117 protein-coding genes and 1 pseudogene (1 of these 118 only partly in view) are annotated in these 110,655 nt (G+C 63.5%); 52 read left to right on the top strand and 66 right to left on the bottom strand.

Annotated elements, in window-relative coordinates; genetic code table 11:
• The 13 genes from AC07UX_RS17490 to AC07UX_RS17430 all read right to left on the bottom strand — a co-directional run.
• A protein-coding gene (locus tag AC07UX_RS17490) for a L,D-transpeptidase family protein (protein WP_495193249.1) crosses the window boundary here: on the bottom strand, positions 1-386 show its 5' portion. The gene continues 118 nt to the left of window position 1, outside the view; the window shows 386 of its 504 coding nt (coding positions 1-386); its start codon is at positions 384-386; its stop codon lies beyond the left edge, outside the window.
• Positions 383-1,453 carry a GTP cyclohydrolase II gene (ribA, locus tag AC07UX_RS17485; protein WP_495193248.1) on the bottom strand — a complete coding sequence of 357 codons (1,071 nt, stop codon included), beginning with the start codon at positions 1,451-1,453 and terminating at the stop codon, positions 383-385. Before ribA ends, AC07UX_RS17490 begins: the two co-directional genes overlap by 4 nt.
• Positions 1,453-2,250 carry an exodeoxyribonuclease III gene (locus tag AC07UX_RS17480; RefSeq protein WP_495193247.1) on the bottom strand — a complete coding sequence of 266 codons (798 nt, stop codon included), beginning with the start codon at positions 2,248-2,250 and terminating at the stop codon, positions 1,453-1,455. Before AC07UX_RS17480 ends, ribA begins: the two co-directional genes overlap by 1 nt.
• 271 nt (positions 2,251-2,521) lie before the next feature.
• Positions 2,522-3,163 (bottom strand): LolA family protein, encoded by a 642-nt coding sequence (locus AC07UX_RS17475; protein WP_495193246.1) that lies wholly within the window; start codon positions 3,161-3,163, stop codon positions 2,522-2,524.
• A gap of 227 nt (positions 3,164-3,390) precedes the next feature.
• A complete protein-coding gene (locus AC07UX_RS17470) occupies positions 3,391-3,552 on the bottom strand; it encodes a hypothetical protein (RefSeq protein WP_495193245.1) in 162 nt (53 codons plus the stop codon).
• A 10-nt stretch (positions 3,553-3,562) separates the two neighbouring features.
• A complete protein-coding gene (locus tag AC07UX_RS17465) occupies positions 3,563-5,890 on the bottom strand; it encodes an FtsK/SpoIIIE family DNA translocase (RefSeq protein ID WP_495193244.1) in 2,328 nt (775 codons plus the stop codon).
• A 185-nt stretch (positions 5,891-6,075) separates the two neighbouring features.
• Positions 6,076-6,564, bottom strand: coding sequence for a GNAT family N-acetyltransferase (locus tag AC07UX_RS17460; RefSeq protein ID WP_495193243.1), 489 nt, complete (start codon positions 6,562-6,564; stop codon positions 6,076-6,078).
• The gene (locus AC07UX_RS17455) at positions 6,561-7,475 is read right to left on the bottom strand and encodes a DMT family transporter (RefSeq protein ID WP_495193242.1); all 915 of its coding nucleotides are present in this window, start codon (positions 7,473-7,475) and stop codon (positions 6,561-6,563) included. The genes AC07UX_RS17460 and AC07UX_RS17455 overlap by 4 nt, the downstream gene beginning before the upstream one ends.
• A 17-nt stretch (positions 7,476-7,492) precedes the next feature.
• A complete protein-coding gene (ispG, locus tag AC07UX_RS17450) occupies positions 7,493-8,668 on the bottom strand; it encodes a flavodoxin-dependent (E)-4-hydroxy-3-methylbut-2-enyl-diphosphate synthase (protein ID WP_495193241.1) in 1,176 nt (391 codons plus the stop codon).
• Between the two features lie 52 nt (positions 8,669-8,720).
• Complete coding sequence (locus tag AC07UX_RS17445) at positions 8,721-10,022, bottom strand: OmpP1/FadL family transporter (RefSeq protein ID WP_495193240.1); 1,302 nt, start codon at positions 10,020-10,022, stop codon at positions 8,721-8,723.
• Positions 10,023-10,449: 427 nt separating this feature from the next.
• Positions 10,450-11,826, bottom strand: coding sequence for a phosphoglucomutase/phosphomannomutase PgmG (gene pgmG, locus AC07UX_RS17440; protein ID WP_495193239.1), 1,377 nt, complete (start codon positions 11,824-11,826; stop codon positions 10,450-10,452).
• Entirely contained in the window at positions 11,823-12,260 is a 438-nt protein-coding gene (locus tag AC07UX_RS17435; protein ID WP_495193238.1) for a J domain-containing protein, read from the bottom strand. Before AC07UX_RS17435 ends, pgmG begins: the two co-directional genes overlap by 4 nt.
• Positions 12,260-13,066: a division plane positioning ATPase MipZ gene (locus AC07UX_RS17430; protein WP_495193237.1), complete on the bottom strand. Its 807-nt coding sequence runs from the start codon at positions 13,064-13,066 to the stop codon at positions 12,260-12,262. The genes AC07UX_RS17435 and AC07UX_RS17430 overlap by 1 nt, the downstream gene beginning before the upstream one ends.
• A 108-nt stretch (positions 13,067-13,174) precedes the next feature.
• Here AC07UX_RS17430 and panC point away from each other — a divergent pair, with 108 nt between their 5' ends.
• A complete protein-coding gene (panC, locus tag AC07UX_RS17425; protein ID WP_495193262.1) occupies positions 13,175-14,020 on the top strand; it encodes a pantoate--beta-alanine ligase in 846 nt (281 codons plus the stop codon).
• 116 nt (positions 14,021-14,136) lie between these two features.
• Here panC and AC07UX_RS17420 read toward each other — a convergent pair whose 3' ends face one another.
• Both AC07UX_RS17420 and hemE read right to left on the bottom strand, forming a co-directional pair.
• The gene (locus AC07UX_RS17420; protein WP_495193236.1) at positions 14,137-14,577 is read right to left on the bottom strand and encodes a CopD family protein; all 441 of its coding nucleotides are present in this window, start codon (positions 14,575-14,577) and stop codon (positions 14,137-14,139) included.
• A gap of 69 nt (positions 14,578-14,646) precedes the next feature.
• The gene (gene hemE, locus AC07UX_RS17415) at positions 14,647-15,690 is read right to left on the bottom strand and encodes a uroporphyrinogen decarboxylase (RefSeq protein WP_495193235.1); all 1,044 of its coding nucleotides are present in this window, start codon (positions 15,688-15,690) and stop codon (positions 14,647-14,649) included.
• Positions 15,691-15,979: 289 nt separating this feature from the next.
• Between hemE and AC07UX_RS17410 the strand changes: the two genes are divergently transcribed.
• The 12 genes from AC07UX_RS17410 (at position 15,980) to AC07UX_RS17355 (ending at position 23,604) form a co-directional block, all read left to right on the top strand.
• Positions 15,980-16,807 carry a pyruvate, water dikinase regulatory protein gene (locus AC07UX_RS17410; protein WP_495193234.1) on the top strand — a complete coding sequence of 276 codons (828 nt, stop codon included), beginning with the start codon at positions 15,980-15,982 and terminating at the stop codon, positions 16,805-16,807.
• Positions 16,804-17,421: a Maf family protein gene (locus AC07UX_RS17405; protein WP_495193233.1), complete on the top strand. Its 618-nt coding sequence runs from the start codon at positions 16,804-16,806 to the stop codon at positions 17,419-17,421. The genes AC07UX_RS17410 and AC07UX_RS17405 overlap by 4 nt, the downstream gene beginning before the upstream one ends.
• Positions 17,418-18,245 (top strand): shikimate dehydrogenase family protein, encoded by an 828-nt coding sequence (locus AC07UX_RS17400; RefSeq protein ID WP_495193232.1) that lies wholly within the window; start codon positions 17,418-17,420, stop codon positions 18,243-18,245. The genes AC07UX_RS17405 and AC07UX_RS17400 overlap by 4 nt, the downstream gene beginning before the upstream one ends.
• A 12-nt stretch (positions 18,246-18,257) precedes the next feature.
• Positions 18,258-18,851 (top strand): dephospho-CoA kinase, encoded by a 594-nt coding sequence (coaE, locus tag AC07UX_RS17395; protein WP_495193231.1) that lies wholly within the window; start codon positions 18,258-18,260, stop codon positions 18,849-18,851.
• 32 nt (positions 18,852-18,883) lie between these two features.
• A complete protein-coding gene (gene dnaQ, locus AC07UX_RS17390; RefSeq protein WP_495193230.1) occupies positions 18,884-19,576 on the top strand; it encodes a DNA polymerase III subunit epsilon in 693 nt (230 codons plus the stop codon).
• A gap of 73 nt (positions 19,577-19,649) precedes the next feature.
• Positions 19,650-20,246, top strand: coding sequence for a ribosome hibernation-promoting factor, HPF/YfiA family (gene hpf / locus AC07UX_RS17385; RefSeq protein ID WP_495193229.1), 597 nt, complete (start codon positions 19,650-19,652; stop codon positions 20,244-20,246).
• 200 nt (positions 20,247-20,446) lie between these two features.
• On the top strand, positions 20,447-20,914 hold the full coding sequence (locus AC07UX_RS17380) for a PTS sugar transporter subunit IIA (RefSeq protein ID WP_495193228.1): 468 nt from the start codon (positions 20,447-20,449) through the stop codon (positions 20,912-20,914).
• Positions 20,874-21,386: a PaaI family thioesterase gene (locus AC07UX_RS17375; RefSeq protein ID WP_495193227.1), complete on the top strand. Its 513-nt coding sequence runs from the start codon at positions 20,874-20,876 to the stop codon at positions 21,384-21,386. Before AC07UX_RS17380 ends, AC07UX_RS17375 begins: the two co-directional genes overlap by 41 nt.
• Positions 21,376-21,717, top strand: coding sequence for a DUF1491 family protein (locus tag AC07UX_RS17370; RefSeq protein ID WP_495193226.1), 342 nt, complete (start codon positions 21,376-21,378; stop codon positions 21,715-21,717). Before AC07UX_RS17375 ends, AC07UX_RS17370 begins: the two co-directional genes overlap by 11 nt.
• A gap of 174 nt (positions 21,718-21,891) precedes the next feature.
• Positions 21,892-22,569 (top strand): cell wall hydrolase, encoded by a 678-nt coding sequence (locus AC07UX_RS17365; RefSeq protein ID WP_495193225.1) that lies wholly within the window; start codon positions 21,892-21,894, stop codon positions 22,567-22,569.
• A gap of 111 nt (positions 22,570-22,680) precedes the next feature.
• Complete coding sequence (locus AC07UX_RS17360; RefSeq protein WP_495193224.1) at positions 22,681-23,175, top strand: MmcB family DNA repair protein; 495 nt, start codon at positions 22,681-22,683, stop codon at positions 23,173-23,175.
• 30 nt (positions 23,176-23,205) lie between these two features.
• On the top strand, positions 23,206-23,604 hold the full coding sequence (locus tag AC07UX_RS17355) for a hypothetical protein (RefSeq protein ID WP_495193223.1): 399 nt from the start codon (positions 23,206-23,208) through the stop codon (positions 23,602-23,604).
• 21 nt (positions 23,605-23,625) lie between these two features.
• Here the strand turns inward: AC07UX_RS17355 and AC07UX_RS17350 are convergent, their stop codons facing one another.
• Complete coding sequence (locus tag AC07UX_RS17350) at positions 23,626-24,237, bottom strand: ankyrin repeat domain-containing protein (RefSeq protein WP_495193222.1); 612 nt, start codon at positions 24,235-24,237, stop codon at positions 23,626-23,628.
• A 40-nt stretch (positions 24,238-24,277) separates the two neighbouring features.
• On the opposite strand from AC07UX_RS17350, the gene AC07UX_RS17345 reads away from it, so the two are divergent.
• From AC07UX_RS17345 to AC07UX_RS17330, 4 genes are read left to right on the top strand one after another with little or no spacing between them, the layout of a single operon-like run.
• Positions 24,278-24,949, top strand: a complete 672-nt coding sequence (locus AC07UX_RS17345) for an SCO family protein (RefSeq protein WP_495193221.1) — start codon at positions 24,278-24,280, stop codon at positions 24,947-24,949.
• On the top strand, positions 24,937-25,374 hold the full coding sequence (locus AC07UX_RS17340) for a YcgN family cysteine cluster protein (RefSeq protein WP_056685410.1): 438 nt from the start codon (positions 24,937-24,939) through the stop codon (positions 25,372-25,374). The genes AC07UX_RS17345 and AC07UX_RS17340 overlap by 13 nt, the downstream gene beginning before the upstream one ends.
• Positions 25,355-26,086, top strand: a complete 732-nt coding sequence (locus AC07UX_RS17335) for a M48 family metallopeptidase (protein ID WP_495193220.1) — start codon at positions 25,355-25,357, stop codon at positions 26,084-26,086. Before AC07UX_RS17340 ends, AC07UX_RS17335 begins: the two co-directional genes overlap by 20 nt.
• A 5-nt stretch (positions 26,087-26,091) precedes the next feature.
• Positions 26,092-26,355, top strand: coding sequence for a hypothetical protein (locus AC07UX_RS17330; RefSeq protein ID WP_495193219.1), 264 nt, complete (start codon positions 26,092-26,094; stop codon positions 26,353-26,355).
• Between the two features lie 21 nt (positions 26,356-26,376).
• Here the strand turns inward: AC07UX_RS17330 and trhO are convergent, their stop codons facing one another.
• Positions 26,377-27,216, bottom strand: a complete 840-nt coding sequence (gene trhO / locus AC07UX_RS17325) for an oxygen-dependent tRNA uridine(34) hydroxylase TrhO (RefSeq protein WP_495193218.1) — start codon at positions 27,214-27,216, stop codon at positions 26,377-26,379.
• Between the two features lie 65 nt (positions 27,217-27,281).
• On the opposite strand from trhO, the gene pdeM reads away from it, so the two are divergent.
• Both pdeM and AC07UX_RS17315 read left to right on the top strand, forming a co-directional pair.
• Complete coding sequence (gene pdeM, locus AC07UX_RS17320; protein WP_495193217.1) at positions 27,282-27,941, top strand: ligase-associated DNA damage response endonuclease PdeM; 660 nt, start codon at positions 27,282-27,284, stop codon at positions 27,939-27,941.
• Positions 27,942-28,127: 186 nt separating this feature from the next.
• Positions 28,128-30,929: a TonB-dependent receptor gene (locus tag AC07UX_RS17315; protein WP_495193216.1), complete on the top strand. Its 2,802-nt coding sequence runs from the start codon at positions 28,128-28,130 to the stop codon at positions 30,927-30,929.
• On the opposite strand, the gene AC07UX_RS17310 is transcribed toward AC07UX_RS17315, so the two are convergent.
• Positions 30,907-31,644, bottom strand: coding sequence for a YggS family pyridoxal phosphate-dependent enzyme (locus AC07UX_RS17310; RefSeq protein WP_495193215.1), 738 nt, complete (start codon positions 31,642-31,644; stop codon positions 30,907-30,909). The two genes, AC07UX_RS17315 and AC07UX_RS17310, sit on opposite strands and share 23 nt — an antisense overlap.
• A 23-nt stretch (positions 31,645-31,667) precedes the next feature.
• On the opposite strand from AC07UX_RS17310, the gene AC07UX_RS17305 reads away from it, so the two are divergent.
• Positions 31,668-32,225: a thiamine phosphate synthase gene (locus tag AC07UX_RS17305; RefSeq protein ID WP_495193214.1), complete on the top strand. Its 558-nt coding sequence runs from the start codon at positions 31,668-31,670 to the stop codon at positions 32,223-32,225.
• A 14-nt stretch (positions 32,226-32,239) separates the two neighbouring features.
• Here AC07UX_RS17305 and AC07UX_RS17300 read toward each other — a convergent pair whose 3' ends face one another.
• Positions 32,240-32,917, bottom strand: coding sequence for an HAD family hydrolase (locus tag AC07UX_RS17300; protein WP_495193213.1), 678 nt, complete (start codon positions 32,915-32,917; stop codon positions 32,240-32,242).
• 98 nt (positions 32,918-33,015) lie between these two features.
• Here AC07UX_RS17300 and AC07UX_RS17295 point away from each other — a divergent pair, with 98 nt between their 5' ends.
• The 4 genes from AC07UX_RS17295 to AC07UX_RS17280 are packed head-to-tail and all read left to right on the top strand — an operon-like array spanning position 33,016 to position 36,619.
• Positions 33,016-34,125, top strand: coding sequence for an ABC transporter permease (locus tag AC07UX_RS17295; RefSeq protein WP_495193212.1), 1,110 nt, complete (start codon positions 33,016-33,018; stop codon positions 34,123-34,125).
• Positions 34,125-35,009 (top strand): ABC transporter ATP-binding protein, encoded by an 885-nt coding sequence (locus AC07UX_RS17290; protein WP_495193211.1) that lies wholly within the window; start codon positions 34,125-34,127, stop codon positions 35,007-35,009. The genes AC07UX_RS17295 and AC07UX_RS17290 overlap by 1 nt, the downstream gene beginning before the upstream one ends.
• A gap of 3 nt (positions 35,010-35,012) precedes the next feature.
• Positions 35,013-35,975, top strand: a complete 963-nt coding sequence (locus tag AC07UX_RS17285) for an MlaD family protein (RefSeq protein ID WP_495193210.1) — start codon at positions 35,013-35,015, stop codon at positions 35,973-35,975.
• A 32-nt stretch (positions 35,976-36,007) separates the two neighbouring features.
• Positions 36,008-36,619 (top strand): ABC-type transport auxiliary lipoprotein family protein, encoded by a 612-nt coding sequence (locus tag AC07UX_RS17280; protein ID WP_495193209.1) that lies wholly within the window; start codon positions 36,008-36,010, stop codon positions 36,617-36,619.
• Positions 36,620-36,685: 66 nt separating this feature from the next.
• Here AC07UX_RS17280 and pepN read toward each other — a convergent pair whose 3' ends face one another.
• From pepN to AC07UX_RS17245, 7 genes are all read right to left on the bottom strand, one after another.
• A complete protein-coding gene (gene pepN / locus AC07UX_RS17275) occupies positions 36,686-39,286 on the bottom strand; it encodes an aminopeptidase N (RefSeq protein ID WP_495193208.1) in 2,601 nt (866 codons plus the stop codon).
• A 140-nt stretch (positions 39,287-39,426) separates the two neighbouring features.
• On the bottom strand, positions 39,427-40,362 hold the full coding sequence (locus AC07UX_RS17270; RefSeq protein WP_495193207.1) for a ParB/RepB/Spo0J family partition protein: 936 nt from the start codon (positions 40,360-40,362) through the stop codon (positions 39,427-39,429).
• Entirely contained in the window at positions 40,359-41,141 is a 783-nt protein-coding gene (locus AC07UX_RS17265) for a ParA family protein (RefSeq protein ID WP_495193206.1), read from the bottom strand. The genes AC07UX_RS17270 and AC07UX_RS17265 overlap by 4 nt, the downstream gene beginning before the upstream one ends.
• Entirely contained in the window at positions 41,138-41,782 is a 645-nt protein-coding gene (rsmG, locus tag AC07UX_RS17260) for a 16S rRNA (guanine(527)-N(7))-methyltransferase RsmG (protein ID WP_495193205.1), read from the bottom strand. Before rsmG ends, AC07UX_RS17265 begins: the two co-directional genes overlap by 4 nt.
• Positions 41,779-43,629, bottom strand: coding sequence for a tRNA uridine-5-carboxymethylaminomethyl(34) synthesis enzyme MnmG (gene mnmG / locus AC07UX_RS17255; protein ID WP_495193204.1), 1,851 nt, complete (start codon positions 43,627-43,629; stop codon positions 41,779-41,781). Before mnmG ends, rsmG begins: the two co-directional genes overlap by 4 nt.
• A 59-nt stretch (positions 43,630-43,688) precedes the next feature.
• On the bottom strand, positions 43,689-44,981 hold the full coding sequence (gene mnmE / locus AC07UX_RS17250; RefSeq protein WP_495193203.1) for a tRNA uridine-5-carboxymethylaminomethyl(34) synthesis GTPase MnmE: 1,293 nt from the start codon (positions 44,979-44,981) through the stop codon (positions 43,689-43,691).
• A gap of 5 nt (positions 44,982-44,986) precedes the next feature.
• Positions 44,987-45,238 carry a DUF6489 family protein gene (locus tag AC07UX_RS17245; RefSeq protein ID WP_120251369.1) on the bottom strand — a complete coding sequence of 84 codons (252 nt, stop codon included), beginning with the start codon at positions 45,236-45,238 and terminating at the stop codon, positions 44,987-44,989.
• Between the two features lie 155 nt (positions 45,239-45,393).
• Between AC07UX_RS17245 and AC07UX_RS17240 the strand changes: the two genes are divergently transcribed.
• The 3 genes from AC07UX_RS17240 (at position 45,394) to AC07UX_RS17230 (ending at position 48,190) form a co-directional block, all read left to right on the top strand.
• Positions 45,394-46,089: a dienelactone hydrolase family protein gene (locus AC07UX_RS17240; protein WP_495193202.1), complete on the top strand. Its 696-nt coding sequence runs from the start codon at positions 45,394-45,396 to the stop codon at positions 46,087-46,089.
• On the top strand, positions 46,089-47,057 hold the full coding sequence (locus AC07UX_RS17235) for a quinone oxidoreductase family protein (protein WP_495193201.1): 969 nt from the start codon (positions 46,089-46,091) through the stop codon (positions 47,055-47,057). The genes AC07UX_RS17240 and AC07UX_RS17235 overlap by 1 nt, the downstream gene beginning before the upstream one ends.
• A 113-nt stretch (positions 47,058-47,170) precedes the next feature.
• Positions 47,171-48,190, top strand: coding sequence for a phytanoyl-CoA dioxygenase family protein (locus tag AC07UX_RS17230; RefSeq protein WP_495193261.1), 1,020 nt, complete (start codon positions 47,171-47,173; stop codon positions 48,188-48,190).
• A gap of 18 nt (positions 48,191-48,208) precedes the next feature.
• Here AC07UX_RS17230 and AC07UX_RS17225 read toward each other — a convergent pair whose 3' ends face one another.
• Together AC07UX_RS17225 and rho are read right to left on the bottom strand one after the other, a co-directional pair.
• Entirely contained in the window at positions 48,209-48,931 is a 723-nt protein-coding gene (locus tag AC07UX_RS17225) for a YjbE family putative metal transport protein (RefSeq protein ID WP_495193200.1), read from the bottom strand.
• A 116-nt stretch (positions 48,932-49,047) separates the two neighbouring features.
• Positions 49,048-50,304, bottom strand: coding sequence for a transcription termination factor Rho (gene rho, locus AC07UX_RS17220; RefSeq protein WP_495193199.1), 1,257 nt, complete (start codon positions 50,302-50,304; stop codon positions 49,048-49,050).
• A gap of 266 nt (positions 50,305-50,570) precedes the next feature.
• Here rho and AC07UX_RS17215 point away from each other — a divergent pair, with 266 nt between their 5' ends.
• Positions 50,571-51,584, top strand: a complete 1,014-nt coding sequence (locus AC07UX_RS17215; RefSeq protein WP_495193198.1) for an aspartyl protease family protein — start codon at positions 50,571-50,573, stop codon at positions 51,582-51,584.
• A gap of 214 nt (positions 51,585-51,798) precedes the next feature.
• Positions 51,799-52,062 carry a hypothetical protein gene (locus AC07UX_RS17210; protein WP_495193197.1) on the top strand — a complete coding sequence of 88 codons (264 nt, stop codon included), beginning with the start codon at positions 51,799-51,801 and terminating at the stop codon, positions 52,060-52,062.
• Between the two features lie 55 nt (positions 52,063-52,117).
• On the opposite strand, the gene AC07UX_RS17205 is transcribed toward AC07UX_RS17210, so the two are convergent.
• The 6 genes from AC07UX_RS17205 to AC07UX_RS17180 all read right to left on the bottom strand — a co-directional run bounded on the left by AC07UX_RS17205 (position 52,118) and on the right by AC07UX_RS17180 (position 59,540).
• Positions 52,118-54,235 (bottom strand): transglycosylase domain-containing protein, encoded by a 2,118-nt coding sequence (locus tag AC07UX_RS17205; RefSeq protein WP_495193196.1) that lies wholly within the window; start codon positions 54,233-54,235, stop codon positions 52,118-52,120.
• Between the two features lie 184 nt (positions 54,236-54,419).
• A complete protein-coding gene (gene msrB, locus AC07UX_RS17200; protein ID WP_495193195.1) occupies positions 54,420-54,821 on the bottom strand; it encodes a peptide-methionine (R)-S-oxide reductase MsrB in 402 nt (133 codons plus the stop codon).
• Between the two features lie 43 nt (positions 54,822-54,864).
• A complete protein-coding gene (holA, locus tag AC07UX_RS17195) occupies positions 54,865-55,905 on the bottom strand; it encodes a DNA polymerase III subunit delta (protein WP_495193194.1) in 1,041 nt (346 codons plus the stop codon).
• A complete protein-coding gene (lptE, locus tag AC07UX_RS17190; protein WP_150426582.1) occupies positions 55,902-56,402 on the bottom strand; it encodes an LPS assembly lipoprotein LptE in 501 nt (166 codons plus the stop codon). The genes holA and lptE overlap by 4 nt, the downstream gene beginning before the upstream one ends.
• Before the next feature lie 63 nt (positions 56,403-56,465).
• Positions 56,466-58,994, bottom strand: a complete 2,529-nt coding sequence (gene leuS / locus AC07UX_RS17185) for a leucine--tRNA ligase (RefSeq protein WP_495193193.1) — start codon at positions 58,992-58,994, stop codon at positions 56,466-56,468.
• A 99-nt stretch (positions 58,995-59,093) separates the two neighbouring features.
• Positions 59,094-59,540 (bottom strand): DUF3576 domain-containing protein, encoded by a 447-nt coding sequence (locus AC07UX_RS17180; protein WP_495193192.1) that lies wholly within the window; start codon positions 59,538-59,540, stop codon positions 59,094-59,096.
• Positions 59,541-59,795: 255 nt separating this feature from the next.
• On the opposite strand from AC07UX_RS17180, the gene AC07UX_RS17175 reads away from it, so the two are divergent.
• Positions 59,796-60,521, top strand: a complete 726-nt coding sequence (locus AC07UX_RS17175; RefSeq protein WP_495193191.1) for a hypothetical protein — start codon at positions 59,796-59,798, stop codon at positions 60,519-60,521.
• Between the two features lie 142 nt (positions 60,522-60,663).
• On the opposite strand, the gene AC07UX_RS17170 is transcribed toward AC07UX_RS17175, so the two are convergent.
• The 3 genes from AC07UX_RS17170 to AC07UX_RS17160 all read right to left on the bottom strand — a co-directional run bounded on the left by AC07UX_RS17170 (position 60,664) and on the right by AC07UX_RS17160 (position 63,305).
• Complete coding sequence (locus AC07UX_RS17170; RefSeq protein ID WP_495193190.1) at positions 60,664-61,611, bottom strand: 2-hydroxyacid dehydrogenase; 948 nt, start codon at positions 61,609-61,611, stop codon at positions 60,664-60,666.
• Positions 61,612-61,614: 3 nt separating this feature from the next.
• The gene (locus AC07UX_RS17165) at positions 61,615-62,964 is read right to left on the bottom strand and encodes a cystathionine gamma-synthase family protein (RefSeq protein WP_495193260.1); all 1,350 of its coding nucleotides are present in this window, start codon (positions 62,962-62,964) and stop codon (positions 61,615-61,617) included.
• A gap of 143 nt (positions 62,965-63,107) precedes the next feature.
• Positions 63,108-63,305: a hypothetical protein gene (locus AC07UX_RS17160; protein WP_495193189.1), complete on the bottom strand. Its 198-nt coding sequence runs from the start codon at positions 63,303-63,305 to the stop codon at positions 63,108-63,110.
• Between the two features lie 170 nt (positions 63,306-63,475).
• On the opposite strand from AC07UX_RS17160, the gene AC07UX_RS17155 reads away from it, so the two are divergent.
• Positions 63,476-65,893 (top strand): ligase-associated DNA damage response DEXH box helicase, encoded by a 2,418-nt coding sequence (locus AC07UX_RS17155; protein WP_495193259.1) that lies wholly within the window; start codon positions 63,476-63,478, stop codon positions 65,891-65,893.
• Here the strand turns inward: AC07UX_RS17155 and AC07UX_RS17150 are convergent.
• The 6 genes from AC07UX_RS17150 to AC07UX_RS17125 form a co-directional block, all read right to left on the bottom strand.
• Positions 65,890-66,624: a DJ-1/PfpI family protein gene (locus AC07UX_RS17150; RefSeq protein ID WP_495193188.1), complete on the bottom strand. Its 735-nt coding sequence runs from the start codon at positions 66,622-66,624 to the stop codon at positions 65,890-65,892. The genes AC07UX_RS17155 and AC07UX_RS17150 overlap by 4 nt on opposite strands.
• Positions 66,625-66,664: 40 nt before the next feature.
• Positions 66,665-67,177 (bottom strand): membrane-like protein, encoded by a 513-nt coding sequence (locus AC07UX_RS17145; protein WP_495193187.1) that lies wholly within the window; start codon positions 67,175-67,177, stop codon positions 66,665-66,667.
• Positions 67,174-67,746, bottom strand: coding sequence for a DNA-3-methyladenine glycosylase I (locus AC07UX_RS17140; RefSeq protein ID WP_495193186.1), 573 nt, complete (start codon positions 67,744-67,746; stop codon positions 67,174-67,176). Before AC07UX_RS17140 ends, AC07UX_RS17145 begins: the two co-directional genes overlap by 4 nt.
• A gap of 33 nt (positions 67,747-67,779) precedes the next feature.
• Positions 67,780-68,430 (bottom strand): anti-phage protein Upx-like protein, encoded by a 651-nt coding sequence (locus tag AC07UX_RS17135; RefSeq protein ID WP_495193185.1) that lies wholly within the window; start codon positions 68,428-68,430, stop codon positions 67,780-67,782.
• A 510-nt stretch (positions 68,431-68,940) separates the two neighbouring features.
• On the bottom strand, positions 68,941-69,222 hold the full coding sequence (locus tag AC07UX_RS17130) for an aldo/keto reductase (RefSeq protein WP_495193184.1): 282 nt from the start codon (positions 69,220-69,222) through the stop codon (positions 68,941-68,943).
• Positions 69,189-69,824 carry an amidohydrolase family protein gene (locus AC07UX_RS17125; RefSeq protein WP_495193183.1) on the bottom strand — a complete coding sequence of 212 codons (636 nt, stop codon included), beginning with the start codon at positions 69,822-69,824 and terminating at the stop codon, positions 69,189-69,191. The genes AC07UX_RS17130 and AC07UX_RS17125 overlap by 34 nt, the downstream gene beginning before the upstream one ends.
• 305 nt (positions 69,825-70,129) lie before the next feature.
• Here AC07UX_RS17125 and AC07UX_RS17120 point away from each other — a divergent pair, with 305 nt between their 5' ends.
• On the top strand, positions 70,130-70,438 hold the full coding sequence (locus tag AC07UX_RS17120; protein ID WP_495193182.1) for a hypothetical protein: 309 nt from the start codon (positions 70,130-70,132) through the stop codon (positions 70,436-70,438).
• A gap of 199 nt (positions 70,439-70,637) precedes the next feature.
• Here AC07UX_RS17120 and AC07UX_RS17115 read toward each other — a convergent pair whose 3' ends face one another.
• The 4 genes from AC07UX_RS17115 to AC07UX_RS17100 form a co-directional block, all read right to left on the bottom strand.
• A complete protein-coding gene (locus AC07UX_RS17115; protein ID WP_495193181.1) occupies positions 70,638-70,976 on the bottom strand; it encodes a hypothetical protein in 339 nt (112 codons plus the stop codon).
• Positions 70,977-70,992: 16 nt separating this feature from the next.
• Entirely contained in the window at positions 70,993-72,093 is a 1,101-nt protein-coding gene (locus AC07UX_RS17110; RefSeq protein WP_495193180.1) for an aldo/keto reductase, read from the bottom strand.
• Between the two features lie 96 nt (positions 72,094-72,189).
• Positions 72,190-73,110 (bottom strand): LysR family transcriptional regulator, encoded by a 921-nt coding sequence (locus AC07UX_RS17105; protein WP_495193179.1) that lies wholly within the window; start codon positions 73,108-73,110, stop codon positions 72,190-72,192.
• Between the two features lie 67 nt (positions 73,111-73,177).
• The gene (locus AC07UX_RS17100; RefSeq protein WP_495193178.1) at positions 73,178-73,621 is read right to left on the bottom strand and encodes a GlcG/HbpS family heme-binding protein; all 444 of its coding nucleotides are present in this window, start codon (positions 73,619-73,621) and stop codon (positions 73,178-73,180) included.
• Positions 73,622-73,827: 206 nt separating this feature from the next.
• Here AC07UX_RS17100 and AC07UX_RS17095 point away from each other — a divergent pair, with 206 nt between their 5' ends.
• The 6 genes from AC07UX_RS17095 to AC07UX_RS17070 all read left to right on the top strand — a co-directional run bounded on the left by AC07UX_RS17095 (position 73,828) and on the right by AC07UX_RS17070 (position 79,786).
• Positions 73,828-74,802, top strand: a complete 975-nt coding sequence (locus AC07UX_RS17095) for a LysR substrate-binding domain-containing protein (protein ID WP_495193177.1) — start codon at positions 73,828-73,830, stop codon at positions 74,800-74,802.
• Between the two features lie 107 nt (positions 74,803-74,909).
• Complete coding sequence (locus AC07UX_RS17090) at positions 74,910-76,070, top strand: Gfo/Idh/MocA family protein (RefSeq protein WP_495193176.1); 1,161 nt, start codon at positions 74,910-74,912, stop codon at positions 76,068-76,070.
• Complete coding sequence (locus tag AC07UX_RS17085) at positions 76,070-76,510, top strand: DMT family transporter (RefSeq protein WP_495193175.1); 441 nt, start codon at positions 76,070-76,072, stop codon at positions 76,508-76,510. The genes AC07UX_RS17090 and AC07UX_RS17085 overlap by 1 nt, the downstream gene beginning before the upstream one ends.
• Positions 76,510-78,384, top strand: coding sequence for a glycoside hydrolase family 15 protein (locus tag AC07UX_RS17080; protein ID WP_495193174.1), 1,875 nt, complete (start codon positions 76,510-76,512; stop codon positions 78,382-78,384). The genes AC07UX_RS17085 and AC07UX_RS17080 overlap by 1 nt, the downstream gene beginning before the upstream one ends.
• A gap of 12 nt (positions 78,385-78,396) precedes the next feature.
• Positions 78,397-78,771 (top strand): hypothetical protein, encoded by a 375-nt coding sequence (locus AC07UX_RS17075; RefSeq protein WP_495193173.1) that lies wholly within the window; start codon positions 78,397-78,399, stop codon positions 78,769-78,771.
• A 22-nt stretch (positions 78,772-78,793) separates the two neighbouring features.
• On the top strand, positions 78,794-79,786 hold the full coding sequence (locus AC07UX_RS17070) for an SDR family oxidoreductase (protein WP_495193172.1): 993 nt from the start codon (positions 78,794-78,796) through the stop codon (positions 79,784-79,786).
• A 71-nt stretch (positions 79,787-79,857) separates the two neighbouring features.
• Here the strand turns inward: AC07UX_RS17070 and AC07UX_RS17065 are convergent, their stop codons facing one another.
• The 11 genes from AC07UX_RS17065 to AC07UX_RS17015 all read right to left on the bottom strand — a co-directional run bounded on the left by AC07UX_RS17065 (position 79,858) and on the right by AC07UX_RS17015 (position 92,740).
• The gene (locus tag AC07UX_RS17065; RefSeq protein ID WP_495193171.1) at positions 79,858-80,496 is read right to left on the bottom strand and encodes a flavin reductase family protein; all 639 of its coding nucleotides are present in this window, start codon (positions 80,494-80,496) and stop codon (positions 79,858-79,860) included.
• A gap of 11 nt (positions 80,497-80,507) precedes the next feature.
• Positions 80,508-81,938, bottom strand: coding sequence for a carbohydrate porin (locus tag AC07UX_RS17060; protein WP_495193170.1), 1,431 nt, complete (start codon positions 81,936-81,938; stop codon positions 80,508-80,510).
• A gap of 65 nt (positions 81,939-82,003) precedes the next feature.
• Entirely contained in the window at positions 82,004-83,323 is a 1,320-nt protein-coding gene (locus AC07UX_RS17055; protein WP_495193169.1) for an MFS transporter, read from the bottom strand.
• Positions 83,324-83,483: 160 nt separating this feature from the next.
• Positions 83,484-85,079, bottom strand: a complete 1,596-nt coding sequence (locus AC07UX_RS17050; RefSeq protein WP_495193168.1) for a GMC family oxidoreductase — start codon at positions 85,077-85,079, stop codon at positions 83,484-83,486.
• 40 nt (positions 85,080-85,119) lie between these two features.
• Positions 85,120-86,547 carry an NAD-dependent succinate-semialdehyde dehydrogenase gene (locus tag AC07UX_RS17045; protein WP_495193167.1) on the bottom strand — a complete coding sequence of 476 codons (1,428 nt, stop codon included), beginning with the start codon at positions 86,545-86,547 and terminating at the stop codon, positions 85,120-85,122.
• Between the two features lie 13 nt (positions 86,548-86,560).
• Positions 86,561-87,562, bottom strand: coding sequence for an NAD(P)H-dependent flavin oxidoreductase (locus tag AC07UX_RS17040; RefSeq protein WP_495193166.1), 1,002 nt, complete (start codon positions 87,560-87,562; stop codon positions 86,561-86,563).
• Positions 87,559-89,118, bottom strand: a complete 1,560-nt coding sequence (locus tag AC07UX_RS17035; RefSeq protein WP_495193165.1) for a class I adenylate-forming enzyme family protein — start codon at positions 89,116-89,118, stop codon at positions 87,559-87,561. The genes AC07UX_RS17040 and AC07UX_RS17035 overlap by 4 nt, the downstream gene beginning before the upstream one ends.
• A gap of 50 nt (positions 89,119-89,168) precedes the next feature.
• Positions 89,169-89,927 (bottom strand): enoyl-CoA hydratase/isomerase family protein, encoded by a 759-nt coding sequence (locus tag AC07UX_RS17030; RefSeq protein WP_495193164.1) that lies wholly within the window; start codon positions 89,925-89,927, stop codon positions 89,169-89,171.
• Positions 89,924-91,081: a CaiB/BaiF CoA transferase family protein gene (locus tag AC07UX_RS17025; RefSeq protein ID WP_495193163.1), complete on the bottom strand. Its 1,158-nt coding sequence runs from the start codon at positions 91,079-91,081 to the stop codon at positions 89,924-89,926. The genes AC07UX_RS17030 and AC07UX_RS17025 overlap by 4 nt, the downstream gene beginning before the upstream one ends.
• A complete protein-coding gene (locus AC07UX_RS17020) occupies positions 91,078-91,806 on the bottom strand; it encodes an enoyl-CoA hydratase/isomerase family protein (RefSeq protein WP_495193162.1) in 729 nt (242 codons plus the stop codon). The genes AC07UX_RS17025 and AC07UX_RS17020 overlap by 4 nt, the downstream gene beginning before the upstream one ends.
• Positions 91,799-92,740, bottom strand: coding sequence for a hydroxymethylglutaryl-CoA lyase (locus tag AC07UX_RS17015; protein WP_495193161.1), 942 nt, complete (start codon positions 92,738-92,740; stop codon positions 91,799-91,801). Before AC07UX_RS17015 ends, AC07UX_RS17020 begins: the two co-directional genes overlap by 8 nt.
• A gap of 108 nt (positions 92,741-92,848) precedes the next feature.
• On the opposite strand from AC07UX_RS17015, the gene AC07UX_RS17010 reads away from it, so the two are divergent.
• Positions 92,849-93,352, top strand: a complete 504-nt coding sequence (locus AC07UX_RS17010; RefSeq protein WP_495193160.1) for a MarR family winged helix-turn-helix transcriptional regulator — start codon at positions 92,849-92,851, stop codon at positions 93,350-93,352.
• 8 nt (positions 93,353-93,360) lie between these two features.
• Here the strand turns inward: AC07UX_RS17010 and AC07UX_RS17005 are convergent, their stop codons facing one another.
• Positions 93,361-94,140 (bottom strand): IclR family transcriptional regulator domain-containing protein, encoded by a 780-nt coding sequence (locus AC07UX_RS17005; RefSeq protein ID WP_495193159.1) that lies wholly within the window; start codon positions 94,138-94,140, stop codon positions 93,361-93,363.
• Positions 94,141-94,236: 96 nt separating this feature from the next.
• On the opposite strand from AC07UX_RS17005, the gene AC07UX_RS17000 reads away from it, so the two are divergent.
• The 4 genes and pseudogenes from AC07UX_RS17000 to AC07UX_RS16985 all read left to right on the top strand — a co-directional run.
• Positions 94,237-94,926, top strand: a complete 690-nt coding sequence (locus AC07UX_RS17000; protein ID WP_495193158.1) for a 3-oxoacid CoA-transferase subunit A — start codon at positions 94,237-94,239, stop codon at positions 94,924-94,926.
• A gap of 15 nt (positions 94,927-94,941) precedes the next feature.
• Positions 94,942-95,598, top strand: a complete 657-nt coding sequence (locus AC07UX_RS16995) for a 3-oxoacid CoA-transferase subunit B (protein ID WP_495193157.1) — start codon at positions 94,942-94,944, stop codon at positions 95,596-95,598.
• 21 nt (positions 95,599-95,619) lie between these two features.
• A complete protein-coding gene (gene pcaF / locus AC07UX_RS16990; protein WP_495193156.1) occupies positions 95,620-96,828 on the top strand; it encodes a 3-oxoadipyl-CoA thiolase in 1,209 nt (402 codons plus the stop codon).
• Positions 96,829-96,942: 114 nt separating this feature from the next.
• Positions 96,943-97,092 (top strand): annotated as a pseudogene (locus tag AC07UX_RS16985) (YhaZ family DNA alkylation repair protein); the annotation flags it as partial.
• A 256-nt stretch (positions 97,093-97,348) separates the two neighbouring features.
• Here the strand turns inward: AC07UX_RS16985 and AC07UX_RS16980 are convergent.
• Positions 97,349-98,242, bottom strand: a complete 894-nt coding sequence (locus tag AC07UX_RS16980) for a LysR family transcriptional regulator (protein ID WP_495193155.1) — start codon at positions 98,240-98,242, stop codon at positions 97,349-97,351.
• Between the two features lie 118 nt (positions 98,243-98,360).
• Between AC07UX_RS16980 and AC07UX_RS16975 the strand changes: the two genes are divergently transcribed.
• The 4 genes from AC07UX_RS16975 to AC07UX_RS16960 all read left to right on the top strand — a co-directional run bounded on the left by AC07UX_RS16975 (position 98,361) and on the right by AC07UX_RS16960 (position 102,315).
• A complete protein-coding gene (locus AC07UX_RS16975; RefSeq protein ID WP_495193154.1) occupies positions 98,361-99,515 on the top strand; it encodes an NADH-dependent flavin oxidoreductase in 1,155 nt (384 codons plus the stop codon).
• Positions 99,516-99,550: 35 nt separating this feature from the next.
• Positions 99,551-100,267 (top strand): nitroreductase, encoded by a 717-nt coding sequence (locus AC07UX_RS16970; protein ID WP_495193153.1) that lies wholly within the window; start codon positions 99,551-99,553, stop codon positions 100,265-100,267.
• Positions 100,268-100,509: 242 nt separating this feature from the next.
• On the top strand, positions 100,510-101,493 hold the full coding sequence (locus tag AC07UX_RS16965) for an aldo/keto reductase (protein WP_495193258.1): 984 nt from the start codon (positions 100,510-100,512) through the stop codon (positions 101,491-101,493).
• 54 nt (positions 101,494-101,547) lie between these two features.
• The gene (locus tag AC07UX_RS16960) at positions 101,548-102,315 is read left to right on the top strand and encodes a glucose 1-dehydrogenase (RefSeq protein ID WP_495193152.1); all 768 of its coding nucleotides are present in this window, start codon (positions 101,548-101,550) and stop codon (positions 102,313-102,315) included.
• Positions 102,316-102,518: 203 nt separating this feature from the next.
• Here the strand turns inward: AC07UX_RS16960 and arsH are convergent, their stop codons facing one another.
• From arsH to AC07UX_RS16930, 6 genes are all read right to left on the bottom strand, one after another.
• Positions 102,519-103,259 (bottom strand): arsenical resistance protein ArsH, encoded by a 741-nt coding sequence (arsH, locus tag AC07UX_RS16955; RefSeq protein ID WP_495193151.1) that lies wholly within the window; start codon positions 103,257-103,259, stop codon positions 102,519-102,521.
• 139 nt (positions 103,260-103,398) lie between these two features.
• Positions 103,399-103,689: a GNAT family N-acetyltransferase gene (locus AC07UX_RS16950; protein ID WP_495193150.1), complete on the bottom strand. Its 291-nt coding sequence runs from the start codon at positions 103,687-103,689 to the stop codon at positions 103,399-103,401.
• Positions 103,686-104,747 carry an ACR3 family arsenite efflux transporter gene (gene arsB / locus AC07UX_RS16945; protein ID WP_495193149.1) on the bottom strand — a complete coding sequence of 354 codons (1,062 nt, stop codon included), beginning with the start codon at positions 104,745-104,747 and terminating at the stop codon, positions 103,686-103,688. The genes AC07UX_RS16950 and arsB overlap by 4 nt, the downstream gene beginning before the upstream one ends.
• A complete protein-coding gene (gene arsC, locus AC07UX_RS16940) occupies positions 104,744-105,175 on the bottom strand; it encodes an arsenate reductase (glutaredoxin) (RefSeq protein ID WP_495193148.1) in 432 nt (143 codons plus the stop codon). The genes arsB and arsC overlap by 4 nt, the downstream gene beginning before the upstream one ends.
• A gap of 8 nt (positions 105,176-105,183) precedes the next feature.
• Positions 105,184-105,516 carry an ArsR/SmtB family transcription factor gene (locus tag AC07UX_RS16935; RefSeq protein ID WP_495193147.1) on the bottom strand — a complete coding sequence of 111 codons (333 nt, stop codon included), beginning with the start codon at positions 105,514-105,516 and terminating at the stop codon, positions 105,184-105,186.
• Positions 105,517-105,645: 129 nt separating this feature from the next.
• Positions 105,646-106,548: a LysR family transcriptional regulator gene (locus AC07UX_RS16930; RefSeq protein ID WP_495193146.1), complete on the bottom strand. Its 903-nt coding sequence runs from the start codon at positions 106,546-106,548 to the stop codon at positions 105,646-105,648.
• Between the two features lie 121 nt (positions 106,549-106,669).
• Here AC07UX_RS16930 and AC07UX_RS16925 point away from each other — a divergent pair, with 121 nt between their 5' ends.
• The 5 genes from AC07UX_RS16925 to AC07UX_RS16905 form a co-directional block, all read left to right on the top strand.
• On the top strand, positions 106,670-107,503 hold the full coding sequence (locus tag AC07UX_RS16925) for an SDR family oxidoreductase (protein WP_495193145.1): 834 nt from the start codon (positions 106,670-106,672) through the stop codon (positions 107,501-107,503).
• Between the two features lie 37 nt (positions 107,504-107,540).
• Positions 107,541-108,548: an aldo/keto reductase gene (locus tag AC07UX_RS16920; protein ID WP_495193144.1), complete on the top strand. Its 1,008-nt coding sequence runs from the start codon at positions 107,541-107,543 to the stop codon at positions 108,546-108,548.
• A 4-nt stretch (positions 108,549-108,552) separates the two neighbouring features.
• A complete protein-coding gene (locus AC07UX_RS16915) occupies positions 108,553-109,374 on the top strand; it encodes an SDR family oxidoreductase (RefSeq protein WP_495193143.1) in 822 nt (273 codons plus the stop codon).
• A 77-nt stretch (positions 109,375-109,451) separates the two neighbouring features.
• Positions 109,452-109,904 (top strand): MarR family winged helix-turn-helix transcriptional regulator, encoded by a 453-nt coding sequence (locus AC07UX_RS16910; protein WP_495193142.1) that lies wholly within the window; start codon positions 109,452-109,454, stop codon positions 109,902-109,904.
• 61 nt (positions 109,905-109,965) lie between these two features.
• Positions 109,966-110,655: NADPH-dependent F420 reductase (locus AC07UX_RS16905; protein WP_495193141.1), on the top strand; the 690-nt coding region annotated here is incomplete at its 3' end.

Here is a 110,655-nt window from a genome sequence, read left to right as displayed (position 1 = left end):
ATGGCGCTGCCCCGTCCCGGAACGGGCGGCGCGTCATTGTGACCCAGCACGACGATGATGTCATAGGCGTCGTCGCTCCGCATCATACTTTCGGCAGAGAAGCCGCGTGGCAGGCGGACCGGGCGATTATAGGCCGGATCGGCTGCATCGTCCGACCAGCCATCATTGCTGCGCACCCAGCGCCAGGGGAGGCAGATACCGGTGGTCTCGACCTTGCCGGGGCGCAGCAGAACGCCACGAATGGGCCAGAGGCCGAGCGGCGTGCAGCCGTCCCCTTCCCGCTTGTCCGCCGCAGTGCAAGTGCCATTGCGTCCGATGGTGCAGAATATGACGATGTCACCGAAGGTCAGGCGGCCCGCGCCGCTTTCGACCCGGATGATATTCACAGCTGGTGGCCGGTGCGGTCGCGCTTGGTCGCCAGATAGCGTTCATTATGCGGATTGGCGGCCAGGATGATCGGCAGGCGCTCCGTCACCTTGATGCCGGCCGCCTCCAGCCCGGCGACTTTGTTGGGATTATTGGTGAGCAGGCGCACCTGATCGACGGCGAGCAGGTCGAGCATGCGCGCTGCGACCGAAAAATCGCGCGCGTCGATGGCAAAGCCCAAGCGCACATTGGCATCGACCGTGTCGAACCCCTGATCCTGCATCGCATAGGCGCGCAATTTGTTGACGAGGCCGATGCCGCGCCCTTCCTGCCGCAGGTAGAGAAGGATGCCCCAGGGCGCGTCGGCGATCCGGTGCATCGCCTCATGCAATTGCGGGCCGCAATCGCATTTGAGGCTCCCCAGCACGTCGCCGGTCAGGCATTCGCTGTGCAGGCGGATGACGGGTGGCGACGAATCCCGCTGGCCCACGATCAGCGCGACATGCTCGCGCGGTTCGTCCGGACTGCGAAAGGCGATGATTTCCGCGCTTTCGCTGGCCGAAACGGGCAGGCGCGCGCGGGTGGCGATGGCAAGGTTGGTGGCGTCGTCATAGGCGGCGATCGCATCGGCGGTGACATCTGCCTCGACCCGCCCGTCGCCTTCCAAAAGGAAATAGGCAGGCAGGATGCCGGCGAGGCGGGCCAAACGAAGCGCCGCCTTGGCCGCCTGCGGCGCAGGCAGTATGCGAGCCCGGAACGGCCCCTTGAGCGGGGACGCCAGGTCCAGCACCGGATCTGAAATGGCGGTGGCGACGTCGGCGTCGATCCACGGCGCGCGCTCCACCAGCACCGGCAGGTCGGGATCGGCGGCCGCCAATTGATTGCCAAGTTTGAGCGTTTCGGCGCGGGCGGCGGAAATCAATATGTCGGCGCGTCCCTGCGGGTCGAAATCCGCCAGCGTCACCGCATCCGCGCCCTCGATCGCCATCAGGCGGATCGCGCCATCGGCGGCAGTCAGGCGGATCGCCCAGCCGCGACGCAGGGCGTCGATCGCCCGCGCGGCATCCCGTCCGCTCGCGGCGCTCATCAGAAGGCGAACTCGGTGATGATGGGAATATGGTCGGACGGCTTGATCCAGCTGCGCGCCGGCTCGACGACGCGATGGCTGACCGCCTTGTCCGCGACATCCTTCGTCATCCACATGTGGTCGAGGCGGCGACCCCGATCCGATTCCGCCCAATCCTTCGCGCGATAGCTCCACCAGGTATAGAGGCGCGCCGGCGCCGGATGGAAATGGCGGCCGATATCGACCCAGTCGTTCGATGCCTGCAACCGGGCCAGAATCTCGCATTCGACCGGCGTGTGGCTGACCACGTTCAGTAATTGCTTATGGCTCCACACGTCGCATTCCAGCGGCGCGACGTTGAAATCGCCGGTCAGGATGGCCGACTTGTCGCCAAGGCCGGACGACCATTGGATCATCCGTTCGATGAAATCGAGCTTCTGGCCGAATTTGGGGTTCACATCCCGATCGGGAACGTCGCCGCCAGCGGGGACATAGACATTCTCGATCCGCACGCCATTGTCCAGCCGGACGCCGACATGGCGCGCCTCGCCATTGGCCTGCCAGTCGAACCGGTCGTCCTCATGAATCGGCACCTTGCTCATGATCGCCACGCCATGGTGCATGCGCTGACCATTCAGCACCTGATGGACGTAGCCCAACCGTTTGAACATGTCGGTGGGGAAAATCTCGTTCACCACCTTTGTTTCCTGAAGGCACAATATGTCGGGTGCTTCAGCGCGTAGCAGCTGCTCGACGATGTCGATGCGTGCACGGACGGAGTTGATGTTCCAGGAGCAGATGGAAAGAGTATCGGCCATGCTAGGCAACTAGGGTCGCTGGCGTCGTTGCGCAAGCGGAAGACCGATGCGGCAGACAAAGTAAGACCCCCGCTCCGGGGGCGTGGAACGGGGGTCTCGATCGCGCCCTTGAAGCGCTTTGCGGTACGAGAGGGGAACCGGGTAACAGGGGGGAAATCCCGGTTTGGTCTCGCGCCGTTGATGCATGATTAGCGCTGCCGATATGAGCGTGAGATGAACGGGCCGGCAAGATTACGTCCGATCGCTCGGACCGTCTTGCCGGACGCTCAGGTCAACTGCCGGACGAGCGGCCCCTTGGCCTGGGATCGGTCCAGCGAAAGGCAGAGTCGGCAACCGGTGCTCCATAGACCTGATTGGAAAAGCGCACCGCCGTGCGGTTATTCTGCGAATCGAGCATGACCCAACCATAAAGCTGAAGCCCTGCCGGCGCGGATGCATTGCGTTTGAAGATCATGGTGATGGTGCCATATTCGGGACGCTTTGGATCGCGCGCTTCGACGCTCAGCACCGTCGGATCGCCGGTCGGCACCAGCTTGCCATATTTGGACAGATCCTTGGACGGGTCGAGCAGCGCACCCAGCGGCGAATTGCCGATCGGCCAGCGCTGCACCTGACGCACTTCATAATCGATCATGGTCAGCGCCTTGCCATCGCTAACGATCAGCAGCGGCACGCCCTTTTGATATTGGAAGCGGATCTTGCCCGGCTGCTTAAGGGTCAACTTGCCGGTCAGGGTCTGGCCGTTGCGGTCGGTCTGGCTAAAATCGGCGGTCAGCGTGGTGACGGCGCGGATATATGCGTTGACCTGGGCAAGGTCGGACTGGTCCTGCTGCGCGGCGGCGGGCACGGTCGGGACGACCAGCGGCGCAGTGGCGGCAAGGACAAGCGCTAGGGGCGCAACGATGCGCTTCATGGCGTTCAACTCCGATTGTTTGGGAAGATTGGGCTAGGGGACGGGGCTTGAACCCTCCGTGAACCCTGCTGTTCCGAAATGGCGCATTTTGGGCAAGGGGTGATGGGGGAGAGCATCCGTCTTGAACTTGGAACCGGCTCGATCCCCCATGCTCCCGCCTCGCCCTGCCGGTCTGACCGGCGGCACCGCTCCAATTATGTTATCGGCGCGGCAGCAGCGAGATGTGTCTAGACCCATTTGCGGACAAAAAAAAGGGCTGATCCGAAGACCAGCCCGTAAAAGTTTTTAGGAGAGGATGCCTGAAAGGCCTGCTCTCTATGTTCCAACTGGTTCATGACGGCAAATGCGAAGGAAAGCAGTGCGATTGCATGAAGTGCAATCGTCGCCATTCCGGCGGGGTCAGATCGGATTCCCATTCTCGTCGCGCAGCACTTCTCGGCGGCCGACATGGTTGGGAGGACCGACAAGGCCTTCCTCCTCCATCCGCTCGATCAGCCGCGCCGCAGAGTTGTAGCCGACGCGCAGCTGGCGTTGCAGCCAGCTGGTCGAAGCCTTCTGATTTTCGAATACCAGCTGGCATGCCTTGCGGAACAGCTGGGCGTCCGGGCTGTCGTCGCCCAGATCCACGCCGTCCAGGGCGAAGCTGCCCTCTTCCGGCTCCTCGGTGACCGCCTGGATATAATCGGGTTGGCCCTGCGCGCGCCAATGGTCTGCGACCATGCGGACTTCGTCGTCCGACACGAAGGGACCATGGACGCGGGTCAGGCCCTTGCCACCGTGCATGTAGAGCATGTCGCCCTTGCCCAGCAGTTGCTCGGCGCCCTGTTCACCCAGGATAGTGCGGCTGTCGATCTTGCTGGTGACGAAGAAGCTGATGCGGGTCGGCAGGTTCGCCTTGATGACGCCGGTGATGACGTCGACCGACGGCCGCTGCGTCGCGAGGATCAGGTGGATGCCGGCGGCGCGCGCCTTTTGCGCCAAACGCTGGATCAGGAATTCGACTTCCTTGCCTGCCGTCATCATGAGGTCGGCCAGCTCGTCCACCACCACCACGATCTGCGGCAACGGCTGGAAATCCAGCTGCTCTTCTTCATAGATGGGCTTGCCGGATTCAGGGTCGTAGCCGGTCTGAACCCGCCGGCCCAATGGCTTGCCCTTCGCCTTGGCCGCCCGGACCTTCTCGTTATAATTGGCGAGGTTGCGGACGGAGATGGACGCCATCATGCGATAGCGATCCTCCATCTGCTCCACCGCCCATTTGAGCGCGCGAATCGCCTTGGCCGGTTCGGTGACGACCGGGGAGAGGAGATGCGGTATGTCGTCATAGGTCGACAGTTCCAGCATCTTGGGGTCGATCATGATGAGGCGCAGCTGGTCCGGCGTCATGCGATAGAGCAGCGACAGGATCATGGCGTTCAGGCCCACCGACTTGCCCGAACCGGTCGTACCCGCGATCAGCAGATGCGGCATCGGCGCAAGGTCCGCGATGATCGGTTCGCCCGAGATATTCTTGCCCAGAATGATCGGCAGGGTCGCTTCCTGCGCGAATTGCTCGCTGGTGATGAGTTCGCGGAAGGACACGCCTTCGCGATTCGCATTGGGCAGTTCGATACCGATGACGGTACGGCCGGGAATCGTCGCGACGCGGGCGGAGAGCGCGGACATATTGCGGGCGATGTCGTCCGCCAGCGCGATCACGCGGCTGGCCTTGATGCCCGGCGCGGGCTCCAGCTCATACATGGTCACGACCGGACCGGGGCGGACTTCGGTGATGTTGCCCTTCACGTGGAAGTCGTCCAGCACGGATTCGAGCAGGCGGGCGTTGCGCTCCAGCGCGGCCTTGTCGATCTTGCCACCCTGATTGGCGGGAATCGGGTTCAGCAGATCGGGCGATGGCAGCGAGCTGTGGCCGAACAGATCGTCCTGGCTGACCGGCGCCATGGTGCGCTGCACCGGCGCGGGCTTGGGCGTCTGGATCGTGATGGGTGGCTTGGGCTCGCTCGACACCTGCTTGCGCGGGGCGATGACTCGCTCGGCCGGTTCGTCTTCCTCATATCCATCTTCGTCGGCCACAGCGACAGCGCCGCCAAAGCCGAGCGTCGGGCGCGGCAGGTTAAGTTTGGGCAATGAAGGGCGGCGCAGCGCGATGATCGGCTTTTCCAGCGCCAGGCTGCGATAGCAGGCTAACAGGCCGGCGATCAGCGTGACGACGACCAGGGCGCCCTTGATCCACGGCGCGGCGGCGGGCGCATGCGCCGTCAGGCTGGCAATGCCCTTGGCCACGACCAGCCCGATCACCCCACCCCATCCGGCGGGCAGGCCGACCAGCGGCGAATCCTGAAACAAGGCGAGCGCAATGCCGATCAGCACGATGCCGAACAGGCATTTGCCGAACTGCGCCTTCCACCCGCTCATATCCTGGTCGCCCCACAGGCGACGGGCGGTGACGGCCATCAGCGGCAGGATCAGCGCAACCGGCACGCCCAGCAGCCAGAGCAGGAAATCGGCGGCCCAGGCACCGGGCGCCTGCATGATGTTGGCGACATGGTCACCCGCGACCGTGTTCATCGACGGGTCGCTGGGCGCATAGCTGAGCAACGCCAGTGCCAGGAACAGGGTCGCCAGCATGAGCGTGATGGCGCCGATCAGCGCGCCGCTGCGAATGAGGCTGCGCTTCAGCATTTCACGCCATTCCGGCGAGCGTTTCACGGTGCGGCCGACGGCCATATATTCTGATGTCCCCCAAATGTTCCGTTTCGGCACAATGCCTCTTCGGGCGAGTCCGCGTCAAGGGCGCGGCCCATCGGCTCGTCCCGCGCATATCGGGATCATCAAACATGTTCCCCGGCGAAGGCCGGGGTCCAGTTCAAACGCCCGATCTGGACCCCGACCTTCGCCGGGGAACGGCACTCTCAATATTCTGCGCTTTGAGCCAGTCCCGCCAGCGCGTCGCCGTCCAGCCGCTGTATCGTCCATTCGTCCATCGGCTTGGCGCCGATCGCGCGATAGACGGCAATGGCGGGTTCGTTCCAATCGAGCACCGACCATTCGAGCCGGGCGCAATCGCGTTCGATCGCCAATTGGGCGAGCCGCGCCAGCAGCGCCTTGCCGGCACCAAGGCCCCGCGCCTCCGGCAGGACGAACAGATCCTCCAGATAGATGCCCGGCCGTGCTTCGAAGGTCGAAAAATTGTGGAAGAAGAGCGCAAAGCCGATCGGCTTGCCATCATGCTGCGCGATCAGCACTTCGGCCATGGGGCGCGGACCGAACAAGTGGCGCTCCAGCGTCGCGCGATCGCCCTTCACCTCATGGGCGAGCCGTTCATAGTCGGCCAGCGCCAGGATGAAGGCGTGGATGGTGTCGATATCACCGGCCACCGCCTCGCGAATGAGGATGCTCATGCTGCGCCTGCCTCCAATTGAGAGCCTTTTGCGGCCAGATCGGCCGGCTTGGAGCGCGCGGCGATAAGGCAGGCGACCACGATGAGCAAGGCGCCCGCCACGGTGCTAAGCGTCACATGCTCGCCAAAGGCCAGCCAGCCGACGATCGAGGCCCAGATGAAGGCCGTATATTCCACTGGAATCAGTCGCTGCGCCTGCGCCCGCGCATAGGCCCAGGCGAGCGCCGAGAGCGACGTGAAGGCCAGCGTTGCGGCAAGCAGCACGAGCGGGACCGCCTGGAGCGGCGGCAGGATGGCGAGCCATGGCGCACCGATCGCAAAGACCGCCAGCATGACGAGATGCTGGAAGAAGGCGACCTCGATCGGGGATGCGACCTGCGCCTGTTGCCGCTGGATGATGAGGTTCCAGGCAAACAGGACGGCCGAGCCCAGCACCGCCATCACGCCCAGCAATGCATCGGCCCCATAATGCCCCTGCAACTTGCCCGACAGGATGATGCCGACCCCGACCAGTCCAAGCAGCGAAGCGCCGATGGCCCGGCGCCCGACCTGTTCATTAAGCAACAGCGCGGCCAGATAGAGGGCAATGAGCGGCGCGATGAAGGACAGGGCGATCGCCTCGGCCAATGGCAGGCGCAGAATCGCCCAGAAGAACAAGGCCGCCATCAAGGCCACGACCGTCCCGCGCAAAAGATGGATGCGCAGCACCGCCAGGGTGGGCCAGCGCTGGCGGGTCAGCAGCATCAGGGCAAGGCCCAGCAAGCTGCCCGTCAGCGCACGCCAGAACAGGGCGTTGTAGAGGCCGATCGCCAGCCCCAGCCCCTTCATAGCCGCGTCCATCACGGAAAAGAGCGCAACGCCCACGCAGCAGACGAGAAAGGGAATGGCGAAACGACCCTGATCTTGCGACATCGGGTACGTCCGCGCCTTTATTCGGCTGCCTCGACCTGGCTGCCGTCCGCCTTGCCGGCGTCGGTGGTTTCGGCCTCCAGCTTTTGCGCCTCGATCTCCGCCGCCTTGGCCTCCACCAGCTTCACGATATGATCGACCATGTCGGCGTCCTGAATCACATGGTCGGTGACGCCCGACAGATAGACCATATGCTTGCCATTGCCGCCGCCGGTCAGGCCGATGTCCGTTTCGCGCGCTTCGCCGGGGCCGTTGACGACGCAGCCCAGTACCGAGAGCGAGAGCGGCGTATTGATATGCTGGAGCCTTTCCTCCAGCGCCTGTACGGTGCGGATGACGTCGAAGCCCTGCCGCGCGCAGCTGGGGCAGGAAATGACCTTCACGCCGCGCGTGCGGATACCGAGCGATTTCAGGATTTCGTAACCGACGCGCACTTCCTCTTCCGGTTCGGCGGAAAGGGAGACGCGGATCGTGTCGCCGATCCCGGCCCAGAGCAGGTTGCCGATGCCGATCGCGCTCTTCACCGTGCCGCCGATCAGCCCACCGGCCTCGGTGATGCCAAGATGCAGCGGGCAGTCGACCGCGTCGGCCAGCTGCATATAGGCAGCGACGGCCAGGAAGACGTCGCTGGCCTTCACCGCGACCTTATATTCGTGGAAATCCTGGTCCTGGAGCAGCCTGATATGGTCGAGCGCCGATTCGACCAGCGCTTCGGGACAAGGCTCGCCATATTTTTCGAGCAGATCCTTTTCAAGAGAGCCGGCATTGACGCCGATGCGGATCGAACAGCCATTGGCCTTGGCCGCATCGACCACTTCCTTCACCCGCTTTTCCGACCCGATATTGCCCGGATTGATGCGCAGGCAAGCGGCGCCGGCGTCGGCGGCTTCCAAAGCGCGCTTATAATGGAAATGAATGTCGGCGACGATCGGCACGCGGACAGCGCGGACGATCTGTTTCAGGGCCGCGGTGGACTCTTCGTCGGGGCAGGAGACGCGGATGATGTCGACGCCTGCTTCCTCGCAGCGGCGGATCTGGTCGATCGTCGCCTTGACGTCATGGGTCAGCGTATTGGTCATGGTCTGCACCGTCACCGGCGCATCGCCGCCGACGGGAACATTGCCGACCATGATCTGGCGCGACTGCCGCCGCGCTATGTCGCGCCAGGGGCGCAGGCCGGGATTATGGTCGGACATGAAATAGGGGCTCCGTAAGCTACGAAGCCCCTATAGGGATTTTTATCGGCAGTTAGAAGCGCAGCGTGGCCGATGCCGCAACCTGATCCGCGTTACCGCTGGTTTGCGCCAGCGTGGTGGCGGTGACGGTCGCGGGCGATGGGAAATAGCTGTCCGGGCGGATGATGTTCGCCTTTTCAACGAAGGTGTGGGCGTAGCTCAGGTTCAGCGCGAAGTTATCCGACATGTTCCAGGTCGCGCCGCCGGTCAGCCAGACGCGGTCGCCATCGGGCACGCGCGTGGTCAGATGCTGCGGATTGGTGGGCGAGCGATCGAACATCGTGCCGGCGCGCACGGTAAAGGCCGGGCTGACATCATATTCGCCGCCCACGCTGACCGAATAGCTGTCCTTGTAATCCAGTTCCTTGTTGGTCGTGCCGGTCGCCGAAGTGACGGCGATGCCCTTGAACTTCGACCAATTATACCATTTGCCGGTGATCATCGCGCGCAGTTGCGGCGTCAGCCTGTGCATCATCGAAACCGTCACGATGTCGGGCAGCTCCAGCGGCGCGGTGGCGGCAAATTCGCCATTGCCCGCCGCGATCGGGCCGACCAGGCCGGACACGATCTGGGTGCCGGCCAGCTTGTGGTTGATGCCGGAGCGATAATGGGCGCCGAAATTGGTGTCGCCGGTGGTGTAGAAGATGCCGGCATTCCAGCCGACCGACCAATCGTCGCCCTTCAGGCTGGCAAAGCCGTCGGTGGTGACGAGCGGCGACAATTGCGGCAGCGCATTGGTCAGCGTGGCCTTGACATATTGCACGTCCACGCCGCCGCCGATCGACAGATTGTCGGTCAGCTTATAGGCGGCCGATGGCTGGATATTATAGGTTTTGAGATTGGTGTAGAGCGAGTCATAGCGACCGAAGAAACCGTCGTCATATTCCAGCTTCAGGCCGAAGGGCGCGTTGACGCCCAGGCCCACCCAGAGCCGGTCGCTGACCTGCGCGCTGGCGTAGAAGCTGGGAATGGGGATGACGCTTTCGAACGGATTGCCACCGTCATTGCCGGCAATCGGCGTGGTGACGGGGACGCCCGGAATGCTCCGGCGCGAACCGCGATTGGTCTGGTGCGCCGATGCCATCAGCGCCGATCCGCCGATCGAGGTCTGGATTCCCGACAGCTGGGTCATCGCGGCCGGATTGAAATAGATGGTCGACGGATCGTCGCCCGCCGCCGCGCCGCCCGACATCGCCCGGCCGGTTTCGATCGGAGACTGTTCCTGAAGATAGAAGCCGCCGGCCATGGCGGGAAAGGGTGCGGCCATGACCCCGGTGACGAGGAGGACGCGGCTGAGATGGCGGCTAAGGGACATGAGAAATCCTCTACTAGGTGGCGACTATTCTGCTGCCGTTCGGCGCCCCTGCAACGCGCGAAGCCGGCTTATGAGCTAGGGGCTTAGCAAAGATGTCGTTAATTTCCAGTGTTTCAGCACGACCGGAATGCGATTGGGCATCAGGAACCTGACGTTTACGGAAAGGAAACGCTACGGCTTGGCCCGCTCGCGGGTCCTGAAAAAAAGATAAAAAAAAGCCGCCCAGAAGGACGGCCTTGAAGTTTTAGGAGAGGATGCCTGAAAGGCGAGTTCCTTTTGCGGTGCAGCGACGATTGTCGCAAATGCGAAACAGACAAGCATGGTTGCGTTTTCTGCAATCGTTATCTGGGCCTACCATTTCCGTAAGGGAAAATGTCGGAAGGGCGAAAGCATATTATACCAAAGTATAGCAGCAAAAATGCGTGATTCAGCGCGATTGCGGCCTGACCACGCCTGATTCGGCCAACTGCCCGTCCATGTCCGCCACCAGCCGATCAAGATCGGTCTGACTCGCCGATTCAGCGCGCGCTACCAACGCTGCTTCCGTGTTGGACGCGCGGAGCAGCCACCAGCCTTGCGCCGTACGCATGCGCACGCCGTCTATGGTGCATATATCGGCACCCTGCGCCTGCAACCGGTCGAGAATTTCCGCGATCACGCCGAACTTGCGGGATTCCGCGACGGGGAAGCGCCATTCCGGGGTGATGACGGTCGCGGGCATGGCGTCATGCAGCGCCGTGACGCTGCGCCCCAGCGACCCGATGGCCCGGATCAGCCGAACGGCCGCGTAAAGACCATCGTCATAGCCGGGATAATCGTCGGCGAAGAAGAGATGCCCGGTGGTTTCGCCGCCCAACAGGCTGCCAATCTGCTTCATTCTGGACTTGATATGGCTATGGCCGGTCTTCCACATGTCGGGCCGACCGCCCAACGCGGCGATGCGGTCGAAGACGGTCTGACTGGACTTTACATCCCCTACGATCGACGCGCCGGGGCGTTTTTCAAGCACGACCTGAGCGAACAGGCCGAGCAGCTGATCGCCAGGCAAGGTGCGGCCAAGACTGTCGATCACGCCGATCCGGTCGCCATCGCCATCGAAGGCCACACCGAAATCGAGCTGCTTGTCGCGGACAAGCGCGCGGAGATCGGCCAGATTCTTGTCCTCGGAAGGATCGGGATGATGGTTGGGAAAATGTCCGTCTATATCGGTGAAGAGCAGATGATGCTCACCGGGGAGCAATTGCGCCAGCTTCTCCACCACCGGGCCGGCAGCGCCATTGCCCGCGTCCCAGCCGATGCGGCAGGCAGGGCCGTCAAAACCCTGCAAAAGTCGCGCGACATAGGCGTCCATGATGGCGATCGTCTCGACCTGCCCCGTACCGGAGTTCCAGTCGCCGGCCGCCGCCATGATGCCCAAAGCCTGAATGTCCGCGCCGAAAAAGGGCGCATGCCCCTTCACCAGCTTGAAGCCATTCTGGTCGCCGGGATTATGGCTGCCGGTTATCTGGATGGCGCCATCCACATCCTCCGACGCTTCGGCATGATATAGCATCGGCGTCGGACCAAGGCCGATGCGCAGCACGTCGATGCCGGTCTGGACGAGGCCATCGACCAAAGCGGATTCCAGCATCGGCGAACTCAGGCGCCCGTCATAGCCGACCGCGATGCGCCGGCCGCCCGATCGCGCGATCACCGAGCCGAAGCTGCGCCCCAAAGCCCAGGCATCGGCTTCGTGCAGCCTGTCCCCCACCCGGCCGCGCAGATCATAGTCGCGCAGCAGGGTCGGATCGAAAATATGGCTCACCGCTGCTTTTTCTCGGCGAGCAGCAAATCGCGCGCGGCGTTGATCTGCGCCGCCAGCGCCTCGGTGCCGCCCTTGTCGGGATGGACCGACGCGATCAGGCGTCGATGGGCAGCGCGGATCGCCTTCGCATCGGCGTCGGGGCCAAGGCCCAGCAAGGCGCGGGCCTTGGCCACATCATCGGCGCGGGGCGAAATCGACGGGACGGCGCGTTTGCGGGCTTTCGCCTTGGCCTCGATATTGCCCTGTTTGGCGAAGAAAAGCGCTGCGCCGATCAGCAGCGGGGCACCGATCACCGGCTTGCCCTTCGCCGCCAGAACGGCGCCGACCAGCGCCGCACCCAAAGCCATGCCATCCTTTGCCGTCATGCGTTGCAACTTTCCCGTCCAGATCAGCCAGATAGCCAGCCCGGCGATCAGGAGCGTCAGCAAGCCCATCAGGCAGCGCCAAGCAGGTCCAGAGCGCCGGTCCCCTCCAGCGTGGGCAGCGCCAGGCCCGACACCATCTCGCGCAACTCCTGCCGCGCCGCGATATGGCTGACGCCCAGTTCGCCCAGATGCCCCTTGTCCAGCAAAGTCAGGCCAGACGGGAAAAGCTCGCGGAAGATGACCCGTTCCGAAAGGCCGGGAATGACGCGGAAGCCGACCCGGCGGGAGAGTTCCATCAGCGCGTCGCCGACCCGCTTCTTGTTGCGGGCATCATGATGCTGGACGCGGTTGCGCAGCACCACCCAGTCGATGGTGACGCCATCGACCTTCGCCCGCGCCTTGCGCGCGTCGAAGATGAGTTCGGAATAGAAGGAGGGACTGCGGACCTTGAAGGTTTCCGGATCGACCTGCCCGATCAGGTCGAAATCGACGAAACTGTCGTTCATCGGCGTGACCAGCGTGTTGGCGTGCGGCGCCAGATGGCGGGCATAGATATCGTCGCGGCCAGGCGTATCGACGACCAGATAGTCGTTGCCAAGCGCCAGCGAAATCACCTGATCGTCCAGCGCGGCGATGCTGTCGCCGGTGAATACGTCGAACGCCGGCATGGGCAGGTCGATGCCGCGGCGCCTGGCCGTTTCCCGCCGATTTTCCATATAGCGGGTGACGGTGCGCTGACGCGGGTCAAGGTCGATCAGGCCGACCTTGTGGCCGAGCGCGGACAGGGCGATGGCGGTATGCACCGCCGTGGTCGACTTGCCGGTCCCGCCTTTTTCATTGGCGAAGACGATAAGATGCGGCTGCGGATTGCCCATTGGCCCCAGTAAACCCCGTTGATTGTCGCAATGCGTGTTGACGGTCGCGCCGGCACGAGCCTAGCAGGACAGCCATAGGATTTTGCCCTTATCGGAGCCGTGACTTCCGTGCAAATATTGCGTGACCTGCCCGCCCTTCGTGCCGCCGTCCAAGCCCTGAAAAGCGATGGAAAGCCTGTCGTTCTGGTGCCCACCATGGGCGCCTTGCATGACGGGCATATGGCGCTGGTCGAGGAAGCACGGCGCCATGGGCGGCATGTGGTCGTGTCGATCTTCGTCAATCCCCGCCAGTTCGGCCCGAACGAGGATCTGGACGCCTATCCCAGGCGGGAAGCCAAGGACGCGCAGATGTTGCAGGCGGCGGGCGTCGACATTCTCTGGGCGCCCAGCGTCGATGTCATGTATCCGGCCGGCTATGCCACCAATATTCGCGTGTCGGGGATCAGCGACGGGTTGGACGGCGCGGCGCGGCCGGGCCATTTCGATGGCGTGGCGACGGTGGTGACCAAGCTGTTCAACCAGGTGCAGCCCGATGTCGCTATTTTCGGCGAGAAGGATTATCAGCAGCTGGCGGTGATCCGGCGGTTCACTAGCGACCTGAACCTGCCGATCGAGATTGTCGGCCTGCCGACCCAGCGGGCCGAGGATGGCCTCGCCCTCTCCTCCCGCAACGCTTATTTGAGCGACGAAGAGCGCAAGGCGGCGCTGGCGCTGCCCCGCGCACTGGGCGAAGCCAAGCGGCAGATCGAGAAGGGCGAGCCGGTCGAGGCCGCACTGGCGCAGGCGATCGCATCGCTGGCCGCCCATGGGTTCGGGCCGATCAATTATGTGAAGCTGTGCGACGCGGCGACGCTGGAGCCGATGACCTTGCTGGACCGGCCGGCCCGGCTGCTGGGCGCAGCGAAGCTCGGCAAGACCAGACTGATCGACAATATCGCGGTCGATTTCGCTTAACTTCGCACTTTTCCCGCAAATTCGGACATTTTATTGCGCGGGTCTGATCCTATTCGCGCGTCCGTCGCAAGCTGCAACCCTAAGGCAAAGCGGCCATCATAGGACAGGCAATAGGATCAGAAGGGCTTTACGATCACCGCGATGACGATGACGGCGGCGGCCACCCCCGGAATCTCGTTCATCATGCGCAACTGCTTGTCGCTCAGCGGGCGTTCCCCCCGCGCCAGCTTCTTCGTGTAGCCCGCGATCCAGCCATGATAGCCCGACAGGCCGAGCACGAAGAGCAGCTTCAGGTGAAACCAGCCAAAGCTCCAGGCACCGATTTCCACCATCAGCATCAGGCCGAACAGCCAGACCAGGACCAACGACGGGTTGAGGATGATCTTGAGCAATCGCCCTTCCCGCTCGATCCATCTTTTGTCCTCCGGCGATCCGGGCACGGTTTCCTGATGATAGACGAAGAAACGCGGCATCATGAACAGCCCCGCCATCAGGAAGATGACGAAGATGACATGGGCGGCCTTCACCCAGAGATAGGCGGCACCAAGATAGGCCATCAGTCGCGGACTCCTTGAAGCGATTTCAAGTCAGACGGAACGTCTGACGGATCGGAAATCGCGTTAATATCAGCTTCGCACATAGCTAATGAGCGCTTCGACATGTGCAATGGGCGTGTCGGGCAAAATGCCATGGCCAAGGTTCATGATATGGGGCCGGTCAGCAAAGGCGGCGCGGATCATGTCGACCGCCTCCTCGACCGCCCGGCCGCCCGCGATCAGCGCCAGCGGATCCAGATTGCCCTGCACCGGCAGCCCCTTGGGCAGCGCTTCATTGGCCCAATGCGGGTCGATCGTTTCATCGACGCCCACAGCATCAACGCCGGTCTGCGCGGCATAGTCTGCCAGCTTCGCGCCGGCGCCCTTGGGAAAGCCGATCACCGGGATGTCGGGATGGAGCGCCTTTAGCTGCGCGACGATCCGCTTGTTCGGCTCGATCACCCAGCGCTGGAATTGCAGCGGCGACAGGCTGCCGGCCCAACTGTCGAACAGCTGGACCGCTTCCACGCCGGCATTGATCTGTCCGCACAGATAGATGACCGTTGCATCGACGATCGCGTCGATCAGCGCGGCGAAGCGATCGGGCTGCTGATAGGCCATGCGGCGGGCCAGCCCATGATCCTTGCTGCCCTGCCCCGCCACCATATAGGTCGCGATCGTCCAGGGACTGCCCGCAAAGCCCAGGAAGGTGACGCTTGGCTCCAGGGCCGCCTTCACCTGCCTTACCGTCTCATAGACCGCGTCGAAGCGGCTATAATCGGCCGTCAGCGCGGACAAGTCCGTTTCGGCCAGGATCGGGGCCAGGCGCGGGCCTTCCCCGGCTTCGAACCACAGATCCTGTCCCATCGCATAAGGCACGATCAGGATGTCGGAAAAGAGGATCGCACCATCGAAGCCGAAACGACGGAGCGGCTGGAGCGTGACTTCGGCTGCGGCGGCGCTGTCATAGACGAGTTCGAGGAAGCCGCCCTTGTCCGCCCGTAGCGCCCGATATTCAGGCAGGTAGCGACCAGCCTGGCGCATCAACCACATGGGGGGAACCGCAGGACGATCTCCTTTCAGAACGCCAAGGAGCGGCTTGTCCGTCAGGCTCACCGGGGCGTCTTGGCGCATCACATTCTCTCTTATTATTTAGATTCAAGGGATGATAGAGATAGTAGGTCGGTTGGCAGCGGGGTTTATGCGCTGTGCCCGCTTTTGCCAACAACTTGACTCAGGAGAGTCACGGAAGACGTGGCGAGTCAGAGTCATAATCCCCGTTACCCACAGGCTGTGGATGGAATCGGGGGCCTGTTGGGGGCTTGTGGATAAGATTCCGGTCAGTGGGGACGGGAAAAGCCCCGCAACTTATCCACAATTTCATCCCTTGCTTTATCCACAGCCCTCCAACAGAGATGTCCCCATGGCGCGCATCCACCTGCATCTTCTGTCTGACTCCACCGGCGAAACGCTGGAAAATATCGCCAAGGCGGCGATCGGGCTGTTCGAAAATGTCGAGGCGATCCGCCATTTCTGGCCGATGGTGCGGTCCGAAGTGCATCTCGACCGGATCATGGAGGAGATCAGCGCCAATCCCGGGCTGGTGCTGTTCACGCTCACCAATCATCCGCTCCGCCGCCGGCTGGAAACGCGCTGCCGCGCGCTCGGCCTGCCGCATGTCGCGGCGCTGGACAGCGTGGCCGACGCGCTGTCCAACATATTGGGGCAGGAAACCCGGACCCGGCCGGGGCGCAAGCATATATTGGACGAGGCCTATTTCGCCCGGATCGAGGCGATCCAGTTCACGATTGCCCATGATGACGGCGTGGGGCATGAAAATTGGGAAGAGGCGGACATATTGCTGGCCGGCGTGTCGCGCGCGTCCAAGACGCCGACCTCCATCTACCTCGCCAATCGCGGGTACAAGACCGCCAATATCCCGCTGGTGCCGGAATCGCCGCCGCCGCGCAGCCTCTACAGCCTGAAGCACCCAATGGTGGTGGGGCTGACGGTCAGCCCGGAGCGACTGATCCAGATCCGGCGCAACCGGCTGCTGTCTTTGAATCAGGCGCCCGAAACCGCCTATGTCGATAATGAGAAGGTGCAGGAGGAACTGGCCTTTGCCCGGCGGATGTTCGCCGACAATGGCTGGCCGGTGATCGACATGACCCGCCGGTCGATCGAGGAGGCGGCCGCCGCCATCATCAACCTGTTCAACGACCGCGAACTGGCGGAAGGGCATGAGATATGATCATATTGGCGTCGCAAAGCGCAAGCCGCAGGGCGTTGCTGAGCGCCGCGCAGGTGCCGTTCGAGGCACTATCGCCGGGCGTGGACGAGGAAGCGGCCAAGGAGGCGCTGCGTGCCGACGGCCTGGACGCGCGCGCGCTGGCCGATGCGCTATCGGAGCTGAAAGCGCTGAAAGTCTCGCGACGGGTGCCGGGCGCGCTGGTGCTGGGCTGCGACCAGACCCTGAGTCTGGCGGAGAGCATCGGCGATGGCGAAGAGCGTGGCGCAATGATCGACAAGGCGGTCGATCGGGCGGATGCGGAGCGCATCCTGCGCCTGCTGTCGGGCCGGGTCCATCATCTGCATAGTGCTGCCGTCATTGCACTGAATGGCGAAGCGATCTGGCGCCATGTCGATCGGGTGCGGATGACGGTGCGGCCGCTGTCCGACGCCTTCATCCAATCCTATCTGGACGCGGACTGGGACGAGTTGCACTGGTGCGTGGGCTGCTACCGGATCGAGGGGCCGGGGGCGCAGCTGTTCAGCAAGGTCGAGGGCAGCCAGTTTGCGATTCAGGGCCTGCCCTTGCTGCCATTGCTTGACTTTCTGCGCGTACGCGGCGTTTTGGCGGCATGAGCGACGCCCTTCCCTATGCCGAAGTCATCGGCGACCCGATCGAACACAGCAAATCCCCGCTGATTCACAATTTCTGGCTGAACGCGCTGGATATCGAGGCGGAATATAAGAAGACCCATGTGACGCCGGAGGGGATGGCGGCCTATTTCCTGATGCGGCGGAGCGATCCCGACTGGCTGGGCTGCAACGTCACCATCCCGCACAAGATGGCGGTGCTGGACTTTGTCGACGATCCGGGCGGCGTGCGCGAGCGGATCGGCGCGGTCAACACCATCGCCAGCGAGACGGGCGGGCCGTTGATCGGCACCAATACCGATGCGGGCGGCTTCCTCCAGCCGTTGCTGCGCGACAAGTGGAAGGGGCAGAGCGCCGTGATCGTCGGTACGGGCGGCGCGGCGCGGGCGATCCTGTTCGCGCTGACCAGCCTGGGCGTGCCGGACATCACCATCATGGCACGCGATCCGGACAGGGGGCAGGCGCTGCTCGATCATGGCGGCACCAAGGGCCGCGTCATCGGCATGGGCGATGCGCTGCCGGCGGCCGACCTGCTCGTCAATTCGACCTCGCTCGGCATGGTGGGCCAGCCGCTGCTGGACCTCGACCTGGCGCCGCTGCCCGCAGGCGCGACCGTCTATGACATCGTCTATGCGCCACTGGAGACGGGCCTGCTCAGGGCGGCGCGGACGCGCGGCCTCAAGACGCTCGATGGCCTGGAAATGCTGATCGGGCAAGCGGCCCTGGCCTTCGACATTTTCTTCGACGCGCAGGCGCCGCGCGAACTGGACGCGGAATTGCGCGCATTGCTGGTCGCTGAGGACCATTAGGGGCTTGGGGGAATGAAGGTTTACGGCCTCACCGGGTCGATCGGCATGGGCAAGTCGGCGGTGGCGGCGATGCTGCGGCGTGAGGGCGTGCCCCTGTTCGACGCGGATGCGGAGGTCCACCGGTTGCAAGGGCCGGGCGGCGCGCTGCTGCCGGCGATCGAGGCGCGCTTTCCCGGCACGACCGGGTCAAAGGGCGTCGACCGGGCGAAGCTGGGTGCGGCGGTCTTCGGGCACCCCCAGGAACGCAAGGCGCTGGAGGCGATCGTCCATCCGGCGGTGCAGGCGGCGCGGACACGGTTCCTGCGGCGGAAGCGGGCGCACGGCTTCGTCGTGCTCGACATTCCCCTGCTGTTCGAAACCGGCGCGCACAAGCGGCTGGACGGGGTGATCGTCGTCACCGCGCCGGCGTGGAAGCAACGCCAACGAGTCCTGGCGCGGCCGGGCATGAGCGCGGCGAAATTCCGCCAGATCGTCCGACTGCAAACCCCCGATGCGCAAAAGCGGCGACGGGCGGACCATATCGTCCATACAGGAACGACATTTGCCGATACCCGCGCGCAGGTACGCCGACTGGTCGCTTGCCTTGGCGCGAAGACAGGTGGATAAGGGTTGGCCCACAGAGTCGAATGAAGAGGGCGATGCGCGAAATTATTTTCGATACCGAAACGACGGGGTTCGACCCGGCATCCGGCGACAGGCTGGTCGAGATCGGCTGTATCGAACTCATCAATCGCGTACCGAGCGGCCGGACATTCCACGCTTATTATCATCCAGAACGGGATATGCCGGCGGCGGCCTATAATGTGCATGGCCTCTCGGCCGACTTTCTGGCCAAGCATCCCGTCTTTGCCAGGGGCGCGGCGGAATTGCTGGCCTTTCTGGAGGACAGCCCGCTGGTCGCGCATAATGCCCGGTTCGACTTCGGTTTCCTCAACCACGAACTGAAACTATGCGGCCTGCCAGACGTGTCGATGGATCGCATGATCGATACGGTCGCGATCGCGCGTACGCTGCATCCCGGCGCCAAGCATAGCCTGGACGCGCTTTGCACCCGCTATGGTATCGACCGCAGCCATCGCGTCAAACATGGGGCGCTGCTCGACGCGGAATTGCTGGCGCAACTCTATATCGAATTGACTGGTGGCCGTCAGATCGGCCTGGGTCTGGCACAGGAGGAAGCGAAACAGATCGTCGGGGTGGAACTGACGGCGCAAACCGTGGTTCGCCCTGTTCGTCCCGCGCGGGTCTTTACGGCCAGCGCGGCGGAGCTGGAGCGGCATGCAGCGTTCGTCGCGACGCTGAAAGAGCCGCTCTGGCACCAGGAGGCATAGACCGTACTGGCCTATGCCCTCCATGCCCACCGGATCGCCTTTCCAGCATCCGGCAAAAATAAGGAGAAGGCATATGGATATTCGTGTTTCCGGACATCAGGTCGAAACGGGCGAGGCGCTCAAGGAGCATGTTGCCGAACGACTGGAGGCGATGGCCGAGAAATATTTTTCCCGCACGCTTTCCGCCCAGGTGACCTTTCGCAAGGCACCGCACGGGGCCTTCCACTGCGACATCGTCTGCCATGTGATGACCGGCCTGATTTTGAAGGGTGCGGGCGAAGCGCAGGAGGCGCATCCGGCCTTCGACCAGGCGGCAGCCAAGATCGAGCGTCAGCTCAAGCGCTACATGCGCCGGCTGAAGGATCGCCACAGCCAGGCGGTCGCCGCCGAGGCACAGCGGGCCAGCAGCTACAGCGTCGATGATATCGACGGCGCGGGCTACACCATCTTCGCCGGCCAGGGCGACGAAGAGGAAGAAGCGGCCGATGCGCCGCTGATCGTGGCGGAAACGCGGGTCGATATTCCCGAAGCCAGCGTGTCGGACGCGGTGATGATGCTGGACCTGCGCAACACCAATGCACTGCTGTTCCTCAATGCCGGCACGTCCGCCTATAATATGGTCTATCGCCGCCATGACGGCACGATCGGTTGGGTCGAACCACGCGGTTGACGCCTGCCGGGGCGATGGGGCCTGGCCCTGTCGCCTATGGTTGGCGTAGCGGCTGGGTCGCGCCGCCACGCCTTTCCGGCCCGGTCCGGCCCTGACCGCCTGTTGACCTGATGGTGCAGGCGGCTTATGGGGCCGGGCTTTCATAGTCCGAGGAAAAGCGCGAAATTTCGCCCGCGCGGCTCGGCCGTTTCGGATTGACCATGGTTAACTTCAACGACATCGTTTCCGCCGAGGCGCTCGCCACCGGCCTGTCGGCGAACGGCAAGAAGGCGCTTTTCCAGAAGATCGCCACGCTCGCCGCCTGTGCCTATGAGCTGGATGCGGACGAGGTGGGCGACGCCCTGTTCGAACGTGAGCGGCTGGGGTCGACCGGTTTCGGCGGCGGTGTCGCCATTCCCCATGCCAAGATCGCAGGCCTGAACAAGATGTGCGGCGTGGTGGTGCTGCTCGACCCGGCCGTGCCGTTCGACGCGGTGGACGATGCGCCGGTCGATGTCGTCTTCGCTTTGCTGTCGCCGATCGACAGCGGCGCCGAGCATCTCAAGACGCTGGCCCGCGTGTCGCGTTACCTGCGCGACGAAGGCCAGGTGGCCCGCCTGCGCGGCGCGCAGTCGACAGAGGCGCTACATGCGCTGCTGGCGGGCGGCGGGGCGCGTGACGCTGCCTGAATCCGGGCCTGATTTCGGGCCTGAAGTGCCCGGTGGAGAGGCAGCGCATTTTCGCGCCCTCGAAAATCTCTATCGCTCCGCACCGATAAACCGGCTGTTCCGGTCGGAACTGACGATCAGCGAACCGGGCCGGTCGGTCATCGACTTCGATGTGGATGAAAGCCAGTTCCATGCCGCCGGCGCGGTGCATGGCACGGTTTATTTCAAGATGCTGGACGATGCGGCCTTCTACGCTGCCAACAGCCTGGTCAGCGATCGTTTCTTGCTGACTACCGCCTTCAACCTGCTGTTCACCCGGCCGATCGGTCCGGGCCGAATCCGCGCCGAAGGCCGCTGGATCAGCGGCAAGCGCCGGGTCTATGTCGCTGAAGCGAGTCTGATCGATTCGGATGGCGAGGAGGTCGGGCGTGGCACCGGCACCTTCATGCGCTCACAATTCCCCCTTTCCTCGCTACCCGGCTATGGCCGCTGAATCCCGACTGACGAGCGCCATGCTGGTGGGGGCGCTCAGGCGACGGGTCGGCGCGGCCGGCGGATTTGCCACCATCATGGTCAAGGGCGATGAGATCAGCGGCGTGATTCTGGTCCAGACGCTTGAAAAAGGGCAATTTACCGGTCTCTATGAGCGGGTTTCGAACTTTGACGGCGGTCATGCGTTGATGCGCTGTGGTCCTGCCCTGGAAGACGGGTCGGAGGCCTTGGACGCCTATCTGGCGCGGCGGCGCAGGTCGGACCCCGACCTGTGGGTTGTTGAACTCGACATCCCGGAAGCGGAACGGTTTGCCGTGGAAACACTCGGCTGATCGTTGACACAGCGTCATGGTTTCGGCACAGGCCCCCGACGCCAACGCGCAGGTTGCCGAATTCGTCCAATGGGGGGCGGGGCCGGTAAACACGCAGACGGGGGGCGGCCGAACGTCAGAGAATATGGGTTAAAACGACGTTTCCGGCCAAGAACCGCATGATTTTGAGCCGTAATGAGTTTTCGTCTGAAAGCTGCCTTGATGGTAGCCTTTGCCCTGTCCGCCGCCGCTGCGGTCACGGCTTCCGATATGTCGATCGCCGGTGAGTCGGTCGCTTCGGTCACATCTCTTCCGCAGGCTTTTCCTGCTACAGCCCCTGGCACAGCTTCGACCGGCACGCAGTCTGCCGTCGTTTTTTCCACGCCGCGCGAAGTGTCGCAGCCGCTGGAATCGGCCCGCACGGCCACTGCCGAATTTTCCCCTGATGCCGATGCGCAGGCCACCAGCCTCGCTGCTCTGGTCGACGCCCAAGGCGCACCTGAGGAGCTGGACGGCGACATGAAGTGCCTGGCCGGTGCGGTCTATTTTGAATCCAAGGGCGAAAGCCTGGAAGGCCAGTTGGCCGTCGCGCGCGTGATCATCAACCGCGCCAAGTCCGGCCGTTTCGCGAGCAGCCTTTGCGGCGTCGTGTATCAGCCCAGCCAGTTCAGCTTCGTGCGCGGCGGCGGCATGCCGCCCGTCCGCATCGATAGCCGCAGCTGGCGCGAAGCCGTCGCCATCGCCCAGATCGCGGCGAACGACAGCTGGGACAGCCGCGCGGAAGGCGCGCTCTTCTTCCACGCCCGCCGCGTTTCGCCGGGCTGGGGCAAGGCCCGTCTGGCGTCGATCGACAATCACATCTTCTATCGTTGAGGATCAGGCGCGCGGGACGCGCCTGGTCTAGGTTGGCGAAACTTTTCAGGCCGGTTCGGATCATCCGAATCGGCCTTTTTATTTGTTCCCTTCCTGTTCTAAAGTGGCGACATGAATAGTGCCCCGACCGACGTCTGTTCCCCCCTGACCGATGGCACCGCGCTGGCGGTGGCGCGGGGGACTTTGCGGCTATTTTTCCGCCATGACATGAGTGGAATACTGGAAGTGCCGCTGCCCAACGGTCGTCGGGCGGACATCATGGCCATAGACGGCGCCGGGCGGCTGACCATCGTGGAGATCAAGTGCAGCAGGGCCGACCTGCTGGGCGACATGAAGTGGCCCGACTATTTCGACTATTGCGACCGCTATTATTGGGCCGTGCCGGCGGGGTTCGACCTTACCTTGTTCGATAGCGAGGCTTTATGGCCGACGCGCACCGGCCTGATCGTCGCCGACCAATATGATGCGGAACTGGTGCGCCCTGCCCCGGTCGAGCCGCTGGCGGCAGCGCGGCGCAAGGCAGAGACATTGCGCTTCGCCCGGCGTGCCGCCCGGCGGTTGACGGCACTGAGCGACCCGGACCATGCTGCGGAGATCGGCTGGTAGGGCCGGCTATCCATTGCGACAGGAAGCGGGATGCGATCCCATCTGGAATTTCGATCGGGGGCATTGTGCGATCCGCCTGGTACGGCGCGGCGCGGCGAATTGCTGGCGCGGCAACTGGCGATCGGCCTGCCGGCGCAGGGCTATCGCATCCGCAACGCGGCGGCCAAGGATTGGGGATGGTGCGTAATGGTGGACAATCCCGGCTTTGCGCTCTGGATCGGCTGCGGCGCGCTGGCGGACCATGGCGACGGACATCTCTGCTTCATTCATCCGTCAAAGCCACGCATCTGGACCTGGATGGGGCGCGTCGATGCAAGCGAAACGGTGGAGCGGCTGGCGAGCGCGCTGGAAAGTTGCGTCCTGCGCAGCGGCGTCGCCCATCATCTGCGCTGGTGGAGCAAGGATGAGGTGAAGGCGGGCCGGCGCTGACGCCACGCGCCGCCTATATGTTCAGAATACCGGACCCTGCACCGTGCCGGCAGGCTTGGCCGTCGTCTTGGCGGCGTCCAGCGCTTCGATCAGGCCGGGGGTGCGGCCGTCGCGCTGCGCATAGTCGCGTGCAGACATGCCGGCGATGGTGTCGCGCTTGTCGGGGCTGGCGCCCTGCGCCACCAGCAGGCGGACAAGGCCGATGTCGCGCAATTGAACCGCGCGGATCAGCGGGGTTTCGCCGCTGCCATTCACCTTGTCGACCTGCGCCTTGTAGGCGAGCAGGCTGCGCACGCCTTCCTCGAACCGGCCCTGCACCGCGTCCATCAGCGGCGTATTGCCGTCATTGTCGGTCAGGTTGGGATTGGCGCCCTTCGACAGGAGGAAGGTCAGCCAGGTGGCATCGCGCCGGGCGACGATGAAATGCAACGCATTTTCGCCGGTGGACACGTCGCGGCTGTTGATGACGGTGGAGCCCGGCTTCTGGATAAGGTCGGTGACCTTCTGTCCGTCCTTGTCCTTCACAGCCTTCAGGAAGTTGTAATTGTCCGAAAACTGGGCCTGCGCCGGCGCGGGCGTCAGCAGCGCCATGGAGATCAACCCCAGGAAAGCGGAAAGGAACTTGCTCTTCATTATACGCCCCGTTGCATTGCAAATCATGTCCTAGCAGGGCATGGCTGGCCATGCCATGAACAAAGACGCCGCAATCGCCGCCCTGCCTTATCTGGCCCTGCCCTTTCTTGCCCTGCTGGCTGCCTGTAATATGGGGGCTGGCGGCGGGGCATCAAGCGGCGAGAGCGAACAGGGCGAATTGACCGGCGCGCGCATCGGTGCGCCCTTCACCCTGACAAACCAGGATGGCAAGCCGACCAGATGGGACGATTTCAAGGGCCAGTATCGGCTGGTCTATTTCGGCTATACCTATTGTCCGGACGTCTGCCCGGTCGACCTGCAACGGATCATGCAGGCGTTCGCCCGGTTCGAGAAGGCAAAGCCTGTATTGGCGGCCAAGGTGCAGCCGATGCTGATCAGCGTCGATCCGCAGCGGGACACGCCGGCTGTGCTGAAAACCTATGTTGCCGCCTTTCACCCGCGCCTGATCGGCCTGACCGGCACGAAGGACCAGATTGCCAAGGTCGCCAAGGATTTCGTGGTGATCTACAATCCGGAGACGGCCGGTGGCGCGACGACCGACTATCTGGTCAGCCACAGCCGCACGCCCTATCTGTTCGATGGCGCTGGCAAGCCGGTGGCGCTGGTGCCGGTAGATGATCCCGCGACGGCAGATGTGGATGAAGGCGCGCCGGACAAGGTGCTCGCCTTCCTGGACAAATGGGTCAAGTGACGCACTTCTGGGAAAAACCGCTCGATACGCTCGACAAGGCCGAATGGGAAGCCTTGTGCGACGGCTGCGGCAAATGCTGCCTGCACAAGGCGCAGGACGAGGATACGGGGCGCATCTATCCCACCAATATCGCCTGTCGCCTGCTCGATCGACACAGCGGGCAATGCAGCAACTACAAGGACCGGCGCAAATTCGTGCCCGATTGCGTGCGGCTGACCCCGGCCAAGGTGCGCCAGATCGAATGGTTGCCGCGCACCTGCGCCTATCGGCTGCGCGGCGAAGGGTTGCCCCTGCCCGACTGGCATTATCTGGTTTGCGGCGATCGGGAGGCGGTGCATCGCGCCGGCCAGTCCGTACGCGGCTGGACGGTGGGCGAGGCTGACGCTGGCGACTGGGAAAATCATCTTGTCGACCGCGAAGTCTGAGGGTGGGAAGTCTGATCCGGACGCCGCGATCCTGATCGACGGCGTGGCCATGCCGGTGCTGGTGCGCCGGTCGGCACGGGCACGGGCCTATCGCCTCACGATCGACAGCGCGCGCGGGGCGCTGCGCCTGTCGCTGCCGGCGCGGGCCAACCTTAAAAAAGCGCTCGGCTGGGCACAGGACCATGAAGGCTGGGTGCGCGCGCAGATGGCGAAGCAGCCGGCGATCACCCTGCTGGAGCATGGCGCGACCTTTCCGCTGGAGGGGCGCGAGGTGACGGTCCAGTGGATGGAGGGCGCGACGCGGACGATCAGGCTGGAGGGCGACCGGCTGTTGTTGGGTGGCGCGGCCGAATCGGTGGGCGCGCGGGTGCAGCGCTGGCTGGTGGCGCGGGCGCGGGCAGTGCTGGAGACGGAGAGTCACGCCATGGCGCTGGACCATGGGCTGATCGTTGCTTCGGTGGGCGTAGGCGATACGCGCAGCCGTTGGGGCAGTTGCGCGTCTTCCGGGGCGATCCGCTATAGCTGGCGCTTGATCCTGGCCCCGCCGGAGGTGCGCCGGGCGACCGTGGCGCATGAACTGGCGCATCTGCTGCACATGGATCACAGCCCGGCCTTCCACGCCGCGCACAAGCGCATCTATGGTGCCGATCCCAGGCCGGCGCGCGCATGGTTGCGCGCGCATGGGGCGGGGCTGCACCGCTATCGGGCCTGACTCGCATGGCGCGGGCGAAGAGGCGCTATCTGACGGCGACGATGCCGGATGGCTATGTGAAGCGGATTGGGCCGACGGCGGACCCGCTGACCCATTATTGGCGGATCGTGGCGGAACTGGACAATGGCAAGACCGAAGTCTTCTGGGGCCATACGCGGTCGCTGGCGGAGGCGAAGAAGCTGAAGGGACCAGCCGGGGACGGCGCCAGGATGCGCGGGTGGAAAAGCTATGTCTTCGAGATTGCGGAACTGGTCGAAGAGCCGGTCTAGCACCATCCGTCAGGGTTTAGTTTAACGTCGATGCGGCCAGGCGCCCGATGCGTCGCCGGAACAGTCATGATCGGCGCCCTTCCGATAGGGCAGCCCGCAGTCCTTGCAGGTGGCATAATCGCCGACCTTCAGGCCATGGCCAACCGCCACCCGCTCGTCGAACACATAGCAGTCGCCCTGCCAGTGGCTCTCGGCTTCCGGCATTTCCTCCAGATAGCGTAATATGCCGCCCTTGAGATGATAGACGTCGTCAAACCCGCGCGCCTTCACCAAGGCGGTGGATTTTTCGCATCTGATGCCGCCGGTGCAGAACATCGCGATCCTGGGTGTCCGGCCCCGCGCCTTGAGGTCGGCGGCGAAACCTTCGAACCAGCCGGGAAATTCGCGGAAGGACTTGGTTTCCGGGTCGATCGCGCGATCGAATGTGCCGACCGCCACTTCGTAGGCGTTGCGCGTGTCGATGACGATCGTGTCGGGATCGGCGATCAGGGCGTTCCATTCGGCAGGGTCCAGATGGGTGCCGGCCTGATTGACGGGGTCGAGATCGCCCACGCCCAGCGTCACAATTTCCGCCTTCACCTTCACCTTCATCCGGGCGAAGGGCGCATCATGCGCGTGCGAATATTTGACGTCCATCGCGGCGCAGCCCGGCAGGGTGCGCAGGTGCGCGACGAGCGCCGCGATCGCCTCGGCACTGCCTGCGACGGTGCCGTTAATCCCCTCGCCCGCCAATATCAGCGTGCCGCATGTTTCCAGATCCGCGCAGCGCACGCGCAGGTCTGCGGCGATCGACGCCGGATCGGCGAAGCGGGTAAAGCAATAGAGGGCGGCGACGATGTAGGTGAAAGGTTCAGCGGACATGGGGCCGCCTATAGGGCTTTGCGCCGCCTCTTGAAAGCCGGGGCGGACAGGCGCATAGGCAGGCGATGGTTCCCCTTTCGTTCGCAGGTCAGGCCTTCATGGCGCTGCCGGAGGCCGCGCTCTACTGGCCGGCGCAGCGGGCCTTGCTGGTCGCCGACCTGCATTTCGAAAAAGCGAGCTGGTATGCCCGTTTCGGCCAGTTCCTGCCCCCGCATGACAGCCAGGCGACGCTGGACGTAATCGAGACGCTGGTGGCGCGAACCGGGGCGCGGGCCGTCTGGTCGCTAGGCGACAGTTTTCATGACTCGGACGGCGCGACGCGGTTGGACCCGATGGCGCGTGAAAGGCTTATTTCCCTTACGGAAAGGCTGGACTGGATCTGGATTACCGGCAATCATGACGTCGCTGTCCGGGACATGCCAGGGGGACGCCGGGTTCGGCAAGCGCAGGTCGAGGGGATATGGTTGCGGCATGAAGCGGAGGCGGATGATCCGCACCCCGAAATTTCCGGCCATTACCATCCCAAGCTGCGCCTGTCGGTCCGGGGCCGGCATGTGTCGCGACGCTGTTTCGTGGGATCGGCGACCAAACTGATCCTGCCTGCGCTCGGGGCGCTCACGGGAGGGTTGGATGCAGGCCATGGAGAGATTCGCCGCGCGGTCGGGCCGGGTGCGGCTGCGTTGGTGCCGGTCGCCGACCGATTGCTGCGCTTTCCCCTATCGTAAACTTCCCCTACGGAAATCGGCCTGGCCATTGTTGCTATCCAGCAACATCGACCGCACTGCTTCTTCCGCAGATGCAGAAAAAGCGCAGAAAAGCGCGCGACTCTTGCCATGTCCCTGCTGTGGCAGCATAATCACCCCAACCCCGACGCGGCGAAAAGTCGTGCGGGCCAGGAGAGGATCGACATCATGACACATAAGAGTCCCTTGCTGACGACCGTGGGTGCGTTGGCACTGTGCATGTTTGCCCCTGCCGCTCTGGCGCAGGACGCCACCGCGCCGCAACCGGTCGTGGACGACAGCGGCACCAATATCATCGTGACGGCGACGCGCCGGGCCAGTCCCCTGTCCGACGTGCCGATTGCCGTGTCGGCGGTGGGCGCGCAGGCGATGCAGAATAGCGGCGCGAGCGACATCCGTACGCTCAATCAGCTGGCGCCATCGTTGCTCGTCTCCTCTACCGGGTCGGAAGCCAATGCGTCGGCCCGTATTCGCGGCATCGGCACGGTTGGCGACAATCCGGGCCTCGAAAGCTCGGTCGCGGTCTTCATCGACGGCGTCTATCGTTCGCGCACCGGCGCGGGCCTCAACGAACTGGGCGAGATCGAACGGGTCGAGGTGTTGCGCGGGCCGCAGGGCACGCTGTTCGGCCGCAATGCGTCGGCTGGCCTCATCAACATCATCAGCAAGGCGCCCGAACAGACATTCCATGCCAAGGGTGAGGTCACCTACGGCAATTATGATTATTGGCGCCTGTCTGGTCGCGTCACCGGGCCGATTGCCGATGGCATCGCGCTGGCGCTGGACGGGGTGTGGAGCAAGCGCGACGGCTTCTACAAGCTGGTCGATGGCGCCGGCAACAGGGTGGGCGACACCAATGACCGCGACCGGTATTTCCTGCGCGGCCAGGCGCTGATCGAACCGAACGACGCGCTCTCCATCCGTCTGATCGGCGACTATACCAATCGCGACGAAAGCTGCTGTGGCGCGGCTTACGTCGAGGCGCGCGAGCGGCGGCCGGCCGCGGGCGGCGGCTATACCGACGCGCCGTTCAACCGGATCGCCGCGATCCTGGCGGGTCAGGGCAGCGTGATCCCGGCCGATCCCTATGACCGCGAACTCCATGTGACGCCGGGCCGCGACTATGTCAGCAAGCTCAAGGATTGGGGGGTGTCGGGCGAGATCAATTATGATTTCGGCGGCGCGAAGCTGACCAGCATCACGGCCTATCGCGACTATAAATCCCAGGATTACGGCGATTATGACTATAATCGCGCCGACCTGCTCTACCGCGATCCCAACACCTATCGCCAGTTCAAGACCTTCACGCAGGAATTGCGCTTGCAGGGATCGGCCTTCAACGACAAGCTCGATTGGCTGGTCGGCGGCTATTACGCCAATGAAAAGCTGACATTGCAGGACAATATCCGCTTCGGCGCCGACTATGGACGCTTTGCGGCCTGTCGCCTGATGGCGGGCGCGGGCGCGACCAGCAACTTCACGGCGCAACAGCTGGCGGCCTGTGGCAGCGGCCTGGCCACCCAACCGCTCATCACCGGAACGCAGGCGAACCTCAATGCCGGGCTGACCGCCGCGCTGATCGCGCGCGGCGTGCCGGCACCGATCGCGGCGGCGCAGGCCGGGGCGATCTCGACGGGCCTGGGCAACGGCCTGCGCGCGCTGGCGGCAATTCCTTCCGGCACGGGCGACGTCGCCTCCCTCTATCGGCAAAAGAGCGAGAATTGGGCGCTCTTCACCCATAATATCGTACACATCACCAACCGGCTCGATCTGACTTTGGGCCTGCGCTACACCCATGAAAGCAAGCGTTTCTCCGCCGATTTCAACAATAATAACGCGACCTGCGCGGCGTTGCAGGCGTCCGGCCTGCCCGGCATCGCCACCAATGCCGCGCTGGGCAGCGCATCGACGCTGGCCGGCGGCATCCTTACTCTGGGGTGCCTGGGCAACGGATCGACCAGCCTCAACGCGCTCGACCTCAACGACAAGATCAGCGACGGCGAATTTTCCGGCACGGCGGTCCTGTCGTGGAAACCGGTCGACGAATTGCTGCTCTATGGCAGCTATTCGAAGGGCTATAAGGCGGGTGGCTATAATCTGGATCGTTTCCAGCTGGGATCGACCGGGCTTAATGCTGTCCCTGCCGTCTTTGCGCCGCGTAGCAATGCGGATGTGGCCAGCCTGCGCTTCGCCGCGGAAAAGGTCGACAGCTTCGAAGTCGGCCTGAAATATGTGCAGCCCAAATGGAGCGTGAACGTCGCCGCCTTCCGGCAGGAGTTCAAGAATTTCCAGCTGAACACGTTCAACGGCACCAGCTTCGTCGTGCAGAATATCAATGGCTGCGACAGCGCGCTCAGCACGGCGCGGACCTGCGATAGCGGCGATGTCGGGCCGGGCCTGATCAGCCAAGGCGTGGAACTGGAAGCCAGCGTCAGCCCGGCACGCAATTTCCGCGTATCGGGCGGCGCAACCTATGCCCGCGCCAAATTCGCCAACCGTTTGGTCGGCAGTGGCGATGGCAGCGTGCCTCTCGATCCCGCGCTGTTCCTGTTGCCCGGTTCGATCAACAGCAACGCGCCCAAGATGGTGACAACCGCCAGCATGGCCTGGACGCCCGATATCGGGTCTTCGGGCCTGTCGGCGCTCTTCTACGTCGACGGACGCATGACCAGCGACTTCAACACCGGGTCTGACCTGTTCCCCGAAAAACGGCAGGACGGCTTTGCGGTGGTCAATGCCCGCATCGGTATTCGCGGGCCGGAGCAGCGCTGGGCCGTGGAATTCTGGGGCCAGAATATCTTCAACCAGAATTATAGCCAGGTCGCCTTTTCCAGTCCGCTCCAGTCGAGCAGCCCGGCAACATCGACCACCGGCCAGTTCGCGGCCGGCGCGCCGATGGCGAACCAGCTGATCTCCGCCTATCTGGCGGAACCGCGTACATATGGCATCACCTTGCGCGGGAGTTTCTGAGCATCCCTCTCCCGCTCGCCGGAACCGGGCGAGCGGGAGAGGGCCTTTGTCCGAACAGGGCCGTGCCGACGCGAATATCGGTCGCGCCCAGCATGATCGCGGTTTCATAGTCGCCCGACATGCCCATCGACAGGCGCGGGAGGCCCTCCTCCCGCGCCATTTTTGCGAGCAGGGCGAAGAAGGGCGCGGCCTCGATATCGGCGGGCGGGACGCACATCAGGCCCAGCACCGGAATGTCGGCATCGCGCGCGGCGGCGATCAGCGCGGGCGTGTCCGCGATCGGACAGCCGCCCTTCTGTTCTTCCGTCCCGATATTGACCTGAATGAAGCAAGGCACGCGCTTCCCGGCCGCATCCATCGCCTTGGCAAGCGCGGTCAGCAGCGAGGAGCGGTCCAGGCCATGGATCACATCGAACAGGGCGACGGCGTCGGCCGCCTTGTTGGATTGCAGCTGGCCGACCAGATGCAGTTCCACACCGGAAAACTCCTCGCGCAGCGCCGGCCATTTTTCCTGCGCCTCCTGCACCCGGTTTTCGCCGAATACGCGCTGCCCGGCATGCAGCAGCGGACGGATGGCATCGGCATCATGGGTTTTGGATATGGCGATCAGGTTGATCGCGTCACCGCTGCGGTCGGTCAGACGCGCGGCACGGTCGATACTATCGCGCAGGGTGGCGAGGCGTTCGGCGGCGTCGATGAGGCTGTCTGTGGTCATGCAGGCTGCTATAGGCGAGGGCCATGTCGCACCGCCACCGCAAAAAACGGCCCAGCCCCCTGCCCGCGCTCTGGCTGATGACCGACGAGCGGGTCGATGCGGCGGCGCTGCTGGCGGCGGCGGCGCGCTTGCCCACGGGACGGGCGGGCATCGTGTTTCGCCATTATCGCACGGCACCGGCGTCGCGGCGGGCCTTGTTCGATGCGTTGCGGGCGATCGCGGGGCGGCGGCGGCTGGTGTTGCTGCTGGCGGGTGACGCAAGGCTGGCGGCGGCCTGGCGGGCCGATGGCGTGCATGGCGATGCGCGTCGGGTCGCGCGGCCCTTGCTGCGCAGCCGCGCCGTGCATGATCGTCGGCAGGCGGTGGCCGCACGGGGGAGCGACCTGTGCTTCGTCTCCCCCCTCTTTCCGACCCGATCGCATGTCGGGGCGGTGGCATTGGGCCGCGTCCGCTTCGCGGCGCTGGCGCGGTTGGTTGATGCGCCGGTCATGGCGCTGGGGGGCGTGAAGTCTGGACATCGGTGCATGCTGGCCGGCATCGGCGCCGATGGCTGGGCGGCGATCGACGGATTAATCCGCTGAACCGATGCAGGCGGTCAGTTCCAATCCACCCGCGTCCATCCCAGCGTCGCCGCCAGCTTCGCCAGCGGCTTGTGCGGGTTGCTGGCGAAGGGGATGTCGGCAAATTCCAGCATCGGCGCGTCCGACACATGGTCGGAATAGGCGCGGATATGCGCCTGGCTGCGGTCGATCGCCTCGGCCGCCATCCATGCCTTGATCATGCGCAGCTTGCCGGTGTCGTAGCAATTTTCGCCCGCAATCTTGGCGCGGACATAGCGCAGATCCTGGCTCAGATGGTCGGTGGCGATCACCGCGTCAAAACCCAGCCGCCGCGCGATCGGTTCGACATAGAGGCGGTAGGAGGCCGTCGCGAGCACCAGCCGATAACCATTTGCCCTGTCCTGCGCGATCTGCGCCACCGCGCCGGCGCGCAGGTTGGTGGCCATAACCTTGTCGGCATAGCTTTCGATATGCGGCATCAATTTCGCCCGCTCGACATTCCAGCCGATCATCAGCGCCTGGTTGAGTTCCTTGAGCCGCTGGCGGCTGATCAGTTTCAGCACATAGGCCAGCATCAACAGGATGACGCAGGGGAAAAGCACCAGCCGCCACGGCGCCATCCGCCGCGCCACATGGATCAGGAAACCGGTATAGGTGCCGCTGAACGTCACCGTGCGGTCCATGTCGTAGATCGCCAGCTTGTAGTTCGTCATGCCGTTTCCGAAACTTTTCTGTCCGCCCTTCGTTCTGGCTTGGCGATGGGCCGTTTCGGCTTGCCGTGCAACCGATAATGGACCAGTAATCCCATCGCATGAACAAAGCCGCCGATCTAACCGAGGAAAATCGTGACGGCAGCAATGTGGTCAGGCTTTCGGGATCGCTTGCCATCGCCTGCCTTGGCGACCTGCCCGACCAGCTCGATGCCGTGCAGGGGCCGGTGTCTGCCATCGACCTGTCGCAGGTCGATCACATGGACACGATCGGCGCCTGGACCATCCATCGCGCCGCCAAGCGGCTGAACTGCGACATCAGCGGCGGCAGCGAAGATGCCGGTCGCCTGATCCATGCCGTGGGCGAGCTGGACGAGCCGGTGCCGATCCGGCCCGACCATGTCCATCCGCTGCGCCGTGTGGTCGGCCAGATCGGCGAGGCGGTCTGCGCATCGGGCGCGACGTTGATGGGTTTGCTCGGCTTTTTCGGCGCGACCCTGATCGCGACATGGAGCGTCATCCGTCACCCCCATCGGTTCCGCATCAATGCCGTGGTGCAACGGTTCGAAGTGGTCGGCGTGTCCGCGCTGGGCATTATCGGCCTGATGAGCTTCCTCATCGGCATCGTCATCGCGCAGCAAGGCTCGGTGCAGTTGCGGCAGTTCGGCATGGAAATGCTGACGATCAATCTGGTCGGCCGCCTGACCTTCCGGGAACTGGGCGTGCTGATGACCGCGATCATGGTCGCGGGTCGGTCCGGTTCCGCCTTCGCCGCACAATTGGGCACGATGAAGCTGACCGAGGAGGTCGATGCCATGCGCACCATCGGCGTGTCGCCGATGGAGGCGCTGGTGCTGCCCCGCACATTGGCAGTGGTCATCATGATGCCGCTGCTGGGCTTTTATGCGTCGGTCATGGCGGTCATCGGCGGCGGTTTCCTGTGCGCGATCGCGCTGGAGATTCCGCCGATCACCTTCGTCCAGCGACTGCGCGAAGTCGTGCCGATCACCGACCTGTGGGTCGGCCTGATCAAGGCGCCGGTATTCGGCATCATCATTGCCCTGTCAGGCTGTTTCCAGGGGATGCAGGTCAAGGGCAATGCGGAGGAAGTCGGCCTGCGCACCACGGCGGCCGTGGTGCAGGCAATCTTCCTGGTGATCGTCATCGATGCCTTTTTTGCGGTCTTCTTCACCTGGGTAGGCTGGAACTGATGAGCGAAGAAGAAATCAGCCAGGCCGAGGAAGAGCGGATCGCGCAGGCGTTGCAGACGTCCGACATCGCCATTTCCGTGCGTGGCCTGCGCAACAGCTTTGGCGATCAGCAGATTCACGACGGGCTGGACCTGGACGTGCGCAAGGGCGAGATTTTGGGCGTGGTCGGCGGGTCGGGCACGGGCAAGTCGGTGCTGATGCGCACGATCATCGGCCTACAGACGCCCGATGAGGGCGAGATTCACGTCTTCGGCGAATCCATGGTCGGCCGGTCCGATGACGAAGCGCTGGCGATTCGCAAGCGTTGGGGCGTGCTGTTTCAGGGCGGCGCCCTCTTTTCGACGCTGACGGTGGCCGAAAATGTCGAGGTGCCGATCCGCGAATATTATCCCAAGATCGGCCCGCAACTGCGCGACGAGATTGCGGCCTACAAGATCCGCATGACCGGCCTGCCGACCGAAGCTGGCCCCAAATATCCATCCGAACTGTCAGGCGGCATGAAGAAGCGTGCGGGCCTGGCCCGTGCGTTGGCGCTGGACCCGGACCTGTTGTTCCTGGACGAGCCGACCGCTGGCCTTGACCCGATCGGCGCGGCAGCATTCGATGAGATGACGCGGAAATTGCAGCAGACGCTGGGCCTGACCGTCTTCCTCATCACCCATGATCTCGATACGCTCTACTCGATCTGCGATCGGGTGGCGGTGCTGGCGGACAAGAAGGTGACGGCGGTCGGCACCATCGACGAGTTGCTGGCGACGGACCATCCCTGGATACAGGAATATTTCAACGGTCCGCGCGGCCGGGCCGCCACGGCGGCGATGTCGCGCGAAAAGGACCGGGAACAGACAAGGGCGGCGCAGGGGCCGTCGGACGGAAGGCGATAGGATATGGAAACCCGCTCCAATCATGTGCTGGTGGGCGCAGTCACGCTGTTGCTGCTGGCCGCGATCATGGCCGCCGCCTTCTGGTTTTCGCGCCTGTCGGATGGTGAGAACAAGGAATATGACATCTTCTTCAAACAGTCCGTGAACGGATTGGCAAAGGGGTCGAGCGTCAATTATTCCGGCGTCCCTTCCGGCAAGGTCGAGAAGATCGAGCTGTGGAAACGTGATCCGAGCTTCGTGAAGGTCCGCATTTCGGTGAAGGACGGCACGCCGGTGTTGCAGGGGACGACCGCCACCATCGCGGGCGTGGGCTTCACCGGCGTCAGCGAAGTCGTGCTGGATGGCGCGGTGAAGGGTGCGCCGCCGATCGCCTGCCCGGTCGACAATGTGCTGGCCGCCTGCCCCGATGGCGTGCCGGTGATCCCGACCAAGCCCGGCGCGCTGGGCGAATTGCTCAACAATGCGCCGCAGCTGCTGGAGCGGCTGTCGACCCTGACCGAGCGTCTGACCGAATTGCTGAACGACAAGAATCAGCAATCGATCGCCGGCATTCTGGCCAATGTCGAAAAGGTGTCGGGCGCACTGGCCGACCGTAGCCCTGAAATTGCCGCGACCCTGGCCGAAGCGCGCATCGCGGTGCAACGCACCGGTGTCGCCGTCGAGCAGATCGGCAAGCTGGCCGCCACCACCGACACGATGCTGAATGAGGAAGGCCGGCCGCTGATGGGCGACCTGCGCAAAAGCGTGCAGGCGGCGACTCGCAGCATAGAGACGCTGGACAAGACCATCGGTGAAGCACAGCCGGGCGTGAAGCAGTTCAGCACCCAGACCATGCCGGAGGTCAACCAGCTGGTCCATGACCTGCGCGAAATGTCGCGCTCCTTCCGCGGCGTTGCGGAAAAGCTGGACCAGCAAGGCGCCGGATCGCTGGTCGGATCGCCCAAGCTGCCGGATTACAAGCCATGATGCCGGCCCCCAAGATGAGAGAGATGCGGACCATGTTCCATGTGAAACACCAAGGCGCGATGACGGCGCTTGCCGCTGGCCTGCTGCTGTCGGGCTGCGTTTCCATCGGCGCCAAGCCACCGGCGCAACTGCTGACGCTGGACGCGGTGCAGAAGGTACCGGCTGGCGCCGGGCGGGTCGCCGGTGGCGGACGGACCCTGATCGTAGCCGATCCCGATGCACCCAAGATGCTGGATACGGTGCGCGTCCCGGTGCAGCTGGGCCCGACCAGCGTTGCCTATGTGACCAAGGTGCAATGGGCCGATACGCCGCGCCACCTGTTCCGTCGCCTTCTGGCCGAAACCATTTCAGCGACCACGGACCGGGTCGTGCTGGACGCCGGGCAGTTTTCGGGCGACGGTGGCCAGCGGTTGAGCGGCGAACTGGTCGCCTTCACCGTCGACGAGGCCAGTCATAGCGCGATCGTGACCTATGACGCGGTGCTGACGACGCCAGCCGGCGTGGCGCTGGCCCGCCAGCGTTTTACCGCCAGCGCGCCGGTGAGCGGCAAGATCGAAGCCATGACCGTCGGTGCGCCGCTCAATGCGGCCGCGAACAAGGTCGCAGCGGACGTCGCGGCCTGGGCTGCGGCGGTCAAGGATTGATCTTGGAGTTGGGTTGGTCTTCGCGCGCGACGACGATCCACTGCAAAGGCGTCCCGCTCTAGCCCCCTACTCCAGACTCTTGCCCGCCTGCTCGGTCACATCCTTGGACAGGCCGGGCTGCGCCAGGATGCGTTGTAGCTCCCCGCGCATCAACGCGGCGCGGCCTTCCTCGAAGCGTTTCCAGCGGCCAAGCGGCGGGACCAGCTTCGCAGCGGTCTGGGGGTTCAGCCTGTCGAGCGCAATGATGCAGTCGGCGAGCAAATGATAGCCCTCTCCCGATACATGATGGAAGGCCCATTGATTGCCGGCAAAGGCACCGAAGAGCGACCGTACCCGGTTTGGATTGGCCAGGGTAAAATCCTTATGCTCGCTCAACTGTGCGACCAGATGGACGGTGTCCGGATGCAGGGCGAAGGCCTGGGTCTGGAACCATTTATCGAGCGTGAGCGCATCGTCCCGATAGCGATTGTAGAAGATGTCGAGCGCCGCTTCCCGTTCCGCACTGGTGCCATTGGCCAGCGTGCCAAGGGCCGCCTGACGCTCGGTCATATTGTTCGCCGCGTCGAACTGGGCAAAGGCGATGGCCGGGCCGTCCTTCGCGCCGGAGGCCACCAGATAATGCAGCGCGGCGTTCCGCAGCTTGCGCGCGCCCTTCGCGGCCGGGGACAGGCTAAAGGCGCTGGCCTTCGACTTTGCATGAATGTCGCGCCATAGCGGTTCCAGCTCCGCGCCGATCTTTTGCTGGAGCGCATCACGAGCGGCGTGGATCGCGTTGGGATCGACCAGTCGCATCTGATCGCCAAGATAGGCTTCGCTTGGCAGCCGGATCGTTTCAGCGACGAAGGCCGGGTCGAGCGCAGGATCGGTGATGGTGTTGCGTACCGCGTCGATCACGGCCGCATCATCCACCGCCTGTCCCGCGATCCGGCCGACCAGCACATTGACCATCAGCTGTTGCATCGCTTCATACCGGGCGAAGGGATCGTCGTCATGGGCCGACAGGAAAGCGAGATCGGCCTGGCTGCGGTTGGTTTCCACGATCACCGGCGCTGAAAAGCCGCGGTTGATCGAGAGTATCGGCGCGCTTGGGAAGCCGGTGAAGGTGAAGCTTTGCTTCGCTTCGGTCAGTAGCAGCAGCTCGTCGCCGCTATGGGTGCCTGTCGTGGAATCGAACAGTGCGGTCCGCAGCGGAATCGCCATCACCTGCTTTTCGCCCTGGCCGGGTGTCGGCGGAATGTTCTGTGCCAGCGTCAACTCTACACTGCGGTTTACGGGATCATGGCTGATCAGGGCACGAACCTGCGGCGTTCCCGCCTGCTCATACCAGCGGCGAAACTGGGTAAGGTCGATTCCCCCACCCTCCTCCATCGCCAGCACGAAATCCTCGCAAGTGGCGGCTTGTCCGTCATGGCGATCGAAATAGAGGTCGGTGCCGGCGCGGAACCGCTCCGGTCCCATCATCAGCGCCATCATGCGGATCAATTCCGCGCCCTTGTTGTAGATGGTGGCCGTGTAGAAGTTACTGATTTCCATATAGGATTCGGGGCGGACCGGGTGCGCGAGCGGACCTGAATCCTCCTGGAACTGGCCAGCCCGCAGGATGCGGACATCCTCGATCCGTTTGACCGCATGGCTGCCCATGTCGGCCGAGAAATTCTGATCGCGAAAGACGGTGAAGCCTTCCTTGAGGCTCAGTTGGAACCAGTCGCGGCAGGTGACCCGATTCCCCGACCAATTGTGGAAATATTCATGCGCCACCACACCTTCGACGCCATCATAATCGATGTCGGTCGCCGTTTCCGGGTCGGCCAATATGTAGCGCGAATTGAAGATATTGAGGCCCTTATTCTCCATTGCGCCGAAATTGAAGTCGGCCACGGCGACGATGTTGAACACGTCCAGATCATATTCGCGGCCGTAGATGCGCTCGTCCCAGGCCATGCTGTTCTTCAGCGCCTGCATGGCATGGTCCGTGCGCGGCAAATCGGCTTCCTTGACCCAGATACCCAGCGCGACCTCGCGCCCGTTCATCGTCACGAATCGATCGGCGTTGCAGGACAGGTCGCCCGCGACCAGTGCGAACAAGTAGCACGGCTTGGGATAGGGATCGTTCCAGCGCGCCCAATGCCGGCCTTCTGACAGGTCGCCCTGCTCGATCGGGTCGCCATTGGCCAGCAGGACCGGAAAGCGTACCTTGTCCGCCTCTAGCCGAACGCTGTAGCGCGACAGGATATCGGGCCGATCAGGGAAGAAGGTGATGCGCCGAAATCCCTCCGCCTCGCACTGGGTACAGAGCAAGCCGCCGCTGGCATAAAGGCCCATCAGCTTGCTGTTGCCGTCGGGGGCCAACTCCACCAGCGTTTCGACTTCATGCGCGGCATCGGGCAGCGCGATGATCAGGGCGCCGGCCTCCAGGTGCCATTCATCCTGCCCAAGTTGTCGCCCATCGACGCGCACCGCCAAAGGCACGATCCCGTCGCCATCCAGCCGCAGTGGCCGGTCATGATCGCCATTGCGCGTGACCGACAGCGCCGTGCGGACGATCGTACGCGCGGGATCGAGATCGAAGTCCAGCGCAATATCCGGGACCAGCCAGTCGGGCGGGCGATAGTCCTGACGTCGGATGACGGCGGGCGCTGCGGCGTTGGTGGAAATCATGTCGGCCATCCCTTCAAGCTAGGGAGCGACGGGCTAAAAGACCAGCGGTAGTTAAGGCCGTGATGACGCCCGCCTGCTGCAAATGGCTTGTAGCAAAGTTGGCGCAGCAGATCCGTAGGATCGGACGGCTGCGCCAGTCTCCATGGGGTTCAAATACGTTCGCCGGACAGGCGCTGACACAGCATGTCCAGCTGATCGAGATTGGAATAGCGTAGCGACAGATGGCCGCCAGCCGATCCTCCTTCATGTGCGATCTCGACTTTCAGGCCCAATATGTCGGCCAGATGCTGCTCCAGTGCGGCGATGTCGGGATCTTTATCCCGTACGGTGCCGATATCGGCGCTGCGCCGAGCGGCTGGTGCCTCGGCGCCGGTCTTCACCCGTCGAACCAGTTGTTCGGTTTCGCGGACCGACAGGCTTTTGTCTTCGACCTGCTTCGCCAGCTTTTCGCAATCGGGCAGGCCGATCAAGGCACGGGCGTGGCCCATGCTGATCCGGCTTTCCATCACCTGCTGCTGCACCGACTTGGGCAGTTCCAGCAAGCGCATCAAATTGGCGACATGACTGCGCGACTTGCCGACGATCCGGCCCAATGCTTCCTGGCTATGATGAAATTCGGCGATCAGCTTACGATAGGCTTCCGCCTCTTCGATCGGGTTCAGGTCTTCGCGCTGGATATTTTCGATCAGCGCGATTTCGAGCGTTTCCTGCTCATCGAAATCCCGGACGATGGCCGGGATGCGATGGAGGTGCGCTCGCTGTGACGCACGCCAGCGGCGCTCGCCGGCGATGATCTGAAACCCGCCGCCATGGGGCCGCACGATGATCGGCTGGATCACGCCGCGCTTGGCGATGCTGTCGGCCAGTTCCTGCAACGCGCCTTCGTCGAAATGACGACGCGGCTGTTCGGGATGCGGCTGGATGAGCGAGACTTCGATGCTCTGCACCGCCTTGCCATTGGCGGGCGGATTGGTGGCGGCGACCGGCTCTTCGCGCGCGGCATCGCCCAGCAAGGCGGACAGGCCCCGGCCCAGGCCATGAGGACGCTTGACGGTCTTCGGCTTGTCGGTCGTTTCGTCGCTCAAGCGGCAACCTCCTTTCGGGGCAGGCGCGCAATCAATTCACGCGCCAGACGCATATAGGCTTCCGATCCCGAACAGCGGAAGTCGTAGATAAGGGCGGGCACGCCATGACTGGGCGCTTCGGACAGGCGGACGTTACGGGGGATGACGGTCGAAAAAACCAGATCGCCCAGGCAGGCACGCACATCGTCGGCCACCTGATCGGTCAGGCGGTTGCGGCGATCATACATGGTCAGCGCCACGCCCATGATCGACAGGCCGGGATTGAATCGGCCGCGGATGCGCTCGACCGTCTGAAGCAATTGCGACAACCCCTCCAGCGCGAAAAATTCGCATTGCAGCGGGACCAGCAGATATTGCGCCGCGACCATGGCGTTGATCGTCAACAGGCCCAGCGACGGCGGGCAGTCGATCAGGCAGATATCCCAGCGACCGGGCTGTGCTTCATCCAGCACGCGGGCGAGCCTATGGGTCCGCTCCTCATATTCGATCAATTCGATTTCCGCGCCCGACAGATCCTGCGTTGCGGGCACAAGATCGAGCTTGGGCACACGGGTGGTCACGATCGTATCGTCCAATGCGCAATTGCCGACCAACAGGTCGTAGCTGGATTGCGCGCGTTCCGCCTGGCCGATGCCGAGGCCCGTCGATGCGTTGCCTTGCGGATCGAGATCGACCAGCAATACCCGAAGCCCGGTCGCGGCCAGACCGGTCGCCAGGTTGATTGCCGTGGTGGTCTTTCCCACCCCGCCCTTCTGGTTGGCAATGGCGATACGGATCATGGGCGACCTTTCTTCTTGCCAGCGGGAGTAAGGTTCCGCGCGATGATGAGGGCGCTATCAGCGTCCGTCACGCTCGGTTCCACGTGAAACACACCTTGCCATGCCGGACGCGCCGCCTCCAGTTCATTTTGTGCATTTCGCCCTTTTGGCAGCACCCAGACGGTCTTTTTATCGGACAGGTGCAGCGCGGAAGATAGAAGCTTGGCCAGTGGCGCATAGGCCCGCGCACTGATGACGGCGGCCTTGGTGGCGGGGACCGTCTCGACACGGCCGCCAAAGACGCGCGCGTGTCCAAGGTTCAGATCGGCGACGACGTCGTTCAGGAAGTCGATCCGCTTGCGACGCGATTCAACCATCATCAGCGGCCGATCGACCAGGCAGGCGATGACAATGCCGGGCAACCCGGCGCCAGACCCCAGGTCGATCCAGTCCCGCCCATCATCATCGTCGGCATGCAGCAGCAGCTGCGCGGAATCGACGATATGGCGAGCCCAAATATGCGGCTTGGTCGATTCGGCGATGAGATTCTGTTCGTCCGCTGCCGAAAGAAGGACGGCGACGAAGCGCTCCAGCTGAGACCATGTTTCACGTGAAACGTCGAACTGGTCCTGAAGCCAGGCGCGTGCTTCTTCTTCAGTCACGCCGCCACCCGGCGCACATGGACAAGAATGGCGGCAAGCGCGGCGGGGGTGATGCCCCGGATACGGCTGGCAGCGGCCAATGTATCAGGGCGCGCAGCGTCCAGTCGCTCGATCATTTCGGTGGAAAGTCCCCCAATGGTTTGAAAATCGAAGTCCGCGGGAATAACCACCCGCTCGTTACGGCGCAGTTCTGCAATCTCCGCATCGTGCCTCTGAAGATAGGGCGCATAATGCGCATCCTCCAATATCTCGTCTCGCAGGTCGGTCGGCGCATCCAGCAGGGCGGGAGCGAGATGGCAGATCAATGCCCGATCGACCTCCGGGAAGCGCGCCCATTCGAACAGGCTGCGCCGCGCCCCATCTTGACGCACGGCGGCACCGGCGCGCGTCATTTCGCTGGCGGTCACCGCCTTTGCCAATTCCCTCTCGATCCGATCGCGGCGCATCTGGCGATCGGCCAGTCGGGCCGCGCGCTCCATCCCGATCACGCCATGGGTGAGGCCGATCTGACCCAGCCGCGTCTCGGCGTTGTCGGCACGCAGCCGCAGCCGATATTCCGCCCGCGCCGTCAGCATGCGATAGGGTTCGGTCACACCCTGAAGCACGAGATCGTCGATCATCACGCCGATATAGCTGCTGGCGCGATCGAGGATCAGCGGTGCCTCATTGCGCGCACGGGCAGCGGCGTTGACGCCCGCGACCAGGCCCTGAGCCGCCGCCTCTTCATAGCCGGTCGTACCATTGATCTGCCCGGCGCAGAAAAGACCGGGCAATCGTCGCACCTCCAACGTGGAGTCCAGGGCGCGCGGATCGACATGATCATATTCGACGGCGTATCCCGGCACGACGATCTCCGCCCGCTCCAAACCGGGCATCGACCGGATCATAGCGATCTGGACGTCGGTCGGCAGCGAGGTGCTGATGCCATTGGGATAGACGCGATAATCGTCCAACCCCTCCGGTTCCAGAAAGATTTGATGCCCATCGCGATCGCCAAAGCGCATCACCTTGTCTTCGATCGAGGGGCAATAGCGCGGCCCTCGGCCCTCGATGGCGCCACTGAACAGCGGCGAGCGGTCCATGCCGGCCCGGATAATCGCATGGGTGGCGTCATTGGTGCGAGTGATGGCGCAGTCCAGCTGCGGCAGGATGCGCCTTTCGGACAGCGGCGACATGGTCCAGTCCTCGCCATCCGACGGCTGGGTTTCGAGCGCGGCCCAGTCGATGGTGCGCCCGTCCAGGCGTGGCGGGGTGCCGGTCTTGAGCCGGGCGATGGGCAAGCCGAGATTACGCAACTGGATGCCCAAAGCACTGGCTGCGCGTTCGCCGATGCGGCCGCCCGTTTCGCGCTCGTCACCCCGGAACAGCTTGCCACCAAGGAACGTACCGGTGGCCAGCACGACCGATGGCGCGCGCAGCATATGCCCATCGGCCAACCCCACCCCGGCGATCATGCCCTGCTCGACGAGCAAAGTGTCCGCTTCGCCTTCGACGATGTCCAACCTAGGTTGCGCGTCCAACAGGGCATGAATGGCGGACCGATAGCGTATGCGATCGGCCTGCACGCGGGGTCCCTGAACGGCGGCCCCTTTGCTGCTGTTGAGCATGCGATAATGGATGGCGGCGGCATCGGCGGCGCGCGCGATCAGGCCGTCCATCGCATCGACCTCGCGCACCAGATGGCCCTTGCCCAATCCGCCGATTGCCGGATTGCAGGACATGGCGCCGACGGTATCGCGCGCAAAGGTGAGGAGCGCCACGGTCGCGCCTTTGCGCGCGGCTGCCGCGGCCGCCTCGCAGCCGGCATGGCCGCCGCCGACCACGATCACGTCATAATCTGTTTGCATGGCCCGCCCTTATCAGATGACAGGGGTCATGGTCAAAAGCGTTCCACGTGGAACAACGCCTATTTGCCGATGCAGAAGCCGGAAAAAAGCCGGTCCAGCATATCTTCCGTACCGGCCTGCCCGGTCAGCGCGTCGATGGCGCCGCGAGCAAGGCGCAATTCTTCGGCGATGACAATCAGATCGGTGGTCGCTCCGGCGGATTGGAGGTGGTCGATCAACTGTCCAACTCGTTGTCTCTGGCGCACATGCAGGGCATAATCGCCCGCCCCCGGCAGCAGTGTCGCTGCGCGCGTGCGGAGCAGCGCGACGAGTGTATCCATGCCTTCTCCGGTATGAGCCGATAGGGACAGGCCAGGGCGCTGGGTCTGCAAACGGTCACTTTGCGCAGCGACAAGGACGGCATCGGCGCGGGGTAAATCGGTGGGGCTGCCCAGCCATAATATGATGTCGGCGGCGTCCAAAGCGGCGCGCGCGCGATCGATGCCGATCGCCTCGATCGCGTCGCCGGTTTCGTCCCGCAATCCAGCGGTGTCGGTGAAGAGGAAAGCCGTGCCGCCGATTGCGGCAGGCACCTCGATCCGGTCGCGAGTGGTGCCGGCAATGTCGGACACGATCGCAGCCTCTCGTCCGACCAGCGCATTGAGCAGGGTCGATTTACCGGCGTTGGGCGGTCCGGCCAGCACCACGCGCACCCCGTCACGCAGGCGCTCGGCGGACGGTGCGGCCAGGACGATGGCGACGTCGCTCGCCAGATCCGCGATGCCGGCGCCGATCCGCTGTTCGATCGCGGTGTCGGGCACGTCGTCCTCATCGGAGAAATCCAGCGCGGCTTCGGCCATGGCGCTCAGGTCGAGCAGCGTGCTGCGCCACGCATCGATCCGGCGGGAGAAATGTCCCTCCGCCATTAGCAAGGCAGCGCGCCGCTGGTCCTGCGTTTCGGCCGCCAGCAGGTCCGACAGGCCCTCCACGGCATTCAGGTCCATGCGTCCATGGGCAAAGGCGCGACGGGTGAACTCGCCGGCCTCGGCGCGGCGCAGGCCCGGCATCGCGCCCAGCGCGTCCTCGACGGCAGCCACCACGGCGCGACCACCATGGCAATGCAGTTCACCCATATCCTCGCCCGTCACCGTCGCGGGGCCGGGCAGCCAGAGCAACAGGGCGCGATCGAGCGGCGCGTCGTCGCGCGGATCTTTCAGCAAAGCCAGGCTGGCGGTGCGCGGCGCAGGCAAACGCCGCGCCAGCGCCCGGAGCGCAGCACCGGCTTGCGGCCCGCTCACGCGGATGACTGCTATGCCCGCAGGCGGCGCACCGCTCGACAGGGCAAAAATCGTGTCGCCATTTTGCCCGGACATGATGCTTATTTCTTGTCGCTGCCACCCGACATGCCGGCCAGCCCCATATTCATCATTTGCTGGAACAGGCGCATGCCCGCGTCACCCATCGGGGAGAAGCTCTTGAACAGCGTCTCCATCTGCTCGGCACTGCCGATGCCGTCAAAGCCGTCCAGCATCGTGCGGATATATTTGTCGTGAATAGGCGTCACATCGGGCAGGCCCAGAAAGGCGCGCGCTTCCGCCGGGGTGCAGTCCACATCGACGGTTACCTTCATGTCCCTGCCCTTCCCTGTCGGCATAATATTCGCGATCGCCCCTCGTCATGCCGCAACTGGCCGTACCAACGCAAATTTTAAACGCGCCGGGCGGTTGCGCCCGCCCCGCTAACCGCCAATATGCCGGCCATATTTACAGCGAGAAGGATATCCCTATGGGCGATTTCACCCCTACCGGCACATTGGACGGCGATGGATCTTTCGACACCTATGTGGCGCAGCCGGACGGCGATGCCAAAGCGGCCATTATCGTCATCCAGGAAATATTCGGGGTGAATGAAGGCATAAGGCGCAAGTGCGACAGCTGGGCGAAGGCGGGTTATGCCGCCTATGCCCCCGACCTGTTCTGGCGGTTGGAGCCGCATATCGAGCTGGATGCCGATGTGCCGGAAGAGATGCAGCAGGCGCTCGATTATATTCCCGTGTTCGATCAGGATCGCGCCGTTCGCGACATCGAAGCCACGATCAAGGCGGCGCGGGCCGCCGGAGCCGAGAAGGTCGGGCTGGTCGGCTATTGCCTTGGCGGGCGGCTGGCCTTCATGGCGGCCTGTCGTACCGATGGCGACGCCTTTGTCGGCTATTACGGCGTAGGCATTGACGGGCTGCTGAACGAGCAGCATGCGATCGGCAAGCCGGTGCTGCTGCACGTGCCCACCGCCGATCATTTCGTTCTGCCCGAAACGCAAAAGGCGATGCACGAAGGGTTGGCGGACAATCGCCATGTCACGCTGTTCGACTATGAGGGCCTGGACCATGGCTTTGCCGCCGAGATGGGCAATCGCCGGGACGAGGCCGGCGCCGAGCTGGCCGACAAGCGCACCGCCGATTTCTTTGCCGAGCATCTCGCCTGATGAGCGGCTCCTGGCGGATGGTGGCCCTCAGCCATGGCGGGCCGGAGGTGATCGCGCGCGAGGATTTCGATCCCGGTATGCCCGGTGAAGGCGAAGTGCTGATCGCGCAGGATGCGGTCGGCCTCAATTTCATCGACACCTATTATCGCACCGGCCTCTATCCGGCGCCCCTTCCCACCCCGCTGGGGTCGGAAGGGGCAGGCCGGATCGTGGCGGTTGGGCCGGGAGTGAGCGATTTTGCCGTCGGGGATGTCGTCGGCTGCGCCAGTGGACTGGGGGCCTATGCCACTCATCGGATCGTACCGGCCGATCGCGTCGTGCGGATACCCGATGGCGTATCGACGCAGGATGCCGCAGCGATGATGCTCAAGGGCATGACCGCCTGCTATCTGGCCGAAGATATCGTGCCCCTGAAAGCCGGGCAGGTCGCACTGGTCCATGCGGCAGCGGGCGGGGTCGGGTCGGTGTTGGTCCCCTGGTTGCGCGACAAGGGCGTGATCGTCATCGCCCATTGCGGATCGGCGGAAAAGGCGGCCTCGGTCGTGGCTGACCATAGCCTGCACTGCGCCTTCGATGATCTGGCCGCGCAGGTGCGCGACCTGACCGGCGGGACGGGGGTCGATGTGGTCTATGACGGCGTCGGCAAGGACAGCTGGACCGCCTCGCTCGCCAGTCTCAAGCGGCGCGGGATGATGGTCAGCTATGGCAATGCGTCGGGCGCGGTGCCGCCGGTCAGCCTGCTGGATCTCAGCCGGGGCGGATCGCTCTACGTTACCCGCCCGACCCTGTTCGACTATATCGCCACGGCGCAGGATCTGGCCCATATGGCCGACCGGCTGTTCGACCGGATGCAGCGCGGGGTGATAAAGGCCGTGATCGGCCAGCGCTTCCCCCTGGCGGATGCAGCCGATGCCCATCGCGCCCTGGAGGCACGACGCACCACCGGAACGACGATCTTGATCCCTTGAAATCCGCGGGAGAGGCGCGTTTGGCCGCGCCTTTCCCCGCAAGCCCCTGAAATCGAACGGTCGGGCAATATTCGCCTCGACGCAATCGCGAACGAGTGGCATTTAGCGACCCGATGCGCGCCATGGCTCCTTTCCTCGCACCCGTCTGGTGCGCTCAATTGTTGACCGGCGCCAAATCTTTCATCGACAACCCGCTGATAGGATCCTCCCGGCTCAATCATTGGGGCCTGCACATCGCGCGCCTGCGTATCGCCCATGCGATGGCGGCGCGGCGCCGCAGCGGTCTGGCCGCTGCGGTTCATGCCGACGACCGCGCGACGTTTGATCGCGATGGGGTGGTGGAAATCCGCAATTTCCTGCCAAATGACATATTTGCTGCATTGCAGCGACAAATGCTGGATTATCGCGGACCCGCGCGCGAAACGGTACAGGGCGACGCGGTTACGCGCCGCCTCGCGCTGGATGGCGCTGCGCGCCGGGCCATGCCGGCCTTTGACGATTTTCACCGTGATCGGCGCTGGCGAGCGCTGTCCCGCTATGTCGCCAGCTTCGACATCGAACCGCTGCTCTACATCCAGTCCATTCTGCCCCGACGCCATGATGCGGCCCCCGATCCGCAGACGCAGTTCCATTCGGATACTTTCTATCCCAACATGAAGGCGTGGCTGTTTCTGGACGATGTGCCGATGGAAAGCGGCCCCTTCGCCTATGTGCGCGGATCGCACCGGTTGACGCCGCAGCGCATCGCCTGGGAAAGGGCACGCAGCCTGGCCGTGCGCGATGGAACATGCCGTCTGTCCGCGCGGGGGTCCTTCCGGGTCGAGGAATCGGAACTGGGCGCATTGGACCTGCCAGCGCCGACCCGTTTCGCGGTGCCGGCCAATACGCTGCTGATTGCCGATACGTTCGGTTTCCATGCCCGAACCCAGGCGAGCGTGCCGGCGACGCGGATCGAACTATGGGCCTATGGGCGGCGCAATCCGTTTCGGCCGCTGACGGGGTGGGACGTCTGGAGCCTGCCCGGCATAGCCGAGCGGCGCATCCCCCTGCGCTGGTGGCTGGGCGACAAGATGGCCGGAATCATGCCCCAGCCATGGCGCCCCGTGGGGCATAAGGGGCCGGCGGACGAATGAACGCCCGCCGACCGGTCATCAGCCGAACAGCGTCAATATGCCGACCTGCTGATCGACGAAGCCGTCATAGATCATCTTGACCGCGACATAGAGGATCACGGCCAGGCCGATATAGGCGATCCAGCGGAAGCGTTCGATATAATGGGCGATGACGTTGGCGGCGATCCCCATTAACGCGACCGACAGCACCAGGCCGATCATCAGGATCCCGGGATGATCCCGCGCCGCGCCGGCGACCGCCAGCACATTGTCCAGGCTCATCGACACGTCGGCAACGGCGACCGCCCAGGCGGCGGCGGCGAAGCTCTTGGCCGGGCGCAGGCCCGACACATCGTCATCGCTTGGGTCGTCGGGCGTATCCGCGCCGCGCGCCGGGTGCAATTCGCGCCACATCTTCCAACTTACCCACAGCAATAGCAAGCCGCCGGCCAGGATCAGGCCGACAATCTGCATCAGCTGGCTCACCACCAGCGCGAAGGCGATGCGCAGCACCAATGCGGCGATGATGCCGATCAGGATGACTTTCTTGCGCTGGGCGGCCGGCAGGCCCGCCGCCAGCGCGCCGACGACGATGGCGTTGTCGCCCGCCAGCAGCACATCGATCATCAACACCTGGACGAAGGCCGATAGTGCGGAAGGGGACGTGATATTGCTGAAGTCATTGATGATATGCTGCCAGATATCGGCGGGAGAGCCGATTCCCTGAGCAGCCGAAGCGGCGGTGGCGAGAAGGTCGAACATGGCGGCCTAACGTCCCTGTCTGAAGCTAAGAAGAAAGCCGGACCATATACATGGCCCGGCTCTGACGGCAAAATATCCGTGGGTTGATCGGGCGACCGCCAGGATCGCCGGAACGCCTACTGGTTCATCGAATCGAAGAAATTCTCGTTGGTCTTGGAATCCTTCATTTTGTCGAGCAGGAATTCCATGGCGTCGATCGTGCCCATCTGCATGAGGATGCGGCGAAGCACCCACATCTTGCTGAGCGTACCCTTTTCGACCAGCAGTTCTTCCTTGCGGGTGCCGGACTTGCCGACGTCCAGCGCCGGGAAGATGCGCTTGTCCGCCACCTTGCGGTCCAGCACGATTTCCGAGTTGCCGGTGCCCTTGAACTCTTCGAAAATGACCTCGTCCATGCGGCTGCCGGTGTCGATCAGCGCGGTGGCGATGATGGAGAGCGAACCACCTTCCTCGATGTTGCGCGCGGCACCGAAGAAACGCTTGGGGCGCTGGAGCGCGTTGGCGTCCACACCGCCGGTCAGCACCTTGCCCGACGAAGGGACGACGGTGTTGTAGGCGCGGCCGAGGCGGGTGATGGAGTCGAGCAGGATGACGACGTCCTTCTTGTGCTCGACCAGCCGCTTGGCTTTTTCGATCACCATTTCGGCGACCTGGACGTGGCGGGTAGCCGGTTCGTCGAAGGTGGAGGACACGACTTCGCCCTTCACGCTGCGCTGCATGTCGGTGACTTCTTCCGGGCGCTCATCGATCAGCAGGACGATCAGGAAGACTTCGGGATGATTGTCGGTGATCGCCTTGGCGATGTTCTGGAGCATCACCGTCTTGCCGACGCGGGGCGGCGCGACGATCAGCGTACGCTGGCCCTTGCCCTGCGGCGATACGATGTCGATGACGCGGGCCGACTTGTCCTTCTGGGTCGGGTCGCCCGGATCGAGCGTCAGCTTCTGTTCGGGATAGAGCGGCGTCAGATTGTCGAAATTGACGCGATGACGGACGACATCGGGATCGTCGAAATTCACGGTGTTGAGCTTTGTCAGGGCGAAATAGCGTTCGCCATCCTTGGGCGCGCGAATCTCGCCTTCTACCGTATCGCCGGTGCGCAGGCCGAATTTGCGGACCTGGTTGGGCGAAACGTAGATATCGTCGGGACCGGCCAGGAAATTGGCTTCCGGGCTGCGCAGGAAGCCGAAGCCGTCGGGCAGCACCTCGATCGTGCCCTCGCCCATGATCTGCTCGCCATTCTCCGCCTCGGCCTTGAGGATCGCGAACATCAGATCCTGCTTGCGCAGCGTCGATGCGCTTTCGACGCCCAATTCCTCGGCCATGGTGACGAGGTCGGCTGGAATGGTCTTTTTAAGATCCTTGAGATGCATGCGAATCGGTCCGATGGAGAGAGGGTGATCTGAAGGCCGGAAAAGGAAGGATAGGAACCGGGCAATATGCCGGTCGCGCCCCGCTCCGGACGGGCGGGAAGGAATGTTTGGCGTTTAACGATCGCAGGGGCATCAAGTCAAGCAAGGACCGGTGCCGGCAGCAGCGGAAAATCGCCTTTTTGCCCCCGAAGCGGGCCGCGTTGTGGCGCTGGCGCGACAATGGGCATCCATGATATGAGGAGGATATAAAATGGAAGGATGAGGATATGGGACGGCGCCCGGTTTTCCTGGCTGTCTCCTCGATTGCCTTGCTGGGCATGGGGCTGGCGTTTGGCGGTCCGATTTCCGCGCAGGGTCAAGCCGGGCCGACACCGTCTGCGCCCCAGCCTTTTCTCGATCCGGACGTGCCGCCGACCATCGTGCAGACGGGGCCGCCGCTGGACGATCGGGTCACCATTCCCATCTCGATCGACGGCAAGGGGCCTTGGAACTTCATCATCGATACCGGATCGCAGCGTACGGTGATCGCCCGCGACCTGGCGCAGCGACTGGCGCTGCCGCCGCGCGCCAGTGTCACGATCCTCAGCATGACCGGCCGGTCGCAAGCGGAGACGGTCGCCATCCCGCGACTGGGTTTCGGCGCGGGGACGATCGACGATATCGAAGCGCCGGTGCTGGAGGGCGAAAATCTGGGCGCGGCGGGCCTGCTGGGGCTGGACAGCCTGCATGCCAAGCGGGTGACGCTGAATTTTCGCACCGGACGAATGGAAATCGCCAGCAGCAGGAGCAATCGACGGCTGGAAACCGATCCCGACGCGATCGTGGTGGAGGCGCGGCGCAAACGCGGTCAATTGATCCTGCTGGATTCAGAAGTGAATGGCATGCGGGTCAACATCATGCTGGATACCGGCAGCGTATTCAGCATCGGCAATCTGGCGCTGCGCGACAAATTGCTGGCAAAGAAGCGGGCGCCCGCGATGCTGGAAGCAACGCTGACCAGCGTGACGGGCGGGACGCTGACCGGGCAGGTCGGACGGATCAAGGGGGTGCGGATGGGGCGCGTCAACCTGATCGAAGTGCCGGTGCTGTTCGCCGATGCCAGCCCCTTTGCGGAACTGGGCCTTCAGGACAAGCCGGCGCTGCTGCTGGGGATCAGCGCGCTCCGGGTGTTCGATCGGGTGGCGATCGACTTCGGCCGGGGCAAGGTGGACTTCCTTTTACCCGACGCCAGCGTGGCGCAGCCAACGCGCTGGGCGATCAACGACAAAGGCAAGGGTTGATATCAGCCCATGGCCTTTTAGCAGGCGACATGAACCATTCCTTACTAATCGGGATTTTACACTAAATAATTGCGAATATTTCGTTATAGAAATGAAGGGCGCCAAGCAAAATCGCAGATTTTCTAGGGTTTTCCGAAACTGGCACGGCCCCTGCAATGTCCCTGGCATGATCCATGACGGATCATCGCAGACATTTCAGGGAAGGACCAAGACCATGAACACCTTTGCTTTCGCCGCCGCCATCGTCGCCGCCACGCTTGCCGTCTCGGCCGCCGCCACCCCCGCTTTCGCGCAAGCACAAGGTAGCGTCGGCGCCGCCAAGGTGCGCTACGATGTGAAGACCGACCGTTATTGCATTCGTGCAACGCTGCCCAGCACGATCGTGCCGGTGAACCTGTGCCGTTCGAAGAGCGAATGGGCGCAGAACGGCCTGACCATCAGCCACAGCAAGCCGGTCGTCCAGCTGGCCCGCCGCTGATGCACGGCGCGGGCCCGGCTTTCCATCCCCTTCCCTATCGGTCCAGCCGGGCAGATCAGGGATTGGGGGACGGCCGGGTGGTGGGCTGTTGCTGTTGCTGCCGCTGACGATCGCGGCCCAGCACATTGTCGATCCACTGCTGGTCGATACGTGGCGGCTGCGGGCGATCGTCGGGATCGACCTCCATCTGCTGCTGCTCGTCCCCTTCATCACCGGTTGGCGCAGGCCGCTGACGCTGCTGGACCGGCAGGCCGTTTTCATCGACCAACATGCCGCCGTCCACGTCGCCCGACCCATTGTCCGGGCTGCCATAATAGGCCTCGTCATCCGGCTCCAGCTGCCATTCGGGCAGGGTGACCTGCGTTTCGAACTGTTCGACCGGACGTCTGGACACCGCTACTTTCATATAATCGGCAAAGGCGCGGGCTGGCGCACGGCCGCCCTGTAGGCCGCCCACGGACCTGGCATCGTCTCGCCCCATCCAGACGCCGGTGGTGATACCGCTGGAAAAGCCCAGGAAATAGCCATCCTTGTTGCTGGTCGTCGTGCCGGTCTTGCCCGCCACAGGGCGACCGATCTGCGCGGCCTTGCCGGTGCCGGTGCTGACTGCCGTCTGCATCAGGTCGGTCATGCCCGCCGCAACCCAGGGCGCAACCAGTACGCGGCTGGTATCGTCCTGATGCTGGTAAAGCATCCGGCCGTCGGCCGTCGTCACCTTCGTGATGCCATAGGGCGTCACCGCGATCCCCTTACGCGCGATCGAGGCCGCGGCGCGGGTCATGTCGATCAGGCGAACGTCCGACGTACCCAGTACCATGGAGGGGTGGGTGTTGACCGGCGTCGTGACGCCAAAGCGGCGCGCCATGTCGGCCACGGTCGGGAAGCCGACTTCCACGCCCAGCTTCGCCGCGACGGTGTTGATCGAATAGGCAAAGGCGGTGCGCACGTCGATGTCGCCGGCAAAGCGGCCATTGGCATTGCGCGGGCTCCAACCGTTGATGGTTACCGGCTCATCGGTGACGCCCGTGTCGGGCGTATAGCCCGCCTCCAGCGCCGCCATATAGACGAAGATTTTCCACGCCGATCCGGGCTGGCGCGTCGCGGTGGTCGCGCGATTATAGTTGGACGTCACATAGTCCAGGCCACCCACCATCGCCCGCACGGCGCCGTCGCGGTCCAGGCTGACCAGCGCCCCCTGCGTACCGCCGGGTACATTGGCCTTGATCGCGGCCGTCGCGGCATTCTGCATGCCCAAATCGATGGTGGTATAGACTTCCAACGGCTCGTTCGGCTCGTCGATCAACAGGTCGAGCTGCGGCAGCGCCCAGTCGGTGAAGTAACGCACGCTGTTTTGCGGCGGTTCGGGGGCCATCTTGACGCTGGACAGGTCCGCATCGGCACGCTGGGACGGGGAAATGGCATCATTTTCCTGCATCAGGTCCAGCACCACGCCAGCGCGGCCGATCGCGGCGTCTGCGTCTGCGGTGGGGGAATAGCTGGACGGCGCCTTCACCAGGCCGGCGATGATCGCGGCTTCGGGCAGGTCGAGCGATACGGCGGGGTGGCCGAAAAATTTGCGGCTGGCCGCGTCGATACCGTATGCGCCGCCGCCGAAATAGACCTTGTTCAGATAGAGTTCGAGGATCTGCCGCTTGGAAAATTTGCGCTCCAGCGCCAGTGCCAGCACCATTTCGCGGATCTTGCGGCCGAAACTATAACTGTTGTTCAGGAAGATGTTGCGCGTCACCTGCTGGGTGATGGTGGATGCGCCCTGCCAGCGGCGGCCAGTGCCGCGCCGTTCCACCGCGACCCAGGCGGCGCGCGCCATGCCGATCGGATCGACACCGGGATGCAGGTAAAAGCGGCGATCTTCGGTCGAAACCATCGCGTCGACCATGACTTGCGGGATCTGGTCGTAGCTCAGCCACTGGCCGAAACTCGGCCCAAGCGAAACGATCACGCTGCCGTCGGCGGCATGGACACGGATCATCTGGCCATTGGGGGAAGATTTCAGGCTGTCATAATCGGGGAGCGACTGCATCGCGATCACCACCGCGATCACGATCGCCAACAGACCCGCCACCGCCGCAGCAAGGCCGATCTTCAACCCGCGCAGCGCCCATGTCTTCGCGCGGCTACGCGGCGCGCTCTTCTTCTTGCCTGATCCTGCCATTTGTGCCGCCTCGGATACGCGCTAATCCCGGCCCCGGCCAGCGCAAATCATGCAACCGGCGCGGAAAAAGACCGTCGCGCCGTCCATGGGGAGTGGCGCTTTACCGGGGATGAACGGCTCCTGTGCAGTCGTCATGCAGCCATGATGCAGGCGGCGGGAAATTCTCCGCTTGCACCCGGCGTCATTACACCTCGTCGCGCGGCTTGAAGTCCAGTCCGGCGCTGTTCATGCAATACCGCAGGCCGTTGACGCCGGGACCATCGGGAAAGACATGGCCCAGATGCCCCTCGCATTTGGCGCAACGCACTTCGGTGCGGATCATGCCATGGCTGGCATCGCGAATCTCCTCGACCGCGTCGATATCGACCGGCGCGGTGAAGCTGGGCCAGCCCGATCCGCTGTCATATTTTTCCTCGGCATCGAACAGCTCCGTCCCGCAGCCGGCGCAATAATAGACGCCGTCGGCCTTGTTGCCGTTATATTTGCCGGTAAAGGCCCGTTCTGTGCCTGCTTCGCGCAGCACATGATATTGTTCGGGGGAAAGGCGGTCGCGCCATTCGGCTTCGCTCAGGGTCAGCTTGTCCATGGGAGCAATATGGCGCTGTATGACAGGCCGTTCAAGAGCCGGTTCAGGCCCGTTCCCGCGCCGCCTGCCGTGCGATGGCCAGCAATTCGTGACGGACCAGCAGGTCGCCGGTGCCCCGGCCCGACCGGGTGGCGCGTTCCGCGTCCAGCAGGCGCTGAATGACGCGGGCGATACCGGGCGCATCCCATGTCCGCACCTGGCGCGTCACCAGCCCCTTTTCCTTCCAGAAGACCGCCTTGCCTGCCGCCTCGACCGCCCCCTCCAGCCGGCCGCTGGCGTCGAAATCGGTGCGGATGTTGGCGATCAGCATCGCCCGGCCCAGCAACGGGCGGATGACCGCGGCCATCGCCGTGCCGGTTTCGTTGAGGCTGCTCAGTTCGCGGTGCATCGCCTTCAGGTCGCCGCCCAGTACGGCGTTGACCAACGGCGCCACCTCCGTATCGGGATTGTCGGCGGACAGCGCGTCAAGCGCCTCTGCGGTCGCCTCGCGCGGGCGATCCGGTGCGGCGTCCAGATAGAGAATCAGCTTCTCGATCTCGCCGTTCATCAGCGCCCGATCGCCATTGGCAAGCGCCACGATCCGCCGGGCGAGGTCCGTCGACAGCCGCAATCCACCGTCGCGGGCGATGCCGATGGCGATCTGTTCCGATTCGCGCGCGTCGGGCTGGTAGGAGATGCAGGCCATGACGGCCTTGTGCTCCAGCGCCAGCTTGACCAGCTTCGACGTTGCCTTGAGCGCGCCGGCCACCGCGATCACCGGGTTGCCGACTGCCTCCGCCTCCAGCAGGGCCGTTAGCGCCGGCACCGATTCCTCGCCCATATTGCCGATGCGAATCCAGCGCTTGTCGCCGAACATGGAAAAGGCGGCGGCTTCGTCCGCAAGGCGCGCGGGATCGTCCTTCAGCGTCGCGCCATCCAGGTCGATGCGCTCTGCCTGTGGCCCCATCGCCCGCTCCAGCCGCTTGGCGAGCGATTGGCTGCCTGCCTCGTCGGGGCCGTAGAGCAGGAAGAAGCGGGTGTCGGCGGCCGATGTCTGACCGGCCGCGTCCAGCGCCCGTTCGATCTGGCCGCGATTGGCTTTCAAGGATTGGCGGCCTTGCGCGAATAAATTGCCAGACGGGTGATGATCTGGTCCGCTACCGTCTGCGACAGCCGTTCCAGCGCCGTATCTTCGGCCGCGATGGTCGCATATTCGCTGGAGGTGACGTCGATGCCCGCGTCCGATCCGGCGGTGTCGTCCAGCAGCTGCGCGCCGGTGCTTTCATCGACCAGTTGATAGCGCGCCCGAAGCGTGCGGCGCTCGCGGGTGATGGCGGCGTCGGCCCGCAGGCCGAAGCCGGCGATATTGTCGTCCAGCTTCACCACCAGCTTGTAATGCGGGCCGGACCCGCCCTGCATGGCGGCGAGTCGGTCATTGAGCGCATTGCGCATCAGCCAGCCGGCCTTGCCCTCGATCGGTTCGACCGTGACATTGCCCAGCGCCTGCGCCACTGGCCCATGCCCGCCCCCGCCATAGACGGGGCGCAGCCCGCAGGCAGTGAGGAGCAGAGGCAGGGCGATAAGGGGCAGGATGCGCTTCATGGATCAGACCTTTAACCGTTCGGGCTAGGCTTGTCGAAGCCCCTTCCTGCCTCTCCGGCCGATTTAGATGACGATATTCACCAGGCGACCGGGCACCACGATGATCTTCTTGGGGCTTGCGCCATCAAGCGTCCGCACCACGTTGGGCGCGGCCAGGGCCAGCTTTTCCAGCTCGTCCTTGGGCGTATCCTTCGCCACCGTGATGGTGTCGCGCAGCTTGCCCATCACCTGGCAGGCGATGGTCACTTCGTCATCGACCAGCAGCGCCGGATCGACCGTGGGCCATGCGGCGTCGGCGATCAGGCCGTCTCCGCCCATCTCCGCCCAGCCCTCTTCGGCCAGATGCGGCGTCATCGGCGCGACCAGCAGCGCCAGGCTGCGGATCGCGGCGGTGCGCGATGCCGATGGCTTCGCCTTCTCGATCGCGTTGGTCAGTTCGTAGATCTTGGCGACGGCCTTGTTGAAGCCCAGCGCCTCGATATCCCTGGCGATGCCATCGATGGTCTGGTGGAGCTTGCGGTCCAGCGCCTTGTCTTCGCCTTGCGCCGACGCATCGGCTTCGCCGAACAGGCGCCACACGCGGTTGACGAAGCGCCACGATCCTTCGATCCCGGCTTCGGTCCAGGGCAGGTCGCGTTCCGGCGGGCTGTCCGACAGCATGAACCAGCGCACCGCGTCCGCGCCATATTGGGCGATGATATCGTCGGGATCGACGACATTCTTCTTGGACTTGGACATTTTGATGACCCGGCCGACCTCGACCGGCGCATTGTCCGCGACCAGCGTGGCGCCGTCCGACGTGCGGGTGATTTCACCCGGCGCGAAATAGACGGGGGGCAGGCCCTCGCCCTGTTCGCGGCTGTACGTCTCATGCGTCACCATGCCCTGCGTGAACAGGCCGGTGAAGGGTTCGGCAAAGTCCAGCTGCCCCATATGCTGGAGCGCGCGGGTCCAGAAACGGGCATAGAGCAGATGCAGGATCGCATGTTCCACGCCGCCAATATATTGTCCGACCGGCAGCCATTGCTCGACCGTGGCACGATCGAACGGCTTGTCGGACGGCTGGCTGGCGAAGCGGATGAAATACCAGCTGGAATCGGCGAAGGTGTCGAGCGTGTCCGTTTCGCGCACCGCCGGCTTCCCGCAGGACGGGCAATCGACATGCTTCCAGGTCGGATGACGGTCGAGCGGGTTGCCGGGAATGTCGAAGCTGACATCGTCGGGCAGCACGACCGGCAACTGCGCCTTGGGCACCGGCACTGCGCCGCAATCTTGGCAATGAATGACCGGGATCGGCGTGCCCCAGTAACGCTGGCGCGACACGCCCCAGTCGCGCAGGCGGAACACGGTCTTGCCCGCGCCCCAGCCTTCCGATTCGGCCCGGCCGATGATCGCGGCCTTGGCATCCTCGACGGTCATGCCGTCCAGGAATCGGCTGTTCACCAGATTGCCGGGGCCGGTATAGGCTTCGTTGTGGATCGGCGCGTCGGCCTCCCCTTCCAGCGCGACGACACGCTCCACGGCGAGCATATATTTGCGGGCAAAGTCGAGGTCGCGCTGGTCATGCGCCGGCACGCCCATGACGGCGCCCGTGCCATAGTCCATCAGCACGAAATTGGCGATGAAGACGGGCAGGTGCCATTCGGGGTCGAAGGGATGCGCGACCGTCAGGCCAGTGTCGAAGCCCAGCTTCTCCGCCGTTTCCAGTTCGGCCGCGGTGGTGCCGCCTTCCTTGCATTTTTCGATGAAGGCGACTGCGTCCGGATTGTTCGCCGCCACCGCCTGCGCGACCGGATGGTCCGCCGCGATCGCGACGAAGCTGGCGCCGAAAATCGTGTCCGGCCGGGTCGAATAGACCTCGATCCGGCTGTCGAACGGCGCCACCGGTTCGAAATGGAATTGCAGGCCGACCGACTTGCCGATCCAGTTTTCCTGCATGGTCCGCACCTTGTCGGGCCACTGGTCCAGGCCTTTCAGCCCCTCCAGCAGGTCGTCGGCGAACTGGGTGATCTTGAGGAACCATTGGCTCAGCTTGCGCTTCTCGACCAGCGCGCCCGAACGCCATCCGCGCCCGTCGATCACCTGCTCGTTGGCCAGCACCGTCATGTCGACCGGATCCCAGTTGACCGCCGATTCCTTGCGATAGACCAGGCCCGCTTCCAGCATGTCCAGGAACAGCGCCTGTTCATGGCCATAATAGTCCGGCTCGCAGGTGGCGAGTTCGCGGCTCCAGTCGATCGCAAAGCCCAGCTTCTTCAGCTGCGCCCGCATATTCGCGATATTGTCGCGGGTCCAGGAACCGGGATGAACCTTCTTTTCCATGGCCGCATTTTCGGCCGGCATGCCGAATGCGTCCCAGCCCATAGGATGCAGCACTTCATGGCCGGTCATCCGGCGGAATCGCGCCAGCACGTCGCCCATGGAGTAGTTGCGGACATGACCGATATGGATGCGCCCCGACGGATAGGGGAACATCTCCAGCACATAGGAACGCGGCTTGGTCGAGGCGTCGTCTGCCTTGAAGCTCTGCTGCTTGTCCCATGTCGCCTGCCAGCGGGCGTCGGCCTCCAGCGGGTTGAAGCGCCTTTGCATGTCATGTCCTTACAAATGCGGGCGGGCTGGGCCTATTGCAAAGCCCAGCCCGAAAGGTTTGAAAAATCGGGCATCTGTCATGCCCGCAAAGGGTTAAGGTCAGCCGATCGCCGTGCGGCGCAGGTCGCGCGCCTTGGTGAGGATGATCTCCTCCAGCTTCTGCACGGTGGCGGCGGCGACCGGGGCGTCGACCCATTGGCCGCCCTGATTGACCTGGCGGCTGGCGGCGACGCGCAGGGCGTCGGCGCGCAGATCCTGGTCCAGAATCGACACGGTCAGCTTCATCCGTTCATTGGGCGTGTTCGGATTGGCGTACCAGTCGGTGACGATCACGCCGCCGTTCGAATCGGTCTGCACCATCGGCATGAACGACAAAGTGTCCAGCGATGCGCGCCACAGATAGGCGTTCACGCCGATCGTCGTCACCTTCGATGCGGCGATGTCGGCTTTGGGCCGATCCTTGGCCCCGCCACCGCAGGCGGCAAGCGGCAGGATCGCGACCAGCAGAAGGCCGGCGGTTGCAGAGGCGGAAAGGCGGCGGACCATCAGGCATGTCCTAGCTAGGAAAGACGAAAAACTGCCCGCTTCTATAGTGGCCGTGCGCCATGGGGCAAGGGCTAGGATAGGCAATGGCTCCCTCGCATGGCATGGGATGCTCTGGTAACGCTCACTACAGCTTCCGCCGACCCTGTGTATTCCGTGCAACAGCTCAGACAAAAAGCCGTTCCAGCCCTAGCCAATGGAGGCTTTTGCGGTGTAAAGCGTTGTCAACTATATACGGGCGGGAACAAGAGTCGGGTCATGCACATCAAAAGGGGACATTTGCTGGGAACGGGTGCGGCGATCGCCGTGACTGGCTTCCTGCTGTCGCCTGCGATCGGCGCCGTGACTAATCTGGCAAGCCTGCGTCCTGAAGCGCCCGCTTCACTGGGAAGCATCGACTCTTTCACGCCCACGATCAAGGACCCGCGGCTGGCCGCGGCCTATGCCAGGATCGTAGCCTCCGCGAATCAGCGCGGCTTCCGTTTCACGCCGACCAGCGGTTCGCTCAGTGGCCAGCGTTCGGTGACGGTGATGGTGCGTGCGGCTGGCGACGATCGTGTCGCCATTAACCGCACGATCGACACGCTGGATATCAAGCCCGTCGCCTTCAGCCTGAACGGTGCGCATAACTGGCGCAAGTTCGCCCTGCCCGACGCGGTCGGTCGCAAGGCGCTGGATCCCGTGCCGGTTCAGACCATGGTCGATGCGAAGAATTTCTCGCTGGATGACGGCAAGAAGGATCGCTTCAGCACCAAGGTGTTGCTGGAAAACCGGCGTGAAGCGGGTACGACCACGACCGTACGCAATCCCTCTGCGGACAAGGATTATTCGCTGGATCTCGCCAGCTCCTATTCGCTGACGCGCAACCTGAACGTGACTGCGGGCATCCGCTATAATAATAGCGTGGCGGGTCGTCTGACCCCGATGACCGATGATCGCCAAGACAGCCAGGCCGTCTATCTGGGCACGGTCTTCAAATTCTGATTCGGCCTTAAGGCCGCTGTTCCACATGGGGTGATATTACCGATCAGGGACGGATGTTTTTCGTTCCGATAGGGGATCGTCGGGTCCACGCGGATTGCCGATTCGGGAAAGGGTTTTTTCCCCTCTCCCGAATGTCCACATGTCAGCCTCTTTCCAATATTCGGTCTATAACCGGCGAAGGTAGCGGCATGCCGCCGAAATGGGCGGTCAGATTCCCCATCAATGTCTGCGCCATCCGCCCCACGGCTTCATGGGTCGCCCCGCCGGTGTGCGGGGTCAGCACTATATTGGGCAGGTCGGCCCAGCGCCGGGGGTCGGTCGGTTCGGGATCGAATACATCGAGCGCCGCGCCTCCCACACGTCCGGTGCGCAGCGCGTCGATCAGCGCGGCCTCATCCACCAATTGCCCTCGCGCGACATTCACCAGCAACCCCTGCGGACCCAGCGCGTCGAGAATGCGGGCGTCGATCATGCCACGATTATCCTCGTCGGCCCGCGCCGCGACCAGCAGGATGTCGCTTCCCCGTGCCAGCGTTTCCATGTCATCCGTCCTTGGCCAGGGCAGGTCGGGCTTGGGGCGTGGTCCCCACCATCCGATCACCATCTTCATCGCCTGCGCGCGTTCCGCCGCCGCGATGCCGATCGCGCCCATCCCCACGATGCCCAGCCGGGCTCCGTTCATCGATCGGGTGCGCATCTTGCTTTCGATCGTCCACTGGCCGGCCCGCACATGGCGGTCGCCTGCCACGATCCAGCGACGGTGGGCCAGCATCAGGCCGATGGCATGGTCGGCGACATCTTCCGCATTGGCATTGCCGGCATGGGCCACGGCGATACCCCGCTGCCGGGCGAGCGCCAGGTCCACCCCGTCATAGCCCACGGTGAAGCAGGCGATGAGGGTGAGGCAGGGCATGGCATCCAGCAGGTCGCGGCCGAGAGGGAATTCGCCCGCCCACACCAGCGCATCGACCCTGCGCAATTGATCGGGCGCCGGCGATTCCCACAGGGCGATGACGTCATGGTCCGCGCGCAACAGCGGCAGCAGTGGCGCCAGCAAGGGCTGGCCCACCAACAACAGGGGACGAGCCATGGCTCAGCCGATCTGCCGCAAAGCCTGGGCGAAATCGGCGATCAGATCGTCCGCATCCTCGCAGCCGATCGAAATGCGCACCATATTGTCGCCGATCGCCAGTGCCTTCTTGCGCGCCGCCGGCACCGACAGATGCGTCATGGCGGCGGGATGGCTGGCCAGCGTCTCGGTCCCGCCCAGACTCACCGCCAGCTTGGCGATCTTGAGCGCGTCGAGGAAAGCGAACGCCTCCGCCTCCCCACCCTTGAGGTAGAGCGAGAAGGTCGATCCTGCGCCGGTGCAGTGGCGGCGATAGATATCGGCCTGCCGCTCTGTTTCCGGGAAGCCCAGATAGACGACCTTTTCCACCTGCGGCTGGTCCTTCAGCCAGGTACAGACCTTCTGCGCATTCTCGCCCGCCCGGCTCATCCGCAATTCCAGAGTCTCCAGGCTGCGCAGCAGCATCCAGGCGCTATGGGGATCGAGTATGGTGCCGATGGTGTTACGCATCAGCCGAATGGCGTTGATCAGCCCATTGGTGCCCAGCACCCCGCCCGCGACCAGATCGCTGTGCCCGCCGGCATATTTGGTCAGGCTGTAGATCACCAGATCCGCACCATGGGCGATCGGCTTGTGCCACAGCGGCCCCAGGAATGTATTGTCGATCGCGATCGGCGGCACATGCTCTTCGCCCGCGAACAGCGAGTCGCGCCGCGCGACAACTGCCTCCAGATCGACCAGAACATTGGTCGGATTGGCCGGGCTCTCCAGATAGAGCAGGGCGACGCGGCCCAACCCCTTCGCCTTTTCGATCGCGGCGCCAATCTCTTCCTCGGTCGCGCCAGCGGGAAAATCGATCCATTGCACCCCGAACTTGCCGAGGATGCGGCCGATCAGTGATTCGGTCGCGGCATAGAGCGGCGCGCTGTGCACGATGACATCGCCCGGCTGCACCAGCGCCAGCAAGGTGGTGGCGATGGCCGACATGCCGCTGGAAAACAGCAGCGCATCTTCCGCTTCCTCCCATACCGACAGTCGATCTTCGCAAATTTCCTGATTGGGACCGTTGAAGCGGGAATAGACCAGCCCTTCCGATCCGCCGGGGCGGATGCCGGTCACGCCCTCGAAATGGCGCTTGCCCGCAGCGGCGCTTTCGAAGGCGAAGGTGGAGGTCAGGAAGATAGGCGGCTTCAGCGAGCCTTCCGATAAAGTGGGGTCGTAGCCATGGCCCATCATCAGCGTGGCGGGCTTCAGCTTGCGCCCGTCGATTTCCATGATCGGCGCTTTGGGACGGCGCCGATTGCGCGGGGCTTCCACACCGGTCAGGTCGGCTTCGGTAACATCGGGGGTAGGATCGGGCGTTTCGCCGGTCATCGTCATGTCTCCTGCTGGCGGCGTCTGTTGCACCGCTGTCATGGGCGGGAGTGTAACGCAGGGGACCAGCAAAGAGCCAGAGAAAGAGCGTAAGATTATTTCTCGCTGCTATTTGTTTATTCCGCACATGCCAAGGCGTTGTGTCAGGCGACCAGCCCTTCCTCCACCTCGACATCCACTGGCGCGCCGTCCGGTCCCACCGGCTTATGCGGTGGGAGGAAGCGCCCTACATTGAGCGTTTGGGCATAAAAGCCCCACCATTGGGTCCAGAAGGCGGCCGGCATGAACCAGATGTCGAAAAAAATATCGGGCGCCACTTGGGTGCTGATTTTCTCGGTCATGATCTCTCCATAAGGCGTGCTGCGCGACACCCCTATACGCATGATCCCCAGGGGAGTTGCGCGCTTCTGAAGGCAGACGGCCAATCTAACATGGCGGCAACCCGATGGCAAAGCGCGATGCTGACAGGACAGACGGTGACACCCGCCCTGGGGCATCCTACATCCCGGTGATGCCCGTCGCCCTCCCCGCCATCATCGAAAGCTGGTTCGCCACGCGCGGCTGGCGCCCGCGACGGCATCAGATGGATATGCTGGCGGCGGCGGAACGGGGCGACCACGCCTTGCTGGTCGCCCCGACGGGCGCGGGCAAGACGCTGGCGGGTTTCCTGCCCAGCTTGGCCGACCTGATCGAGAACCCTACCGATCGCTTGCACACGCTCTACGTCTCGCCCCTCAAAGCACTGGCGGTCGATGTCCGCCGCAACCTGCTGACGCCGATCGAGGATATGGGCCTCTCCATCAGTGTGGAGACGCGCACCGGCGATACGCCGTCCGATCGCAAGGCGCGGCAGCGCGTCCGCCCGCCGCAGATATTGCTGACCACGCCCGAATCGCTCTCGCTGCTGCTCAGCTATCCCGACGCAGCGCTGCTTTTTTCGGACCTGAAGACGGTGATCGTGGATGAGGTTCACGCCTTCGCCACGCAAAAGCGGGGCGACTTGCTGAACCTGTCCATGGCGCGCTTGCAGGCGATCAATCCCGCGCTGCGCCGCGTCGCCCTGTCCGCCACCGTCGCCGATATCGACGCCTATCGCGCTTGGCTGGCACCCGATGGCGATATCGACATGGTGACGCCCGTCATGGGCGAAGCGGGCGCGGACCCCAATGTCGCCATCCTGATTCCAGAAGGTCGCGTTCCCTGGTCGGGCCATTCGGGCAAATATGCCGCGAAACAGGTGATGGCGGAGATCGAAGCGCGACAGACGACCCTGGTCTTCTGCAACACGCGCGGCCTTGCCGAACTCATCTTTCAGGAACTCTGGTCGGCCAACGACGCCAATCTGCCGATCGCCATCCACCATGGCAGCCTGTCGATCGAAGCGCGGCGCAAGGTCGAAGCGGCGATGGCGGCGGGCAAGCTGCGCGCCCTGGTGGCGACCGCCAGCCTCGATCTTGGCGTCGATTGGGGCAATGTCGATTGCGTCATCCAGATGGGCGCGCCCAAGGGCAGCTCGCGCCTGCTCCAACGCATCGGTCGCGCCAACCATCGACTGGACATGGCATCCGAAGCGATCCTGATCCCCGGCAACCGCTTCGAATATCTGGAGGCCCGCGCGGCGCTGGACGCGGTGGAGGCCGGCGAGCGCGATGCCGATGATTTCCGCGCCGGCAGTCTGGATGTGCTGGCCCAACATGTCATGGGGCTGGCCTGTGCCGGCCCGTTTCGCGCGGAGGAATTGCTGGCGGAGGTGCAATCCGCCACGCCTTACAGCGCGCTCACTCCGCAAGCCTTCGACCATGTGCTGCATTTTATCGAGGGCGGCGGCTATGCCCTGCGCGCCTATGACCGGTTCAAGCGGCTGACGCAGGATGCGGATGGGACCTGGCGCGTTTCCCATCCCCGCTTCATCCAGCAGCACCGGCTGAATGCCGGCATCATCGTCGATCAGCCCGCGCTTGCCGTCCGCTTCGCCAATGGACGAAAGCTCGGGACGGTGGAGGAAGGTTTCGCCGCCACCCTGACGCCGGGCGACAGTTTCTTCTTTTCCGGCATGGCGCTGGAGGTCGTGCGGATGGACACGAGCGATCTGGTGGTGCGGGCGACCTCGAAACAGGCGCGCATCCCCAGCTGGGGTGGCACCCGCATGGCCATGTCCACCCGCCTTGCCGACCGGGTCCGGCATTTTCTGGCGCAGCCGCAGGAATGGCATCGCTTTCCCGAAGATGTGCGCGAATGGCTGGAGATGCAGAAACTGCGCTCCGCCCTGCCCCAGCCCGGCCAGTTGCTGGTCGAGACATTCCCGCATGAGGGGCGCCATTACCTCATCTGCTACAGTTTCGAAGGCTGGAATGCGCACCAGTCGCTGGGCATGTTGCTGACCCGGCGAATGGAAAGCCAGGGGCTTATGCCGCTTGGCTTCGTGTCCAACGACTATGCGCTGGCGGTCTATGGGTTAAAGCCCGTCACCGATCCCAAAAGCCTCTTCTCGGCCGACATTCTCGACCATGAATTTGTCGATTGGGTCGAACAGTCGAGCCTTCTGAAGCGCGCATTCCGCGACGTGGCGGTAATTTCCGGCCTGATCGAGCGCCAGCATCCGGGCAAGCGCAAGACCGGACGGCAGGTCACTTTCTCCACCGACCTCATTTACGATGTGCTGCGCAAATATCAGCCCGACCATCTGCTGCTCAAGGCCGCCTGGGCCGACGCCCGCGCACGCATGACCGATGTCGGGCGGCTGGGCGACCTGATCGACCGGGCGAGCCAGACCATGCTGCATGTGACGCTGGATCGGGTCAGCCCGCTGGCGGTGCCGGTGCTGATCCTGATCGGGCGCGAACATGTCGCGCAGACGGCGGCCGAAGATGCGCTGTTGATGGAGGCCGAAGCCTTGGTGGCGGAAGCGATGCGGGTAGATCCACCCTAGCCGCCCAAGCCGTTCATGCTCGCGAACGGATCGTCGGTCGCATCCTCGTTCCAGCGATATTCGGCGCGATGGGCGACCCAGTGGGCCATATCTTTCCCATAAAGTCTGGCGATCAGGCCTAGCGCCATGTCCGTGCCCGCAGAAATGCCGGAGGAAGAGATATATTTGCCGTCCTCCACCCAGCGCGCTTGCGGCACCCATGCCACCTTCGCACCCTGCGCCGTCGCCCATTTCCAGGCCATCTTGTTGCTGGTCGCCTTCACCCCGTCGATCAGGCCGGTCTTGGCCAGCAGGCCCGATCCGGTGCAGATCGTCGCGACCTGCGGTGTTGCCTGCGCGATGGCCTTGATCGACTCCATGAAGGCGGGATTATTCACTTCCCGGCGCGTGCCGATGCCGCCGGGGATCATGACGATGTCCAACTTCGGCGCATCGGCAAAACCATAATCGGCCACCGCTTGCGGGCCGGCCCCGCTTCTGACCGGTCCAGCCTTGTCCGCGATCATCAGGATTTCGACGCGATCCTTCAGCATCCCGAACATTTCCAGCGGCCCGAACACGTCGAGCAGTTCGAACCCGTCGAACAACAGCATGCCCAGCTTCTTTTTCGGGCCGCTGGGTGCGACGGGCGGCTGGATGCTGATCTGCGCTGCGGCCTTGCCGGACAGGCTCAGTGTCGTCAGGGTCGCAGCGGCGATCAGCAGGTCACGGCGGGATGCGTCAACGGTCATGCTCTTGTCCCTTTCAGCGGGCGTTCCATCGACATAACGATCAGAACGGATCTTCCCGCATATCCTCCCGGTCGCCGCCGCACCCCTTCAACGTGCCTTCGCCAAAAGCGACCTGCACCCGGTCGGACCAGATCGCATCGCTCATGCCATCGCTGCACGGCCCTGCGGTCGCGGTCATGGTGAAGCCATCGCCCAGATAGCGGATCGCCCGATCATCGCGTTCATGGGCCACATCATAGCGCAGCGGCCGGTGGTCCGGTCGCTCCAGCAGGGCGATCGGGCCGCGCACGGTCACGGCCCAGAAAGGCTCGGTCCCAATCGCCCGATAGTCGGCGATTGTCGGGCGCGTTGCTGGTGTTTCACGTGAAACCAAAGGCTTGGGATCGGTAGTCGACAAAGGCGCCGGCTCGGGCGGCCCTATTGCCGCATTGGCGACGCTATTGTTGATGGGCGCCGCAACGCCCGGTGCCGCTTCGCTGTGGTTGGTGGCCGGCTCTTCGTCGCCGCATCCGCCCAGCAGCAGGATCGGCAGAAGCAGCCAGGCGTTTCTCATGCGCCGACCGCGTCGCGGCGGAAGCAATCGGCTGCGTGGTCGTTCACCATGCCGATCGCCTGCATCCAGGCATAGACGATGGTCGGCCCGACGAATTTGAAGCCGCGCTTTTTCAGATCCCTGGAAATCGCTTCGGACAGGTCGGTCTTCGCCGGGACATGCACCCCGTCATTGCAGATCGGCTGACCACCTACGAACGACCAGACATAGGTTGCAAAATCCTCGCCCGAATCGCGCATGGCGCAAAAAATCTGCGCGCCCCGGATCGTCGCGACGATTTTCGCGCGGGCGCGCACGATGCCGGAATCGCCCATCAACCGCTCGATATCGGCCTCGCCGAACGTCGCCACCTTGTCCGGATCGAATCCGGCAAAGGCAGTGCGGAACGTCTCGCGCTTGCGCAATATGGTGATCCAGGACAGGCCCGCCTGGAACCCCTCCAGCATCAGCATTTCCCAGAGCATACGCGAATCGCGCTCGGGGACGCCCCATTCCGCGTCATGATAGGCGCAGTAAAGCGGGTCCGCCGCACTCACCCAGCTACAGCGTGGCAGTGCGGCGTCGCTCATGGTCTGCACCAAAGCATATCAGTAAAAAGCCCCTCACGCATTTCTGCTAAATCTGCCCAATTCCCCAAAGCGATTCCGTGGACAAGGGAAGCGATTTAATGGACGGAGCGAAGCTCCAGAAGCGATTGAGTAGTCGACTTTTGCGCTGCAATCAAACCTAAGTGAAAATGGACGGGTTGGCTGGTGCGCTAGCTTCGAAAATGAAGTGTCTTTCAAGCCCGTCGAAATCTGACACCACATCGAAATAGGCTGCAGCTTCGCGCTGAAATTGCATAGGCACCAGCGCCGAAGTGCCAAGCATGATCTCAGCTTGGTATCCTTCTGCGATATGCCGGTGGCAGCTCCCAACTGCGGTAGCTTGCCGCGCAAAATTTCTACGCGGTCTAGGTGCCTGCGCGTTGGTCCACGCTTCCCATTGCGCTCAATATGGTTGGGACCAAATTCTACTAGACGCTCTGCGATCTCACCGACCGTTTTATCCGCAAGAAGCCGTTTACACTTGATGATAAACACGTCCCCGGTCGATGAATTCCACGCCAAGGTATCGACATCGCCATCCTTCGCAGCCCCACCAAGGCGCGTCATGAGGAATTCCGGTTCAGCCTGAAGACCGAGTGCCTTCAACTGGTCAGCAACCTTGTGATTGAAGGCATGCCCAAGCCGATCGATTGCGCCACCACCCAAGAGCGCATCTCCTTCGACCGAAAATAGGAGTCCGGGAGGCGCGCATTATAAGCTCTGAGTGCATGATCCACTCCATGCTGAGCGATGATCGGTGATACCACGCAAAGAGGGTCATCCTCGTTTGTCAGTTGCACGATTGGCCTCTAAAGAAGGCTGAGCCGGCGTGCGAGCCGCCAAGGAAACCAATCCTTCGTGCTTGCGCCGGCGGGCTAGGGATCATCCCACTTGGCCCGTGAGACCAGGCACGACGCCTCAAGTAAAGCTTCTGCCGCTGAAGTGTCCACCTCTTCCAAGGCAACGAGGTCTGATATCAGTTCGGAGCGCCGAACTGTGATTCTGCCGTGTCCGGTAGCCACAGCTCGCTCACCCAGTCTGGAAACGAAATCGACCATCCGTAGGGGCGTCACTCCATACTCAGCAACGAAAGCCGCATCGAATTCTGGATTCCTCCGACGCTCACATTCAGCGTCATCGATCTGCTCTGGCACCTCATAAAGGGCATCATAGCCCTCAGCCGCAGCGTCGAATTGATTGCTGGAAAGAGCGACCATGAAGGGCTCGTGGATGCGCCACGGCCTCGCCAAGTATCTCTTCGGACAGACCTGCGGAATAGATATCCGCGGTATCGAAGAAATTGATGCCGGCCTCGACGCTCATGTCGATCTGGCGGCGGGCGCCCGCAAGATCGGTGGCGCCGGTCTTGGCGAAGTTGCCGGCACCGCCGAAGGTCATGGTGCCAAGCGTCAGGGTCGAAATCTTCAGGCCCGAGCGGCCAAGAAGGCGATACTCCATGGTAGTGTCCTTGGGAAGGTGAAGGAAATCCTGAGAAGGGCCGCAATTGTCAGATCACAGCTTCCGCGCGAAGGCGGTCGGTTCTGTCGGCAGCCCAGTGCGCTTGTTCGAGCCAGATCGAAGCCGAGTACCTGACCGTCCTGCTTGCGGGGGATGCCGTCGATCAGCACCATCCGCAGGTCTGCGGGTCGCGCCGCGCGGACGATCGCCGTCACCGGATCGCTTGCGCCGCGCAGGTTGAGGGAGCGGGCGTCGATCATCTGTAGATCGGCGCGCTTGCCCATCTCTAGCGTGCCGACATCCTTCAACCCAAGCGCCAGTGCCCCGTCGCGCGTTGCCCAGGGCAGGATCGTGGCGTCGTCCACGACCTGCTGCGTCTCCGCCATGCCGGCGGCCAGGTCGGCCGCGACTCGCATGACGGCGAACATGTCGATCTGCCCGGCAAGCACGACATTGTCGGACGACAGCCCCATGCGCACGCCCGCTGCGGCCATCGCAGCGACAGGTGGCACCCCATAGCCGACCGCAAGTTCGGTCCAGGGGCTGATCGACAGCGGCGCGCGCGCCTGCGCCAAGTCGAGCAAACTGGACTGCCGACGCATGGGTCGCGTGGACCAGCATCGTGTCGGGGCCCACTAGGCCTGCGTCGGCAAGCCTATCGATCGCGGCGCCTGCTGCCGCCTTTCGGTCCGAGGCGATGTGCGTGGTGAGCGGCAGACCGAGCTGGCGCGACGTCGCCCATTCCCGCCGCCACACGGCGTCATCGGAACGATCCGGCCCGCGCAGGCACGTTCCCAACGAAATTCGGGCAGTGCCCCCGCGCCGGGCCATGTCCGCTAGATGGGCAAGGTCCATCATTTTGTCGGGGGTCAGTGCCTGCGGGTGGCCATAGGCGAACCGCCCACGCATGCCGCTGGCGACCATCGCCGCCCATTCGGCCTCGGCATGTGCAGGGCTGATGATGTTGTGCGCCCAGTTGTGGATGGTTGTGATCCCGCTGTCGATCGCCTGCGCAGCCGCTAGCGTAACGCCCAACGCATTATCTTCCGGCTTAAAAAGCGGCGACACTGCTTTCATCGTCGGCGCAAAGCCGCCCTTGGCGCTGTGGGAGAGACCGCGCAGCATCGCGTTCCACATATGGAAATGCGTATCGACGAAGCCGGGCAATATAATTTGCCCGGTGCCGTCGATCTCGCGCGTGCCGATCGACACCTGAAGCGCGGTGCCAAGCCGGAGGATGATGCCGCCCTCGATCAGGAGATCAGAGCCGGCCATAGGCTTCGCGCCGGCCTCCATCGTCAGAATGGTGGCATTGCGGATCACCAGCGACCGAGAGGTGCGCGGCTGGGCGAACGCACGGGCAGGCGCCAGTGCGCTCGCTGCCAACCCTGTGCATAATGCGCGTCGCGACAGTCTCATGGCTTTGCCCGCACCAGCCCGATCCTGCCGCCCGCATCATCGGTTACGATCAGTTCGCCAAGGGCGTTGGTCGGGATGCTGACCGGGCGTCCGTTTACCAGTCCATCCGCGCGGCTCTGGAGAAAACCGGTCAGGAACGGTCTCTGCTCTATTTCCACAACCTCGAACCTGGCAGGCGCGGTCGGTTTTACATCCTGTGGCCAGCCGGTCACAACCAGATAGTTCATGGCCTTGTGGCCGGGATCCGGCGCCGGAAGCGACGTGTCCTGTGCGGCGAGCAGGCTCGCAGGACTGGCCAGAGCGGTGACAAGAGCGATGGCTTTCAGGCAGTGCATTGGCGATCCTTTTCAATCACGCATCGACGGGCGCATTGGCTTCGATAAGACGCTCGCGTTTCAGCGCGGCCCAGAAGGCCGGCGGCACGGTAGCGCGGATCGACGCCGCGTTCTGAGAAGCCTGCGTCGCCGAGCGAGCGCCGGGGATGATGGCCGATACCGTGGGGTTGGCGATCGCGAAATGGAGCGCCGCCGTGCGCAGATCGGTGCCATGTTCTTGCGCCAGCGCGGCAATCCGCGCGCGCTTGGCCCGCATGTCGGGCGGCACCTTGCTATAGTTGAAGCGCTCGCCGCCGGCGAGGAACCCGTCATTGAGGGGCGCGCCCACCACGATCGATGCGCCGCGCTTCGCCGCGACCGGCATCAACTGATTCAAGGCGTCGGCATGCTTGACGATCGAATATTGCGTGGCGGACAGGATGATGTCGGGATCGGCAACCTCAAACGCGCGCAGCGCCGGAGGGAGTGTGTTGACGCCCAGGCCCCAGGCCTTGATCAAACCCTCCTCGCGCATGCGGGTGAGTTCCGGGAAGGCACCCTTGCGCGCCTGCTCGAAATAGTCGGTCCAGCGCTCGCCCATATCGGCATTGTCGGGCGACAGGTCGTGGACGAACACCACATCCAGCCGCGACATGCCCATACGCTGCAGGCTTTGCTCGATGGAGCGGCGTATGCCGTCTGCACTATAGTCATATTCGTGGCGCATTGGCGGGACCATGGCCCAATTGCCCACCTTCTTGCCGACCACCCCCGCATCGGGGACCAAGACGCGGCCGACCTTGGTCGACAGGGTGTACTCGCCCCGCGGCTTGTCGTCGAAGAAGGTGCCGAACCGTCGCTCGGAGAGGCCGAGCCCGTACCAGGGTGAGGTGTCGAAATAGCGTACACCTTCGTCCCAGGCGGCCTGGAGTGCGCCCGCCGCCTGATCGGCCGGCGTGGCGAAGTGGTTGCTGCCGACCTGTGTGCCGCCCATGCCCAGCCGGCCCTTGGGCCGGAAGCGACTGGCGCCGGGGTTCTGCGGCAGCGGTGCTGGCGCAGCTGCGCCAGCCCGCCCGGTTGCGGACAGCATTGCGGCGGCACCGGCCGCTCCGGCCAGGAAAGACCTGCGGTCGTTCATATCATTCCTTCATCATGAGTGTGGATGAGTGCGACGACCATTGTTGCCGGAATTCTCCGGTCCCGTGTTGTCGCGACTCTGGAAGCTGACGAAACGTCAGGGGAAGAGGTTCAGGTCCGCAGCCTCGTGCCGCGCCGACCGGAGTTCGGCCTCCATGAAATCGACCAGTGCCCGAACCCGGCGAGGCTGATGCGCGCGCATGGGATAGATGGTCTGAAGCTGGCGCGGCGTGCCCCACCAATCGGGCAGCACGCGGACCAGACGGCCAGCGCGAATATCCTCTATCACATCCCAGCTGGCCTTCATCGCAATGCCGCCGCCTGCCAGTGCGACCGCATGGATCACCTCGCCATCGATGCTCGACGCTGCAGGTGTGATGGCGGCTTCCACCCGCTCCAGTCCGCGATACAGGGTCCAGTTGCGCGTGATGGGATCGCCTACCGGGAGCGTTGCATGGTCCACGAGCTGTGAAGGCGATGAGGGATTGCCCCTTGACGCGAGATAGTCGGGCGAGGCGACCAGCAACAAGGCATCGGGCGCGATTGTCCGCGTAATCAGCCTGCCATCGCCGAGCGGCGCCTGGCGAAAGGCCACGTCGATCTTGTCCGCGACCAGGTCCAGGATGCGGTCGGAGGTGATCACCTGCACGACGATGCCGGGATGCAGTGCGGCAAACCTTGGCAGGCGCGGGGCGATGTGGCGCTTTGCAAAAGCTGCCGTGGCCGTCACCCGGACAACGCCGCGAAGCGTCCCCGATACGTTCAGTTCCTCGGCATCCTCGACGGCAAGTATGACGGCCCGTGCAGCTTCGGCGAATTGCTCGCCCTCCGCCGTCAGCGACAGCCGTCGCGTTGTCCGGTTGACCAGCCTGATATTCAGGCTCGACTCTACGCGTTTGAGGCGCTTCGACAGCGCCGTCAGGGATATATTCTGATCGCGAGCCGCTTCCGACAGGCTGCCACTGCGCGCGATGGCCTCGATGATGCGAAAATCGTCGATACTGTCCAGGCGCGTCATTATTGCCGAGTAGGCCGTAATGAGGCGAGCGGCAATCCATCCGTTGTCGCATCATGCCTGCGATCGATCAGCGGAACTGGGCGGCGGTTTCCACCGCAAGCGCCTGTTCGGTCGGATCGGTATCGCCGCTGACGCCGACCGATCCGACGACCGCAGCGCGCTGTTTCAACGGCACGCCACCCACGGCCGGCAAGATTTCGGGAATGAAGCCGATCCCAAGATTCTGATCGCGTGCCATTTTATAAAAATCGTTCGTCTGAATATTGAACCGTGCCGCGGACCGGGCCTTGGCCAATGCGGCATCGGCGCAACCCGAATAGGCGCCCTGCATTCGCTCGAACGCGAGCAGATGGCCGTCGGCGTCGGCGATAGCCACGCAAATCCGCATATTCTGCGCCGCGGCGCGTGCCGTAGCCCACTCGACAAGGCGACGCGCCTCTGCTGTGCTTACATTGGGCTGGTTCACAACAGACTGGGCCGAAAGCGACGTCGACGCGGCGATCATCAACATCGTCATTGCACCATGTGAGACGCGAAACATGCTATGGTCTTCCGGCGGTGAGTGGTTGCCGGATAAATGTCAGGGGCACGTGCCTGGATCCACGCCCAATGCGGTAAGCACATTTGCTTATCAGGCAACAGTTCCGCATTTCCGTCAGAATGAGCTGGTCTTTGAGGAAATGCGTTCGGTGTAGCGCAGGCACCAAATGCCCGGATATGAAAATCGTTGAAGGAAACGCTGCTCGCGCTAGCTTTCCACGAATGCTCTCTTCCGACCAATATCGCCTCTTCGTCCGCGTCGCGACCAGTACAAGTTTCGCCGAGGCTGCCCGCCAGCTTGATGTGTCGCCCGCGGCCATCACCCGGCGCATCGCGGCGATCGAACAGTCGCTCGGTGTCAGGTTACTCAGCCGCACAACGCGAGCCGTTCGCCTGACGGATGACGGCACGTTGTTTCTCGCGCGGGCGCGTGAGATCGTACAACTGATGGACGAGGCCGAAGACGAGCTTCGCTGTCGAACCGGCAGTCCTTCCGGTTCATTGACGATCGCTGCGCCGCTTTCATTTGGCCGACGACATATCGCGCCGGTAGCTGCCGAATTTGCCCGGCTGTTCCCCGATGTCGGGATCCGGTTGTCCTTGTCGGATGTCAGCGACGATCTTGCATTGGGTGAGTTCGATCTGGCGATCCGCGTCGGTGCACCCGACAAAGGCGATTACATTGCGCGTCGGATATTGTCGGCACGTCGCATTGTGTGCGCGTCGCCCGGCTATCTCGCACAATTTGGCCGACCGGACTTGCCCGCTGATCTCGCCGCGCATCGCTGCCTCGCCGTAATCCGTGACGACGTGCCGCTCGACCGTTGGATGTTTCAGTGCGGCGGGGTGATGGAGACCGTTCGCGTGCCTGCCGCGCTTAGCAGCAATAGCGGGGAAGTTGTGCAGGCCTGGGCTGAGGCAGGCCTGGGGATAGCATTGAAGACCGAGTGGGACGTGCAGGACGCGATCGCAGACGGACGTCTCGTAGAGTTGCTTGGCGACCATTGCGTGGATCGCGCCGACATCTTTGCGGTCTATCGAGATCGGCGCAACATGCCGCAGCGGACGCGGTCGTTCCTCGATTTCCTGACAGACGCGCTAGCGGCTATTCAGCGCGATTTCCCACAAAGCATCAATGCTGCATTGCGATAAGCGCAATAGACTTTCCCCAATAGCGTTCGTTCAGCCCGTAACGACCGGACAGGTTGTATGGGAGCATCCAGAATGTCGAGCGACGAACGCGCCGGGATCGGCACGCGATGATCAATTTTGTGGGGCCAAGCGAGGTCGACACCGGTGTCGTACGCGATGGTTCGGTGACCTTCCCGCCGTGGCGCTCTCCTGCAGATCTGCCCGGGGCTCCGCCCCCACTGCCGCGCCCGGTGGAACAGCGGCTGGGTGTCGCTGTCATCGGGCTCGGTCGGCTGGCCTTGGAGGAATATCTTCCGGCGATCGCGGCGTCTGGGACCGTGCGACTTGCAGGACTGATCTCAGGGACGCCAGACAAACTTAAGCTGATCGCTGATCATTACGATATCGCGCTTGGGCAACGTTACGACTATGAAGATTTCGACCGCATCGTCGACGATCCATCAATCGACGCTGTCATCGTCGCGCTGCCCAACGCAATGCATCATTCAGTTGTCGAGCGCGCTGCGCAGGCCGGAAAGCACATATTGTGCGAGAAGCCGATGGCCATGGATGCAGCGGAGGCTGCTGCGATGTCCGCCGCCTGCGCCGCGGCGAACGTCATGCTGATGATCGCCTACCGCATTCATTACGAACCGTACCACCGGCGACTGCGTGCGATGGTCGCAGCAAGGCGTTTCGGACGGCTGGTCGGCATGACGCTGACCAACGTGCAGACGGTGGCCGCGGATGGAGACCGCCAGTGGCGTCATAAGGCGGCCATGGCGGGCGGCGGAGCCTTGCCCGATATCGGCCTCTATCTCGTCAACACCGCCTGCCACCTGACCGGCGAGACGCCCGATCTCGTCTGGGCGACGACGCACAGCCCGTCCGACGATGCGCGCTTTGCCGAAGTGGAGGAGACCGTCGCCTTCACGCTGCGCTTTCCCTCGGGCTGCGTCGCGCAATGTCTGACCAGCTATGGCGCGCGCGAGGACAAGCATGCGCGGCTGAACTTCGCGACCGCCACTGTCGATGTCGCCAATGCCTACGCCTATACCGGCCAGCGGATGACGATCATCGCACGCGAGGGCGATCACACCAGCCGCAATGAGATCGTCCTGCCACCGGTGAACCAGTTCGCCGCGGAGATCGAGCATTTCGCGCGCTGCATCGCCGAGGGTGTCGCGCCCGACACGCCCGGCGCAATGGGCGAACGTGATCACCGGCTGATGGCCGCCATCTATCGTAGCGCCGCAACCGGCGCACCCGTCCGACCGGAGATCATGTGATGCAGATCGGCCTCATCCTGTTCGCGCTCGTCGCAGGCATACTCAACACCATCCAGACCGGCGCGAACACGCAGCTGAGCAAGGCGCTGGGCGCGCCGGCCTGGGCGCTGACGATCATCGGCGCGGCGACCTTTGCGAGCGGGCTAGCGGCCGTCGCCGTGACAGGCGCGCGCTGGGTTGACGGCGGGCCGGCGCAGGTGCCGTGGTGGGGCTGGATCGGCGGCGTGCTGGGGGCGGTGTACATCGCCGCGAACCTGTTGGTCGCCGACAAGCTTGGGGCGGCGCTGTTCATGGGCGTTACGGTAACGGCGGCTGTAGTCGTCAGCCTCGCTATGGACCATTTCGGGCTGCTCGGCTTCGAGATGCACCGCGCCGGGATCGGCCGCATGGCCGGCGGCGCGCTGATGATCGCAGGCCTGGGCCTGATCGCGAAATTCTGATGCCGCACAGCAAGCTCATCGCGGACTATGCGCTGATCGGCGACACCCGCACTACCGCGCTGGTCGCCAGCGACGGTCGGATCGACTGGCTGTGCTGGCCGCGTCACGACAGCCCTGCGCTGCTGCTGCGTCTGCTGGACGAGGCGAACGGCGGTTGCGCCGCGATCGCCTTCGACGGGCTCGCGCCGCAGTCTCGCGCCTATCGCGGCGACAGTACCATACTCGACACGCAATTCGCCGGGCCTGCGGGAACGGCACGGCTGACCGACGTGATGCCGGTCCACCCGCCCGAAACCCACACCGACGATGGCCCGGACGGCGATGCGCAGGGGCGGCTGATCCGGCTCGTCACCGCGAGAAGCGGGCGCGTGGCGGGACGCTTCACGCTGTACGCGACGCCAGACTATGGGCGCGGCACTTTCGCAGCCGATGCGATCGCGCGCGGATGGCGGCTGCGTTGTGGTGAGTGCGTGATCGACGTCACCGCCTCGCATGCGATCGATCTGGTGGACGGCATGCTCATTATCGCCTTTGACCTTGGCACGGGCGACTGCGCTTGGCTGGCGATGACTTTGGTCGGTGCGGACCTGCGCGCCGTTGTCCACACCGATGAGGATGTGCGCCGCGACATCCACCGCACCGAGCGCTATTGGAAACAGTGGTCCGCCGGCATCCGCTATGACGGTGCCTATCGCGCGGCGGTGGTGCGCAGCGCGCTGACGCTGAAGCTGCTGACCTATGCGCCGACCGGCGCGATCGTTGCGGCAGCGACCACCAGCCTGCCCGAGGCGGTGCCGGGCAACCGCAATTTCGACTATCGCTACAGCTGGGTGCGCGACGCGAGCTTCACCGTTACCGCCTTCTGCAACCTGGGGCTGGAACGCGAGGCGCGTGAATATCTCCGCTTCCTGCTCGATGCCGACGCCAGCGATGCGAAACATCTGCGCCTGCTCCACGGCATCGATGGCCCGGTGCCGGAAGAAGTGGAACTGCCGCATCTGCCCGGCTGGAACGGCATCGGCCCGGTCCGCATCGGCAATGCTGCGGACGGGCAGCAGCAGCACGACATCTATGGCGAGTTCATGGTGGCGCTGCACGCATGGCTGGAGGCGGTGGACTATGATCCGCCCGCATGGATCGCCGGCCGCCTGCCCGCGCTGATCGAGACGCTGGCGGACCATGCGGTGCGCTGCCGCGACGTGGCCGATCGCGGCATCTGGGAATTGCGCTCGCCGCCGCAGCATCTCCAGCATTCCAAGGCGCTGCTATGGGTGGCGCTCGACCGCGCGGCGAAGACGGCAGAGCATCTCGGCGGGTTCACACCGGAGCGCATCGCGGCATGGCGCACTGTCGCCGAAGACCTGCGCTGTGAATATGAGCATGACGCCTGGGACGAAGCGCGCGGCGCGTGGATGCAGGCCTATGGCTCCGACGTGCTCGACGCCGCGGTGCTGCGCACGGTGCTGTTCGGTGCGCTCGATCCGATGGATCCGCGCACCCGCTCGACGCTGCGTGCGGTGGAGCGTGAGCTGAGCGAGGGCGACCTGACCTATCGCTACAGAATGCCCGACGATGGGCTGGAGGGGGAGGAGGCGACTTTCACAGCCTGCGCCTTCTGGCGCGTCGGCGTGATGGCGCTGGCCGGCGAGACGGCGGCGGCGAAGGCGATGTTCGAACGGCTGCTGGCGCGCGGCAACGACGTGGGCCTGTTCGCTGAGGAGATTGACGCGGCGACCGGTGAACAGCGCGGCAACGTGCCGCAGGGTTTCACGCACATGTGCGTCATCAACCACGCGGTGCGGCTGGAGCAGGCGATTGCCCACTTCGGCTTGACGGGTAATGGGGAGCGATCGGTGATGGTGGTCGCAGAATGAGACTGCGCCTATGTGTACCGGCGCTTCTGGCGATCGCCCTTGGTGGTTGCGGCGGCAAGGAGAAGCCCGCGCCGCCGTCGCCACGGGTCGGCCGGCCCGAGCATCGGCGCGGCGACGTCGCGCAGCGGTACGTCGTTCCCGGTCGGCCCGCTCCTCAACTGGACCTTCGCCAACATCATCATCGCCCGCGCGCTTATAGCACAAGCAGAAGCGGGTCTCCTCGACGTCGAGCAGGTGCTGATCGCCGCGCAGAACGACCTCGCCGCCTCCGATGCGCAGTTGCTTGATCGCGGGGTGAGCCTGTTCAAGGCGCTCGGCGGCGGGTGGGCCTCAGACCTCAAGGCGGCCGAGATTGATGACCGGTTCAGGCCGGATGGCAAACAATGAACCATGTATATGGAGATACGATATGAACGACCTTGAAGCATCTCGCCGTGCCGTTCTGGGCGGGGCAGCATTAGGGCTGGCCGCAGTGGCGGCACCAACGGCAGCAGCAGGGCAAGCTGTCGGCGGAGCTGGCCCGGCCCTGCGCGATCCCCGAACCAAATATCGGACCGAACCCTTCCCGGAACAGCGTCAGCCTTGGCCTGCCTTGACCGGCAAGATGGACCCCCGTCCCGATCATGGGGAGAAAAGCTACCGCGGGAGTGGCAAGCTGGAGGGGCGGCGCGCCCTGATCACGGGCGGCGACAGCGGCATCGGTCGTGCTGTCGCGATCGCCTTCGCGCGTGAAGGCGCGGACGTGGCGATCAACTATTATCCCAGCGAAGAGCCTGATGCGCGGGAGGTGAAGCAACTGATCGAACAGGCGGGGCGTAAAGCAATCCTGCTGCCGGCCGATATCCGCACCCAGAGCGCCTGCGAGCAGACAGTAAAGAAGGCGATCGCTGCGCTTGGCGGTCTTGACCTCCTCGTCAATAATGCAGCCTATCAGCAGAACCGGGAAGACATACTGGAAATCTCCGACGAGCAGTTCGTCCGCACGTACGAAACCAACATCTTCCACGTCTTCCGCTTCAGCAAAGCTGCGATTCCGGCGCTGCCGCCCGGCGCGGTGATCCTAAACACGATCTCGCGCAACGCCTACGATCCGGGCGAAGATCTGATCGATTATGCCTCGACCAAGGCTGCGATCCTCAACCTCACCAAGGGCATGGCAAAGCAACTCGCCAAGAAGGGTATTCGCGTCAACGCCGTGGCGCCGGGACCGATCTGGACGCCATTGCAGGTGGCCGGTGGACAATTACCCGGTACGATGAAGGAGTTTGGCAAGGAGACGCCGCTCGGACGCGCCGGTCAGCCGGCTGAACTGGCGTCGCTGTACGTCGCTTTAGCCTCCGATGAAGCGAGCTACTCGACTGGCACCGTGGTGGGCGCAGGCGGCGGCAAGGGCGATCCATGATAAGACCGCCGGGTCCGATCACGCGCTTGATAAACCATCATAACGCTGGGCAGACGACCTAACGGACCGCGTCAGGCAAAGGGAGGATTGCCAGGCCTTTCGATCCGAGCCATGGCCTCGCGGCCGGTTTCGAAATATTCGTCCCGGTATCCGCCACGCGCCCATATCCTTGCCGAGGCCGTGTCGAACAGTCCTTCACGTAGATGGTCCTGCCGGATATGTACGCCCACGACCTGACCAGTGACAGTCCACCGTTCCAGCGGAAGGCCATCAAGCTGCATCACCTGTCGTATCTCGATGACTTTGCATTCCATGGCTACCGGACTGGAAGCGACGCGGGGTGCTCGGACGGATCGGCACGCGCCCTTTTCCAGGCCGGCGAGCGCGAACTCGTCCACTGTGGCGTCGACCAGCGCCGCCGATTGGTTCATCGCGTGGATCAGGTCACCTGAGACCATATTCCATACAAATTCTTCGGTCGCTTGCGCGTTGGCGACGCTATCTTTCCAGCCATCACTCACGAACATTAAAATGGGCGGCCTGTCGCTGATCGGTGCAAAGAAGGAATAGGGTGCCAGGTTGGCGACCCCATCCTTGTCCAGCGTTGAAATCCAGCCGATCGGGCGCGGCGCAATGATCGCCTTGAACGGATCGTGCGGCAGGCCGTGACCATCGGCAGGATCGTAGAAATGCATGTGCGCCCCGACCATTAACAACCCTCCTAGAACAGTGCGTAAATAGTGGCAGAAAGCGACAGCGCATCCTTGAAATCGCCGATCGCTGCCGGATTCTTGATATAGGCTGCCGCTGGCGTGAAATAGACGCCCTTGGACAGGTGATAGGAGTAGCTGCCGGTCACCGACAGCTGATAATCATTGGCGTGCAGCCCGTTCGCCTGGCTGGCGCGCCGGCCATCGGGCGAGAATTTGCTATAGCCCAGCCGCAGCGCTGCCGAGTCCGAGGCCCGCCCGGCAAAGGGCGCGATCTGATAGACGCGCGCTTCATAGGTCTGGGTAATGCGATTGACATTATCAGGCGCCCAGAACGCGCTGCCGCCAACGTAGAAGCCCCGGCCGGGGCGTGTCTGGTCCGGCTGGGTCATCTGAAAATCCGCCGCGGCATAGACGGATTTGTTCGATGTCTTTCCGGTGCCGTCGAAGCGCGTGTAATGGGAGTCGTTGTAGAAGCCGCCCGCACGCACCCAGATCTGTTTGCCATCGGCGCTGGCCGCGCGCCGCACACCGATTTCCCCGATATACATCGGCCCGGCATCCTTCATCTTGAAGGCGATGTTGGGGCCGTTATGTTGTAACTCGTACGGCGTGCCCGCCGGCGCGGTACTCCGCTGGATGGCGGTTTTCACATAGCCGCCCTTCTTGAAATGAAAGGTCATGACGGCTGCGGGGGTCGGCGCGGGGTCGGCGCTCAGCCCCGCCTGGATCGGAATGAGGCCAGTGACGCCCGAAGCAAGCACGGGGCTGCCGCCGGCATAGAAGCCGACAAATTCATAATAAAGCGGCATAATGCCGAATTTGAGTTCGACCCTGCCGCCGGCAAAGCGCTGATACCAGGCGAGGTTGCGGAAGCCCACGGTGTTCGGTCCGTTAGGGAAGAAGGTCGTCACCAGATAATTACCGCCAACGATGATCTTGGAATCGGACAGGCCGATCTGGTCAAGGCCGATCGTGGCGATGATGTTGAGCGATTGGGTCTGCACGGTGGGCCGCTGTCCGTTATAGCGCTGCGGCGATCGGGGCTGTCCCGTGTCGAGCGGATTATAGACGCCGACGAACCCGAGCCGTCCCTGCAGGCCGATGTCGCGGTCCGCCAGCCAGGTGCGGAAACCGCCGGTGTCGCCCAGCACGGAGTCCGCCGACCCGGGAAAGTTAGTGGTCAAGCCCGGTTCCGTCAGCGCATCGAACCGCTTGAACCTGGCGGCCATCGCCTGCGCGTCGGCAACGGGCGGCGCAGCTGGCGATGGTGCCGGCTCGGCGACGGCCACAGGCGCCTGTGGCTGCGGCTCGGTCTGGATTGGCTGCGCGGTGATAACAGGGTTCTGCTGGGCGAAGGCGGGCGCCGTTGCGCTCAGAACGACGAGACCTGCGGACATAAGGCGCGCGCGACGACGGGCCCGCGAACGTGCGAGAAACATATTCCTGCTCCTAATCATGGTCCGACCGTCGCCTTTGGACGATGCGGACGTGTATCATCGACGCGTCAATTGGATCGCTTTGCCGTGAGACGGATCGCCATCAGACCGCCGCAACCTACGAGCAGAGCAGTAAAGACGAGCCCGCCAAGATAACTGCCGGTCAGTTGCTTCGCCTCGCCCATGAGAACGGGGGCGAAGAAGCCGGCAAGACTGCCAATCATGTTGATGAGTGCGATGGCCGCCGCTGCGCTCTTGCCATGCCGCAGGAAGGTCGGGACATATTGCCAAAAAGGTCCCATCGCCATGTAGGCGCCGGCAGCCGCGATCATCAGCGCAACAGTTTTGCCGAACGGCCCGGCGATCAAGCCTGCCGCGACGAAGCCCGCCGCCGAACACAGCATAGGCACGACGACATGCCAACGGCGCTCGTTTGTCCGATCTGAGTGCCAGCTCCAGGCCAGCATGCCCACCAGCGCAGTGAGGAACGGCAACGCAGAGATGAAGCCATTTTGCAAATGGGTGGCGCCGAATTCCGCGACCATCTGGGGCAGGAAAAAGACGATGCCATAGCTGCCGGCGATGAGGCCGAGGTTGACGACCGCCATCTGCCACATGCGCGGGTTGGTGAGCGCTTCGCCGACCGGGCCGTGGCTGCCGTCCGACGGCGGACCGCTTTCGCGCGCCAGCAACGCGATCAGCGTCTTTTTCTCGCTCTCATCCAACCAGGTCGCGTCCTCGGGCTTGTCCGTCAGCACATATAGGCAGGCGATGCCGAGCAGCACGGCTGGCATACCCTCTATGATGAACAGCCATTGCCACCCGTGCATGCCGGCAATGCCGTCCATGTAGAGAAGGCTCGCCGAGATCGGCGCGCCGATGATCATTGAGATCGGGATGGCGGCCAGGAACCAGCCGAAGACGCGCGCGCGGTAAGCAGCGGGGAACCAGAAGGCGAGGTAGAAGATGATGCCTGGAAAGAAGCCCGCTTCGGCGATGCCGAGCAGTACGCGCATGACATACAGGCTGTTAGCCCCCGTCACGAACGCCATGCAGACGGCCAAAATACCCCAGCTGATCATGATCCGTGCGATCCAGCGGCGGGGACCGAACCGCACCTGCAACAGGTTCGATGGTAACTCGCACAATATATAGCCCAGGAAGAAGATGCCGGCTGCAAAACCAAACTGAGCTGAACTCAGCTGAAGCGTGTCCATCATCGTCAGCGCGGCCACACTGAGATTGCTGCGGTCTAGATAGGCTACGATGTAGCACAGGACGATGAAGGGCAGAACGCGCCAGGCCACCTTACTGACGACTGCGGCTTCGCGCTTTTCCTGTTCGGTCAATTCTGCGGGTATTGCCGATACGGCTGCAACGCTATTCATAGCATCACCACCTTGCAGGCGCACGTCTTTGCGCCGGCAAACCTCTCGTAAGCCATCCTAGTCTCCATGAACAATCCGATGATCGTTTGCCGCAGTTAGGTCTGCGATCTTCCTTGTGCACATATTGCCATTTGTGTTGATATAGTCAACAGTCAAACGATCATGCGAGCTGCCTTTCGAGCAGAAAATCGGCACAGCGTTCGCCGATCATGATCGTGGGAGCATTGGTATTTCCGCTGATCAGTTCGGGCATGATGGAGATGTCGGCGATCCGCAGCCGCGGTACGCCATGGACGCGCAGTTTCGGATCGACCACCGCCATGTCGTCCTTGCCCATTTTACAGGTGCAGGACGGATGATAGACTGTCTTGGCGACCTTGCGGGCGTGATGTTCCAGGTCGGCGTCGGAAATATAGTCGTCCGCCGACGGCAGGATTTCCCGATCCACCATGGCGGCGAGTGCAGGTGCGCGCAGGATGCGCCGTGAGAGTTTCAACCCGCGCAACAATGTCTCTACATCCTCTCGCGTAGTGAGGTTGTTGGCGACGATCTTCGCCTGATCGTTGGGATCTGCGCTACGCAGTTTCACTGTGCCGCGCGATGTCGGCCGCAATATGCAGGGATTTATGGTGATGCCATGTCCCGGCGGCGGCTCGCGGTCGAAATCGCCGACCAGCCGTGGCGTGACATGGATCTGGATGTCCGGCCGCCCGCTGCCCGTGGTATCGACGAAAGCTCCGCTTTCGATCACGTTGGACGTGAGCAAACCCGTGCGCGACAGGATATATTGCAGGCCGTGCCGCGCCGCCTTGATACCTTTGTCCGCGCCCAGCAGGCTGATGGGATGTCTCGTCTGGCCATAGACGGAGGCGGTGATATGATCCTGAAAATTTTCGCCGACGCCGGGCAGGTGTCGGATCGCGCGGATCCCATGCTCGGCCAGCTCGCCTTCATGACCGATGCCGGACAGTTGAAGCAGCTTGGGGGTACCTATGCCGCCTGCGGCAAGGATGCACTCTTCCCGGATCAGCGCCTGATAGACCTGACCGGCCTTGTCGCGATAGGCGACGCCGGAGACGGCCCCATTTTCGAACAGCAGATGATCGAGGCTCGCTTCGGTGCGGATGGTGAGCAGCGGATTGCCGCGCACCGACTTGAGGTAGGTCGCCGCCGTCGATCCGCGCCGGCCATCATGGGTCGTGGTCTGGAAGAATCCGGCGCCGTCCTGACGTTCTCCGTTGAAATCGTCGGAAAACGGCACGCCCGCCTGCTGTGCCGCCCGGATGAACGCATAGCTGAGCGGGTGGTGATAGGGCAGGTCGGATACGTGTAGCAAACCATCATTGCCATGATAGGGACCGGCCAGCCGCTGGTTGTTTTCCGCACGTTTGAAGATGGGGAGCACGTCGTCATAGCTCCAGCCATCGCAGCCGAGCGCGGCCCAATTGTCATAGTCCTGCCGCTGACCACGGATGTAGATCATGGCGTTGACCGAGGAGCTTCCGCCCAGCGTGCGACCCTGGGGCACATACATCTGCCGGCCCAGGATGCTGTCTTCGGCTTCCGTCTTGTACATCCATGTCCGCTTGGTCCCGATGACACGGATGAAGGTAGCCGGCATATGGATGAAAGGGGTATTGTCTGCCGGTCCCGCTTCCAGCAACAGTACGCTCTTGCCGGCCGCGACCAGGCGTTGCGTCACTACGCAGCCGCCCGATCCGCCACCAACCACGATATAATCATATGTTTTTGTCATCACGCTCTCCTTGATCCCTTTTTATTTTTTTCCGTGGGGATCAGGCGTTGGCCTGGGTGACATATTTGGCGACAAGATAGGGCTCCAGCGCGTCGGCGCCGCCCTCGGTCCCATAGCCGCTTTCTTTGACCCCCCCGAAGGGCACTTCGGGGAAGGCGAGGCCGATATGGTTGATCGACATCATGCCACTCTCGACATCCTGCGCCAGCTTGTGGGCAGTCGACTGCGACTTAGTGAAGCCATAGGCCGACAGGCCGAACGGTAGGCGGTTCGCTTCGATGATCGCGTCCTCATAGCTCTGGAAGCGGTTGATGACGGCGACCGGCCCGAATGGCTCCTCGCTCATGATGCGTGCCTCCAGCGGAACGTCGACCAGCACCGATGGCTCGAAGAAATTGCCCCGGTTCCCGATGCGGCTGCCGCCGGTCAGCAGCTTGCCGCCACGATCTACCGCATCCTTGATGAGCGCTTCCATCGCGGTCACGCGGCGCGCATTGGCGAGCGGGCCCATCTGCGTGCCCTCTGCCATGCCGTCGCCGACCTTGACGCCCTTGGCGAAATCAACGAACTGCGAGACAAACGGATCGAACACGCCGTCCTGGACCAGGAAGCGCGTGGGCGAGGTGCAAACCTGCCCCGCATTGCGATATTTGAACCCCGCCATGAAGGTGACGGCGCCGGTCACATCGGCATCGTCGAACACCAGCACGGGCGCGTGCCCGCCCAGTTCCATCGTCGCGCGCTTCATATGCTGACCGGCGATCCCGGCGAGCTGCTTGCCCACCGGCGTCGATCCGGTGAAGGACATCTTGCGGATCACCGGATGCGGGATGAGATAAGAGGAAATCTCGGCCGGATCGCCATAGACGAGGTTCAGCACACCCGCCGGGAGGCCTGCATCGGCGAAAGCACGAACCATTTCCGCGCAAGCGGCGGGGGTTTCCTCCGGTCCTTTGACGATGATCGAGCAGCCGGATGCAAGCGCGGCGGAAATCTTGCGCACCGCCTGGTTGATCGGGAAATTCCAGGGGGTAAAGGCCGCGACCGGACCGACCGGCTCCTTGATGACCATCTGGTACACGCCGGGCAGGCGCGACGGGATGATGCGGCCATAGGCACGGCGGCCTTCTTCCGCGAACCAGTCAACCATGTCGGCAGCCGACATCGCTTCCATCTTGGCTTCCGGGAAGGGCTTTCCTTGTTCCAGCGTCATCAACCGGCCCGCCGTGTCGGCGCGCTCACGCATCAGCTGAGCGGCCTTGCGCATGATGCCGCACCGTTCGAAGGCGGACATCTTGCGCCAAACAGCAAAGCCCTTTTCAGCCGCTTCCAGCGCGCGGTCGAGGTCGGCGATCGTCGCCTTCGCCAGGCCGCCGATACGTTCGCCGGTTGCCGGATTGACGACGTCGATCTCGGCGGAACCCGTCCAGGCGCCGTCTATGAAAAGCTGAGTGTCAGTATAGGTCATGGGAAACTTCCGTTCAGCGGGTGGCGGTCAGAACCGCGTCCCTGGGTTCAGAAACAGCGTCGGAGCCGGGCAATCCGGCGCGGACGGCGAGATATCCGGCGGCGATCCGGCGGACGATGTCACCGGCGGGTTCCAAAGCGCGGACCAGGCCGACAGATTGCCCGGCCTCCACCTTTCCGTGCGCGACGTCACCGTCAAATGCCGCCATCTTGAGCGTGGAGGCGGCGAACATCGCCTTACGCTCGTCCATCGGCATGGCCATGGTTTCGGCCGCCAGCATGGCTTCGGCGAAATCATTGGTCAGCGTACGGATCATGCCCATGCCCCGCCCGACCGTGCGGGTGTCGGTGGTGGCGGCAGCCAGAACCGCCGCCTTGTAGGCGGAGTGCAGATTGGCTTCCGGCGTCGCCATGAATCGGGTCCCGAAATTGGCCGCGCTTGCGCCCAGAGACAGCGCGGCGGCCAGTCCGGCCCCGTCGGCAAAGCCGCCCGACGCGACGATCGGGATCGCCCCGTCAAGAGCCTGCGCCACCGCGCGCGTCACCACCAGCGTGGACACCAGATCGGCTGGTGGATGGCCGCCGGCCTCGCCACCGACGACGATCAGGCCGTCCACGCCAGCTGATGCGGCTTTCAGCGCATGTTCCTCGCTGGCGACCACGTGCAGGCAGATCGTGCCCACGGCCCGGAACCGGTCGAGATATTTTTTGGGGCCGCCCTGCGATGCGATCAGGATCGGCACGCGCTTGGCCTCCAGCAGGTCGAGCACTTCCTCGGCACCCTGCCGGTAAAGCGGCATGTTGACCGCGAAGGGCTTGTCCGTGCCAGCGCGCACTTCGTCGATCGCTTCGGCCAATGCGGGCAGCCGCATGGGTCCTGCCGCGATGACGCCCAGACCACCCGCACGCGAGACGGCGAGCGGCAGGGCGGCGTTGGACGACGCCCAGGACATGCCGGCCTGAAGGATCGGCAAATCGATGCCGAGCAGCCGGGTGATGGCGGTCTCGATCCTCATGCGTCCATCCCCAGCAGCTTGCGCGCATGGGCGGCGAGCGGCTTTTTCTGCACCTTGGAACTGGCGGTCATGCCGATCGCCTCGAAATCGGGGACGAACCAGATGTGGCGCGGCACCTTGAACCCGGCCATGTGCGCCTTGCACCAGTCGATCACTGCTTCGCCATCGGTCGCCATACCCTCATTGGGGATCACGAAGGCGCCGATCACTTCCATCAAGCGTGGGTCGGGCACGCCGATGACGGCCGCCTGACGCACGGCCGGGTGACGGTGCAATATGTCCTCGATCTCGGCGGGCGCGACATTCTCGCCCCCGACACGCACGATATCCTTGGCCCTGCCCAGAAATTGCAGGCGGCCGTCGCAATCCAGCCGCCCCAGATCGCCGGTGGAGAGCCAGCCTGTTTCGCTCAGCACCTCGGCAGTCGCCTCGGGCTTGTCGAAATAGCCGGCCATGACATTCCATCCGCGCACGACGATCTCGCCGTCCTGCCCGGTAGGCAGATCCGTGCCGTCAGGTCCGACGATACGGACCTCGACGCCCGGCTGCGGGCGCATCTGCGCCGCCACCCGCACCGCTTCGGGCTCCCACCACGCAGACTGGGCAATGTTGGGCGATGCTTCCGAGAGGCCATAGCCGACAACGGCCTCCACCGCGCCCAGCTCATCGATGATCCGCCGCATCACCGCGGGAGACGCGGCTGCCCACGCCCCGCGCAGGCAGAGTTTGCGGTCGGGCAGTGTCGGGTCGTTCAGCAGCATCAGCGCCATGGTGTCATTGCCGGAGAAATGCGTGCACCGCTCCGCCTCCATCAGGGCCAACGCCTTGTCGCCTTCGAACCGGTCCATCGTGACCAGCGTCACCATATGTTGCAGCGCCGACAGTATCGACAGGGTGCTACCGGCCACATGGAAGAAGGGGCGCGCGCTGTGATAGCGATCGCCGATGCGCAACCCCATGCGTCCGCCGGAAAACCAGGCATTTGCCAGCATGCTGCGCTGGCGCAGCATCACGCCCTTCGGGAAGGACGTCGTTCCCGACGTATATTGCATCAGCAAGATATCATCAGGATGGCAGTCGGGCGCTGCCGGCTGCGTTCCGCCCTCAAGAAAGTCCTCGAACGACATGCCCGTGCTCGGCACATCATTACCTAATACTACGAGTGTATGCAGATCTGGCAAAGCCGGGTCGGGCAATGCCACATCGATGTCCGGACAACTTTCCCGCAGCATTTCGATGAAATCGATCCGTAGGAAACGGTCGGCCATGAACAACATGGTGACCCGCGACTGGCGGAGCGCATAGGCCATTTCCTCGGCCCGGAAGCGGGTGTTGATCGGCACCGTAATTGCCCCGATCGTGCCTGACGCCAGAAATAGGGTGTGGAACGCGATGCGATTGCCAATGCACAGCCCGACATGATCCCCTTTCTTCACGCCAGCGGCCACCAGTGCGGCGCGGATGCGTGCCACCTCCTCGGCGACCTGCGCGAAGGTCAAGCGCCCGTCGGCTGCCACGATCGCCTCGACGTCGGGTGCGGTCGCGGAAGCGCGCATTATCGCTGCATCGATCGTCAGCGGACAGATCGTCAAAAGCTCCATGCTCGTCATTCTCCGTTCGGCTTTACGGACTGGGCAAAGCGCTCGATGCCCGCTTTCCAGCCGCCGTCCGCCAAATTGCGCTCTATCTGCGCCATTTCGATGCGGATGCCCGTGCTCAGCGCGACTTCTTCGCTCAGGTCAATCGCCTGCTTGGTCAGCGCCATTGCGAGCGGCGGCGCTTTCACGATGTCAGCTGCGACGATTGCCGCCTCCGCTGCCACATCACCGACCAGCCGGGCCACAAGACCCAGCGCATAGGCCTCCTCCGCCGACATCTTGCGCCCGGTGAACAGCAATTCCTTGGCGCGCCGCTTGCCGATCACGCGCTGTAGTCGCTGGGTCGCGCCGACCGTGCCCCATTGCGGTTCAGGAAAGCGGAAATTGGCCTGGAAGGAGGCAAGAATGAAGTCGCAGGCCATCGCGATCTCGCCACCCGACCCCACGACCGGCCCGTCCACCACGGCGACGACCGGCTTGCTGCATTTCTCGATTGCCTCATAGGCGGCGAAGGACGCAATCCGGCGCGATCGGACCCAGCGTTCATCCTTGCCCTGCCGCTCCTTGAGATCGGCGCCCGCGCAGAATACCGGGCCGTCAGCGTCGACCAGCACAACCCGCACATCGGGATCGGCGTCGAACTCCTCGAAGGCTTCGCGAAGCGCGACGCACATCGGCAGGTTGAGGGCATTGCGCGCGGCGGCGCGGTTCAGTGTCAGCCGTGCGATACCGTCGTGCTGGGAAAACAGGATTGGCATATCGGTCATTGCGCCGCCACTCCCCTTTGGTCCGTGCCAAGGATTTCGGCATTGTCAGCCCCCAGCATAGGGGGCACGCCAATTTCGGGATTATCGAAACCTACGAAGCGAAGCGGATTGCGCAGCGCGGGAAAGCGTCCTTCGATCGGGTGGTCGAAATGACCCACCATCTCCCGATCGACGATATGGGGATCAGACAATATCTCGCGAATACTGTTCACTTCGCCTGCCGGAATGCCACTGGCGCGCAAGACCTCCGCGATGTCGGCCCGCTCATGCTGAGCAAAGGCCGCCCGCAATTCGCCCATCACTGCATCGCGATTTGCGACGCGCGCGGCGTTAGTCGACATGCGCGGATCGTCGATCAAGGCGTCAAGGCCTAAGGCACGGCAGACCGGCGCCCAATGCTGGTCAGACCCGCTTATGTGGATCCAGCGGCCATCGCGGCACTGAAACGCTGCCGACGGAACGCGGCCGGGATGTTCGGTGCCGACCCGTTGCGGATCTTCGTCCAGTGCGAACAGGCGCGCGGCAGAAATCGTCAACAGGCTGGTCTGCACGTCCATCATCGACAGATCGACATGCGTGCCCTTCCCCGACGCCGCCCGGCCGACGAGGCCGGTCAAAATCGCGATGGCAATCCACAGTCCCGACGTCAGGTCCGCGAAGGGCAGTCCCACCTTGGCCGGCGGGCCGTCGGGATGGCCGGTCAGATTCATGACGCCAGACAGCGCCTGAAATATCGTGTCATAACCCTTGCGATCGCGATAGGGACCGGTCTGGCCGAAGCCGGTGTTCGACACGAAGATGAGGCGCGGGTTGATCGCGGAAAGGCTTGCATAGTCAAGGCCATGCTTGGCCATCTCGCCTGGCAGGAAATTTTCGACGACGATGTCGGCGGTGGACGCAAGTTCCCGCGCGGCAGCGCGCCCCGTGTCGGACTTAAGGTCGATCGTTACCGAGCGCTTGCCCCGGTTGAGAGCGAAGAAATAGGCGCTCTCGCCACCGGGCAGGCGCGGTTCGAAGACGCGGGATTCGTCGCCGGCGCCAGGGCGCTCGATCTTGATGACTTCCGCGCCCATTTCAGCAAGAATCTGGGTCGAAAAAGGCCCCGCAAGCACACGCGAGAAATCGAGAATGCGAATACCATCGAGCGGCTTCATTTGCGGAAACTCCGCATCAGGGCGTTAACGTCGCGACCGGCCGCCATCGCCTGTTCATATGGGAGATCCGCGACGCGGTAGAACAGCGATTTGGACGCTGCCATGGCAAGCGGACTGGCCTTTACCCAGGCCTCGGCGATTTCGATCGCAGTATCGACAACGGCATCAGGTTCGACCAGCCGGTTCGCAATTCCCAGCGCGAACAGCTCTTCGCCCGTCAGCAAACGGCCGGTGCTGAACAGCTCAAACGCCAGCTTGCGACCGATCGCCCGCTGCATGCCCGTCATGACCAGCGCGGGCACGATCGAGTGTTTGAGTTCGGGATAGCCGAATTTCACGTCGGTCGCTGCAACCATCATATCGCACCCGACGGCAAGGCCGGCGCCACCGCCAACGGCCGGTCCACGGACAGCGGCTACGACCGGCTTGCCGATCTTCTGCATGATGGACTGGCTGCGCGACGTCAGGTCGGCGCGCTTGACCACGCGATCTTGCTGATCGGGCGTCAGATCCTTGAACTCGGTAAGATCCGCCCCGGAACAGAAGCCGCGCCCTTCCCCGGTCAGCACTATGGCGCGCACGTCGCTATCGGCCTCCGCGGTAGCCAGCGCGTCCAGAAGCGCCTGGGTTAGCGGCGTGTTGAGCGCGTTCAACTGTTCGGGGCGGTTCATCCGCAGGATGCGGATCGGTCCGCGATCCTCGGTGAGAAGAACGTCGTTATGCATGGGCTATTTCCTTCATGCGCAGCCCGAAACCTGAGCGCGCCACAAGAGAATGGAGTTCGCGGCCGATCAACCGCTCACAATATTGCGACGCGGCCAGCAGCGCGTCACGATCGATGCCGGTATCAACACCTTCGGCTTCCAGCAGGTTGACCAGGTCCTCTGTGGCCACGTTGCCGGTCAGCCCCTCGCCATATTGGATCTGCGCCGGATGGCCGCCGACGCCGCCGATTGAACTGTCGAAATGGGTGGCGCCGACTTCCAGCGCTGCCATGCAGTTGGCGATCCCGGACCCGCGCGTATTGTGGAAATGCGCAACCGGAATGACATTGGGAACCGCCGACGCCAGCTTGCGGAACAGCGTCTTGACTGATGAGGGGGTGGCATATCCGGTCGTGTCGCCAATCGTGACGAGCCGCACACCCAGGCAGGCGAAGCGTTCGACATCGGCAACGACGCTATCAGGATCGACATAGCCCTCGAACGGGCAGCCCAACGCCATGGAGATCACACCGACGAGCGTAAAGCGGCCATTGGCCGCTTCGGCCATGTCGGCGACATTGCGCCATTGCTGGTCGCGGGTGGTGCGCAGATTGCGTTCGGTATGCGCCTCGGTCGCGGAGACCAGCAAGCTTAATTCCTCGGCGCCATGCCCGGCGTCCTGATCGACAATGGCGCGGTCTATGGCACGAAGATTGGGACAAGTGGCCTTAAACCGCACGCCATCGCGCCGGGTTATTCCGGCCAGCACCGCACTGGCATCCTTAAAGGCCGGGACGCGCGCGGGGTGGCTGTAGCTGGTCGCTTCGATCCTGCGAAAACCGGCTTTGGCGAAAGCGTCGATCGCGGCAATCTTGCCCTCGGTGGGCACTTCGACCGTCTCATGCTGGAGACCGTCTCGCGCAAAACATTCGCAGATCACTAGGGGATCGGACATGCTTTCCCTCCACCACTCTATTCTGTTAGGTCAAGGGCTGAGATAGGACTATGTGTTGATATAGTCAACAGTGAGCGCAAGATTATAATGGTGGGCAAGAAATCTGAGATGAAGGGCGAGCGAAAGTCGGCGAACGTTGCTGAAGCCGCGACCATACGCGACCTCATTTCCTATCGGGTGTCGCGGGCCGCAGGGCTGATGTCGCGCAGTGCCGCACTGCGATTCCGGCGTGAAAGCGATGTCAGCCTGGGCGAATGGCGAGCCATTGCGCTGCTTTCGGCAACTCCTGGCCTCAGCCTGATGCAGTTGGCGCGCGAATCGGGCCTAGACAAGGCGCAGATGAGCCGGGTGGTTTCGTCCCTGATAGAGCGCGGTCTCGTCACGCGCTGCCCTTCGCCAGCAGGGCGTCGCGCTGTCGAACTCAATTTGTCCGACGACGGACAGGCGCGCTATGCAGCGTTGATCGCAGCGGCCAGAGACCGCGATCAGGCGTTCCGGGCGGCCTTGTCGCCGCAAGAGCTTGAGTTGCTGCAATCGGCGCTGGATCGGCTAAGCCGGACTGCGAAGGACTTCATCGTCGCGGAGACAGATGGCGCACTTCCCGAAGACTGAACAGCGCCTCACCCAAAGCCGATCGCACTTAATTCCTGCGCCACATGGCGCAGCGCCGGCAGATAGCATGTCCGCAATTCGGTCATTGGTACGCGCGCCGCCTGCGTCCCGATATTGACGGCTGCTACGACGCCCCGGCGTCCTATCACCGGCACGGAGATCGATCGCAACCCCAGCTCCAGTTCCTGATCCACGATCGCATAGCCTTCTTCCGCCACGCTCGCCAACAGATCGAGCAACGCCGAAGGCTGGACGCAGGTGCGCTCCGTCCGGGCGATCAGGTCCGTGCGTCGCAGATAGGCTGCCTGGGCTGCCCTGTCCTGCGCCGCCAGCAATACCCTGCCCATAGACGTGCAATAGAGTGGCAGGCGACTGCCCGCCCGCAGCGCGATCGACATGATACGGGAGGTCTCGGCGCGCGCGACATAATAGACCTCATCCTCCTCGATGACGCCGAGGGAGCAGCTTTCGTGCAGCTGATCGCGCAAATGATCGAGCAGCGGCTGCGTCCTCACCGCCAGCGAACTGGACGAGAGATAGGCGTAGCCCAGCGCCAGCACCTTGGGCCGCAGAACATAATGCGTGCCGTCCTGCGCGGCATAGCCCAACCGGACCAGCGTATGCAGGCAGCGTTTGACCGCTGGCCTGCTAAGGCCGGTCATGCGGCTGGCCTGCGCGATCGTCATAGGCGCTTGCGCATCTGCGAAGCAGCGCAGCACTGCCAGCCCGCGCGCCAGCGAGGTCATGAATTCGGGATCGCCGTCCGCTTCCAGCATAATTCGCCTCATCAAATAAACGATAATCGGACAATATCACGTTTATCGGTTGACGCAAGATGAGCGGTGCGGAACGGGGACACAGGATTGAGTGAGCAGGAGAGTCGCATGATCGACAAGCAATGGGCCAGCGCACAGGAAGCAGTGGCTGACATTCACGACGGCGCATCGGTCATGATAGGCGGTTTTGGTACGGCGGGCATGCCCGATGAACTGATCGACGCTCTGATCGAACGCGGTGTCGGAGACCTTACCATCATCAACAACAATGCCGGTAATGGCGAGACGGGCGTTGCCGCTCTCATCAAGGCGCAGCGGGTCAGAAAGATCATCTGCTCATTCCCACGCCAGTCGGATTCGCATCATTTCGATGCCGCATTCCGTGCCGGGCAGATCGAACTGGAACTGGTGCCGCAGGGCAATCTGGCCGCGCGCATCCAGGCGGCGGGCGCCGGCCTTGGCGCCATCTTCACGCCGACCGGTTATGGCACGCTGCTCGCCGAGGGCAAGGAAACCCGCGAGATCGACGGCGTGCACCATGTACTGGAATATCCGATCCGCGCCGACTTCGCCCTCATCAAGGCGCATAAGGGCGATCGCTGGGGCAACCTCGTCTATCGCAAGACCGCCCGCAATTTCGGCCCGATCATGGCGATGGCGGCCAACACCACCATCGCACAGGTGAGCGAGGTGGTCGAACTGGGCCGCCTCGACCCCGAAGTCGTGGTGACGCCCGGCATCTTCGTCCAGCGCGTCGTGCAAATCGCACCCGCAACCAGCCACACCATCGCCGCCTGATCGGGAGAAATCTGCATGAACCGTCTCACCCGCGACCAGATGGCCGCCCGCGTCGCCCGTGACATTCCCGAGGGCGCCTATGTCAATCTGGGCATCGGCCTGCCCACTAAGGTCGCCAACTACCTGCCGCAGGAACGCGAGATATTCCTGCAAAGCGAGAACGGCTTGCTGGGGATGGGGCCGGCGCCTGCACCCGGCGAGGAAGATTGGGAACTGATCAATGCGGGCAAGCAGGCTGTCACGCTGCTGACCGGGGGCAGCTATTTCCACCATGCCGACAGTTTCGCGATGATGCGCGGCGGCCATATCGACATCTGCGTGCTGGGCGCGTTCCAGGTGTCGGTGCACGGCGACCTGTCCAACTGGCACACGGGCGAGGCGGGGGCGATCCCTGCCGTGGGCGGGGCGATGGATCTGGCGATTGGCGCCCGGCAGACCTTCGTCATGATGGAATTGCTGACAAAGCAGGGGGATAGCAAGCTGGTCGAAAACTGCACCTATCCGCTGACCGGCCTTCGCTGTGTGTCGCGAGTCTATACCGATCTTGCCGTTTTCGATGTCGGCCCGCGGGGTGCACAGGTGGTCGAAATGGTCGACGGCCTGTCGATCGAGGAACTGCACAGGCTTACCGGCGTGCCTCTCTTACTTGCGGCCGAAACCAAGCCTGCCTGACCAAGAACAAGGACGACAAATATGACCGAGGCCTTCATCTGCGACGCCATCCGCACGCCCATCGGCCGTTATGGCGGCATCCTCGCCAATATTCGCGCCGACGATCTGGGCGCGCTGCCCATGAAGGCGCTGCTCGCCCGCAATCCCGCTCTTGATCCGGCGGTCATTGAGGAGGTCTTCTATGGTTGCGCCAATCAGTCAGGTGAGGATAATCGCAATGTCGCGCGCATGAGCCTGCTGCTCGCCGGCCTGCCTGTGTCGGTGCCGGGCGTGACGATCAATCGCTTGTGCGCGTCGGGGCTTGAGGCGGTGGGAGCAGCGGCGCGCGCAATTCGCAGCGGCGAGATGGCGTTGGCGATCGCCGGCGGGGTCGAAAGCATGACTCGCGCACCGTTCGTGATGGGCAAGGCCGACACTGCGTTCGGTCGCAATCAGAAAATCGAGGATACGACGATGGGCTGGCGGTTCGTCAACCCGGCGCTCGACGTGCTTCACGGCACAGAAACCATGCCGCGTACTGGCGAAAATGTCGCGCAGGATCATCGGATCAGCCGCGGCGATCAGGACGCCTTTGCCCTGCGCAGCCAGCAACGTGCCGTTGCTGCCCAGCAGAGCGGGTTCCTGGCCAAGGAAATCGCGCCGGTTGCCGTGCCCGGTCGCAAGAAAGGCGAGGTAATTCTTGTCGATACCGATGAGCATCCGCGCGCCGACGCGACGATCGAGGCCTTGCAGAAACTCAAGCCGCTGTTCGGCCCGGACGGCAGCGTGACCGCCGGCAACGCATCGGGCATCAATGACGGCGCCGCCGCGATGATCATCGCAAGCGAGGCCGCAGCAAAGGCGCATGGCCTTACCCCCCGCGCGCGCATCCTGGGCATGGCGTCGGTCGGGGTGGAACCCCGCGTGATGGGCATCGGGCCGCTGCCGGCGACTCAGAAGCTGCTCGCGCGGCTTGGCCTTTCCATCGGCGACTTCGACGCGATCGAACTGAACGAGGCTTTCGCAAGCCAGGGCCTGGCCGTCATGCGCGGCCTTGGCCTTCCCGACGACGCGCCTCATGTGAATGCAAACGGCGGGGCAATCGCGCTCGGCCATCCCCTTGGCATGTCGGGCGCGCGGCTCGCGATGACGCTGGTGCATCAGCTGGAACAGACGGGCGGCCGGCGCGGTCTCGCCACCCTTTGCATAGGCGTGGGCATGGGTTTGGCACTGGCGGTAGAGCGGATCTGAAGACGTGAACAACTGGCTTCCGCAGGTGGTGCTTGCGCTCTATTGAAGGATATTCAGGCGCGCAATGACGGCGTCCGATGTCAACCGTGATGCTCCGGGTTCGACAGCCCTGCCGGACAAACCGCCACGTTGGGAATTCGCCAGACCATTCGGAATTCCAGTACGCGGCGCCATCAACCCGGCCGCCATGAGGGTGAGCTCATCGTCAACGGGCTGACGATGGCAAACGCTGATTTTGAAATCGCAAGGGATCCTTCCGCCTGAGCAACTACCAATACTGCCGCAAGGACATTGGCGAATTGATGGACAACATAGGCTTCAAATTTGCTGATCGGAGCGACCCTTCAGGTCTGGCGAACGGAAGGTTTGTCGCGGGCAGCCGTTTAATCATTGGTCAGTGAAAGACGCGGTTTGGCCGATTGCCGTCGGAAGCTCGTGGGACGAAGCCGCCGAAGCTGTAGAATGCGCTGAACGTTAGCTTCCAGCAAGACAGGTCGTTCGCGACGCCGACCGGCTGCGCTCAGGAGCCGCTCCGCAATGCTGCGATCAGCGCGACCAAAGCCGGCGGGCTTTGTCGCCGGCTCGGATGATAGAGGTAATAGCCAGGCAGCAGCGGACACCAATCCTCTAGTACCCGCACCAGCCTGCCGGCCCTGATGTCGTGTTCGGCATCATCATCGTAGAGATAGGCCATTCCCATACCGGCGATCGCGGATGCCCGCATCAGATCTGTATCGTTGAAAACCAACGATCCTCGGACCCGCACATCCAGCGGACGGCCATCCTCCTCGAACTCCCAGGCATAAAGACCGCCTGTCTTGACCAGACGGTATGCGATGCAATCATGGCGGCCGAGATCGTGGGGGCTTACGGGTGGCGGATTGGCTGCAAAGTAGGCGGGCGAGCCGACGACCGTACGGCGCCTGTCCGGTCCGATCCTAACGGCAATCATGTCCTTTTCAATGATGTTACCGAACCGAATGCCGGCATCGAAGCGGTTGGCAACGATATCGGTCAGATTGTCGTCGACGATCATCTCGACGGTGACGTTCGGATGGGAGGCCAGGAAGGCCGGCAGCACTGGCAGGATGACCGCGGTAATAGCATTCTTGGTCGCGGTGATGCGAAGCGGTCCGGACGCAGCGGCGCCGAACGCGCCAACCTGCGCCAGACCTGACGCAATGTCCTCCAGCGCCGGGCGTAGCGAGCGAAGCAGCATTTCGCCTGCCTCCGTTGTCGATACCGACCGGGTCGTGCGTGCCAGCAAGCGCACCTTCAGCCGCTCTTCGAGCCCTCGCATCGCATGGCTCAGAGCAGATTGCGACATGCCGAGCGTCGATGCGGCACGCGTGAAACTGCCTTCGCGCGCAACCACTTCGAACGCGGCAAGATCATTCAGTTCGGTACGTCGCATATATGCAAATCTCACATAAACCCAAGCGACCATAGGCGTCTACTCACATAGGTCCAGCAGCCTATCTTGATGGGCAAGATGCTCGCGCCCGGGCAATGATCATGGACGGACCTTTACGATGACCAATCCCTTGTTCGAACCGCTTGAATTGAGCGCAGGCCTGAACCTCAAAAATCGCATCGTCATGGCCCCCATGACGACATGGTCAGCGAACGACGACGCCACAATCTCGGACGAGGAAGACAGTTATTATCGAGCCCGCGTCGGCGGTGTCGGTCTCGTCATTACCGGCTGCAGCCATGTGACCCCGAACGGGATCGGCTTCACCGACGAGTTCGCATCCTACGACGATCATTTTCTGCCCAGTCTGACTCGTCTCGCCGATGCAGCCAAAAGCGGCGGCGCCCCGGCAATCCTTCAAATCTTCCACGCCGGCAACAAGGCGTTGCCCAGCCTCGTGCCGGATGGCGATGTCGTGAGCGCAAGTGCAGGATTGATCGAAGCCGGCGCCTTTGTGGAGGGGGGCGCACCAGTCCGTGCGCTTTCGTCTGTCGAGATCGCAGACATCATCACGGCTTTCGGTGATGCGACGCGCAGGGCGATACTGGCAGGCTTCGACGGGATCGAGCTGCATGGCGCCCATGGTTTCCTGATCCAGAACTTCCTGTCGCCTCGCACCGACCAGCGAACCGATGAGTGGGGCGGATCGCTGGAAAATCGTATGCGCTTCCCTCTCGCCGTCGTTGCCGAAGTACGCCGGGTTATCAGCGCCGAAGCGGGAAGAACGTTCGCGCTCGGCTATCGTATTTCTCCCGAAGAACCAGGCGACGGCGGTCTGCGCATCGATGAGAGCTTCATCCTCGTCGATCAGCTCATCGATGCGGGCGTCGACTATGTTCATGCCTCGCTCGCAAGCCTGCTGGAGGATCGGCCGCTCGAATATGCCGATGGCGTTACGATGGTGGAGCATCTCCTTGCACGCATCGCCGGTCGGATCCCGCTCATTGCAGCCGGGCAGGTACGGACGCCGGCACAGGCAGTGCAGGCTCGTACAATGGGCTTGCCGCTGGTTGCCGTCGGCCAAGCCCTCGTGATGCATCCCGATTGGGTGGATGCAGCCGAAGCGGAAGCCGATAGCTCGGTGACGACCACGCTCGACCTGTCCCGCGCGGCCGAGCTTGCGATTCCGGCCAAGCTCAAGGCCGTCATCGCGAACATGCCCGGATGGTTTGCGCTGTCCGATGAAGGGCCGCTTGCGCCGGCGGCATCCTGACCCTCGCCGAAGGACACACACACGGAGACACGATCATGGTCCACAATCAGACATCCGGGACACCTGCGTCGCGCGCCGACATCACGCTTTCCTTCGCTGAAACCGTGCGGGCGCGGCGATCCTTTCGGGCATTCAAGCCGGAGCCGGTCGCAGACGATCTCATGCGCGATCTTCTTCTGGATGCCCAGCAGGCCCCGTCCAACTGCAACACGCAGCCGTGGAACATGCACGTTGTCAGTGGCGCAAAGCGGGACGAGCTGGCGCGCGCGCTGCACGCGGCCAATGACGCCCGCCGCCTGACGCCCGATTTCACCTGGGATGAAGGCGGGTTTCGTGGGCGCTATGATGAGCGTCGGCGTGAACAGGGTGCGATCTACTATCGCAATCTCGGGGTGACGCGGGATGATCATGAGGCACGCGCCCGCGCGGCTTCGGTCAATTTCTCGTTCTTCGGCGCCCCGCATGTCGCCCTGTTGTTCATGCCTCTTGTTGGCGATGGTGTCCGTGTCGCGGGCGATCTGGGCATGTATGGCCAGACCTTCCTGCTCGCGCTCGCATCCCGCAGGCTGGGCGGCGTGCCGCAGACGGTGCTCGGCCTTTACGCCCAGACAGTTCGCGATGTGCTCGGCATCTCTAACGACCTCAAGCTCCTCTACGGCATTTCGTTCGGCCAGCCCGACGAGACCACACCCGCCAACAGGGTTCGAATGGGCCGGGATGCTCTGGGCCAGAGCGTCACCTTACACACCTGATCGCCGCACCCGAACGGCTTAACATCTGGCCCAGTGAACGAAATGGAATTGCCATGAGCCAGAATTTCGAACGCAGCGACGCACTCGCGACACACGGCGATGAACGAAGCGGGGATCGAGCCAGCGTGGAACGCCGCGGTTTTCTTGGCGCCGTTCTGATCGGTGCTGCCGTTCCCCTCGCGCCATCCTGGGCTGCCCCAACCAGCAGGCCCACCCCATCTCTCGCAACAGGACATCACCCCATGAATACACGTAAACTCGGCACGCTCGAAGTCTCGGAACTCGGGTCGGGCTGCATGAACATGAGCGGCAACTACAACCCGCCCGCAGATGTCCCGCAGTGCATTCGCACCATCCGCACTGCAGCCGAGAACGGCGTGACCTTCTTCGACACCGCCGAGGTCTATGATCCCTACATCAACGAGGAACTGGTCGGCCAGGCGCTGGGACCCATCCGGGATCAGGTGAAGATCGCGAGCAAGTTCGGTTTCGCGATCGACGGTACGATCGCGCTGAACAGCCGCCCCGAACATATCCGCACCGCGGTCGAGCAATCGCTGAAGCGCCTGCGGACTGATCGCATCGATCTCTATTACCAGCATCGCATCGATCCGGCCGTGCCGGTCGAAGAGGTCGCGGGCGCCATCAAGGATCTGATTGCCCAGGGCAAGGTGCTGCATTTCGGCCTCTCCGAAGCCAGCGCGGCATCGATCCGCCGCGCGCATGCCGTGCAACCGGTCAGTGCGGTTCAAAGCGAATATTCCCTGTGGACGCGCAACGTCGAACTGAACGGTGTGCTCGACACCTGCAAGGAACTGGGTATCGGCTTCGTGCCTTGGGCACCGGTGGGCGAAGGCTTCCTCACGGGAAAGTACGACACCACGACGCAGTATGTGGAAGCCGATTTCCGTGGCGGTTTCCCGCGCTTCTCGAAGCAGTTCATGGCGCTGAACATGCCGATCATCGAGTGGCTCAAGAGCTATGCGCAGACGAAGGGCGCGACGCCTTCGCAGATCGCGCTCGCCTGGCTGCTTGCGAAGGGACCCAACATTGTTCCTATCCCTGGCACCCGCAAGGAGGCGCACCTCCTCGAAAATCTGGGTGCGGCGAAGCTAAACCTGACCGACGCTGATGTGCAGGCCATCGACACCTCGCTCTCCAAATTCCCCGTTTACGGCGACCGGATGGGCGAGGCTCATATGAGTCAGATCGACTACACCGTCTGATCAACTGCGGCACAGACTAGCGCGCTCGGCACCCATCCGAATAGGAGCGAAATCGTGAACCCAACCTACGACTTTACAGGCAAGGTCGCCCTTGTCACCGGTGCCAGCGCGGGCATCGGCCTCGCCGCCGCCAAAGGGTTCGCCGAAGCTGGCGCGGCGGTCGTCCTCGCCGACATTGACGGCGATGCCGTCGCCGTAGCCGCGGATAAGATGACGGTTGCTGGGCATGAGGCGATAGGGGTCACCTGCGATGTCTCCGACGATGCCCAGGTCGCGGCCCTGGTCGCGCGCGCGGTCGCGACCTACGGTCGGCTCGACATGGCGTTCAACAACGCCGGCATCGCTGGCCCCTCCGGCACGTTCATTGACGAAACGCCCCACGCGTTCGACGCCGTCAACGCGGTGAACCTACGCGGGGTCTGGTCGTGCATGCGGCACGAGATCACACAGATGGAGAAGCAGGGGGGCGGCGCGATCGTGAATTGCTCGTCGCTGGGGGGCCTTGTCGGGCAGGCAGGACGAGCGGCCTATCACGGCACCAAACATGGTGTCCTTGGCCTGACGAAGAGCGTCGGGGTGGAATATGCCTCCAAAGGCATTCAGGTGAACGCAGTTTGCCCAGGCGTTGTCGACACCCCCATGCTGGGATCTCTCAAAGAAACGTCACCTGAAGCGATTGAGCAGGTCCTCCACGACCAACCGATCGGCCGCCTTGGTCGACCTGAGGAAATCGCCGCTGCGGTGCTGTGGCTATGCAGTCCTGCTGCCAGTTTCGTTGCCGGCGCTGCGTTGCCAGTTGATGGAGGATTTGTTGCTCACTGAGGCCGTGTCATCACCCGGACGGCAGGTTCTGGTCAAACCTGCAGCTCAACCGCAAATCGGGAACGTCTTAAGCCGGTCGGCTGCTGCCGGGTGCGGGTTACAGTGTCGTGAGACTTTGCCGCCGTTGAGACGGGTTAGGTCAAATGGCATCTTTCAGAATAAGCGGTCATTCTAAGTTTAGGTGGCGGGCAATCCCGGGGCCATCAGCCGAGAGCGCGCGAGGCAAGATCGGCTACGGCGTCCCGCTTCGCCTGTGCGGCCTTCCGCTCGGAGTAGCGATCAACGAGCTGGTCGGCGTGCTGGCGAGTCAGGATTGTGAACCGCACAAGTTCCTCCATCACGTCGACGATCCGGTCATAGTAGCTTGACGGGCGCATGCGGCCGGCCTCGTCGAACTCCTTGAACGCCATTGCCACGCTCGACTGGTTGGGGATGGTGATCATGCGCATCCAGCGGCCGAGCAGGCGCAAGGTGTTCACCGCGTTGAACGACTGCGAGCCGCCCGACACCTGCATGACCGCGAGAGTGCGGCCCTGGGTCGGGCGCATGCCGCCGAACTCCAGCGGCAGATGGTCGATCTGTGCCTTCATGATGCCGGTGATCTGACCGTGTCGCTCGGGGCTGCACCAGACCATGCCTTCGGACCACAGCGCATGCTGCCGCAGCTCATGGACCGCGGGATGATCATCGCCCATCACCTGATCGGGCAGCGGCAGGTCGCTTGGATCAAATATCCGCACCTCGGCGCCGAACAGGATCAGCAGCCGAGCCGCTTCTTCGGCCGCGAGCCGGCTGAACGAGCGTTCGCGCAGCGACCCGTAGAGCAGCAGGATGCGAGGCGGCGTCTCATCGTCGCCCATGCCGGCACCGGGCCGGGTGATCGCAATGCTCCGATCGAGCGCGGGCAAATGTTCGGGGTCGGCCAAGTCACGTAGGTGCGTCATCCAACATCCTTGACGAGATAGGTCGCGCGCGGACCGCACAGCGACATGAACTGCGCGGTTGCGGCGATGGACGCCGGCGCCCCGTCACGATCGGCATCGACGTAACCGAGCCTGCGAAAGAACTCTCCGGCGCCGCTGGTCAGGAGGTGCAGCCGCTCGACCGCGCGATCGGCGACGCCTCAAGGCGCTGGACCAGCATGCGGCCATATCCTTTGCCGCGTCGGGTTGGCAGCACGACCAGCGAGCGGAGCAACCGGTCAGCGCCCTTGCCTTCCAGGCCGATGAATCCGATCACCCCCTCATCGTCGGAGAGGCTGAAGAACATCTGGTCGGGACCGTCGAGATCGTCGGTTGGGAGCTGCGCGGCGCCAAGCGCGAGCCGCAGGACATCATCAGCGTGCCGAGCTTCCGAGAAATAGATCTGGGTCATGCCGTCGCTCTCGCTTCGTACCAGGGCCGCGTCCGCTTTACGATAGAGACCACAGACAGCATCACCGGCACCTCGACCAGCACGCCGACGACGGTCGCAAGCGCCGCCCCCGAGTTGAGCCCGAAAAGGCTGATCGCGGCGGCGACCGCCAGCTCGAAGAAGTTGGAGGCGCCGATCAGCGCAGCGGGCGCCGCCACGCACCACGCCACCCCGAACCGGCGGCTCAGCCAGTAGGCGAGCCCCGCGTTGAAATAGACCTGGATCAGGATCGGCACCGCGATAAGTGCGATGACAAGCGGATGGGCGATGATGGCCTCGCCCTGAAACCCGAACAGCAGAATCAGCGTAGTGAGCAGCGCCAGCAGCGAAACTGGCCCGAGTCCTGCCAACAGCCGGTCCAGTGCAGCCGGACCGCCGGATCCGATCACGGCGCTGCGGATCATCTGTGCGGCGATCACCGGCACGACGATGTAGAGCATGACCGAGATCAGCAGCGTGTCCCACGGCACGGTGATCGAGGCGACGCCGAGCAGCAGGCCAACCAGTGGTGCGAACGCGAACACCATGATCACGTCGTTCAATGCGACTTGGCTCAGCGTGTATGTCGGCTCGCCCTCGCAGAGGTTGGACCAGACGAACACCATCGCCGTGCAGGGCGCGGCAGCCAGCAGGATCAGGCCGGCGATATAGGAGCTGACTTCGCCGGCCGGCAGCAGAGGCCGAAACAGCCAACCCAGGAACAGCGTGCCGAGCAGCGCCATCGAGAAAGGCTTAACCGCCCAGTTGATGAACAGGGTGACGCCGACGCCCTTCCAGTGCTGGCGTACCGAACCCAGCGCGCGGAGGTCGATCTTGAGAAGCATGGGGATGATCATCAGCCAGATGAGCACCGCCACCACGAGGTTTACGCGCGCCACCTCGGCCGAGGCAATGGCTGCGAACAGGCCCGGCAAAGCATAGCCGAGCGCAATCCCGACCACGATGCACAGCGCCACCCACACGCTCAGGTAGCGCTCGAATGTGCTGATCATCGGCTTGGCCGGAGCGGCGGCGGTCATCCGCCAATCCTGTTGCCCGTGTCGTCGATGACCTTCTCGCCACCTTCCTTGGTGAAAGCACCGCGCTGCCGGGCCGGCAGCAGGTCCAGCACCTCTTCCGACGGACGGCACAGCTTCACGCCGAGCGGCGAGACGACGATCGGCCTATTGATGAGGATCGGATGCTCGATCATCGCGTCGATGAGCTGGTCATCGCTCAGCGCCACGTCGCCGATGCCAAGCTCGGCATAGGGCGTGCCCTTCTCGCGCAGCAGCGCACGGGGCGTGATGCCCATACGAGCGATCAGCGAGACCAGACGCGAGCGGTTGGGCGGGGTCTTAAGATACTCGATGACGTGCGGCTCGATGCCGGCGTTTTGGATCATCGCCAGCGTATTGCGCGACGTCCCGCACTCGGGGTTGTGGTAGATGATGATATCGACGGTCATGGCAGCCTTCAGCAGCAGGGGTTAAGCTCGGCGATCAGCGGCGCGCAAAGCTCCGCCTTGCCGCCACAGCAGTCCTTCACGAGGAACAGTGTAAGTGCCTTCAACTGGTCGAGATCGGCGCGGTAGTTGATGATGCGACTGCGCCGCTCCGACCGGATCAGTCCGGCACGCGCTAGGGTTGCGAGATGCACCGACATGGTGTTCTGAGGAACGTCGAGCGCCTTGGCGACCTCGCCGGCGGCCAAACCGTCAGGCTCATGCCGGACCAGCAGGCGGAATGCATCGAGGCGCGTGCCTTGGGCGAGCGCACCAAGGGTCGAAATGGCTGAGTCATTGTCCATATATCCGAGATAATGGATATATGGATTTAATCAAGAAGCGTCTGACTTTGTTACAAGCCGATCTTGGCCACCGCGTCACGAAAGACCGTGTCTGGTCGGGAAGGATCGGAACGGTCGACGAATGAGAGCCTATTTGGGGCGATTCCTGAAGCGCAGTGATTCCACCAGCAGGGAAAAGGCAGGTGGCAACTGGCGTCGGTCAGGATAATAAAGATGGTATCCTGAAAATGGCGGGCACCAGTCCTCCAAAACCTGCTCAAGCCGCCCCGATTGGAGCAATGTCGCGGCCTGATCCTCCATCACGCAGGCCAATCCGATGCCCTCGGCGGCGGCTGAGAGGATCATCGGAATATCATTTAGGATGAGCGGGCCTTCCACCCTGACGTTGAGATCGCGTCCTTCCTGCCCGAATTCCCAGGTATAGAGCCCGCCTTTCGTCTGCATCCGGATGTTGATGCACGCATGCGCCGTAAGATCATGCGGTGTTTTCGGGCGTCCGTGCGTGGCGAAATAGGATGGTGCGCCGACCACGGCCATGCGCAGTTCCGGGCCGATGCGCACAGCGATCATGTCTTTCGCGATCTGCTCGCCCAGTCGGACTCCCGCATCGAAACGATCGGCGATGATATCAGTCAGGTGGCTGTCGACCGAAATCTCGACAGCGACATCAGGATAGTCGCGCAGAAGTCGCCCCACTGCGGGCCAGAGGATGGTCTCGGCAGCATGTCGGCTTGAGGTGATGCGGACAGTGCCGGCCGGCCGCTCTCGGAGCGCGCTGAGGGCTGAAAGCCGGGCGTCGATGTCGTCAAATGCCGGGCGAAGTGTCGCGACGAGTTGTTCACCAGCCTCTGTCGGCGCGACGTTTCGGGTGTTGCGAGTAAGGAGCTTCACGCCCATGCCGGCCTCCAGTCGCCGCACGATCTGGCTGATCGCCGACTGTGATGTCCCGAGCTTAGACGCCGCACGAGTGAAGCTGCGCGCCTCCGCTACCGCAAGGAAAACGGCTAAATCGCTCAATTCCTCGCGCTTCATTGATAAGCCTCAGATATAAGGACATGCAGAACTTAGTGGCTAATAGATCAAACGAGGCAGGTCTATATCGTTCTTCGACACACTGGCTCGGCGACGCGCGAGCCCGTTCGGAGATAGAGCCATGAGCAAAGATGTGATTGTCGTTATCGGCGCAGGCGGCATCGGGCAGGCCATCGCGCGCCGGCAAGGATTCGGCAGAGCTGTCCTGCTCGCCGACTGGAACGAGGAAACGCTCGCACGCGCCGCGACCGAATTGCATGCGGCCAGCTATGACGTGACCACGCAGCAGGTCGATGTATCTGCTCGCGCGTCGGTCCAGGCGCTTGCGCAGGCCGCAGCGGCGATGGGCCCGGTCATGCAGGTCATCAACACCGCCGGTCTTTCTCCTAATATGGCGCCAGTCGAAAAGGTTCTGGAAGTCGACCTCTACGGGTCTGCCGTCGTGTTCGAGGAATTTGGCAAGGTCATCGCCAGCGGCGGTGCGGGCCTCATCGTCTCCAGCATGGCGGGACACATGATGCGCCAGCTTCCCGAGGACGATGAAAAGCAGCTGGCTCATCTACCAGCCGATGAACTCCTCGCGCTTCCCTGCCTGCAATCAGATTCGATCCCCAACACGCTGGTCGCCTACATGGTCGCCAAGCGCGCCAACATCCTGCGGGTCCAGGCCGAGGCGATGAACTGGGGCGCACGCGGTGCCCGCGTAAATGCCATCAGCCCAGGCGTTATCATGACGCCGCTCGCGGCCCATGAGTTGAATTCCGAAATCGGTGACATCTATCGGGCCATGGTCGACGCCTCGCCATCGAGGCGGATGGCCCCGCCGGAGGAGATCGCAGCTGCCGCCAGCTTCCTCCTCGGTCCCGATGCCGGCTTCATCACGGGAAGCGACCTGTTGATCGATGGCGGAGTCATCGCGGCGATGCGCGCCGGCAAGTTGCCGACGCCCGGCTGATCAAGCACCGTCGCCTAATTATCAAAGGACTCTCTTCATGAAACAACGCAACCTTGGAAGCCTCGCCGTCAGCGAGATCGGTTTCGGCACGATGAGCTTCGCCTCCACCTATGGCGCATCTCCGGCCCACGCCGAAGCGATCCGCGTCATTCGCGGCGCCTATGAGCTGGGCGTGACCTTTTTCGACACCGCCGAAGCCTATGGTCCCTGGACTAATGAGGAACTGATCGGCGAGGCACTCCGCCCGATCCGCGACAAGGTGGTGATCGCCACCAAATTCGGATTCGACATCGATCCGGCGACCTCCGAGAACCGCGGCGTATCAAGCCGTCCTGAGAATATTCGCGGCCATGTCGAGCGCTCGCTCAAGCGGCTCGGCATCGAGACGGTCGATCTGATCTACCAGCACCGTGTCGATCCGACCGTTCCGATCGAGGATGTCGCTGGCGTCGTGCGCGACCTGATCACCGAAGGCAAGGCGAAGGCTTTCGGCCTTTCCGAGCCGGGCGCGCGGACGCTGAGGCGCGCCCACGCGGTGCAGCCGGTCAGCGCCGTTCAGAACGAATATTCGCTGTGGTGGCGCGCGCCGGAGACCAACGGCATTTTGGATGCCTGCGACGAACTCGGCATCGGCTTCGTGCCCTACAGCCCGCTCGGCAAGGGCTTCCTGACCGGGGCGATGAGCGCGGGCATTAAGCTGGAGAAGGACGACTTCCGCGCCGGCATCCCGCGCTTCCAGCCCGAAGCCCTCGCCAAGAACGAATCGTTCGTCGACCTGCTCAAGCGCATCGCGGCCGAGAAGGATGCCACGCCGGCGCAGATCGCACTTGCCTGGCTGCTAGACCAGCGAGACTATATCGTGCCTATCCCCGGCACGACCAAGCTGCACCGGCTGGAAGAAAATCTGGGCGCGGCTGAGCTTGAACTAACCAAGGCGGATCGCGACCAAATCGACACGGCCCTCGCCGATATCGAAGTGGAAGGCGAGCGCTACGCGCCGGCTGCCAATGCCATGGCCGGCATCGACGCCCCCGAGAAGGAGTAAGGATATGAGCGAAGTCGTCGTCGTTGTCGGATCAGGCTCGATCGGTCAGGCCATCGCCCGGCGGGTCAGCGCGGGCAAGATCGTGCTGCTGGCCGACCTCCGCCTCGAAAATGCCGAGGTTGCCGCAAAAGTGCTGCGCGATGCGGGCTATGACGCCCGCATCGCCAGCGTCGACATATCGTCGCCCGAGTCGGTCGCAGCGCTGGTCGCAACCGCCACCACCCTCGGCGATGTGGCTGGCCTGATCCAAGCGGCAGGCGTGTCACCGTCGCAGGCGCCTATCGAGGCTGTCCTGAAGGTCGATCTCTACGGCACGGCCCTGCTGCTCGAAGAGTTTGGCAAGGTTATCGCCAGGGGCGGCGCCGGTGTCGTCATCTCGTCGCAGTCGGGACATCGGATGGGTCCGCTGACGGTCGAGCAGAACCGGCAACTCGCCACCACGCCTGTCGATGAATTGCTCGACCTAGCGTTCCTGAAGCCCGGCGAGGTCCACGATACTCTCCACGCCTACCAGCTGTCCAAGCGCGGAAACGGCTTGCGCGTGCAGGCGGAGGCGGTGCGCTGGGGCCGCCGCGGCGCACGCATCAACGCGATCAGCCCAGGCATCGTGATTACGCCGCTCGCGAATGACGAGTTGCAAGGCCCGCGCGGCGATGGCTACCGCAAGATGATCGAAAGCTCGGTTGCCGGCCGTGCGGCGACGCCAGATGAAATTGCTAATGTCGCGGCCCTGCTCATGGGTGCCGATGGCGCATACATCACGGGCAGCGATTTCCTCGTTGATGGAGGGACCACAGCCGTGCATTGGTTCGGCCAGCCCGGTTGAAAGCCGGCTAGCGCTGGTGGCACAAGCCGATGGGGACGCCCTTGCAGGAATAACCACCGAGATTTATATAGTGCACGATGGAATCGCCAACTAGAGATTTTGCTACGACAAAGCGTGCGGTGGCAAAGGAGCTTTCCTTCGCGCTGTACAGTGCCGCCAATCGCATGGTGCGCCTGCACAAACCGTTCCTGGAACCGCTGGGGCTTACCTTTCCGCAGTATCTGGTGATGCTGGAGCTGCTTGAGGACACGCCGCAATCGGTGGGGGAGCTTGGCGCGAAGCTGGGCATGGATACCGGCACGATCACCCCGCTGCTCAAACGGATGGAAGCCGCCGAACTTGTGACGCGGCGCCGCGACGCGAGCGACGAGCGGCGTGTGCTGGTGGACCTCACCGTCAAGGGCCGCGCCTTGCAGCAGGAAGCCTGGCGGGTGAGCGGACAGATCAAATCCGCCTGCGCCCTGACCGATGCCGGACTAGCCGACCTGCGCGACACGCTCGAAGGTTTTGCGCGGCCACCAACGGAATGACGATACGCCCGTCGCCCCCTCCCGGTGAGTATTCCTCACCCTTCACGAAAGTCCCTGTGTCATGAAAATCGGAATTCTCGGCGTCGGCTTCATCGGCGAAACTCTGGTGCGCAAACTCAGCGCGGCCGGCCATGACGTGCGGGTCGCCAATTCGCGCGGTCCCGATACGCTGCGCGATCTGGCGCAGGAAACCGGGGCCACGGCAGTGACCAGCAGCGAAGCGCTGCAGGATGTTGATGCCATCATCCTGTCCATTCCGCTCGCCAAGATGCCGCCACTCAAGGACCTGCTGGCCAGCGTTCCTGCGGAGGTCGCGGTCATCGACACATCCAATTACTATCCGCTGCGCGACGGCCATATCGCGGCGATCGACGAGGGCCAGCTGGAAAGCGAATGGGTTGCCGAACAGATCGGCCGCCCGGTGACGCGCGCCTGGAACGCCGTGCTGGCCGGAACCCTGCGCAAGGATGGGAAGGCGAAGGGCGAGGCCGGACGCACCGCCATCCCGGTAGCCGGCGACGATGCGGCCGCCAAGGCGATCGCGATGGAGCTGGTCGAGGCGACCGGTTTCGACGCGGTCGATGCGGGCGGCATCGCCGAATCCTGGCGCATTCAGACGGGTAGCCCGGCCTATTGCACCGCCCTGACGGTCGACCAGCTACGCGAGGCGCTGACGCTGGCGGACCGCGACCTCGGCCCGGCGCGCCGTGACGCGGGCATGGCCGTCGTCCTCACCTTCGGCGCGAAGTAC

This window comes from Sphingobium sp. GW821-FHT02B05, from assembly GCF_059421905.1.
Note: the sequence above shows the minus strand (reverse complement) of the source record. Positions and strands in the feature narration are given on the sequence as shown.

Excerpts from the sequence above, each read along its gene's own strand:
- AC07UX_RS17115 (WP_495193181.1), bottom strand. The coding sequence starts at position 70,976 with ATGCACTGCCTGAAAGCCATCGCTCTTGTCACCGCTCTGGCCAGTCCT.
- ispG (WP_495193241.1), bottom strand. The coding sequence starts at position 8,668 with ATGTCCGACCATAATCCCGGCCTGCGCCCCTGGCGCGACATAGCGCGG.
- AC07UX_RS17130 (WP_495193184.1), bottom strand. The coding sequence starts at position 69,222 with ATGGAGTATCGCCTTCTTGGCCGCTCGGGCCTGAAGATTTCGACCCTG.
- AC07UX_RS17280 (WP_495193209.1), top strand. The coding sequence starts at position 36,008 with ATGTTCCATGTGAAACACCAAGGCGCGATGACGGCGCTTGCCGCTGGC.
- AC07UX_RS17355 (WP_495193223.1), top strand. The coding sequence starts at position 23,206 with ATGCGATCCCATCTGGAATTTCGATCGGGGGCATTGTGCGATCCGCCT.
- AC07UX_RS17070 (WP_495193172.1), top strand. The coding sequence starts at position 78,794 with ATGAACGACCTTGAAGCATCTCGCCGTGCCGTTCTGGGCGGGGCAGCA.
- AC07UX_RS17435 (WP_495193238.1), bottom strand. The coding sequence starts at position 12,260 with ATGGGCTTGCTGACGCTCCTGATCGCCGGGCTGGCTATCTGGCTGATC.
- AC07UX_RS17090 (WP_495193176.1), top strand. The coding sequence starts at position 74,910 with ATGATCAATTTTGTGGGGCCAAGCGAGGTCGACACCGGTGTCGTACGC.
- AC07UX_RS17215 (WP_495193198.1), top strand. The coding sequence starts at position 50,571 with ATGGGACGGCGCCCGGTTTTCCTGGCTGTCTCCTCGATTGCCTTGCTG.
- arsC (WP_495193148.1), bottom strand. The coding sequence starts at position 105,175 with ATGACCGTCGATATCATCATCTACCACAACCCCGAGTGCGGGACGTCG.
- hpf (WP_495193229.1), top strand. The coding sequence starts at position 19,650 with ATGGATATTCGTGTTTCCGGACATCAGGTCGAAACGGGCGAGGCGCTC.
- AC07UX_RS17300 (WP_495193213.1), bottom strand. The coding sequence starts at position 32,917 with ATGACGAACTACAAGCTGGCGATCTACGACATGGACCGCACGGTGACG.
- AC07UX_RS17080 (WP_495193174.1), top strand. The coding sequence starts at position 76,510 with ATGCCGCACAGCAAGCTCATCGCGGACTATGCGCTGATCGGCGACACC.
- trhO (WP_495193218.1), bottom strand. The coding sequence starts at position 27,216 with ATGTCCGCTGAACCTTTCACCTACATCGTCGCCGCCCTCTATTGCTTT.
- AC07UX_RS16935 (WP_495193147.1), bottom strand. The coding sequence starts at position 105,516 with ATGGACAATGACTCAGCCATTTCGACCCTTGGTGCGCTCGCCCAAGGC.
- AC07UX_RS16950 (WP_495193150.1), bottom strand. The coding sequence starts at position 103,689 with ATGACCCAGATCTATTTCTCGGAAGCTCGGCACGCTGATGATGTCCTG.
- AC07UX_RS17465 (WP_495193244.1), bottom strand. The coding sequence starts at position 5,890 with ATGGCCGTCGGCCGCACCGTGAAACGCTCGCCGGAATGGCGTGAAATG.
- AC07UX_RS17180 (WP_495193192.1), bottom strand. The coding sequence starts at position 59,540 with ATGGTCCGCCGCCTTTCCGCCTCTGCAACCGCCGGCCTTCTGCTGGTC.
- AC07UX_RS16930 (WP_495193146.1), bottom strand. The coding sequence starts at position 106,548 with ATGAAGCGCGAGGAATTGAGCGATTTAGCCGTTTTCCTTGCGGTAGCG.
- AC07UX_RS17455 (WP_495193242.1), bottom strand. The coding sequence starts at position 7,475 with ATGTCGCAAGATCAGGGTCGTTTCGCCATTCCCTTTCTCGTCTGCTGC.
- pdeM (WP_495193217.1), top strand. The coding sequence starts at position 27,282 with ATGGTTCCCCTTTCGTTCGCAGGTCAGGCCTTCATGGCGCTGCCGGAG.
- AC07UX_RS17305 (WP_495193214.1), top strand. The coding sequence starts at position 31,668 with ATGTCGCACCGCCACCGCAAAAAACGGCCCAGCCCCCTGCCCGCGCTC.
- AC07UX_RS17170 (WP_495193190.1), bottom strand. The coding sequence starts at position 61,611 with ATGGCTCGTCCCCTGTTGTTGGTGGGCCAGCCCTTGCTGGCGCCACTG.
- arsH (WP_495193151.1), bottom strand. The coding sequence starts at position 103,259 with ATGACGCACCTACGTGACTTGGCCGACCCCGAACATTTGCCCGCGCTC.
- AC07UX_RS17160 (WP_495193189.1), bottom strand. The coding sequence starts at position 63,305 with ATGACCGAGAAAATCAGCACCCAAGTGGCGCCCGATATTTTTTTCGAC.
- mnmE (WP_495193203.1), bottom strand. The coding sequence starts at position 44,981 with ATGTCCGGGCAAAATGGCGACACGATTTTTGCCCTGTCGAGCGGTGCG.
- AC07UX_RS16925 (WP_495193145.1), top strand. The coding sequence starts at position 106,670 with ATGAGCAAAGATGTGATTGTCGTTATCGGCGCAGGCGGCATCGGGCAG.
- AC07UX_RS17030 (WP_495193164.1), bottom strand. The coding sequence starts at position 89,927 with ATGACCGATATGCCAATCCTGTTTTCCCAGCACGACGGTATCGCACGG.
- dnaQ (WP_495193230.1), top strand. The coding sequence starts at position 18,884 with ATGCGCGAAATTATTTTCGATACCGAAACGACGGGGTTCGACCCGGCA.
- AC07UX_RS17110 (WP_495193180.1), bottom strand. The coding sequence starts at position 72,093 with ATGAACGACCGCAGGTCTTTCCTGGCCGGAGCGGCCGGTGCCGCCGCA.
- AC07UX_RS17420 (WP_495193236.1), bottom strand. The coding sequence starts at position 14,577 with ATGGCCTATCTTGGTGCCGCCTATCTCTGGGTGAAGGCCGCCCATGTC.
- pcaF (WP_495193156.1), top strand. The coding sequence starts at position 95,620 with ATGACCGAGGCCTTCATCTGCGACGCCATCCGCACGCCCATCGGCCGT.
- AC07UX_RS16965 (WP_495193258.1), top strand. The coding sequence starts at position 100,510 with ATGAATACACGTAAACTCGGCACGCTCGAAGTCTCGGAACTCGGGTCG.
- AC07UX_RS17175 (WP_495193191.1), top strand. The coding sequence starts at position 59,796 with ATGCACATCAAAAGGGGACATTTGCTGGGAACGGGTGCGGCGATCGCC.
- AC07UX_RS17105 (WP_495193179.1), bottom strand. The coding sequence starts at position 73,110 with ATGACGCGCCTGGACAGTATCGACGATTTTCGCATCATCGAGGCCATC.
- AC07UX_RS17040 (WP_495193166.1), bottom strand. The coding sequence starts at position 87,562 with ATGAGGATCGAGACCGCCATCACCCGGCTGCTCGGCATCGATTTGCCG.
- AC07UX_RS16910 (WP_495193142.1), top strand. The coding sequence starts at position 109,452 with ATGGAATCGCCAACTAGAGATTTTGCTACGACAAAGCGTGCGGTGGCA.
- AC07UX_RS17025 (WP_495193163.1), bottom strand. The coding sequence starts at position 91,081 with ATGAAGCCGCTCGATGGTATTCGCATTCTCGATTTCTCGCGTGTGCTT.
- AC07UX_RS17430 (WP_495193237.1), bottom strand. The coding sequence starts at position 13,066 with ATGGGCAATCCGCAGCCGCATCTTATCGTCTTCGCCAATGAAAAAGGC.
- hemE (WP_495193235.1), bottom strand. The coding sequence starts at position 15,690 with ATGCGCCAAGACGCCCCGGTGAGCCTGACGGACAAGCCGCTCCTTGGC.
- AC07UX_RS17125 (WP_495193183.1), bottom strand. The coding sequence starts at position 69,824 with ATGCGTCGGCAGTCCAGTTTGCTCGACTTGGCGCAGGCGCGCGCGCCG.
- AC07UX_RS17045 (WP_495193167.1), bottom strand. The coding sequence starts at position 86,547 with ATGACCTATACTGACACTCAGCTTTTCATAGACGGCGCCTGGACGGGT.
- AC07UX_RS17000 (WP_495193158.1), top strand. The coding sequence starts at position 94,237 with ATGATCGACAAGCAATGGGCCAGCGCACAGGAAGCAGTGGCTGACATT.
- AC07UX_RS17365 (WP_495193225.1), top strand. The coding sequence starts at position 21,892 with ATGAGTTTTCGTCTGAAAGCTGCCTTGATGGTAGCCTTTGCCCTGTCC.
- AC07UX_RS17230 (WP_495193261.1), top strand. The coding sequence starts at position 47,171 with ATGCGCGCCATGGCTCCTTTCCTCGCACCCGTCTGGTGCGCTCAATTG.
- AC07UX_RS17235 (WP_495193201.1), top strand. The coding sequence starts at position 46,089 with ATGAGCGGCTCCTGGCGGATGGTGGCCCTCAGCCATGGCGGGCCGGAG.
- ribA (WP_495193248.1), bottom strand. The coding sequence starts at position 1,453 with ATGAGCGCCGCGAGCGGACGGGATGCCGCGCGGGCGATCGACGCCCTG.
- AC07UX_RS16975 (WP_495193154.1), top strand. The coding sequence starts at position 98,361 with ATGACCAATCCCTTGTTCGAACCGCTTGAATTGAGCGCAGGCCTGAAC.
- AC07UX_RS17165 (WP_495193260.1), bottom strand. The coding sequence starts at position 62,964 with ATGACCGGCGAAACGCCCGATCCTACCCCCGATGTTACCGAAGCCGAC.
- AC07UX_RS17370 (WP_495193226.1), top strand. The coding sequence starts at position 21,376 with ATGGCCGCTGAATCCCGACTGACGAGCGCCATGCTGGTGGGGGCGCTC.
- AC07UX_RS17240 (WP_495193202.1), top strand. The coding sequence starts at position 45,394 with ATGGGCGATTTCACCCCTACCGGCACATTGGACGGCGATGGATCTTTC.
- AC07UX_RS17315 (WP_495193216.1), top strand. The coding sequence starts at position 28,128 with ATGACACATAAGAGTCCCTTGCTGACGACCGTGGGTGCGTTGGCACTG.
- AC07UX_RS17400 (WP_495193232.1), top strand. The coding sequence starts at position 17,418 with ATGAGCGACGCCCTTCCCTATGCCGAAGTCATCGGCGACCCGATCGAA.
- AC07UX_RS17295 (WP_495193212.1), top strand. The coding sequence starts at position 33,016 with ATGAACAAAGCCGCCGATCTAACCGAGGAAAATCGTGACGGCAGCAAT.
- leuS (WP_495193193.1), bottom strand. The coding sequence starts at position 58,994 with ATGCAAAGGCGCTTCAACCCGCTGGAGGCCGACGCCCGCTGGCAGGCG.
- AC07UX_RS17330 (WP_495193219.1), top strand. The coding sequence starts at position 26,092 with ATGGCGCGGGCGAAGAGGCGCTATCTGACGGCGACGATGCCGGATGGC.
- AC07UX_RS17155 (WP_495193259.1), top strand. The coding sequence starts at position 63,476 with ATGCCCGTCGCCCTCCCCGCCATCATCGAAAGCTGGTTCGCCACGCGC.
- AC07UX_RS17380 (WP_495193228.1), top strand. The coding sequence starts at position 20,447 with ATGGTTAACTTCAACGACATCGTTTCCGCCGAGGCGCTCGCCACCGGC.
- AC07UX_RS17310 (WP_495193215.1), bottom strand. The coding sequence starts at position 31,644 with ATGACCACAGACAGCCTCATCGACGCCGCCGAACGCCTCGCCACCCTG.
- AC07UX_RS17245 (WP_120251369.1), bottom strand. The coding sequence starts at position 45,238 with ATGAAGGTAACCGTCGATGTGGACTGCACCCCGGCGGAAGCGCGCGCC.
- AC07UX_RS17290 (WP_495193211.1), top strand. The coding sequence starts at position 34,125 with ATGAGCGAAGAAGAAATCAGCCAGGCCGAGGAAGAGCGGATCGCGCAG.
- coaE (WP_495193231.1), top strand. The coding sequence starts at position 18,258 with ATGAAGGTTTACGGCCTCACCGGGTCGATCGGCATGGGCAAGTCGGCG.
- AC07UX_RS17360 (WP_495193224.1), top strand. The coding sequence starts at position 22,681 with ATGAATAGTGCCCCGACCGACGTCTGTTCCCCCCTGACCGATGGCACC.
- AC07UX_RS17460 (WP_495193243.1), bottom strand. The coding sequence starts at position 6,564 with ATGAGCATCCTCATTCGCGAGGCGGTGGCCGGTGATATCGACACCATC.
- AC07UX_RS17145 (WP_495193187.1), bottom strand. The coding sequence starts at position 67,177 with ATGAGAAACGCCTGGCTGCTTCTGCCGATCCTGCTGCTGGGCGGATGC.
- AC07UX_RS17015 (WP_495193161.1), bottom strand. The coding sequence starts at position 92,740 with ATGTCCGATCCCCTAGTGATCTGCGAATGTTTTGCGCGAGACGGTCTC.
- AC07UX_RS17085 (WP_495193175.1), top strand. The coding sequence starts at position 76,070 with ATGCAGATCGGCCTCATCCTGTTCGCGCTCGTCGCAGGCATACTCAAC.
- AC07UX_RS17475 (WP_495193246.1), bottom strand. The coding sequence starts at position 3,163 with ATGAAGCGCATCGTTGCGCCCCTAGCGCTTGTCCTTGCCGCCACTGCG.
- msrB (WP_495193195.1), bottom strand. The coding sequence starts at position 54,821 with ATGGACAAGCTGACCCTGAGCGAAGCCGAATGGCGCGACCGCCTTTCC.
- AC07UX_RS16980 (WP_495193155.1), bottom strand. The coding sequence starts at position 98,242 with ATGCGACGTACCGAACTGAATGATCTTGCCGCGTTCGAAGTGGTTGCG.
- AC07UX_RS17055 (WP_495193169.1), bottom strand. The coding sequence starts at position 83,323 with ATGAATAGCGTTGCAGCCGTATCGGCAATACCCGCAGAATTGACCGAA.
- AC07UX_RS17065 (WP_495193171.1), bottom strand. The coding sequence starts at position 80,496 with ATGGTCGGGGCGCACATGCATTTCTACGATCCTGCCGATGGTCACGGC.
- AC07UX_RS17120 (WP_495193182.1), top strand. The coding sequence starts at position 70,130 with ATGCCGCTGGCGACCATCGCCGCCCATTCGGCCTCGGCATGTGCAGGG.
- mnmG (WP_495193204.1), bottom strand. The coding sequence starts at position 43,629 with ATGCAAACAGATTATGACGTGATCGTGGTCGGCGGCGGCCATGCCGGC.
- AC07UX_RS16970 (WP_495193153.1), top strand. The coding sequence starts at position 99,551 with ATGGTCCACAATCAGACATCCGGGACACCTGCGTCGCGCGCCGACATC.
- AC07UX_RS17405 (WP_495193233.1), top strand. The coding sequence starts at position 16,804 with ATGATCATATTGGCGTCGCAAAGCGCAAGCCGCAGGGCGTTGCTGAGC.
- AC07UX_RS17020 (WP_495193162.1), bottom strand. The coding sequence starts at position 91,806 with ATGCATAACGACGTTCTTCTCACCGAGGATCGCGGACCGATCCGCATC.
- pepN (WP_495193208.1), bottom strand. The coding sequence starts at position 39,286 with ATGGCCGACATGATTTCCACCAACGCCGCAGCGCCCGCCGTCATCCGA.
- AC07UX_RS16995 (WP_495193157.1), top strand. The coding sequence starts at position 94,942 with ATGAACCGTCTCACCCGCGACCAGATGGCCGCCCGCGTCGCCCGTGAC.
- AC07UX_RS17265 (WP_495193206.1), bottom strand. The coding sequence starts at position 41,141 with ATGATCCGTATCGCCATTGCCAACCAGAAGGGCGGGGTGGGAAAGACC.
- AC07UX_RS17480 (WP_495193247.1), bottom strand. The coding sequence starts at position 2,250 with ATGGCCGATACTCTTTCCATCTGCTCCTGGAACATCAACTCCGTCCGT.
- AC07UX_RS17345 (WP_495193221.1), top strand. The coding sequence starts at position 24,278 with ATGGCTGGCCATGCCATGAACAAAGACGCCGCAATCGCCGCCCTGCCT.
- AC07UX_RS17285 (WP_495193210.1), top strand. The coding sequence starts at position 35,013 with ATGGAAACCCGCTCCAATCATGTGCTGGTGGGCGCAGTCACGCTGTTG.
- AC07UX_RS17100 (WP_495193178.1), bottom strand. The coding sequence starts at position 73,621 with ATGTTGATGATCGCCGCGTCGACGTCGCTTTCGGCCCAGTCTGTTGTG.
- AC07UX_RS17095 (WP_495193177.1), top strand. The coding sequence starts at position 73,828 with ATGAAAATCGTTGAAGGAAACGCTGCTCGCGCTAGCTTTCCACGAATG.
- AC07UX_RS17205 (WP_495193196.1), bottom strand. The coding sequence starts at position 54,235 with ATGGCAGGATCAGGCAAGAAGAAGAGCGCGCCGCGTAGCCGCGCGAAG.
- AC07UX_RS17210 (WP_495193197.1), top strand. The coding sequence starts at position 51,799 with ATGAACACCTTTGCTTTCGCCGCCGCCATCGTCGCCGCCACGCTTGCC.
- AC07UX_RS17060 (WP_495193170.1), bottom strand. The coding sequence starts at position 81,938 with ATGTTTCTCGCACGTTCGCGGGCCCGTCGTCGCGCGCGCCTTATGTCC.
- AC07UX_RS17445 (WP_495193240.1), bottom strand. The coding sequence starts at position 10,022 with ATGTCCCTTAGCCGCCATCTCAGCCGCGTCCTCCTCGTCACCGGGGTC.
- AC07UX_RS16920 (WP_495193144.1), top strand. The coding sequence starts at position 107,541 with ATGAAACAACGCAACCTTGGAAGCCTCGCCGTCAGCGAGATCGGTTTC.
- AC07UX_RS17340 (WP_056685410.1), top strand. The coding sequence starts at position 24,937 with ATGGGTCAAGTGACGCACTTCTGGGAAAAACCGCTCGATACGCTCGAC.
- arsB (WP_495193149.1), bottom strand. The coding sequence starts at position 104,747 with ATGACCGCCGCCGCTCCGGCCAAGCCGATGATCAGCACATTCGAGCGC.
- AC07UX_RS17225 (WP_495193200.1), bottom strand. The coding sequence starts at position 48,931 with ATGTTCGACCTTCTCGCCACCGCCGCTTCGGCTGCTCAGGGAATCGGC.
- AC07UX_RS17005 (WP_495193159.1), bottom strand. The coding sequence starts at position 94,140 with ATGAGGCGAATTATGCTGGAAGCGGACGGCGATCCCGAATTCATGACC.
- AC07UX_RS17350 (WP_495193222.1), bottom strand. The coding sequence starts at position 24,237 with ATGAAGAGCAAGTTCCTTTCCGCTTTCCTGGGGTTGATCTCCATGGCG.
- AC07UX_RS17150 (WP_495193188.1), bottom strand. The coding sequence starts at position 66,624 with ATGACCGTTGACGCATCCCGCCGTGACCTGCTGATCGCCGCTGCGACC.
- AC07UX_RS17410 (WP_495193234.1), top strand. The coding sequence starts at position 15,980 with ATGGCGCGCATCCACCTGCATCTTCTGTCTGACTCCACCGGCGAAACG.
- AC07UX_RS17035 (WP_495193165.1), bottom strand. The coding sequence starts at position 89,118 with ATGCGCGCTTCCGCGACCGCACCCGACGTCGAGGCGATCGTGGCAGCC.
- lptE (WP_150426582.1), bottom strand. The coding sequence starts at position 56,402 with ATGAAGCGCATCCTGCCCCTTATCGCCCTGCCTCTGCTCCTCACTGCC.
- AC07UX_RS17050 (WP_495193168.1), bottom strand. The coding sequence starts at position 85,079 with ATGACAAAAACATATGATTATATCGTGGTTGGTGGCGGATCGGGCGGC.
- AC07UX_RS17470 (WP_495193245.1), bottom strand. The coding sequence starts at position 3,552 with ATGGCGACGATTGCACTTCATGCAATCGCACTGCTTTCCTTCGCATTT.
- AC07UX_RS17010 (WP_495193160.1), top strand. The coding sequence starts at position 92,849 with ATGAAGGGCGAGCGAAAGTCGGCGAACGTTGCTGAAGCCGCGACCATA.
- rho (WP_495193199.1), bottom strand. The coding sequence starts at position 50,304 with ATGCATCTCAAGGATCTTAAAAAGACCATTCCAGCCGACCTCGTCACC.
- AC07UX_RS17375 (WP_495193227.1), top strand. The coding sequence starts at position 20,874 with ATGCGCTGCTGGCGGGCGGCGGGGCGCGTGACGCTGCCTGAATCCGGG.
- AC07UX_RS16915 (WP_495193143.1), top strand. The coding sequence starts at position 108,553 with ATGAGCGAAGTCGTCGTCGTTGTCGGATCAGGCTCGATCGGTCAGGCC.
- AC07UX_RS17140 (WP_495193186.1), bottom strand. The coding sequence starts at position 67,746 with ATGAGCGACGCCGCACTGCCACGCTGTAGCTGGGTGAGTGCGGCGGAC.